Source organism: Colwellia aquaemaris, assembly GCF_057548755.1.
This window is the reverse complement of sequence record NZ_BAAJLV010000008.1, coordinates 1-115,343: the sequence shown is the minus strand read 5'-3', so window position 1 is coordinate 115,343 and position 115,343 is coordinate 1. Positions and strand designations below refer to the sequence as shown.

The 115,343-nt window shown below is 38.4% G+C and carries 117 protein-coding genes and 1 rRNA gene (1 of these 118 running past the window's edge); 44 read left to right on the top strand and 74 right to left on the bottom strand.

Features of this window, described 5'->3' with window-relative positions; all coding sequences use genetic code 11:
- On the top strand, window positions 1-321 hold the 3' portion of the coding sequence (locus tag AC27HL_RS17585; protein WP_487082359.1) for a DUF7793 family protein. Its footprint begins 60 nt before the window's first position; only the last 321 of its 381 coding nucleotides appear in the window; its start codon lies beyond the left edge, outside the window; it ends in the stop codon at window positions 319-321.
- A gap of 118 nt (window positions 322-439) precedes the next feature.
- Entirely contained in the window at window positions 440-1,549 is a 1,110-nt protein-coding gene (locus AC27HL_RS17580; protein ID WP_487082358.1) for an NAD(P)/FAD-dependent oxidoreductase, read from the top strand.
- Between the two features lie 102 nt (window positions 1,550-1,651).
- On the opposite strand, the gene AC27HL_RS17575 is transcribed toward AC27HL_RS17580, so the two are convergent.
- Window positions 1,652-2,416, bottom strand: coding sequence for an FKBP-type peptidyl-prolyl cis-trans isomerase (locus AC27HL_RS17575; protein ID WP_487082357.1), 765 nt, complete (start codon window positions 2,414-2,416; stop codon window positions 1,652-1,654).
- 92 nt (window positions 2,417-2,508) lie between these two features.
- On the opposite strand from AC27HL_RS17575, the gene AC27HL_RS17570 reads away from it, so the two are divergent.
- Complete coding sequence (locus AC27HL_RS17570; RefSeq protein WP_487082356.1) at window positions 2,509-3,531, top strand: WD40 repeat domain-containing protein; 1,023 nt, start codon at window positions 2,509-2,511, stop codon at window positions 3,529-3,531.
- On the top strand, window positions 3,531-3,752 hold the full coding sequence (locus AC27HL_RS17565; protein WP_487082355.1) for a SlyX family protein: 222 nt from the start codon (window positions 3,531-3,533) through the stop codon (window positions 3,750-3,752). The genes AC27HL_RS17570 and AC27HL_RS17565 overlap by 1 nt, the downstream gene beginning before the upstream one ends.
- Before the next feature lie 60 nt (window positions 3,753-3,812).
- On the opposite strand, the gene AC27HL_RS17560 is transcribed toward AC27HL_RS17565, so the two are convergent.
- On the bottom strand, window positions 3,813-4,019 hold the full coding sequence (locus AC27HL_RS17560; protein WP_487082371.1) for a YheV family putative zinc ribbon protein: 207 nt from the start codon (window positions 4,017-4,019) through the stop codon (window positions 3,813-3,815).
- 118 nt (window positions 4,020-4,137) lie between these two features.
- Here AC27HL_RS17560 and AC27HL_RS17555 point away from each other — a divergent pair, with 118 nt between their 5' ends.
- Together AC27HL_RS17555 and AC27HL_RS17550 are read left to right on the top strand one after the other, a co-directional pair.
- Window positions 4,138-6,039: an ATP-binding cassette domain-containing protein gene (locus AC27HL_RS17555; protein WP_487082354.1), complete on the top strand. Its 1,902-nt coding sequence runs from the start codon at window positions 4,138-4,140 to the stop codon at window positions 6,037-6,039.
- 72 nt (window positions 6,040-6,111) lie between these two features.
- The gene (locus AC27HL_RS17550) at window positions 6,112-6,834 is read left to right on the top strand and encodes a tetratricopeptide repeat protein (RefSeq protein WP_487082353.1); all 723 of its coding nucleotides are present in this window, start codon (window positions 6,112-6,114) and stop codon (window positions 6,832-6,834) included.
- Between the two features lie 189 nt (window positions 6,835-7,023).
- On the opposite strand, the gene AC27HL_RS17545 is transcribed toward AC27HL_RS17550, so the two are convergent.
- The gene (locus tag AC27HL_RS17545; protein ID WP_487082352.1) at window positions 7,024-7,887 is read right to left on the bottom strand and encodes a LytR/AlgR family response regulator transcription factor; all 864 of its coding nucleotides are present in this window, start codon (window positions 7,885-7,887) and stop codon (window positions 7,024-7,026) included.
- Window positions 7,888-8,032: 145 nt separating this feature from the next.
- Here AC27HL_RS17545 and AC27HL_RS17540 point away from each other — a divergent pair, with 145 nt between their 5' ends.
- The 4 genes from AC27HL_RS17540 to AC27HL_RS17525 all read left to right on the top strand — a co-directional run bounded on the left by AC27HL_RS17540 (window position 8,033) and on the right by AC27HL_RS17525 (window position 10,938).
- On the top strand, window positions 8,033-9,319 hold the full coding sequence (locus AC27HL_RS17540; protein WP_487082351.1) for an acyltransferase family protein: 1,287 nt from the start codon (window positions 8,033-8,035) through the stop codon (window positions 9,317-9,319).
- A 140-nt stretch (window positions 9,320-9,459) separates the two neighbouring features.
- Entirely contained in the window at window positions 9,460-9,591 is a 132-nt protein-coding gene (locus tag AC27HL_RS17535; RefSeq protein ID WP_487082350.1) for a DUF3149 domain-containing protein, read from the top strand.
- Window positions 9,592-9,673: 82 nt separating this feature from the next.
- Complete coding sequence (locus tag AC27HL_RS17530; RefSeq protein WP_487082349.1) at window positions 9,674-10,705, top strand: hydrolase; 1,032 nt, start codon at window positions 9,674-9,676, stop codon at window positions 10,703-10,705.
- The gene (locus AC27HL_RS17525) at window positions 10,702-10,938 is read left to right on the top strand and encodes a YheU family protein (RefSeq protein ID WP_487082348.1); all 237 of its coding nucleotides are present in this window, start codon (window positions 10,702-10,704) and stop codon (window positions 10,936-10,938) included. The genes AC27HL_RS17530 and AC27HL_RS17525 overlap by 4 nt, the downstream gene beginning before the upstream one ends.
- Window positions 10,939-10,993: 55 nt before the next feature.
- Here the strand turns inward: AC27HL_RS17525 and AC27HL_RS17520 are convergent, their stop codons facing one another.
- The 3 genes from AC27HL_RS17520 to nudE all read right to left on the bottom strand — a co-directional run bounded on the left by AC27HL_RS17520 (window position 10,994) and on the right by nudE (window position 13,083).
- A complete protein-coding gene (locus AC27HL_RS17520; RefSeq protein ID WP_487082347.1) occupies window positions 10,994-11,578 on the bottom strand; it encodes a YceI family protein in 585 nt (194 codons plus the stop codon).
- A 123-nt stretch (window positions 11,579-11,701) separates the two neighbouring features.
- Window positions 11,702-12,529 carry a 3'(2'),5'-bisphosphate nucleotidase CysQ gene (cysQ, locus tag AC27HL_RS17515; RefSeq protein ID WP_487082346.1) on the bottom strand — a complete coding sequence of 276 codons (828 nt, stop codon included), beginning with the start codon at window positions 12,527-12,529 and terminating at the stop codon, window positions 11,702-11,704.
- Window positions 12,529-13,083, bottom strand: a complete 555-nt coding sequence (gene nudE, locus AC27HL_RS17510; protein WP_487082345.1) for an ADP compounds hydrolase NudE — start codon at window positions 13,081-13,083, stop codon at window positions 12,529-12,531. The genes cysQ and nudE overlap by 1 nt, the downstream gene beginning before the upstream one ends.
- 89 nt (window positions 13,084-13,172) lie before the next feature.
- Here nudE and yrfG point away from each other — a divergent pair, with 89 nt between their 5' ends.
- Window positions 13,173-13,847 (top strand): GMP/IMP nucleotidase, encoded by a 675-nt coding sequence (gene yrfG, locus AC27HL_RS17505; protein WP_487082344.1) that lies wholly within the window; start codon window positions 13,173-13,175, stop codon window positions 13,845-13,847.
- Window positions 13,848-13,893: 46 nt separating this feature from the next.
- Here the strand turns inward: yrfG and AC27HL_RS17500 are convergent, their stop codons facing one another.
- The 12 genes from AC27HL_RS17500 to gspC form a co-directional block, all read right to left on the bottom strand.
- Window positions 13,894-14,637 carry a type II secretion system protein N gene (locus AC27HL_RS17500; protein ID WP_487082343.1) on the bottom strand — a complete coding sequence of 248 codons (744 nt, stop codon included), beginning with the start codon at window positions 14,635-14,637 and terminating at the stop codon, window positions 13,894-13,896.
- The gene (gene gspM / locus AC27HL_RS17495) at window positions 14,637-15,104 is read right to left on the bottom strand and encodes a type II secretion system protein GspM (protein WP_487082342.1); all 468 of its coding nucleotides are present in this window, start codon (window positions 15,102-15,104) and stop codon (window positions 14,637-14,639) included. Before gspM ends, AC27HL_RS17500 begins: the two co-directional genes overlap by 1 nt.
- Window positions 15,101-16,333, bottom strand: a complete 1,233-nt coding sequence (gene gspL / locus AC27HL_RS17490) for a type II secretion system protein GspL (RefSeq protein WP_487082341.1) — start codon at window positions 16,331-16,333, stop codon at window positions 15,101-15,103. Before gspL ends, gspM begins: the two co-directional genes overlap by 4 nt.
- 76 nt (window positions 16,334-16,409) lie before the next feature.
- Complete coding sequence (gene gspK / locus AC27HL_RS17485; protein ID WP_487082340.1) at window positions 16,410-17,402, bottom strand: type II secretion system minor pseudopilin GspK; 993 nt, start codon at window positions 17,400-17,402, stop codon at window positions 16,410-16,412.
- A gap of 1 nt (window position 17,403) precedes the next feature.
- Window positions 17,404-18,075 carry a type II secretion system minor pseudopilin GspJ gene (gene gspJ, locus AC27HL_RS17480; protein WP_487082339.1) on the bottom strand — a complete coding sequence of 224 codons (672 nt, stop codon included), beginning with the start codon at window positions 18,073-18,075 and terminating at the stop codon, window positions 17,404-17,406.
- Window positions 18,072-18,470, bottom strand: coding sequence for a type II secretion system minor pseudopilin GspI (gene gspI, locus AC27HL_RS17475; protein ID WP_487082338.1), 399 nt, complete (start codon window positions 18,468-18,470; stop codon window positions 18,072-18,074). Before gspI ends, gspJ begins: the two co-directional genes overlap by 4 nt.
- Complete coding sequence (gene gspH / locus AC27HL_RS17470) at window positions 18,454-19,083, bottom strand: type II secretion system minor pseudopilin GspH (RefSeq protein WP_487082337.1); 630 nt, start codon at window positions 19,081-19,083, stop codon at window positions 18,454-18,456. The genes gspI and gspH overlap by 17 nt, the downstream gene beginning before the upstream one ends.
- A 25-nt stretch (window positions 19,084-19,108) precedes the next feature.
- Window positions 19,109-19,543: a type II secretion system major pseudopilin GspG gene (gene gspG, locus AC27HL_RS17465; protein WP_487082336.1), complete on the bottom strand. Its 435-nt coding sequence runs from the start codon at window positions 19,541-19,543 to the stop codon at window positions 19,109-19,111.
- Window positions 19,544-19,545: 2 nt separating this feature from the next.
- Window positions 19,546-20,766 carry a type II secretion system inner membrane protein GspF gene (gene gspF / locus AC27HL_RS17460; protein WP_487082335.1) on the bottom strand — a complete coding sequence of 407 codons (1,221 nt, stop codon included), beginning with the start codon at window positions 20,764-20,766 and terminating at the stop codon, window positions 19,546-19,548.
- 2 nt (window positions 20,767-20,768) lie between these two features.
- Entirely contained in the window at window positions 20,769-22,340 is a 1,572-nt protein-coding gene (gene gspE / locus AC27HL_RS17455) for a type II secretion system ATPase GspE (protein WP_487082334.1), read from the bottom strand.
- Window positions 22,341-22,342: 2 nt separating this feature from the next.
- Window positions 22,343-24,439, bottom strand: coding sequence for a type II secretion system secretin GspD (gene gspD / locus AC27HL_RS17450; RefSeq protein WP_487082333.1), 2,097 nt, complete (start codon window positions 24,437-24,439; stop codon window positions 22,343-22,345).
- 17 nt (window positions 24,440-24,456) lie between these two features.
- Window positions 24,457-25,398: a type II secretion system protein GspC gene (gene gspC / locus AC27HL_RS17445; protein WP_487082332.1), complete on the bottom strand. Its 942-nt coding sequence runs from the start codon at window positions 25,396-25,398 to the stop codon at window positions 24,457-24,459.
- A 201-nt stretch (window positions 25,399-25,599) separates the two neighbouring features.
- Between gspC and hslR the strand changes: the two genes are divergently transcribed.
- The 3 genes from hslR to AC27HL_RS17430 all read left to right on the top strand — a co-directional run bounded on the left by hslR (window position 25,600) and on the right by AC27HL_RS17430 (window position 31,101).
- The gene (hslR, locus tag AC27HL_RS17440) at window positions 25,600-26,013 is read left to right on the top strand and encodes a ribosome-associated heat shock protein Hsp15 (protein ID WP_487082331.1); all 414 of its coding nucleotides are present in this window, start codon (window positions 25,600-25,602) and stop codon (window positions 26,011-26,013) included.
- 3 nt (window positions 26,014-26,016) lie between these two features.
- Window positions 26,017-26,880 (top strand): Hsp33 family molecular chaperone HslO, encoded by an 864-nt coding sequence (hslO, locus tag AC27HL_RS17435; protein ID WP_487082330.1) that lies wholly within the window; start codon window positions 26,017-26,019, stop codon window positions 26,878-26,880.
- A 387-nt stretch (window positions 26,881-27,267) separates the two neighbouring features.
- Window positions 27,268-31,101, top strand: coding sequence for a S8 family serine peptidase (locus AC27HL_RS17430; RefSeq protein ID WP_487082329.1), 3,834 nt, complete (start codon window positions 27,268-27,270; stop codon window positions 31,099-31,101).
- 459 nt (window positions 31,102-31,560) lie between these two features.
- Here the strand turns inward: AC27HL_RS17430 and AC27HL_RS17425 are convergent, their stop codons facing one another.
- From AC27HL_RS17425 to AC27HL_RS17415, 3 genes are read right to left on the bottom strand one after another with little or no spacing between them, the layout of a single operon-like run.
- Entirely contained in the window at window positions 31,561-32,328 is a 768-nt protein-coding gene (locus tag AC27HL_RS17425; protein WP_487082328.1) for a TIGR04219 family outer membrane beta-barrel protein, read from the bottom strand.
- A 6-nt stretch (window positions 32,329-32,334) separates the two neighbouring features.
- The gene (locus tag AC27HL_RS17420; RefSeq protein ID WP_487082327.1) at window positions 32,335-33,327 is read right to left on the bottom strand and encodes a DUF2333 family protein; all 993 of its coding nucleotides are present in this window, start codon (window positions 33,325-33,327) and stop codon (window positions 32,335-32,337) included.
- 9 nt (window positions 33,328-33,336) lie between these two features.
- Window positions 33,337-33,807 (bottom strand): copper chaperone PCu(A)C, encoded by a 471-nt coding sequence (locus AC27HL_RS17415; protein ID WP_487082326.1) that lies wholly within the window; start codon window positions 33,805-33,807, stop codon window positions 33,337-33,339.
- A 69-nt stretch (window positions 33,808-33,876) separates the two neighbouring features.
- Between AC27HL_RS17415 and AC27HL_RS17410 the strand changes: the two genes are divergently transcribed.
- Window positions 33,877-34,614 (top strand): enoyl-CoA hydratase-related protein, encoded by a 738-nt coding sequence (locus AC27HL_RS17410; RefSeq protein WP_487082325.1) that lies wholly within the window; start codon window positions 33,877-33,879, stop codon window positions 34,612-34,614.
- A 90-nt stretch (window positions 34,615-34,704) separates the two neighbouring features.
- Here the strand turns inward: AC27HL_RS17410 and AC27HL_RS17405 are convergent, their stop codons facing one another.
- The 8 genes from AC27HL_RS17405 to dusA form a co-directional block, all read right to left on the bottom strand.
- A complete protein-coding gene (locus AC27HL_RS17405) occupies window positions 34,705-35,682 on the bottom strand; it encodes a tetratricopeptide repeat protein (protein ID WP_487082324.1) in 978 nt (325 codons plus the stop codon).
- Between the two features lie 41 nt (window positions 35,683-35,723).
- A complete protein-coding gene (locus AC27HL_RS17400) occupies window positions 35,724-36,062 on the bottom strand; it encodes a hypothetical protein (protein WP_487082323.1) in 339 nt (112 codons plus the stop codon).
- 65 nt (window positions 36,063-36,127) lie between these two features.
- A complete protein-coding gene (locus tag AC27HL_RS17395) occupies window positions 36,128-36,349 on the bottom strand; it encodes a PspC domain-containing protein (protein ID WP_487082322.1) in 222 nt (73 codons plus the stop codon).
- A gap of 3 nt (window positions 36,350-36,352) precedes the next feature.
- Window positions 36,353-36,484 carry a hypothetical protein gene (locus AC27HL_RS17390; RefSeq protein WP_487082321.1) on the bottom strand — a complete coding sequence of 44 codons (132 nt, stop codon included), beginning with the start codon at window positions 36,482-36,484 and terminating at the stop codon, window positions 36,353-36,355.
- 20 nt (window positions 36,485-36,504) lie between these two features.
- Window positions 36,505-37,167: a phage shock protein PspA gene (gene pspA / locus AC27HL_RS17385; RefSeq protein ID WP_487082320.1), complete on the bottom strand. Its 663-nt coding sequence runs from the start codon at window positions 37,165-37,167 to the stop codon at window positions 36,505-36,507.
- A gap of 13 nt (window positions 37,168-37,180) precedes the next feature.
- Window positions 37,181-37,474, bottom strand: coding sequence for a hypothetical protein (locus AC27HL_RS17380; RefSeq protein ID WP_487082319.1), 294 nt, complete (start codon window positions 37,472-37,474; stop codon window positions 37,181-37,183).
- Between the two features lie 346 nt (window positions 37,475-37,820).
- A complete protein-coding gene (locus tag AC27HL_RS17375; RefSeq protein WP_487082318.1) occupies window positions 37,821-38,672 on the bottom strand; it encodes a sulfurtransferase in 852 nt (283 codons plus the stop codon).
- Between the two features lie 691 nt (window positions 38,673-39,363).
- Window positions 39,364-40,323 (bottom strand): tRNA dihydrouridine(20/20a) synthase DusA, encoded by a 960-nt coding sequence (gene dusA / locus AC27HL_RS17370; protein WP_487082370.1) that lies wholly within the window; start codon window positions 40,321-40,323, stop codon window positions 39,364-39,366.
- Between the two features lie 176 nt (window positions 40,324-40,499).
- Here dusA and AC27HL_RS17365 point away from each other — a divergent pair, with 176 nt between their 5' ends.
- A complete protein-coding gene (locus tag AC27HL_RS17365; RefSeq protein WP_487082317.1) occupies window positions 40,500-41,567 on the top strand; it encodes a tyrosine-type recombinase/integrase in 1,068 nt (355 codons plus the stop codon).
- 9 nt (window positions 41,568-41,576) lie between these two features.
- Here the strand turns inward: AC27HL_RS17365 and AC27HL_RS17360 are convergent, their stop codons facing one another.
- The 13 genes from AC27HL_RS17360 to AC27HL_RS17300 all read right to left on the bottom strand — a co-directional run bounded on the left by AC27HL_RS17360 (window position 41,577) and on the right by AC27HL_RS17300 (window position 50,688).
- Window positions 41,577-42,518 (bottom strand): hypothetical protein, encoded by a 942-nt coding sequence (locus tag AC27HL_RS17360; protein WP_487082316.1) that lies wholly within the window; start codon window positions 42,516-42,518, stop codon window positions 41,577-41,579.
- Window positions 42,519-42,661: 143 nt separating this feature from the next.
- Window positions 42,662-43,270 (bottom strand): hypothetical protein, encoded by a 609-nt coding sequence (locus AC27HL_RS17355; RefSeq protein WP_487082315.1) that lies wholly within the window; start codon window positions 43,268-43,270, stop codon window positions 42,662-42,664.
- 180 nt (window positions 43,271-43,450) lie between these two features.
- Window positions 43,451-43,639: a hypothetical protein gene (locus tag AC27HL_RS17350; protein ID WP_487082314.1), complete on the bottom strand. Its 189-nt coding sequence runs from the start codon at window positions 43,637-43,639 to the stop codon at window positions 43,451-43,453.
- Between the two features lie 132 nt (window positions 43,640-43,771).
- Window positions 43,772-45,109, bottom strand: coding sequence for a zonular occludens toxin domain-containing protein (locus tag AC27HL_RS17345; RefSeq protein WP_487082313.1), 1,338 nt, complete (start codon window positions 45,107-45,109; stop codon window positions 43,772-43,774).
- Window positions 45,109-45,531, bottom strand: coding sequence for a DUF2523 family protein (locus AC27HL_RS17340; protein ID WP_487082312.1), 423 nt, complete (start codon window positions 45,529-45,531; stop codon window positions 45,109-45,111). Before AC27HL_RS17340 ends, AC27HL_RS17345 begins: the two co-directional genes overlap by 1 nt.
- Window positions 45,531-47,258 (bottom strand): hypothetical protein, encoded by a 1,728-nt coding sequence (locus AC27HL_RS17335; RefSeq protein WP_487082311.1) that lies wholly within the window; start codon window positions 47,256-47,258, stop codon window positions 45,531-45,533. The genes AC27HL_RS17340 and AC27HL_RS17335 overlap by 1 nt, the downstream gene beginning before the upstream one ends.
- Before the next feature lie 62 nt (window positions 47,259-47,320).
- Entirely contained in the window at window positions 47,321-47,536 is a 216-nt protein-coding gene (locus AC27HL_RS17330; RefSeq protein ID WP_487082310.1) for a hypothetical protein, read from the bottom strand.
- Window positions 47,537-47,573: 37 nt separating this feature from the next.
- Window positions 47,574-47,894 (bottom strand): hypothetical protein, encoded by a 321-nt coding sequence (locus tag AC27HL_RS17325; RefSeq protein ID WP_487082309.1) that lies wholly within the window; start codon window positions 47,892-47,894, stop codon window positions 47,574-47,576.
- A gap of 249 nt (window positions 47,895-48,143) precedes the next feature.
- Window positions 48,144-48,341 carry a hypothetical protein gene (locus tag AC27HL_RS17320; protein ID WP_487082308.1) on the bottom strand — a complete coding sequence of 66 codons (198 nt, stop codon included), beginning with the start codon at window positions 48,339-48,341 and terminating at the stop codon, window positions 48,144-48,146.
- A gap of 15 nt (window positions 48,342-48,356) precedes the next feature.
- Window positions 48,357-48,671, bottom strand: a complete 315-nt coding sequence (locus AC27HL_RS17315; RefSeq protein ID WP_487082307.1) for a hypothetical protein — start codon at window positions 48,669-48,671, stop codon at window positions 48,357-48,359.
- 39 nt (window positions 48,672-48,710) lie between these two features.
- Window positions 48,711-50,123 (bottom strand): replication initiation factor domain-containing protein, encoded by a 1,413-nt coding sequence (locus AC27HL_RS17310; protein WP_487082306.1) that lies wholly within the window; start codon window positions 50,121-50,123, stop codon window positions 48,711-48,713.
- On the bottom strand, window positions 50,113-50,313 hold the full coding sequence (locus AC27HL_RS17305) for a hypothetical protein (RefSeq protein ID WP_487082305.1): 201 nt from the start codon (window positions 50,311-50,313) through the stop codon (window positions 50,113-50,115). The genes AC27HL_RS17310 and AC27HL_RS17305 overlap by 11 nt, the downstream gene beginning before the upstream one ends.
- 117 nt (window positions 50,314-50,430) lie before the next feature.
- Entirely contained in the window at window positions 50,431-50,688 is a 258-nt protein-coding gene (locus AC27HL_RS17300; RefSeq protein WP_487082304.1) for a pyocin activator PrtN family protein, read from the bottom strand.
- Between the two features lie 114 nt (window positions 50,689-50,802).
- On the opposite strand from AC27HL_RS17300, the gene AC27HL_RS17295 reads away from it, so the two are divergent.
- From AC27HL_RS17295 to AC27HL_RS17280, 4 genes are read left to right on the top strand one after another with little or no spacing between them, the layout of a single operon-like run.
- Window positions 50,803-51,459, top strand: coding sequence for an XRE family transcriptional regulator (locus AC27HL_RS17295; protein ID WP_487082303.1), 657 nt, complete (start codon window positions 50,803-50,805; stop codon window positions 51,457-51,459).
- 35 nt (window positions 51,460-51,494) lie between these two features.
- On the top strand, window positions 51,495-52,127 hold the full coding sequence (locus AC27HL_RS17290; RefSeq protein ID WP_487082302.1) for a hypothetical protein: 633 nt from the start codon (window positions 51,495-51,497) through the stop codon (window positions 52,125-52,127).
- Between the two features lie 27 nt (window positions 52,128-52,154).
- The gene (locus AC27HL_RS17285; RefSeq protein WP_487082301.1) at window positions 52,155-53,087 is read left to right on the top strand and encodes a nuclease-related domain-containing protein; all 933 of its coding nucleotides are present in this window, start codon (window positions 52,155-52,157) and stop codon (window positions 53,085-53,087) included.
- 38 nt (window positions 53,088-53,125) lie between these two features.
- Window positions 53,126-55,222, top strand: a complete 2,097-nt coding sequence (locus tag AC27HL_RS17280; protein ID WP_487082300.1) for an NACHT domain-containing protein — start codon at window positions 53,126-53,128, stop codon at window positions 55,220-55,222.
- A gap of 460 nt (window positions 55,223-55,682) precedes the next feature.
- Here the strand turns inward: AC27HL_RS17280 and AC27HL_RS17275 are convergent, their stop codons facing one another.
- From AC27HL_RS17275 to AC27HL_RS17245, 7 genes are all read right to left on the bottom strand, one after another.
- Window positions 55,683-56,078 carry a hypothetical protein gene (locus AC27HL_RS17275; RefSeq protein ID WP_487082299.1) on the bottom strand — a complete coding sequence of 132 codons (396 nt, stop codon included), beginning with the start codon at window positions 56,076-56,078 and terminating at the stop codon, window positions 55,683-55,685.
- A 119-nt stretch (window positions 56,079-56,197) separates the two neighbouring features.
- Window positions 56,198-56,623 (bottom strand): hypothetical protein, encoded by a 426-nt coding sequence (locus AC27HL_RS17270; RefSeq protein ID WP_487082298.1) that lies wholly within the window; start codon window positions 56,621-56,623, stop codon window positions 56,198-56,200.
- 390 nt (window positions 56,624-57,013) lie between these two features.
- Complete coding sequence (locus AC27HL_RS17265; RefSeq protein WP_487082297.1) at window positions 57,014-57,214, bottom strand: hypothetical protein; 201 nt, start codon at window positions 57,212-57,214, stop codon at window positions 57,014-57,016.
- Between the two features lie 126 nt (window positions 57,215-57,340).
- On the bottom strand, window positions 57,341-57,775 hold the full coding sequence (locus tag AC27HL_RS17260; RefSeq protein WP_487082296.1) for a hypothetical protein: 435 nt from the start codon (window positions 57,773-57,775) through the stop codon (window positions 57,341-57,343).
- 331 nt (window positions 57,776-58,106) lie between these two features.
- Window positions 58,107-58,730 carry a PEP-CTERM sorting domain-containing protein gene (locus AC27HL_RS17255; protein WP_487082295.1) on the bottom strand — a complete coding sequence of 208 codons (624 nt, stop codon included), beginning with the start codon at window positions 58,728-58,730 and terminating at the stop codon, window positions 58,107-58,109.
- A 403-nt stretch (window positions 58,731-59,133) separates the two neighbouring features.
- Window positions 59,134-60,093: a choice-of-anchor A family protein gene (locus AC27HL_RS17250; RefSeq protein ID WP_487082294.1), complete on the bottom strand. Its 960-nt coding sequence runs from the start codon at window positions 60,091-60,093 to the stop codon at window positions 59,134-59,136.
- Between the two features lie 249 nt (window positions 60,094-60,342).
- Complete coding sequence (locus AC27HL_RS17245; protein WP_487082293.1) at window positions 60,343-60,747, bottom strand: YybH family protein; 405 nt, start codon at window positions 60,745-60,747, stop codon at window positions 60,343-60,345.
- Between the two features lie 109 nt (window positions 60,748-60,856).
- Here AC27HL_RS17245 and AC27HL_RS17240 point away from each other — a divergent pair, with 109 nt between their 5' ends.
- The gene (locus AC27HL_RS17240; RefSeq protein WP_487082292.1) at window positions 60,857-61,795 is read left to right on the top strand and encodes a GlxA family transcriptional regulator; all 939 of its coding nucleotides are present in this window, start codon (window positions 60,857-60,859) and stop codon (window positions 61,793-61,795) included.
- Window positions 61,796-61,851: 56 nt separating this feature from the next.
- Here AC27HL_RS17240 and AC27HL_RS17235 read toward each other — a convergent pair whose 3' ends face one another.
- The 3 genes from AC27HL_RS17235 to AC27HL_RS17225 all read right to left on the bottom strand — a co-directional run bounded on the left by AC27HL_RS17235 (window position 61,852) and on the right by AC27HL_RS17225 (window position 67,648).
- A complete protein-coding gene (locus AC27HL_RS17235; RefSeq protein ID WP_487082291.1) occupies window positions 61,852-62,670 on the bottom strand; it encodes a DUF2971 domain-containing protein in 819 nt (272 codons plus the stop codon).
- Window positions 62,671-62,992: 322 nt separating this feature from the next.
- Complete coding sequence (locus AC27HL_RS17230; protein ID WP_487082290.1) at window positions 62,993-63,355, bottom strand: DUF4870 domain-containing protein; 363 nt, start codon at window positions 63,353-63,355, stop codon at window positions 62,993-62,995.
- Window positions 63,356-63,580: 225 nt separating this feature from the next.
- Window positions 63,581-67,648: an ExeM/NucH family extracellular endonuclease gene (locus AC27HL_RS17225; protein ID WP_487082289.1), complete on the bottom strand. Its 4,068-nt coding sequence runs from the start codon at window positions 67,646-67,648 to the stop codon at window positions 63,581-63,583.
- A 504-nt stretch (window positions 67,649-68,152) separates the two neighbouring features.
- Here AC27HL_RS17225 and AC27HL_RS17220 point away from each other — a divergent pair.
- The 5 genes from AC27HL_RS17220 (at window position 68,153) to AC27HL_RS17200 (ending at window position 72,986) form a co-directional block, all read left to right on the top strand.
- A complete protein-coding gene (locus AC27HL_RS17220; RefSeq protein ID WP_487082288.1) occupies window positions 68,153-68,665 on the top strand; it encodes a MerR family transcriptional regulator in 513 nt (170 codons plus the stop codon).
- Window positions 68,666-69,031: 366 nt separating this feature from the next.
- Window positions 69,032-71,383: a M1 family metallopeptidase gene (locus AC27HL_RS17215; RefSeq protein WP_487082287.1), complete on the top strand. Its 2,352-nt coding sequence runs from the start codon at window positions 69,032-69,034 to the stop codon at window positions 71,381-71,383.
- Window positions 71,384-71,385: 2 nt separating this feature from the next.
- On the top strand, window positions 71,386-71,886 hold the full coding sequence (locus tag AC27HL_RS17210; protein WP_487082286.1) for a DUF6702 family protein: 501 nt from the start codon (window positions 71,386-71,388) through the stop codon (window positions 71,884-71,886).
- Between the two features lie 77 nt (window positions 71,887-71,963).
- Window positions 71,964-72,428, top strand: a complete 465-nt coding sequence (locus AC27HL_RS17205; protein ID WP_487082285.1) for a chemotaxis protein CheX — start codon at window positions 71,964-71,966, stop codon at window positions 72,426-72,428.
- A gap of 138 nt (window positions 72,429-72,566) precedes the next feature.
- Window positions 72,567-72,986, top strand: coding sequence for a secondary thiamine-phosphate synthase enzyme YjbQ (locus AC27HL_RS17200; protein ID WP_487082284.1), 420 nt, complete (start codon window positions 72,567-72,569; stop codon window positions 72,984-72,986).
- Between the two features lie 55 nt (window positions 72,987-73,041).
- Here the strand turns inward: AC27HL_RS17200 and alr are convergent, their stop codons facing one another.
- From alr to rpmE, 6 genes are all read right to left on the bottom strand, one after another.
- On the bottom strand, window positions 73,042-74,118 hold the full coding sequence (gene alr / locus AC27HL_RS17195) for an alanine racemase (protein WP_487082283.1): 1,077 nt from the start codon (window positions 74,116-74,118) through the stop codon (window positions 73,042-73,044).
- A gap of 6 nt (window positions 74,119-74,124) precedes the next feature.
- Window positions 74,125-75,543 carry a replicative DNA helicase gene (gene dnaB, locus AC27HL_RS17190; protein WP_487082282.1) on the bottom strand — a complete coding sequence of 473 codons (1,419 nt, stop codon included), beginning with the start codon at window positions 75,541-75,543 and terminating at the stop codon, window positions 74,125-74,127.
- Window positions 75,544-75,782: 239 nt separating this feature from the next.
- Window positions 75,783-76,724, bottom strand: coding sequence for a DUF4097 family beta strand repeat-containing protein (locus tag AC27HL_RS17185; protein WP_487082281.1), 942 nt, complete (start codon window positions 76,722-76,724; stop codon window positions 75,783-75,785).
- A gap of 53 nt (window positions 76,725-76,777) precedes the next feature.
- Window positions 76,778-77,284: a hypothetical protein gene (locus AC27HL_RS17180; RefSeq protein WP_487082280.1), complete on the bottom strand. Its 507-nt coding sequence runs from the start codon at window positions 77,282-77,284 to the stop codon at window positions 76,778-76,780.
- A gap of 15 nt (window positions 77,285-77,299) precedes the next feature.
- A complete protein-coding gene (locus tag AC27HL_RS17175) occupies window positions 77,300-77,857 on the bottom strand; it encodes an RNA polymerase sigma factor (protein ID WP_487082279.1) in 558 nt (185 codons plus the stop codon).
- A 342-nt stretch (window positions 77,858-78,199) separates the two neighbouring features.
- The gene (gene rpmE, locus AC27HL_RS17170) at window positions 78,200-78,412 is read right to left on the bottom strand and encodes a 50S ribosomal protein L31 (RefSeq protein WP_487082278.1); all 213 of its coding nucleotides are present in this window, start codon (window positions 78,410-78,412) and stop codon (window positions 78,200-78,202) included.
- Window positions 78,413-78,660: 248 nt separating this feature from the next.
- On the opposite strand from rpmE, the gene priA reads away from it, so the two are divergent.
- From priA to AC27HL_RS17145, 5 genes are all read left to right on the top strand, one after another.
- Complete coding sequence (priA, locus tag AC27HL_RS17165; protein WP_487082277.1) at window positions 78,661-80,877, top strand: primosomal protein N'; 2,217 nt, start codon at window positions 78,661-78,663, stop codon at window positions 80,875-80,877.
- 72 nt (window positions 80,878-80,949) lie between these two features.
- Window positions 80,950-81,537: an SPOR domain-containing protein gene (locus AC27HL_RS17160; protein ID WP_487082276.1), complete on the top strand. Its 588-nt coding sequence runs from the start codon at window positions 80,950-80,952 to the stop codon at window positions 81,535-81,537.
- A 264-nt stretch (window positions 81,538-81,801) separates the two neighbouring features.
- Window positions 81,802-82,320: an ATP-dependent protease subunit HslV gene (gene hslV / locus AC27HL_RS17155; RefSeq protein ID WP_487082275.1), complete on the top strand. Its 519-nt coding sequence runs from the start codon at window positions 81,802-81,804 to the stop codon at window positions 82,318-82,320.
- Window positions 82,321-82,344: 24 nt separating this feature from the next.
- Complete coding sequence (gene hslU, locus AC27HL_RS17150; RefSeq protein WP_487082274.1) at window positions 82,345-83,673, top strand: ATP-dependent protease ATPase subunit HslU; 1,329 nt, start codon at window positions 82,345-82,347, stop codon at window positions 83,671-83,673.
- Window positions 83,674-83,703: 30 nt separating this feature from the next.
- Window positions 83,704-84,075, top strand: coding sequence for a gamma-butyrobetaine hydroxylase-like domain-containing protein (locus tag AC27HL_RS17145; RefSeq protein ID WP_487082273.1), 372 nt, complete (start codon window positions 83,704-83,706; stop codon window positions 84,073-84,075).
- Window positions 84,076-84,183: 108 nt separating this feature from the next.
- Here the strand turns inward: AC27HL_RS17145 and AC27HL_RS17140 are convergent, their stop codons facing one another.
- Together AC27HL_RS17140 and AC27HL_RS17135 are read right to left on the bottom strand one after the other, a co-directional pair.
- Window positions 84,184-86,043 (bottom strand): methyl-accepting chemotaxis protein, encoded by a 1,860-nt coding sequence (locus tag AC27HL_RS17140; RefSeq protein WP_487082272.1) that lies wholly within the window; start codon window positions 86,041-86,043, stop codon window positions 84,184-84,186.
- Between the two features lie 78 nt (window positions 86,044-86,121).
- Window positions 86,122-88,122: a putative bifunctional diguanylate cyclase/phosphodiesterase gene (locus AC27HL_RS17135; RefSeq protein WP_487082271.1), complete on the bottom strand. Its 2,001-nt coding sequence runs from the start codon at window positions 88,120-88,122 to the stop codon at window positions 86,122-86,124.
- Window positions 88,123-88,294: 172 nt separating this feature from the next.
- On the opposite strand from AC27HL_RS17135, the gene rraA reads away from it, so the two are divergent.
- Entirely contained in the window at window positions 88,295-88,780 is a 486-nt protein-coding gene (gene rraA, locus AC27HL_RS17130; protein WP_487082270.1) for a ribonuclease E activity regulator RraA, read from the top strand.
- Here rraA and AC27HL_RS17125 read toward each other — a convergent pair whose 3' ends face one another.
- Both AC27HL_RS17125 and hutI read right to left on the bottom strand, forming a co-directional pair.
- Entirely contained in the window at window positions 88,781-90,874 is a 2,094-nt protein-coding gene (locus tag AC27HL_RS17125) for an EAL domain-containing protein (RefSeq protein WP_487082269.1), read from the bottom strand. It lies immediately after the preceding gene.
- A 123-nt stretch (window positions 90,875-90,997) separates the two neighbouring features.
- On the bottom strand, window positions 90,998-92,239 hold the full coding sequence (gene hutI, locus AC27HL_RS17120) for an imidazolonepropionase (protein WP_487082268.1): 1,242 nt from the start codon (window positions 92,237-92,239) through the stop codon (window positions 90,998-91,000).
- A 231-nt stretch (window positions 92,240-92,470) separates the two neighbouring features.
- Here hutI and hutC point away from each other — a divergent pair, with 231 nt between their 5' ends.
- The 7 genes from hutC (at window position 92,471) to AC27HL_RS17085 (ending at window position 100,389) form a co-directional block, all read left to right on the top strand.
- Entirely contained in the window at window positions 92,471-93,181 is a 711-nt protein-coding gene (gene hutC, locus AC27HL_RS17115) for a histidine utilization transcriptional repressor HutC (RefSeq protein WP_487082267.1), read from the top strand.
- 69 nt (window positions 93,182-93,250) lie between these two features.
- Window positions 93,251-94,768, top strand: coding sequence for a histidine ammonia-lyase (gene hutH / locus AC27HL_RS17110; RefSeq protein WP_487082266.1), 1,518 nt, complete (start codon window positions 93,251-93,253; stop codon window positions 94,766-94,768).
- Window positions 94,769-94,782: 14 nt separating this feature from the next.
- Window positions 94,783-96,804, top strand: coding sequence for a urocanate hydratase (gene hutU / locus AC27HL_RS17105; protein WP_487082265.1), 2,022 nt, complete (start codon window positions 94,783-94,785; stop codon window positions 96,802-96,804).
- A gap of 366 nt (window positions 96,805-97,170) precedes the next feature.
- Window positions 97,171-97,890: a helix-turn-helix domain-containing protein gene (locus AC27HL_RS17100; RefSeq protein WP_487082264.1), complete on the top strand. Its 720-nt coding sequence runs from the start codon at window positions 97,171-97,173 to the stop codon at window positions 97,888-97,890.
- Between the two features lie 137 nt (window positions 97,891-98,027).
- A complete protein-coding gene (locus AC27HL_RS17095; protein WP_487082263.1) occupies window positions 98,028-98,480 on the top strand; it encodes an NfeD family protein in 453 nt (150 codons plus the stop codon).
- Window positions 98,481-98,536: 56 nt separating this feature from the next.
- Entirely contained in the window at window positions 98,537-99,454 is a 918-nt protein-coding gene (locus AC27HL_RS17090; protein WP_487082262.1) for an SPFH domain-containing protein, read from the top strand.
- Window positions 99,451-100,389 carry an SPFH domain-containing protein gene (locus AC27HL_RS17085; protein WP_487082369.1) on the top strand — a complete coding sequence of 313 codons (939 nt, stop codon included), beginning with the start codon at window positions 99,451-99,453 and terminating at the stop codon, window positions 100,387-100,389. The genes AC27HL_RS17090 and AC27HL_RS17085 overlap by 4 nt, the downstream gene beginning before the upstream one ends.
- Before the next feature lie 90 nt (window positions 100,390-100,479).
- Here the strand turns inward: AC27HL_RS17085 and AC27HL_RS17080 are convergent, their stop codons facing one another.
- The 4 genes from AC27HL_RS17080 to AC27HL_RS17065 all read right to left on the bottom strand — a co-directional run bounded on the left by AC27HL_RS17080 (window position 100,480) and on the right by AC27HL_RS17065 (window position 103,228).
- Entirely contained in the window at window positions 100,480-100,803 is a 324-nt protein-coding gene (locus AC27HL_RS17080) for a hypothetical protein (RefSeq protein ID WP_487082261.1), read from the bottom strand.
- A gap of 33 nt (window positions 100,804-100,836) precedes the next feature.
- Window positions 100,837-101,682: an NAD(P)-binding domain-containing protein gene (locus AC27HL_RS17075; protein ID WP_487082260.1), complete on the bottom strand. Its 846-nt coding sequence runs from the start codon at window positions 101,680-101,682 to the stop codon at window positions 100,837-100,839.
- A 95-nt stretch (window positions 101,683-101,777) separates the two neighbouring features.
- Window positions 101,778-102,254, bottom strand: a complete 477-nt coding sequence (locus AC27HL_RS17070; protein WP_487082259.1) for a nuclear transport factor 2 family protein — start codon at window positions 102,252-102,254, stop codon at window positions 101,778-101,780.
- A gap of 77 nt (window positions 102,255-102,331) precedes the next feature.
- Window positions 102,332-103,228: a bifunctional GNAT family N-acetyltransferase/hotdog fold thioesterase gene (locus AC27HL_RS17065; RefSeq protein WP_487082258.1), complete on the bottom strand. Its 897-nt coding sequence runs from the start codon at window positions 103,226-103,228 to the stop codon at window positions 102,332-102,334.
- A gap of 56 nt (window positions 103,229-103,284) precedes the next feature.
- On the opposite strand from AC27HL_RS17065, the gene AC27HL_RS17060 reads away from it, so the two are divergent.
- Window positions 103,285-104,052 carry a polyamine aminopropyltransferase gene (locus tag AC27HL_RS17060; RefSeq protein ID WP_487082257.1) on the top strand — a complete coding sequence of 256 codons (768 nt, stop codon included), beginning with the start codon at window positions 103,285-103,287 and terminating at the stop codon, window positions 104,050-104,052.
- A 23-nt stretch (window positions 104,053-104,075) separates the two neighbouring features.
- Here the strand turns inward: AC27HL_RS17060 and dtd are convergent, their stop codons facing one another.
- The 6 genes from dtd to typA all read right to left on the bottom strand — a co-directional run bounded on the left by dtd (window position 104,076) and on the right by typA (window position 109,171).
- Window positions 104,076-104,513, bottom strand: a complete 438-nt coding sequence (gene dtd, locus AC27HL_RS17055) for a D-aminoacyl-tRNA deacylase (RefSeq protein ID WP_487082256.1) — start codon at window positions 104,511-104,513, stop codon at window positions 104,076-104,078.
- On the bottom strand, window positions 104,514-105,488 hold the full coding sequence (gene pip, locus AC27HL_RS17050; protein WP_487082255.1) for a prolyl aminopeptidase: 975 nt from the start codon (window positions 105,486-105,488) through the stop codon (window positions 104,514-104,516).
- Between the two features lie 87 nt (window positions 105,489-105,575).
- Window positions 105,576-106,448 (bottom strand): virulence factor BrkB family protein, encoded by an 873-nt coding sequence (locus AC27HL_RS17045; RefSeq protein WP_487082254.1) that lies wholly within the window; start codon window positions 106,446-106,448, stop codon window positions 105,576-105,578.
- 188 nt (window positions 106,449-106,636) lie between these two features.
- A complete protein-coding gene (locus AC27HL_RS17040; protein WP_487082253.1) occupies window positions 106,637-106,795 on the bottom strand; it encodes a hypothetical protein in 159 nt (52 codons plus the stop codon).
- A gap of 45 nt (window positions 106,796-106,840) precedes the next feature.
- Window positions 106,841-107,023: a hypothetical protein gene (locus tag AC27HL_RS17035; protein ID WP_487082252.1), complete on the bottom strand. Its 183-nt coding sequence runs from the start codon at window positions 107,021-107,023 to the stop codon at window positions 106,841-106,843.
- Between the two features lie 315 nt (window positions 107,024-107,338).
- Window positions 107,339-109,171, bottom strand: coding sequence for a translational GTPase TypA (gene typA, locus AC27HL_RS17030; protein ID WP_487082251.1), 1,833 nt, complete (start codon window positions 109,169-109,171; stop codon window positions 107,339-107,341).
- A gap of 302 nt (window positions 109,172-109,473) precedes the next feature.
- On the opposite strand from typA, the gene glnA reads away from it, so the two are divergent.
- The 4 genes from glnA to glnG all read left to right on the top strand — a co-directional run bounded on the left by glnA (window position 109,474) and on the right by glnG (window position 114,092).
- Window positions 109,474-110,880: a glutamate--ammonia ligase gene (gene glnA, locus AC27HL_RS17025; RefSeq protein WP_487082250.1), complete on the top strand. Its 1,407-nt coding sequence runs from the start codon at window positions 109,474-109,476 to the stop codon at window positions 110,878-110,880.
- 146 nt (window positions 110,881-111,026) lie between these two features.
- Window positions 111,027-111,521, top strand: a complete 495-nt coding sequence (locus tag AC27HL_RS17020) for a DUF4124 domain-containing protein (protein ID WP_487082249.1) — start codon at window positions 111,027-111,029, stop codon at window positions 111,519-111,521.
- A gap of 76 nt (window positions 111,522-111,597) precedes the next feature.
- Window positions 111,598-112,686 (top strand): nitrogen regulation protein NR(II), encoded by a 1,089-nt coding sequence (glnL, locus tag AC27HL_RS17015; protein WP_487082248.1) that lies wholly within the window; start codon window positions 111,598-111,600, stop codon window positions 112,684-112,686.
- Window positions 112,683-114,092: a nitrogen regulation protein NR(I) gene (glnG, locus tag AC27HL_RS17010; protein WP_487082247.1), complete on the top strand. Its 1,410-nt coding sequence runs from the start codon at window positions 112,683-112,685 to the stop codon at window positions 114,090-114,092. The genes glnL and glnG overlap by 4 nt, the downstream gene beginning before the upstream one ends.
- Before the next feature lie 3 nt (window positions 114,093-114,095).
- On the opposite strand, the gene epmA is transcribed toward glnG, so the two are convergent.
- On the bottom strand, window positions 114,096-115,073 hold the full coding sequence (gene epmA / locus AC27HL_RS17005) for an elongation factor P--(R)-beta-lysine ligase (protein ID WP_487082246.1): 978 nt from the start codon (window positions 115,071-115,073) through the stop codon (window positions 114,096-114,098).
- Window positions 115,074-115,166: 93 nt separating this feature from the next.
- A 5S ribosomal RNA gene (gene rrf, locus AC27HL_RS17000) occupies window positions 115,167-115,281 on the bottom strand.
- Window positions 115,282-115,343: the final 62 nt, after the last annotated feature.

Sequence of the window (115,343 nt, the reverse complement as noted above, 5' to 3'; positions counted from 1 at the left end):
TTGATCGGGTCTTTTAATGACGTTGGCGCAAAAAACTTCACTCGAGCAATGAAAGAGGCTATTACCACCTTTAAAGGCGCGAGCTTTTCGATATTAGTTGACGATTTAGAGGTCATAGGTGGTACACCTGAAGCCTACGCTGAACTTGAGAAATACAATCAATGGCTTAATACTCAAAATATGCGTGCGAAAGCTATGGTTATTGACTCCCCTGTCACTTTAGCGATTATTGAAAAATATGCACCATCACGTGACCAGCAAAATATATCTGTATTTAACAACCAAACTGATGCGGTGAAATGGCTAAAAACTCAGCAATAATCTGTCCTCTTCCTTTTTAACATCATTATAAATAAGCATTAAGATAACGAAAACCCTCGCCAAAATTAAGGTCAATTGGTATAAATAACGCTCTCAAGGAAGTATGCAGGGCTCTATTTTGGAAAATGTTGATGTTTTAATTATTGGTGCTGGTGTCGTCGGTTTAGCCATAGCAGCTAAGCTAAGTCAACGTTATCCTAACCTGCTACTCATAGATAAAAATGCCGGATTTGGTGAAGAAACCAGTAGCCGTAATAGCGAAGTTATTCATGCGGGTATTTACTATCCAGAAAATAGTTTAAAAGCAAAGCTTTGTGTAAAAGGCAAAGAACTTTTGTATCGATATTGCCAAAACCGCAATATTCCGCACCAACGGGTAGGTAAATTACTCGTCGCACATAATGAAAAAGAAGAAGCTCAGCTAAGAGCTATGTTAACACAAGCTAAGTTAAATGGTGTCGACGACTTAGCTTGGCAAACACAAACGCAATTATCAGTATCTACCCCTGCATTAGCCGCAACCGCGGCATTATTGTCTCCATCTACGGGGGTTATTGATGTACACAGCTACATGCAAAGCTTACTTGCCGATATTGAAAATCAAGGTGGATTATTTGTCGCAAAAACCAACTTTGTTAGTGCAACAGTAAACAAGCTTGGTATTGCTGCCACACTTAATAGCCAAGGAGAACACATTAAGCTGCAATGTAAAACTATTATTAATTGTGCTGGATTACATGCTACTGAGGTCGCTAGAGCAGTTAGCGAAATGCCAACAAATAAAATACCAAAACTACATTACTGTCGAGGGCATTACTTTAGCTATCAAGGAAAAAGTCCTTTTAAACAGCTCATTTATCCAATTCCTGAAGCAAATGGTTTAGGTATTCATGCTTCGCTAAACACCGCAGGCCAGCTAAAATTTGGTCCTGATACTGAATACATTACCGATATTGACTATCAGGTGTCAGACAAATTAAAAGCAAAATTTGTTGGGGCGATTACCAAGTATTTCCCCGATATTGATAGCACAAGATTGATACCTGACTACGCGGGTATTAGGCCTAAATTACAGGGGCCAAATGAACCCTTTAAAGACTTTCTAATTCAAAGCCAGCAACAGCATAATGTGCAAGGTTTGATTAACCTATTTGGCATTGACTCACCTGGACTTACTTCAAGCTTAGCAATTGCAGAGTATATTGATGAGCTAATTTTAGCGAATTAAACCTAAGCAAATTAAACTTAAGCAGTTTCTCGCTTAAAATAAAAAGACCAACCACAAGGGTTGGTCTTTATGACTTATTTTAATACCTAATAAACTTTATGTTTATTTATCACCAACTTGTGCTGCTGCTTCAGGCTTTTGAATCTCAAGTAATTCAATTTCAAATTCAAGCACTGAGTTACCCGGAATACGTGGTGGGTTGCCATTTGGGCCATACGCTAAGTCAGATGGTATAGTAAACTTATACTTAGAACCAACTGACATTAATTGTACACCTTCAGTCCAGCCAGAAATTACACGGTTAAGCGGAAATACAGCTGGCTCACCACGGTCGTATGAACTATCAAAAGTATCACCATTTAAGAAAGTACCTTTATAGTGTACTTTTACTGTATCTGTCGCCGCTGGTTTTTCACCTTCAGCTTCAGCTTCAGTAAGTACAACATACTGAATACCTGAGTCAGTTACTTTTACACCTTCTTTTTTAGCATTTTCTTCTAAGAATTTTTTACCTTCAGCTAAACTTGCTTCCGAGCTCGCCAACGCTTGTTCTTGCTGTTTCGCTTTCATCGCTTGGTCTAAGTTCATTAGTAATGCTTGAATATCTTCTTTCTCAATTTGAGATTTTCCTGCCAAGCTATCAGTAAAACCTTTTAAAATAAGAGATTTATCTAAAGCCAAGCCCATTTTATTGTGTTCTTCTAAATTGCGCTCCATATACATACCAATTGAAGCACCTAAACCGTAGGCTTGTTTTTGTATTTCAGTATCAAGAACAGCTGGTTTTTCTTCTTGTTTTGCTTGCTCTTGGCAACCCATTACAGACAATAAAGCAATAGCGACTACAGTCGGTTTAAAAAATTTCATTTACATCTCCGTTTTACTACTCAGTCGGAAATTCCCGCTAAGTCATTAAATATGTGTGAATTGTGAAACAATGCGGCTTATACTAACGATAAATGAGACAAGAAAAAAGTATTAATATTTTGCTAAACTGTAACTTAACTATTCGAACGCTCAAGCTACTGTTTTCACTAACATTACTATCTGCTTGCCAACCTAGTGGCCAAGCACCAGAGCAACGATGGCAACACGCTGTTGAAGGCGCATACGCAGCCAACATATCCAATGATGCAAAATATAGTGTGGTGTCATCGATTCATCATGGTGTTAGTTTGTGGGATTTAGAAAAGAATGCCTTAAAGTTTAATTGGTCACAGCAAAAAAATAGTGCTGATAACTTGGTGCTTGTCGCTGATATTGCTGATAACAATAGCCATGCGCTAATAGCCAATCGCAATGCTTTGTCACTTTGGAATATGAACAATGGCAAATCAGAAGGCTTTTGGTCAATCAGCGAGTCAAATATTCGTGATGTTGCAGTGTCTAATAACGGCCGTTATCTGTTAGTTGGGCAAAGTAATGGCAAAGTTATTCATATTAATATTGATAATGGCCGACGACTTGAGTTTTTAGGACACCAAGAAAAAATTAACGCGGTAGATATGATGCCCAATGGTCGAGTAGCTATTTCAGGTTCAAATGACTTTGTTGCCTATATTTGGGATACACAATCTGGACAAGTTATTTATCGCTTTAATCACCCAAGCCGAGTCACTATGGTGGCACTTGACCCAAAAGGTAGGTATGCCTTTACCGCCGACAGTAAAAAGTCAGCTAACATTTGGGATCTCAAAACAGGCAAGTTAATTTCAAATCTCAAATATACCAATCGTCAGGAAGTATTTAGTGCAGTACAGTTTTCACCTGACGGCACCATGCTACTAACCGGCGCACCTTCACGTAAGGTTAGTGTTTGGGCAATTTCAACTGGTGATAGAATGACTAGCTGGCGAGTAACACCAAGAGAAGATATTCGCCCCGCAGGCGCAGTTGTCTATAGCGTGGCTTTTAGAGATAATAACCAAGTAATTACAGAAAGTTCTTCAGGATACGCCGAATTATGGCAGGTAAATAAATAGTGAAATCAATTAATGACTTAGAACAAGCAATAGAGTCGCTTGAAACCCGTAATGCTTTTCAAGACGATATTATTGAACAGCTCAATAACGAATTATCGGTTCATCAAAGTGAAATCGCAGAATTAAAATTACAGCTTAATTTAATTGCCAGGCGACTAAAAGAAAATAACGCTGGCCAACAAGGTAAAGAAGAGGTAGAGCCTCCACCTCCGCACTACTAAATATTTAGCACGCTCATCGAGTAAGCTAAACAACGACTTTGTTTAGCTTACTGTCATACATTATTCTTGTTTGAAAATACCTATAACCTGTTCATTTGGTCGCACTTCTTGAGCGATGTGTTCTTGTGCTTGCGACATTTGCTCGCCACAATTTACACAAGTGACAGTTTCAACGTTATTTTCTTTAGTTAACGCCATAGTATCCATCGCCTGACATTTGGGACACGTAGCCCCTGCTATAAATCGTTTCTTCACGTTATTACTCAGTTTTATGTATTTATTGACCAAGAAAAGCAAGATATATGCTTTGCTACTCTATTTTACCTTGAATAATCCCCCAAGGAAAAGCGACAATAGCCCCCTGCATTAAAAAGAGTAATGATAAATGATCATAGCCACCGACTTAAGTTTAGCCCGAGGTGCAAAATACCTTATAAAATCATCAAGCTTTACCATACATCCAAATCATAAAGTTGGGCTTGTTGGGGCAAATGGCTGTGGTAAGTCTTCTTTATTTGCCAGTTTATTAGGAACATTACCACCTGATATGGGTAATTTATCAATGCCAGCAAGTTGGAAAATTGCCACGGTAAAGCAAGAAACACCAGCTTTAGAGCAGTCTGCTTTAGACTATGTTATTGATGGCGATCACGAATATCGTGAATTAGAAGCAAAATTAGAACAAGCTCGTCAAGACGATAATGGTACGCTTGAAGCAACCATCATTAATCAAATTGACGCAATAAATGGCTACAGCCTGCCAGCAAGAGCAGGTGAGCTTTTACATGGTTTAGGTTTTTTACAAGAACAGTTATCTAATCCGGTAAAATCCTTTTCTGGTGGCTGGCGCATGCGCCTTAACCTTGCTCAAGCGCTAATTAGTCGTGCCGACTTACTATTACTCGATGAACCCACAAACCATTTAGACTTAGATGCCGTTATTTGGCTGCAACGTTGGTTAAAACGCTTTACTGGCACCTTAGTGCTGATTTCTCATGACCGTGACTTTCTTGATGATGTTATTGGCCAAATTTTACATATTGAGCAACAAGGCGCAAAACTATACTCTGGCAACTATACGGCCTTTGAACGCCAGCGTGCAGAACACTTAGCACAGCAAGATGCCCAATATCAAAAACAACAAAAAGAAGTGGCGCATTTAACTTCATTTGTCGACCGCTTCCGTGCCAAAGCAAGTAAGGCAAAGCAAGCACAAAGTCGCTTAAAGAGATTGCAAAAATTACCCGACCTAGCGCCTGCTCATGTTGATAGTCAATTCACTTTTAGTTTCGAAAAACCCGAAACTTTGCCCTACCCATTATTAGCATTGACAGAGAGTACTTGTGGTTACAGTAACGAGGCGATCATTTTAGAAAATGTTGCTATGACATTAGTGCCCGGTAGCCGAATTGGCTTGCTTGGGCGCAACGGTGCAGGTAAATCAACATTAATTAAATCTCTAGCTGGCGATTTGAGCATTTTGCAAGGTGAACGTTATTGCGCTCAAGAGCTGAAAGTTGGCTACTTTTCTCAGCATCAGTTAGAACAATTACACATGCCCAGCAGCGCCATTGAGCACATTATTCGTGCAAAACCGGAAATAACTGATTTACAAGCCAGAACCTTTCTAGGTCGCTTTGGCTTTAGCGGTGATCAAGCTTTAGACCAAGTTGGCACAATGTCGGGTGGTGAAAAAGCTCGATTAGTCTTAGCACTTATCGTGTTAGAAAAGCCACAATTGTTACTGCTAGATGAACCAACCAACCACCTTGATTTGGAAATGCGCCAAGCATTAGTGCTAGCGTTACAAGACTTTGATGGTGCTATTATTTTGATTGCCCATGACAGATACTTACTAGAATCTTGTGTTGATGAGTTTTATTTGGTGGCTAATGGCCGCGTAACTGACTTTGATGGTGATATTGACGATTATCAGCAGTGGCTCAATGACGACAAAAAACAAACGGTAAAAGCCAATAAAGTGGTTAGTGAACCGCAGGTAGATAAAAAGCAATTACGTAAAGAGCAAGCAGAGCTACGTAAAAAGGCTTCACCACTTCGTAAGCAAGCAGACAAATTTGAAAAACAGGTGCAAAAGGCTCAAAACACCTTAACAGAAGTTGAAGCTAAACTTGCTGACAGCGACATTTATCAGGCACAACACAAAGCTGAGTTGACTAAATTATTAAAACAACAGGCACAACTAAAACAAGATATTGAAGAAAATGAAATGCAATGGCTCGACTTAGAAGAGCAAATAGAAGAGATAATGTCACAAGCATTATAAATTTATTGCTACACTTAATACTAAGGCAAGTTATTACTTTATTCACAAACAATAGTGACATAGGACATTATCATGAAAAAACTAACGCTAGCTTTATTGGGTATTGCCCTGCTTGCAAATAGTTCAGCATATAGTGCTGATTTAGATCTTGGCATTTATGAATTGAACCGAGGTGAATTTAAAGCAGCTATTGCTGAATTTGAACCTTTGGTTGCACAAGAATACGCCCCCGCACAACATCAAATGGGGTTAATTTATTTAAATGGCTGGGGCGTCATTAAAGATAATAAAAAAGCTTTAGAGTTGTTTCACTTAGCTGCGGCACAAAACTATAGCGAAGCCCTATTCGATTTATCTCTGTTGTACAGTGAAGGAGAGGCAACAAAGAAAGATTTAAAAACCGCTTATGCCTTAATGGAAAAAGCCGCCAATAAAAATTTACCACGAGCTCAGTTTAATTTAGGTGTCATGTTATATAACGGTGACGGTGTGACCCGAAATTACTTACAAGCCTCACGTTGGTACCAAAAAGCCGCCGACCAGAACTATGCCTTGGCACAATTTAATTTAGCGCTAATGTATTTTGAAGGTAAAGGCGTAGCGAAAAGCACCGAAATGTCATATATCTGGAATATTATCGCCGCAAAAAATGGCTATAAAATGGCAGAAAAAAGCCGAGATATGGACGAACATAAGTTAACCGTAGATCAAATAAAAACGAATCGCGAAAAAGCTGATGCTATTTATCGTAAAATTCTCGATCAACGAGAACTTAAAATGCGAAAATTATCTTAACCGCTTAATTTATATACCTAACAAAGCCAGTGCTTACATGCTCTGGCTTTTTATTTCTCTGCGAGCAAATCTAGAGCGTGTTGAACTTTGCGTTACAAATTTCATTCGAATTAAACGCGATTTAATCAAGGCGCAGTGAACGAGGTATAGTTATTCTATATAAACAGGCTACAACAAAGTTCAACAGCCCTAATACAACTGTGCTTTAAAATTATCTTTGTAACGACGAGACAAGCTCAATACTTTTCCAGTACTAAGCTTAACTTCACTGTCACCCGTACTTAATGGTGTAATTGACTCTACGCAACTTAAATTAATGGCATGCGAACGATGAATACGACAAAAGCCCTTAACCGCAAGTTGTTCACTTAGTTGTGTCAAAGTCGCCCGTGTTGGATATATTCGTCCTTGAATATGTAAATTAACGTAGTTTCCTGCTGACTCTAGCCACTCAACATCGGTAATTTTAATAATAAATTCTTTACCTAGCTTTTTAACCAATAGCCTATCAATATTCTTTTCAGGCTCATGTCGGTCATTCTCTTCCTCACTTTGCGCAACCGGACTCGCTTCACCTTGCAGACGCGTTAAAATGAATCGATAACCTTGTAAAAAAATGATAAAAAATACAAATGCCCAAAGATCTTTTCGATATTCATACAACATTTCAAACCATAAATTGCCAAAGTCGTAGCTACGTTGCACGTTAAAATAGGCTAACTTTCTTAATCCCACCATGATGCTGACATGAAGTAATGAAAACATTGTTGCAACAATGAAATATTGAAAAATAGAAAACTTAATAGACTGCCAATTAAATGGTATTTTCCGCAATGCAAAAATGACTAGCGGTAATAATAATAAGGTACTAATAGCACTGGAATATTCCCAAACAAAAGGTTCCCAGATAGCAAAAGGCAACTCAGCATTTTTCCGCTGCGCTTCCATTATTTCAGATGTCGCCAGTAAGGTATTGTTAATAAAAAAATAGATAATTACGACGGTTATTTCATAACGCAGTTTGTATTTTTGAAAATGTAATAACTTACTCATAATGTTTTTTCTTTAGGCAACATTATTTATCCCTATATATTGCCGTTTATCCCTATCCATTGTTTTTACAGCCTTTATGGCAAGTATTTGTTGAGTGTATCAGTGAAGATATAACCTTCACAAGCAGACAGAGCATTCAAAAACAATGTTAATTTCATATTTTAAGGAAGGAAATAATTCACTCAGTAAATTATTTATTCCGGACACAGCTGATATGCCAGCAAGACGCCATGACTTGGATTGGTTAAGAGTCATAGCCTTTGGCTTATTGATTTTATTCCATTGTGGCATGTTTTACGTAGAAAACTGGGGCTGGCACGTTAAAAGCCAACATTCATCAGCATTTCTTGAAAACATAATGTTAATCGTCGAACCTTGGCGAATGGCACTACTTTGGATTATATCTGGAATTGCCATACGATTTATTATGGTAAAAGTTACCGTTTGGCGTTTTATTAGTATGCGCTCTTTACGCATATTATTACCATTGTTATTTGGCATTTTGGTGATTGTGCCACCACAGCTTTATATCGAGATGACTGCAAATGGTGATTTGAATATGAATTACTGGCAATTTCTCAAGGCATTCTTTAGTAGTGGTCACAATGTCTTTGATAAATACCAATCAGGTATCTGGCCACATATTGATGTAAACCATTTATGGTTCTTACGTTCACTTTGGCAATACTCACTGGCATTGCTTTGTATATTGCCGCTACTAAACTCGCTGAGAGTTCGTAAGGCTATTTTGTGGTTGTTCAAACAACATGGTGTTATCGCGATATTACTTGCAACATTACCTCTATTTATTATTCAAATAAACTGGCCAATGAGCCAAGTAAGGTATCCGCTTGGTTTTACCTTTATGGTTTACGGTTACTTAATTGGCTGGCATGCAAGTTTCTGGCAAAGGTTAGCCATGAGCGTGCGCTGGTTAGCTGCTAGCTTCATTTTTGCTTTTGTCTGTTTTATTTACTTTTACAATAAGATCTGGCTAACTGAGTTAGCTCAACCCGGTAGTAATGAAGCGTGGCGATTAATGCTCGGAATGTTTGTCTACAGCTTACTACGTATTTTAGGCGTATTAATAGTTTTTGCTATTGCCTACAAAACGCTAAATTACAACTCTAAAAGGCTTAGCTACTTAAATGATGCCGTATACCCATTTTATATTTTACATCAAACATTTATTGTCGTATTCGGCTATCAACTATCGCAACTAAACTTAGCTGCAATAATGGAATCAAGCTTACTTATGTTAACGACTATATTCGCCTGCTTACTTAGCTATGAAATTATCAAACGGATTAATTTTTTACGCCCATGCTTTGGTTTAGCCATGCGACCAGACACAAGCAAATTTAACCAGCAACTTGCCTACATTATTGCCTTATTGCTGATAATGCCAATTGGCGTCGAAATACTGATTTAAGTCGCAACAATAGTCAGAGAAAGTGAAAAACATCAACAAAAGTGAATATGACAGTGATCTAAATCAATAAGATGATCATACGAGTTATTTACAATGAGCTCAGTACCTAATTACATTTTTGATATCTCTAGGAGTGAGTTATGAACATCATAGATATGCTAATTAATGATCCTGTCGTATTATTTTCTTTTGTTGGCCTAGCTATTGTATTGGGCATTTGTAGTTTTTACGTTTACTACTTTTTAAAGCACATTAGCGAAGACGAAAAGTAATTTACTATACAGTTAACTCTGTTTTGCAAAAGCAAGGTTAAACACAATAAACATCATAAGTACTAAGTAGATAATTGCTTAGGTGGGCATTGTTGTACTTTTACCGTACAATGCGCCTTTGTTTTTTAGCTTTTATCGTATTATGTTTACCGAAAGTTCATTCTCACCTGCCTGGTGGCTTAAAAACGGTCATGTGCAAACCATGGCCGCAAAATTCCTTAGGCGAAATCACACCTTAACTACTAGCGATGAAACCTTAGAATTACCTGATGGAGATTTCGTCGATTTAGCATGGACAGAAAAAGTAAGCTCAAACTGTAGTCGCCCTATTGTTGCTGTACTGCACGGTTTAGAGGGCTCTATTAATAGTCACTATGCCAAAGGAATGATGTCTGCAATTAATGCCAACGGTTGGGTTGGCGTGTTAATGCATTTTCGTGGCTGTAGTGGCCGACCAAATAGAATGGCAAAATCTTATCATAGTGGCCAAACCTGTGATGTTGACTTCTTTAGCCAATATTTAGCCCAACAATACCCTCAAGCTAAAAAAGCTATTGTTGGTTTTTCATTAGGCGGTAACGTGCTAACCCGTTATTTGGCAGAACAAAAAGAAAATATTTATCAGGCCGCCAGTGTTATTTGCGCACCGTTAGATCTATCTAGTTGCTGCGATAGAATCAATCAAGGTTTTTCTCGTGTCTATCAAAAATACCTAGTCGACATGCTCAAAGATAGTACTTTAGAAAAAATGCGCATTAACCTACTCAATAATATCGACAAGAAAAAGTTACTAAATATTAGTTCGATTCGTGACTTTGACCAAATGGTAACCGCACCAGTCAATGGCTTCGCTGATGCTGATGATTATTATCAAAAGGCCAGTGGCCGTGATGTTATCGGTGATATACAAACACCTTGCTTAATTATGCACGCCAGTGACGATCCTTTCTTATGCCATAAAAATACAACGGCAGTTGACGAGCTGCCTGAGCATATAACCTTTGAGATAAGTAACCGTGGCGGTCATGTCGGATTTATTAGTGGCAGTAACCCATTTAAACCACAATTTTGGCTAGAGTCACGCGTACCTGAATTTTTTTCGAGGCACTTATGATCATTCCATTAGACTCATTATCACAAGAAACGGTAACGGCAATAATAGAGAATTTTGTATTAAGAGAAGGCACAGAATACGGAAGCGAAGACGTTGCACTTGCAGATAAAATTCAACAGGTGTACCAACAGTTAAAGCAAGGTACTGCAGTACTGGTGTACTCCGAACTGCATGAAACCGTAAATATTTTACCTGCTGATCAATTTATTGAAGGAGCAGAAGAGCAATATTAACAACAAAATAAAAAGCACTCTTAAAGTGCTTTTTATTTTTACATCATGTGCATTACTAACGTGTAAATGTGACAGAAAAGCTCACTGGCACAACATGATCAATGCTCGGTAATGACGCCAATTCTTTTAATTTATTGATACCATTAACAACACCAAAAGCATCTGCCTTAATAAAAAATGGCTTTAATGTAGTTACCAATAACTTATCAGTGGTGAGTTTACTAATGGTAATGTCGAAGCTTATATCTTGGCTATAGCCATGAAAGCTTAAAGTGCCATTAATACTTGCGGTTTTACTGTCACCGGCATTTAATGTTTTTAGCAGGTTATTATCAAGCTGGGCACTAAATACCGCCGATGCATACTGCTGGGTTTCAAAAACAAACTTTTTCATGCGTTCATCACGAATCGCAATATTGGTGTCAACACTGGCTAAGTCGACTTTAATTTCAACTTTACCACTTTCATCAACTTTACCTTCAAGCTTATTGAAGCGATGATTTTCCGCAACCGCTCCTTTCTTTATCGAAACAAAATTAAGCAATGAATAATTGTTGTCTAAGTGCCAAGCAGCAAAGCTAGGCACGCTTAATAGCGTAAATAAAAATAATGTAATTAAAGTTAAAATGGATTTGCGCATTTAGCACTCCGTAAATTAAGTTTTGCGATAATTGATGACTAAACAATTAGCGCTTCCAACAATTTCTCTGTTAACTTAATTGTACGGTTAATTATGTGACATTTCTAACATTACATGCTTTTTTCACACTAATGAGCGGCTTGCTCGGTGCGGCTTAATAATTTTTCGCCATGGAATAGCATTACTTCCCAAAGAGAGAAAATCGGGCTGCATCAAGGTTTCACGTTGATTGTATGTCAAAGGTTTAAATTCACTGTCGATAATACTGCCACCGGCCTGCTCTATAATACAATGACTCGCGCCCGTGTCCCACTCTCCCGTTGGTCCAACTCTTAAATAGCAGTCAGCGCCACCTTCGGCAATTAAACAATTTTTTAAAGAACAACTACCCAGTGCGATATGATCATAGGAAAATTCATCATTTAAATATTGTCCCATTAAATTAATATCTTGGCGTCGACTAATTGCCACTTTAATGCGACGTTCACCATCATATTCCGCGACATGAATTCTATGGCTGGCAATATTATTCTCTTTATAGGCACCTAAGTTATTTTGACCATAATAAGTTAGTTGGTGGTCTGGAGCATGGATCACACCAATACTTGGCCAGCCATTTTCAACCAGTGCGATATTAACGGCAAAGTCACCACTACCAATAATAAATTCACCGGTACCATCGATAGGGTCAAGTAGCCAATAGCGTGACCACTTACCCCGTTGCGCTAGGTTGAGAGCACCAACTTCTTCCGAAATAACCGGAATGTTTGGTGTTAAGGTTTTTAGCTGATCCATCAATACGTCGTTAGCAGCAATATCGGCACTCGTTACTGGACTGTTGTCTTCTTTCATTTCAGCAGTAAAGTCACCCTGCTTGTAATAGCGGGTAACTTCTTGGCCAGCTTTTTTAGCGCTTTCAATGGCAATCGCTAATAATTTTTCTGCGCTCATTAAATACCTCGTAAATGCTCTTTCACTAACAACAATGCGGCAATACTTCGTGCTTCATTAAAGTCATTTTCTTGTAATAACTGGTGGTAATCCTCAAGCCGCCAAGGGACAATTTCTAACTCTTCAGGCTCATCTCCTTCAAGTTTTTCTTCATATAGGTTTTCCCCTAGAAAAATCGTCATTTGAGCATCAAAAAAAGCAGGGGCAGTAGCAAGCTTATGAATAAAAGTAAGGCTATTAGCGCCATAACCAATTTCTTCTTTAAGCTCTCGATTAGCAGCAGCTATTGCTTCTTCTCCAGGGTCTATTAAGCCTTTTGGAAATCCCAATTCATAACTATGTGTACCGGCACAGTATTCACGTACTAATAGCATAGTGTCTGCATCAAGCATTGGCACTATCATCACCGCACCACGACCACTGCTCGGTATTCGCTCATATTCACGTTGCGCTCCGTTACTAAAAGTTAAGTCAACTTGCTCTACGGAAAATAGTCGGCTTTTAGCAACCTGCTTACTGGCATTAATTTCTGGCAATTGTTGTTTTTTGCTCATATTAGCCTTTGATCACTATAGAAAATAAAGAAATGAATTTATAGAAATAGGTATAATCCTATAATAAACGTGTTTCTAGGATAAAATCTATGCTTGATTGGACAAAAATTTCAACTGTATTACTGGATATGGATGGAACCATTCTAGATTTACACTTTGACAACCACTTTTGGCTACACCATTTACCGCTGCGCTTTAGTGAAAAGAACAATATTTCTCTTGAACAAGCCAAAGAGCAGCTGAAAAATCATTACCTGCAAGTTGAAGGCACCATAAATTGGTACTGTTTAGACTACTGGGCAAAGCAAACTAACCTTTCAATTACCGATTTAAAGCGAGAGGTACAGCACCTAATACGTTTACGTGACGATGCCCATGGTTTCTTAACGGCATTACGAGAGTCTGGTCGCGATATTGTATTAGTCACTAATGCCCATCCGGACAGTTTATCGTTGAAAATCGAACGAACAGCATTAAACCGGTATTTTGATACCTTATATTCGACCCATGAATTTGGTGTAACTAAGGAGTCTCAATTGCTGTGGCAAAGACTTCAGGCTAAACATGGCTTTGATCTGGAAAAAACCTTATTTGTTGATGACAGCTTAACCATTCTAGACTCCGCTAAAAAATACGGCATAAAGCACCTGCTAGCTGTTGCCAACCCCGATAGCCAGCAAGCAGAGAATATTATTAATGATTATCCCGCCATAACTGATTATAGAGTGCTCATTAACGAAATAAGGCGTACCAGATTAAACTAGTACGCCTTATTTACCATATTCACATTTTAAACTAGGTGGCAGGTCGTTAGATTTTTAGTCGGTAACGACCTTTTTTATCTGCTCGACCTAAAAAGCTCAATGCGCCTTTTAGTTGCTCTGGAAAGTTTTGCCCAGGGGTTAAATAACCACTACCACTAAAATGCCCACCTTGCTTAATTTGCGCTTTGTACATTAAGCCTAAGTTATTTTTAGGATCAACTTCAGCAATCAATTCACCTTTCTCACAACTTAATTTTGCAGCTAACTTGCCTAGTGCGACTTTTTCATCAAGCGCGGTAATTGCAGCATTTTGCCAATTCAAATTACCATCTAGGGCATTACAAATAGGCGTACCAGCGACAAACTCCTCAATATTAACTTGGATTTGTTCATGTGCGACAACATCAATTGGTAAGTCTAAGTTGTCGCTAATAAGGCTGGCCGCGACACTAATTTCAGCATTCTCTATAGTTATATCTGCTAATAAGCCACTCAGTTGAAGATGACCTTCAGGGCCATTTGTCAGCGCATCACCAAAGCTAATATCCAGTTTTGGGTTCAACGTCAACAGCGAGAAAAATGACAATGAACTTTGTACTTTATTGATAACAATATCGTCTACCATGACTTGCGATATTTTTGTTTGCCAAATCGTGCCATCAACACCTGCAACTGAAACATTTTTAGGTAGTGTTATTTGGCCAACAAGCCAATTAGCCGGCATTAACGCAATAACAAATACACTGTATAAGGTGAGAAATATTGCTGTGGCAGCAAAATACTTTTTCATTAATTCTTTCCTAACTGTAGCCGACGAACACGCACAACACCCTGCTGTTCAGCTTTACTTAAATCAATACTCTTAACTTGCAAGCCATCACGAACCGATAACCGCTCTAACCATGACAACAACTGATTAAATGAAATTTCATCAATCCAAACTTGCAAATCATCGCCTTGTGGCTGCATACGTGTAATGGTAATTTTTTCGATGCGAGAGGTTCGATTAACTATGCTTGACAAACTTTCGCCACTGCTACCACCACCATTACGCTTTGCTTGCTGGTAACGTTGAGTATTTTCTTGTACCCAAGTTAATAATGCTTGCTGACGGTCAATTTTCGCTTTGCTCTTGGCAATGCTTTCATTCATTGGCTGCCAAATAACACTATAAAGAATAAAAACGGATATCAACGCTGACATCACGATAACCAGCCGTTGCTCACGAAGATTTAATTGTTGCCACCAAGTTTTCATGAGCGCGCCCCCGATGATTTATCTGTAATACTAAAAGACCCTGAAATTTCATCGCCTTGATTATTTTGCGCCCCTAAATTAACCGATAAGCCAACTTTTTCTAACGCCACTTTGAGTTTTTCAAAATATTGATAATCTTTCGCGGTAACTTGCATGCGTACTTCTTTGCGCTTGCCGTCAAACTTTAATGTTTGCGGCTTAATTTCAGGTACACTCGCTAGCGCTGGCTCTAAGTTAACAAGTAATGATAAAAAGCCAAGCGACTCTCCAGTATTGCCGACTTCAGCTAACTTACGCTTTAATTGCGAGCGAATAGTAGAGACTTTCACGCGCTTAGTGGCTGGAAATGCTTGCTTATAACTTGCGACAATTTGCTCTTCGATTGCTGCTTGTTGAGTTGATAACTGATACAGCTCTGAACCTTTTAAAGCAAAATTCAATACTAAAGCTAACCCGGCAATACCTGCAACCCAAAGCCAATTTGTTGATGCCGCGCTGCGCTTTTCTTTAACTTGAAATTCACCTTGTAGTAAATTGAATTTCATTGCGGCATTGTTCGCCAAAATAGCCAACGGCAATTCTTCTGGTAGTAGCTCTACCGACAATGCATTAGGCATGTTAGGTAAAGACGAATAGGTTTGAATTACAGTCGCTGTTGTCTCATCTTTGCTTAACTGAGCAGCAATAATAGGCCACGCATTTTCCTCAAAAGACATTGTTTGCCAGTTATCTATACGCAATAAGACTTGCTCGTCTAACATAACAGCGGTGATATTGTCTTCGCTTACCGGTAAAGCTAGCGCATCTGGGATCATAACTTTGCAGAATATTTCTGCTTCAGCCAACCATTGCTGCCATTGTTGTAATTGTTCTCTAGCTACTGCCGCAAGGAAACAATTATGTCCGTGGGCGTTTTGCTTTTGTTCGCTAAAGGCGAAAAACAATTGCTCAACATCTTGCGCAAGTTCATCTTCAAGCATATACGGCGCAGCCAAACGAATGGCTCGTTGCGAGCTTCCAGGCACAGTTAGGCTTTTAACGGCGACATCACAAGCAGGTACAAAAACAATGACGTCACGTGCCGCAGATTTTTCTGTTAATTGCGTTAATTGTTTAGCACTTGGCAATTCACCGCTGGCTATAATTTCTTCATGTCCGTTGGTTTTAATTAGCCAATGTACTTTATTTTCTATCTGGCTACCTAAACGGATAAATAAGGTTTCACCCATTATTTTCGTCCTATGATGCGATTCTTCACATTTATATTATTCTTATTTGCAATTTAATAACGCCACTCATCACAAATTACTCTCGTCCTATAGTACGACTGATCACGTTAATACTATTTTTATTTTCAACTTTCATAATCGTGCTCATCGCGAAGTAACTGTTATTGAAACTTGCTGTGGTTTTCAATTTAAAATACTCACTTTTTACAGCAAATTGTGCTTTCTGTTCCGCAGATATTTTAGCCTTTTCAAGCTCTTTAAGTGCAAAGAAGTCGTCAACATTTTCAAAGCCTTCATCTTCTCGGCTCGAAAGCACTTGCGATGCTTCATTCTGACTGATCCCCAACATACCGACAAGTATTTCAGGTTTGTCTTGCGCTATGGTGTTTATATTCACCTGATTCGAATTGGTATTTGGCAATACACAGGTATAGTCTTTTAACTTATTTATGACATCTACCGTAAAGTGCTCAATTATTCTTAGCTCAGCTAAGCTTGCTAAATAGTTATTTGCCGCTAAATAAGGAAACTCCTTGGCGGCATAATCATTATCTTCTGCACCACCGGAGCTCGAAATACTATCATTTGCATCAAGCCAATCTGTTAGTGCATCTGCCATAGACTCAGCTTCAAAGTCGCCAACGCCTTCAATATTCAGGGCCAGTAACAGCTCTTCAAACGCTTTTCTTGCCACTGACTTAGTTGCTGTTTGGCCATTTTCCTCTTCTTCAGTGCGCAAAGCATTTAAATTAAAGCAACTGTGTAAGTCTGTTATCTCACCGGTAATCTCACCAAAGTCTACCGGAAAGGTATTTTCCCCTTGTGCCCAAATTTGCCCTAAACTTGTCACATTTTCATTTTCTTCTAACGATTGCTTTAACACGCTTTTTGCAAACGCTTCCGCGCCCATTGCATACCAATAAGCCTGTTGATTTGAACCAACATTATTAGTGCGCTGCATTTGCAATTGCAAGCGAGCAGTCATTTGTGTGGCTAAGATGGCAATTAGCGCAACAATTAGCATAACGGTAATTAATGCCACGCCTTTTTGCAGATTAAGCTTAATCATCTTAGTCACCCTCAGCCACACTATCACCGGCAACAATAAACTGACGTCTGATTATACCGTAATCAGAGGTGTCAAGCTCTATGGCTATCGCAATGGGTAAGGTATTTTCTTGTAATGTTTTTTGCCATTTTTTGCCATCGTAAAACTCAAAGTCTAGCTTCTCTACCTTTGAAATAAGTGGCCTAATTTTAGGCTCCTCACCCAGCACAGCATCAACAAAATTAAAATGTAATCGTTCTAGAACATTTTCATTTAGCTGATAAGCAACTGATTGCATATCACTGCGTGGTAATAACAACCCAGGATTTGTCCAACCATGACGTACAAAAGCAATCGCCTGTTCACTACTTGAAAAGCTTTCGTTGTTGGTGTGCAAAAAACCTTCTAGCGGCGCTTCACCATTTAGTCGCACACTACGTCGAGCAATTTGCAGCATATCCCGTTCTATAATTAAAAAGCCACGTTGTAATTCATTAATTCTGTCTGTGCGTTCTTGAGTGGCGGTATCGCTATTTAACACGGTTTGGAAAATGCTAAAACTGGCCATACTGATCACCGAAAATATTGCGATAGCAATAAGCACTTCTAACAGTGTAAAACCTTGTATTTTTGATTTTAAAGAAGGCTTTTTATTCGGTGGTAGCTTTAAACTACGCAAATTTACAGTATTCATTTGCTCTTCTTGGACACATAAGTCATCAAACTGGTTAGTGCTGACTCATCTTTCTCGTCTAAACGTACTTCCATGACAATTGCGCGTAAGTCTTTATCTGTGGTCTTTACCACTTTTTGCTGCCAGAACCATTCTTGCCCTGCAAGTTCAACTTTACCTTTTCGGTTATTTTTCGGAGGCCAAGTTTCGTCTAAGGTAACTTCAACAAGCTGATTAGACGCGACCCAGCTTGCAACAATTTTACTTTCTAAATAGCCAAGATTTCGTGCATTAGTATCTGCTGTTCCTAATATCGCGATACCAGCTACCGAAAAAACCGCCATAGCCAACATAACTTCAATTAAAGTGAAGCCCTGTTGTATATGCTTAAAAACGCGTTTAACCTCGATTTTCATTAACTAATGGTCCCTCTATCGTTAATGGTGTCGAGTAAATACCCGTAACTTTAAAAATAACATCTTCGCCTTGTTCAAAGGCAAAGTCTGCCAAGGCAAAAGTTAAACTAAACGGTGTTATATCCCCTCCAGAAAGAATATACACTTGCGGAATTAGTTTCTTTTCCTCTTCATCTTCTTCACTAAAACTATCTTGCTCTTCTTCACTATTTAACAAATTAGAGTCAAAAAGTAGCGCTTCTTCAATGGGTAAATCGTCAAGCTGCAAAGAAATCTCGATACCTTCTGGCAGTGTATAAACATCAAATAATGGTTTATCTGCAATTGGCGACCAACTAACGCCGTCATAGCCCAAAAATTGATATGTATTTTCATCAAGATATAGGCCAAGTTCGATATTGTTTAGCATGCCATATTCTACTGCAACGTCAAAAATGCCCGCAAAGCGGGCACTATTTTGTTGTAGTACTTGTTCAGGCTTACTGCTTGAGAAACTAAACTGTACAACAGAGATCATAACGCCGATCAAAACAATAACTAGCATCACTTCAATTAACGTGAAGCCACGGTAGTAAGAATTGTACGGCGGCAAATTACCGTTTTTAGATTTCATAGCAGGTAAAAATCAAAGTTAACAATTACTGATAGTCTGCTAAGTTCCAGTTACCAATATCATCATCAGTACCTGCTTCACCATCAGGGCCCATAGAGAAAACGTCCATATTGCCGTGTTCGCCTGGGTTTAATAACTGATACTCATTTCCCCAAGGGTCATTAGGTAAACGTTTAACATATCCACCCTCTGGAAAACGACGAGGCGCTGGCTCAATATCAGTTTCGCTAACAAGCGCTTCCAAACCTTGCTCAGTACTTGGATATTTATAATTGTCCATTTTATACATACTAAGTGAGGTTTCTAATGCATTGATGTCAGAAACAGCCTTTTGCATATTAGCACGCTCTTGGCTGCCCATTAAATTCGGTACCACCATACTGGCTAAAATACCTAATATTACGATAACAACCATCACTTCTAATAGCGTAAAACCACGCATGTTGTTTACTGCTTTCATTTCTAACTTCCTATTAATGTGTTTAACTGAAGAATTGGCTGTAAAATAGCCATAACGATGAATAATACAATGCCAGCCATAACGACCATTAAAGCCGGTTCAAATGCCTTTAATGAAATATTGACTATAGCTTCAAACTCTCGGTCTTGGTTATCAGCTGCTCGACCAAGCATATGCTCTAATTGCCCACTTTTTTCGCCACTGGCTATCATATGGAGCATCATAGGTGGAAAAAGTTTCGTTTGCTCTAAAGAAACCCGCAAGCTTGACCCCTCTCTGACCTTGTCAGCTGACTCTTTTACACTTTGTTTAATGTATAAGTTGTCTAATACCTCACCTGATATTTTCATACTCTCTAATAGAGGAACGGCGCTTGCAGTTAAAATGCTCAAGGTACGAGCAAATCTTGCGGTATTAATACTTTTAGCAACTTTACCTATGCCGGGTAATGCCAAAAAATGCTTATGATAGGCAAACTTAAAGCTTGCCTTTTTCAATAGCTGCGCCCAAATTAGCATCAACGCGGCAATGACAAGCACAATAATTAAACCATATTCACGTAAGAAATCGCTACTCGCAATCAATAACTTTGTGGTACCTGGTAAATTTGCGCCCATATGCTCAAACTGACCGACTATTTTTGGCACTACCGCAGTTAACAATATAGCTATTACGCCTGTTGCCACTATGGTCATTATAATTGGGTAAACTAAAGCCTGAATAAGTTGTGATCTTAGTTGTTGACGCTGCTCCGTGTAATCAGCCAACCTGTCTAGTACTTTGTCGAGATGACCTGATTTTTCACCCGCCGCCACCATAGCTCTATATAAACGGTTAAAAATTTGCGGGAACTCTGCCATGCTCTCAGCCAAACCATAACCTTCAGTTACTTTGGTTCTAACGGCCATCACCATACTTTTAAGCGAATTTTTATCGCATTGTTCGGCAACCGCCATTAACGACTCTTCAATTGGTAAACCCGATTCAACTAAAGTCGATAATTGTCGAGTAATAAGGGCCAGCTCTGATGCGGAAATTTTTCTCCCGCCAAAACGAGACTTTTTTCCTTGCTGCTTGTTTTTTTGCAAACTCGGTGTAACTTCTGTTGGCATTAACCCTTGCTCGCGCAATAAACTTCGCACGTGCCTTGGCGTATCCCCTTCAATAACACCTTTTTTATTTTTGCCACGGCTATCTACCGCTTGATAATCAAAAGCCGCCATAGTTAATCTTCTCGCGTTACACGCAATACTTCTTCAATGGTTGTTTCACCACGCATAACTTTATCGAAACCGTCGCGACGAATACTTGGTGTAGTTTTGCGAATAAACTTCTCAATAACCTGCTCACCTTTACCGTTATGAATCAGCTCTCGAACTTTGTCATCAACCACGATTAACTCATGTATGCCAGTTCGGCCACGATAGCCTTTGAAATTACATTCTTCACAACCAACGGCTCTAAATATTGGTGCTTGATCGTCATCAGCAAGTTGCAACAACTTACGCTCTTCAGCTGACGTTGGGCAACATTCACGACAATGAGGACATAATGTTCTGACTAGGCGCTGTGCAAGCACCCCTAATAAACTTGAAGATAATAAGAAAGGCTCAACTCCCATATCTTCCATACGCGTTATAGCACCAGCTGCCGTATTGGTATGCAGCGTTGATAACACTAAATGCCCTGTCAAACTGGCTTGCACGCCAATTTGCGCAGTTTCCAAGTCACGTATTTCACCTACCATCACTACATCAGGATCTTGACGTAATATGGCACGTAAGCCGCGAGCAAAGGTCATATCCACTTTCGTGTTAACCTGTGTCTGCCCAATACCTTCAATGGCATATTCAATAGGATCTTCAACAGTTAAAACATTACGTTCTTTACTGTCAATTTGGCTCAAACCCGCATATAAGGTGGTACTTTTACCTGAGCCGGTTGGGCCGGTAACAAGAATAATACCGTGAGGTTTATCAATAAGCTCAGAAAAGCGAGCTCGGTTGCCATCGGTCATACCTAGGTCTTGTAAATCAAGCCGAGTTGAGTTTTTATCTAATAAGCGCAGTACCACACGTTCACCATGTCCAGTTGGCATAGTAGAAACACGAACATCTACCGCGCGTCCGGCAATTCTTAAGGAAATTCGACCATCTTGTGGAATACGCTTTTCGGCAATATCGAGTTTAGCCATTACTTTGATACGCGATACCAACAAAGAGGCAAGCTTACGATTTGGCTTTAATACTTCACGCAAAACACCGTCAACCCGAAAACGAATTTGCAGTGCTTGTTCAAAGGTTTCAATATGAATATCAGAAGCATTTTCCTTAATAGCTTCGCTGAGCATAGCGTTAATCAATTTAATGATTGGCGCATCATCTTCATTTTCAAGTAAGTCTTCCGTTTCGGTCATTTCATCAGCAAGTGAATATAAGTCAACCTCATTACCAATATCTTCCATCATTTGTTGAGCTTCTGATGAGTCTCGCTGATAGGCAATGGTTAATAGCTGTTCAAATTCTTCCGCTGTTTTTACTTCGATTTCAAATGGTGATTTTAAAACTCGCCTTACTTCCAATAGTATATCAGCGCTTAGCTCATTTATGCATGCTAAACGTAAACCACGCTCGTCGTTCTCGATTAGAACACTATGACGTTTAGCAAAACCAAATGGTAAACGAAAACGGCTCGCCTCAGATTCAAGATTTTCAGTGTTTTGTTCTTGTAACTGCTGTTGATTGTCGACTTCACTTGCGTTGATAAACGCCTGCGCTTGAGAATCTATATCACTCATGGCTATTTATCTTTCTCGGTAGATTGTTTATCACGTTCTACTTTTTTCATATGTTCTTCAAATGACGGCGGTAAAGAAAGTGCATCATTCCATTCAGGCAAGATTGGTAATTTTTCATCGTCCATCAATTCTAAACCAATTTCACGGCTCGCCATTTCTTGTGCACGAATATAATTGTATTTTTCTTTACTTAAATCATTCATTAACTGGCCATCACGAACAATAGTTGGGCGTAAAAATACCATTAAGTTACGCTTGCGTTTGCTATTACTAGTGGACTTAAATAGATGTCCAAGAATTGGTATATCACCAAGAAGTGGTACTTTCTGAACACTCTCTTGTACATCGTCGTCAATTAATCCGCCAAGAATAACGGTCGCGCCGTCATCGGCCATAACCGTGGTTTTAATTTCCCGTTTATTAATAGAAATATCAACACCGGTTGCACCACTTACAGATGATACTTCTTGTTCAATCGTCAGCTGCACGCCGCTACCTTCGTTAATTTGCGGCGTTACTTTTAATTTAATACCAATTTCCTGACGTTCAACAGTTTGGAACGGGTTACTATTGCTACTTCCTGTTGTAGAACCGGTAATAATTGGTACTTCTTGACCAACGATAAAGTACGCCTCTTCATTATCTAGCGTGGTAATACTCGGCGTTGATAGTAAATTAGAATTGGTATCAGAGCTTACCGCTTGCACAATTGCGCCCCAATCATTTTTTACTATACCGAATAGGGTACCGCTAACTGAGCCTAAAACTTCAGCAGCTAAACTATAATCACCTTCCACATCATTTTTTCTATAAGCCGCGGTAATTAATTCCCCAGTATCTGCTGCACGAACTTCTGGCACAAACTCACCTTTAGTGGTTTTAGCCGCTTCTGCTGCTGCAGCCACCGAACTTATTGGCGCAACGCCGTTAGTGAATTGGGTCATCGCACCCGATTCATGATACCACTGCACGCCTAAATTAACGCCATCGCCTTCGAATACTTCAACAATAATTGCTTCAATCAATACTTGTGCACGACGAATATCTAACTGACGAATAACCGCTTCGAGTGAGCGTAACATGTCAGGTTGTGCAGTAATAACTAAGGTATTTGTATCTTCGTGTGCATCAATACTAACATTTCGGCTTTTGCTGCTTCGAGAAGTTTGTTTAGTACCTGATTTATCAGACTCAATTGACTCACTTACGCCTTCAAGCACTTTTACCATATCTTCTGACTTAGCATACTTAAGATGATAAACACGTGTGTTACCGTTAGATTCAAGTTCACTATCTAGTCGAGAAACTAACCTTGCAACACGTTCACGTGCCTGTTTTTCACCACTGACAATAACGCTATTGGTTCTTTCATCAGCTACAATTTTAGGAATTAAGAAGGTTGGCGTACCAGCGGCTTTACCTTGGCTAGACTTATTCATCGCTTCAATGATTCTCACCATTTCAGCGGCAGAAGCATATTTAAGCTTAATAATCTGCACGTCTTGGTCACCGGCTTTATCAACACGTTCAATAATTTGAACCAACCGATTCACCACCGCTGCCGTTCCCGTTAACATAATAACGTTGGCAGGATCGTAATTCACAACATTACCACCACCAGCTTGGTCTGAAAGCTGACGTAGTAATGGTGTTAACTCGCGAACAGTAACATTTTTAACTTCTACAACGCGGGTAACCATTTCATCACCAGCGCCTGGATTGTCATTGCCAACTACCGGGATTGAAGAGGTTTTTGCATCTTTGTTACGAATAATTTTAACCACATTGTTATCCATTTCTACTGCGGCAAAACCATAAACTTCAAGTACGTTTAAAAAGAATTGGTAATATTGTTCTTCAGTTAATAAGTCATAACTGCGCACATTCACTTTGCCACGAACATTTGGGTCAACAATCATGGTTTTCTTCAAGTTTTTACCAACAATATTGATAAACTCTGCGATTTCTGTGCCTTTAAAGTTTGGCGAATATTCAGCCGCTTCAATATCAGCTGAAAGTAAAACACCATTTAGCATAACGGCTGTAACAACCCCGGTCAGACTTCGCTTATACCAAGGTGCGCTTAATAATTTGCGCATGTATTATTCCTTTTATTCTAATTATCTATACTGAAAAGTATTTCTGTCATGTCACCGTTACGATCAAGTAACAATGAAACTTCGCGTTGTTCTCGTAATGATTTAATCGCCTGAGCGGCTTCTCTTGGCTCGGTTAAATCAAACCCATTCATTTGTACCGCTACATCACCTGTTTTAAGACCAGCACTTTGAAAAAAAGTTGGATCTTTCCCAGGCATTAATCGATAACCCGTTATTTTTCCATTGTCACGTTTAGGCGAAACTTTTAAATAATCTGTAATTTTGCCTGGGTCTTCATCTATATCTTTTCTCAGTGACTGAGTGCTTTTTGTCAAAGCTTTATTATTTCGTTGATCAACAACGTTTTTAGTATTTGTTTTTTTTAGTGTTTGCTGCTTGGCTTTAGCTGCCGGTTTAATCGCTTGCACATTTTTATTAAAATCAACACCTTCCATCATCAAGGTTTCTAAGCGGCCAGACACTTTTATAAGTACGCGATCATTGAATACATTTTCTAATACGGCACGCGTACCTTTAATATTTTCACCTATGCTGTAAGTTTCTTGTTTTCCCGCACTTTCGATAATTGCCGCAGCGGTGGCTTTATCACTACTTGCTACGGCACCAGTTAACGTTAACTTTAATCGCGTTTCTGGCGCGTTTTCAATAACAACTTCTTCAACTTTTTCGACGACTTTCTCCGAGAAATTACCAAATAAATTTAGCGCTGCAATACCATTAACATTAATTTGACTAGGGGCTGACTGCCGGGAAGAGTGTGCTTTACTAGCCGGTAATACTGTTGCGTTCTCAGGTTGTGGCAATGCTAGCCAAGTGAGCTGAGCAAAAAGAAAAGCTATATAGGCTAACAACAATAAAATAACCGCTTGAGATATTTTTTGTTGGGGAAGTTTAGCTAGCTGATCAAAAGCATTTGATAAGTTATTCGATAATGACATTTTATAATAATTTTATTGTCTGGAAATTTTAATTCACTTTGATGATACTTGACCGGACGCTCGGCAACAAGACGTCATATTATATTTTAGCTATTATTAGTTAATAAAATGTAAACAAATAAAATCTAATTAGCGGAAGTCGCACAGTTATGCTAACTTTCGCCATTTTTTATAACACCTACGCTGAGTAAATGCAAAACAATGGTAAAATCCAGTGATAGTAACGCAAAAGATAATCACGCAACGCGATTAGATAAATGGTTATGGGCTGCACGTTTTTATAAAACTCGTGCAATTGCAAAACAAATGATAGACGGTGGCAAAGTGTTTTATAATGGTCAGCGTAGTAAATCTGGCAAAGCCGTCGCCATAGGTGATCGCATTACGGTAAGGCAAGGTTTTGAAGAAAAGCAAGTCATCATAATAGCACTAGCAGACAAAAGACGCGATGCAACATTTGCTCAAACGCTTTATCAAGAAACCGAAGAAAGCAAAGAAACGCGTGAAAAAAATAGTTTAGCGCGAAAGCAAGGTATATTACTTAGCCCTGCAAGCGATACCAAGCCAGATAAAAAACAACGTCGACAAATTCGACATTTGAAAGAAAGGATTTAAACAGTGACAAAACAAACTGACGTATTAAATCGTTATTTATTTGATAACTTACATGCTCGTGGTGAATTAGTTAATTTAAAAAGTACGTTCCAAGAAATTGTAGCCCCTCACAACTACCCAGCCGGTGTTCAGCAATTATTAGGGGAGTTAGTAGCAGCAACATGCTTGCTTACAGCCACCTTAAAATTTGAAGGTGAAATTGCCGTGCAACTACAAGGTGACGGTCCTGTGGGTTATATGGCTGTTAACGGTAATCATTTACAAGAAATGCGTGGTATTGCTCGTGTAATTCAAGAAACAAATGCCAACTCATTAAAAGAACTTATTGGTAAAGGCAATATGGTGATTACCATTCGTCCAAGTGCAGGAGAGCCATACCAAGGAGTTGTTGCACTAGAAGAAGATACCTTAGCCGAATGTTTAGCTCATTATTTTGAAGTATCAGAACAAATACCGACAAAAATTTGGCTGTTTACAAATGAAGATAAATCACAAATTGCGGGCAGTTTAATCCAACTATTACCTGATAGTGAAGATAAAGAAAAGCAGCACGATGACTTTCAGCATTTATGCCAGCTCACTAACACGATTAAAAGTGAAGAGATTTTCTCTCTAGACAGCGAAGCTTTGTTGTACCGTTTGTACCATCAAGAAGAAGTTAGAATCTTTGAACCTCAAGCTGTAAGCTATAAATGTAGCTGCTCAGAAGAAAAATGTTTAAGCGCTATTGCTCAAATAGAACCAAGTGAATTAGAGAACATTTTGGCGGAACAAGGAAACGTTTCTATGACTTGTGACTACTGCATAACCACCTACAAGTTTGAGCGCCCTCAACTAATGCAATTTATCGATAGTAAAACGCATTAATACAAATAAGCACACCATATACAAATATAGCTTACAGAGCTCTTTGTAAGCTATAACAACTAAACAACATTATCTATAAACGGCATTAATTAAGCACTCAACTTTTACACGGATATCTGTTTTCTTTCATTTCTAGTTGTTATTTGTAAAGACAATTTGCCACTTTTACATAAATTTCAATAAATCAACAATCAAAAATACACATCTTGTTTACATTCTCTTTACATATGCTATGTTTAAGCGTCGCATTTTTGCGAATTTTCGATTTAAACTTAAAAAATAGTTTTCGTCATAAAAATAATTGATAGCTGAATTCAGGGAATAGAGATTAACGTTTCAGCTACAGAATAATAAAGGCACTTATTGAAAGTGCAAAGGAGATAACCAGTGAGAAATAAAGTCGCATTAGCTGTTTCTACAGCCTTAATGTCAGTATCATTAAGCTCAATGGCGAGCGCTAATGATGTTCGCCAATCATTAGCTTTAACTGCACCAAGTAAAGCAAAGTCGTCAATTAACAATACTGTTACAAAAAAATTCTTTTTTGAAGAAGATTTGGCAGCCGGACAATACACCTATATTGTGCGTTTAAAAGATATGCCACTGGCTACTTATGACGGTAGTATTGCTGGTTTATCGGCAACAAATCCTAAAATTGCTAAAAAAGAGCTATTTGCAAAATTAGCAAATAGCAAAATGTCTTCTCAACAAGTTCGCAATGAGTTAAGACTAGATACAAAATCTAAAGCTGCTGTTCAGTACACTAATTATTTAGAAAGCAAGCAAAAAGAGTTTCTTACTCATGCTGCTTCTAAGTTAGGTAAACAAACTAAAGTCCTTCTTCAATACAAGAATGCATTCAATGGTATGGCATTGCGTTTAACACAAGCTGAAGCGGCTAAATTATCAACTTTAAGTGATGTGGCATTTGTTGAACGTGAACGAATGGAGTACATGGAAACAGATACCGGCCCAACACATATCGGCGCACCACAAGTATGGCAAGGTGAAGGCCCTACTGCCACCAATATGGGTGAAGGTGTAATTATCGGTGTAATTGACAGTGGTGTAAATACAGACCACGCGTCGTTTGCTGACGTAGGTGGAGACGGCTATGATCATACTAACCCGTGGGGTGCTGGTAAATATGTCGGGGATTGTGCTGGAGATTTTGCTGAGTTATGTAATGACAAATTAATTGGCGTTCGCTCATACTCAGTAATAACAGACCTTTATGATGACGTTGCTGTATTTGGAGATAACCCACCAGCTAAAAATGGTGAAGATTACGGCGGCCATGGCTCACATACAGCGAGCACTGCAGGTGGTAATATTTTAAATAATGTTCATCTTCATGCTCCAGATACTGGAAAAGCAGAAAGCGATGGCATTGTAAATGAAAGTATTACATTTGAGCAAATGTCCGGCGTTGCTCCACATGCTAATATTGTATCTTATCAGATTTGTCGACCAGGCGACCGTGGTGACACTTACTCAGGCTGTCCGGGTGCTGCAATTATTGCGGCATTAGATGATGCAATAACAGATGGCGTAGATGTTCTAAACTATTCAATTAGTGGTGGTGGAAACCCATGGACTAGCTCAACTGAGCTAGGCTTTTTAGCCGCACAACAAGCTGGTATATTCTCTGCTGTTTCAGCGGGTAACGATGGCCCAGATGCTAATACAACGTCTAAAAATGCACCTTGGTATACCATTGTTGGTGCATCAACTCATAGCCGTGTAGTCGCATCATTTTTAACATTTAATGATAAGACTTACTCTTTCCGTGATAGTTCAGCGACAGCACTTTCAGATACTTTAGTTGGCTCGCCAATTTCATCTATGGATGTAGATGCAGCTAACTTTGAAGGATGTTCAGCTTTTGCCGCTGATGCATTTAAAGATGCAATAGCGTTAATTAGCCGTGGTGGCTGTAGTTTTGTTGACAAAGTAACGCATGCAACAGATGCGGGTGCAACAGCTGTAATTGTATACAACAATCGAGATTTTTCAGATTTATTTGGTATGGCAGGCTTAGAAAACACTACCATTCCTGCAATAGGTATTTCTCAAACTTCAGCTCAGTTGTTACTAGCAGAATTGACCGCCAATCCAGCAATGGATATATCAATCGATCCAACTACTGTAATAGGTGAGGGTCAAGCCGATAATATGGCATCATTCTCTTCACGTGGTCCAAATAATACCGTTGCTGATATTATGACACCATCGGTAACCGCTCCAGGTGTGTCAATCTATGCGGCATACTCTGATCAACAATTCGGTCATGATGTTACAGGAACAGCTCCATCGGATTACAGCTTTTTAAGCGGCACATCAATGTCAGCTCCTCACACTGCTGGTGCTGGTGCCGTATTAAAGTCAGCACATCCAACTTGGACACCTGATAATATTCGTTCTGCATTAATGTTAACTGCTTCGCAAGATGTACGTAAAGAAGATGGTGAAACAAGCGCTGATGTATTTGATATGGGTTCTGGTAGTATTCGTGTAAACTTAGCGACTAATACTGGTTTAATAATGGATGAAACTTTTGCTAACTATATTAAAGCAAATCCTGCAGTTGCTGGTGTTCCTTCTTCATTAAACATTCCATCAATGGCCAACACTAAGTGTATCGATACTTGTTCATGGACTCGTACCTTTACTGCAACTAAAGATGCAAGCTGGGCTGTTACAACAAACACACCTGCAGTAGATGCTGATACTCCTAACAAAATGTCGTTAACTGTTTCACCTGAAAGCTTTGATATTAAAGCGGGGGAAACGCAGACTATTACTGTTACAGCTAATGTAAGTGAAGCAGAAGTAAACACGTGGAATTTCGGTGATGTTACATTAACTTCTGACGGCACTCCTAATGCTAGATTGCCAGTAATGGTGCAAGTATCAGGTAATAACTTACCAGCTAATGCAGCTATTGTTGCAAACCGTGCAGATGGTTCTATTACTTATACTGGGTTAAAATCTAAAGACTTTACCGGTGACATCACTGCAACGACATACGAAGCAAAAGTTATCGAAGAGCGCACTTTGGCAGTTACAGACGGTGATTTAGCATTCTTCACTGTTACATTTGATGAAGTAGTACCTTTGGCAGTATTTTCTACTAGCTCAGATGAAGCACCTGATGCTGACTTACGTATTTTAAACTCATCATTTGCAAGAGTTGGTTCAAGTGGATCTCCAACATCAAACGAGTTAGTAGCAATCAGAGACCTTCCTGCAGATACTTACTATGTTGTAGTTGATGCATATACCGCTTCAGCGCCAGGCGCAACTGATGCTGTTGACGTAAAAGTTTCAACTACTGAGCTTGTAGAAGGTTCAATTAGTGAAGTTGTTACAACATCAATAGTTCAAAACGACAATGACTTTGACTTAACGTTAAACTGGACTGGCGCTGCAAACACTGCCGGTTTAATTGAACTAAAAGATGCTGATAGCAATTTTGTTTTACCTTGGTCAATCACTTTAGGTCAAGCTGATGTTGTAGAAAGTGTATCTGATGACTTAAGCAATGGCGTACAAGACATGATGCCAGGTAAAGCACACCCTGTAGCATTTAATATTGCTCCTAACTTTACTAACAGCGATAAGGTTTACACTTTAGTTGCTGAAGTTACTGAAGGACAAGAGATTGCTAATGTTAACAATGACGGTGAAGTCTCTGGTAATACCATTACTTGGAATATTACTCGAACTGTAGGAGAGTCAACTGAAGCGCTTTCTGTTGGTTTTGATTTAATTCCACGTGCCGCAAGTACCAATAACGAAGTTAAACTTTCAAATACTCTAGGCAGTAATACAGTTGAATCAACATATACATTTGGTGTGGTTGAAGTGGCACCGGTTGCTGCAATTACAGGCCTTTCAAGTGCAACTGAAGGTTCATCGATGACTGTTGATGGTTCAACATCTTCTGATGCAAATGCTGATGAGTTAACGTACTCTTGGAAACAACTATCAGGAACTCCTGTTAGTTTCGACGCAAGTGCGGCATCATTTAGCTTTGAGGCACCAAAAGTATCGAAAGACGAAACTATTTCTTTCCAATTAACTGTTAATGACGGAAACGGTAATACTGATACAACTGTCGCTTCTGCTTCAATCGTTAATAAGAAATCTAGCGGTTCATTTGGTTGGTTAATGTTACTACTTACTCCTATGTTATTTACACGTCGTAAAAAAGCGTAATATTATAGAAGAAGTTAGTTAACAAATAACAAACAGCTTAAAGCCATCAACGTAATGTTGATGGCTTTTTATTGGCAATAACAAAAGTCCTGCTCTACCAATCTCCGCACACAGTTAGTAAAACTCGTAACTTAGGCTTATGCCTCCAAGCCTGTAAGACAGCCTTAAGCGACACAATAAAACTCAGGTTTAATACTTAATAAAGTAGGCGAGTTAACCCAATACATTAAAGAAATAAGTAAATATAAAGATAAATAAATGTGTGGATGGTGGAATTAGTTTATATAAGTCGTTCATCAATAAATGGCAAGCATAGAGCTAGTTTGTAAGTGGAAACACGCTAACGTCAGCATTCAAAATAACTACGGGGATTAAGTAGCAAGCTTTTATTGTAGTTCAGAACAAAAAAAGCAGGGCCGATTTCTCAGCCCTGCTTTTTAATTGAATATTCGCTAAAAATTAAAAGTGGATGGTAGTACCAACAAATACACCATCAAACTCAATATTTGTATATAAGTCATTTAAATCTTCTAGCTCTAACTTAACTGAGCGGTAGCCTGCGTTCAAGTTAACATCTACAGCTAAGTTGTCGATAAGCTCGTAGCTTACCCCAACTTCATAGTCGTATAGCGTATGATCGTCAAATGATAAGAAATTACCTTGAGCATATAAATTTAAGCCTGTTAAAGGTAAGCCAACATTTGTCGCAACGTATAACATAGGAACAATATCTGTCACTGCAATAGTATCAGACTGAGTTACGGTACCTAAGTTAGTAGTAACTTGTGTAGATACAGTTACATCACCATCAAAGTCACGACCAGTGATACCAAAATCAAATGATAATAAGTCATTATCAAACAACTCATAATACAAAGTATAATCAACATAACTTACGTTAAAATCAGCATTTACATTTGCGTCTTTAAGGAAAGTTTCATCGTCAAACTCAAAGTCACTATCAAGGGTTGTCGTACCGTTAGTTTCTAAAGACGTAGACGCAATGCGTGCATTTGGTATGAGAGGCAATGGATGCTCAAAAGCAATGAAAAAGCTATTTTGTTTTTCATCAACTAAGTTAAAGTCAACTAACGAGCTACCGTCACCAAAAGTACCTGAAGCCTGGTTATCCCATACTTGCCCACCTAAATAAATACCTAAGGCATCGGCTTGTACATTTGTTGATAAAACAGTAGCTAAAGCTGCTGCTAATGCAATTTTTTTCATATTTTATTACCCTTGACTCAATAAGTCGTTTAAATCAATCAGTGCTGCGTTGGCACGTGATATATAATTTGCCATTACTAAAGAATGATTGGCAAGCATGCCAAAACCATCACCATTAAGAACCATAGGGCTCCAAACAGCTTCCTGACTTGCTTCTAGCTCTCTTATAATTTGCTGTACACTTACTTTAGCATTTTTCTTTTCTAATACGTCATTAAAATCAATTTCAATAGCTTTTAAAAAATGCAATAAAGCCCAGCAAGCGCCCCGCGCTTCGTAAAATTCATTATCAATTGCCCACCAACTGGTTTTTAATTGCATACTGCTCGCGGTAGACGTTGACTGCTGCGCAACACTATCACCAGCAAGATCAACATTAATTTGCTCACGACCAACACTAGCACTTAAACGCTGAGAATAACTACCTAAGCGTTTAGTAGCCTCTTGAATCCAACCGCGTAAATTGTCTGAGCGAGCATAAAATTGTGCCGACTGATTATTCACTTGTGTTAATGCTGTACGGTAAGCATAAAGCTCTTTAATCGCTTTTTGGTATTCACCTTCCGCACTAGGAATAGCCCAACTGGTATGGTCAATATTAAACTGAGGTTGTGCAACTTTTAAGTTAACATTTTCTACTGATTGTGACTGTGAACGACTAAACTCCTGACGCATAACTAACGCCATATCACGAATCATTTCTAACGCGCCAAGTTCCCACGCAGGAATATTATCAAGAAAAACCGAAGGAGGAATGGCATCATTTGCTAAGTAACCACCAGGCTTGTTCAGCAAAGTTTCGGTCACTCTGATCAACGCCGTAGTAGTTGTATAACCAACAACGGGCGCAACATTTTCTGCTGTGGCCGCTTTTGTTACTTCTTCACGAATATCAAGTTGAGCAGGTTCAAAACTCCAATACACACCAAGAAAATATAAAATAATAACTAAACCGGAGAATGCAGATATCACTGCCTTTGTTGAAATATTAACACTCATAATAAACTCCTAATGGTGATGGTGCTGCTTTTGTTTAAGACCTTTTACCTGATAATTCACATCAAGACTCGACTCATCATCAAAATGCAACGTGATGATAATAGTTTCACCGGCCTTTAGTGGTTGTTTTAAATCAAATATCATCAAATGATAGCCTGATGGCTGAAATACCGTGCTATCGTTAGCTAATATTTCCACAGAATCTCGTTGACGCATGCGCATCATGCCATCTTTCATTATATGCTCATGAATTTCGATACGCTTACTTACCGAACTAGAGGCGGAAATCAAACGTCGGTTTTTGTTGGTTGAGTTATTCAGCGTCATATAAGCCGAAGAAATACTCGTACCAGGAATGGTTTCCCTAACATAGCCATCTTGCGCCGCGACCTGCAATCCTTGGTTGGCAAAACTCACATTAAAAAGTAGGTTAATTGTTAAAAACGCAAGTAAAAAAATAGGTTTACGTATATTAATCATAAGCCGCTATACATCCTTTTTTATCCATATTATGATTCAGCTTCACTATTGTAACTAAGCTCGAGCAAAATGGATAACTTAATTCTTTCAAATGAACACAATGGTGTTCTCATAATTACCATCAACCGTTTCGACAAGAAAAACGCCTTAAACAATGATATGTATATAGAGCTTTGTCGCTTGTTCACATTAGCAAACAGCAATGACGATATTCGCTGTGTGTTAATTCAAGGTGATGAAAAATGCTTTTGCGCTGGTAACGACCTACACGACTTTATTAAATGTAGTGAAAGTGGCGACTTAGCAGCATTTGATCTTGTTAAAGCGCTCGCTGCTTTAGAAAAACCTCTCGTTGCTGCTGTTGCAGGCCCAGCCGTTGGCATTGGTACCACACTATTATTACATTGCGACATGGTTTATGCCGCAAATAATTCAAAATTTAAACTACCATTCACGCAATTGGGTTTAAGCCCAGAAGCTGGCTCAAGCTTATTACTACCGTTGCGTTTAGGCCATAATCGCGCTTTTGAACTACTGGTTTTAGGTAAACTATTTACCGCTGAACAAGCACTCGAATACGGCTTAATTAACGATATTTGCCCTGCCGAAGCACTTTTAGCTACTGCGCTTAATACCGCAGAAGCCATTGCTAAACTACCATTAGACTCATTACTTACTAGCCGAAAATTAATGAAAGCACATACTCAAGCGTTACTGCCACAAGTGATGGAAAACGAAGCAGAGCAATTCAAACGTTTAGTGAATACCGACGAATGTAAAACCATTCTCAATAGCTTTTTTAAATAACATTTTAAGTAGCAAGGCTTTAACTTTGCTTAATGTTAAAGATATAAATAAGCTGAATTAAGTTCAGCTTATTCATTACATCACAGTTTTTTAACCAATAAGTTTCTTCAACTTTTTCTTCAGTTTTTTCACTTTATCTTCGAGCTCTTCATCTTCACTTACATCAATTGCTGCAATAAAGTCTCCCGCTTTAGCTAGCTGCTTTTCATTAATATGCAACTGCGCTAAACGATAATTCACCCAAGGCTTATATTGTTTGTCTGCAATCGGTAAAGCTTGCGTTAAAGCATCTATGCCCAATGCCGTTTCATCACCTGACTTCACCGAAACTTTACCTTGCTGATACAAAGCTCGGCTTTTTTTCTCATCATCTTTTGCGTATTTAACCGCAAAAATTAAATCAGCTCTGGCATCTTGCCAAGCTTCATCGGCTATACTCGCCATGGCACGAGTAAAATATAAAGTGCCACTTTTTGGGTATTTTTCAAAAGCTTCGGCCATGGTTTGCTTGGCAAGTTCTGGCTTTTCTGTTTGCCAATAAACATTGGCTATTTGGCTATAGCCTTGTTCAGCATCGTACTGTTGAAGCTGCTTGGCAAAAGTAAGCGCTTGCTCTGTATCACCACCAGCAATACTAGGCGCATTTAAATGGAATCCGATCAAGGTATTAAGCGCATCTTGGTGGTCTGGTTTCAGTTCTATCGTTTTTTCCATGGCTTTAATAAAGTCTTTTGCGTAACCCAGTTTGGAAAAAATACTCGCTTTTTGTGCCATTATTACTGCACTAACACCCAAATAATAATTTACATCAACATTGCTGCTATGTTGATCCTGCAATTCTTCAAAGTAATCAAATGCATCTTCGGTATCTTCTTTAACCAGCATTAGTCGCCCGGTTAATACTTTTCCATCAATACTGTTTTTTTCAGCTGCTGACAATTCATCAAACGCGTATTGCGCAGCAACTTTATCCTCAGCCTCTAATGCCTGTTGCACTTCGTTAATATCGGCAACACTTACCATACTTACGCTGCTAGCAATTACTAACGCCACCAATTTTCTTTTCATTTTACGTCCTGTATTTTTCTTATTCATCATATTAAGCAATGTTAATATTGAGCTGCTCTTTTATCTCGTGTCACTAACCAAATTACCATTGCGATTAAAATAATTGGCCAAAATACACCAATCAACAACATAGCACCGCCACCTAACAGCAATATAGCGACAAATATTAGCGAGCCAAATACACTCATGGCAATAGCCAATGCAACCAATACCAATAACACTACAACTAATGCTGAGATACTAATTGCCTTTAATGGTTCAATCAATTGTTCGCCAATGTATATATCTACATCAAGTAGCTCAATCAAACTCGTGCCCAAAACATAAGTTAAAAACATGGTGGCAAAAATTGCTAAAAATAATGATTTAAAGAATGACATTGGCTCTCCCTCGTTATAAAGCGCCTGCTAGCACTAAAATTAAATACTACTCCTGCAACAGAAAGTTAATATCTACTTGTTTTCGACGGCATTAATAATGTTGCAACTAAGTAAGCAACACCTGTAGCTACAGGGAACATTAGCAAGGCAACAATGGCACCAGCTCTAACCGCAATACGAGGTACGTTATAGTGCTTGGCAATACCACCACAAACGCCTGACAACTTCTTATGAACCGTATCTTTCGTTAAGGTTTTATTTACTGAATATTCGCGATTAAAACTCATTTTTTACTCCTCATGTCCAATTTTGGTATCTTTGAACATCAACTTAAAAATAACTAGTAGCCCAGCACCGATAAAGAAACTAACCACTGGTGTAATAAACATCACACCAGCAATTAACCACGATGAAAATGCCACGTTAATACCTTGCCAATTTCTTAACCGTTAACAACTTTTTTCTTAAGTTGCTCAAGCTCTTGCTCGATGTTTTCATTAGTTTCTAATTCACGAAACTGGCTATCTAAATCTTTTGCGGTAGTCATATCGTAAGCTTCAACTTCTGCTTCAACACGGTCGATTTTTTGCTGGTAGCGCTCAAACTTGCTAATAGCTTCATCGATATTGTAAACCGCTGCTTTTTCACGAACTTTCAAGCGAACTTGTGCTGACTGTTGACGCATGGCATAGGCTTCTTGCTTACGTTTTGCTTCGCTTAATTTATCTTGCAAGCGTTGCCCGTCTTGTTGAACCGCTGTTAAAAATTCATCAAACTGGCTTAGCTCTTCATTAAATTCAGCTAATTTTTGTGCACAGCTTTGTTTTTCTACTAACGCTGACTTAGCTAAATCTTCGCGACCTTTAGTTATCGCTAGCTCCGCTTTTTGCTGCCAATTAGCAACACGACTTTCCATATCACGAATATTGCGCATTACCGTTTTCTTTTCCGCAATGTGCTTCGCGGCTGTTGAACGTACTTCAACTAGAGTTTCTTCCATTTCCTGAATAATCAACTTGATCATTTTTTCAGGGTTTTCTGCTTTATCTAGCATCGAATTAATGTTCGCATTAACAATATCTGTGAATCGTGAAAACATGCCCATGGTTTTTCTCCTATTACTCTTCTGAAGTTTGTTGTTTTTGTTGACGTAATTTACTTTGCTTTGTAACTGTTGCCACGTCTTGACTGCTTACTAAGGTGTAGCGCATTGAAAATCGTTGCAGCTCAGCTTTAATTGAATTTGAGACTTCTGCAGATAAATCACGTGCAACCTTTTGTCCTTGTGCCTGTACTGTTGCTGCTAAGCTTCTTTCCAGTGAAGCCTCTTGTGCCGAAGCACCTACTGTAAATAGCAACGTACAAGATAATAAAACGGTGCTTAAAGCGTGTTTACTTTGTAATAGTTTCATTATTAATATCCTTATGTCTGTCACATGAAAAACTAACGATTAGCTCTTCTTGTTGATTTCTGATATTACTATTACAAGTGCTGTGCCAACTGCTTAAAAACCTTTAACATATTGTTATTTAGGCATTTTAATTTCTCAACATAAAAACCACCCAATCGCGACATAATATGTCACACGAAAATATGGTCAATATTATCATCAAGGTTAGTGAAATTGACCAACCAAAATAGGAAGGTGAATTTAGAAAGGGAAAGCGAAGTAGCAAATAAGATATAAATGAAAATGGCGGGCTACCGCCATCAATTTAAGAAATGTAACCTAAATTGGTATTAGGCTTTAGTTACAGTTAGCCTTTTTCAACTTGGGTATGCTCGAGTGAGCCCCATTCACTCCAAGAGCCATCGTAAACACGTACATTATTCAAATCACATATATTGGCGGCTAGCGCTAATACACAAGCCGTAACGCCCGAACCACAGCTCATAATCATAGCTTTATTGTCAGCATTTAAGCTTTTAAATATGGTAGCCACTTCATCACGGCTTTTAAATACACCTTGCTCTAATAAATCATTAAAAGGCAAGTTTTTAGAATGTGGAATATGACCACTGCGCACACCAGCACGAGGTTCAGCAACCTCGCCTTTAAAACGCGCATTGGCTCTTGCATCAAGAATTAGCTCAGTTTGTTGTTGCGTTTGCTTCTCTACAGTTTGCCAATCACAAAAATAGTTTTCCTTAGCTGTCGCTATAAAGTCACCTTCTATTACTAACTTATCTTTACTTTCAGCGCTTACTAATGGCTTATTCAACTTAACCCAATAAGGTAATCCGCCATCTAACACTGCAACATTTTTATGTCCCATGGCTTTGAACATATACCAAGCTCTAGCGGCTGAAAATAAACCCAGGTCGTCATAAATAACAATTTGGCTTTGTTGATTAATACCTAATGCTTGTGCGGCACGTTCAAAATGTGCAGCTGATGGCATGGTATGAGGTATGTTACTTTCAAGATCAGAAAAGTCTTTGTTTAAGTCGAATCGACGGGTATTAGGAATAGTATGCTTTGGCCAACTATATTCAGCGGCTTTCATATTCCCTACCGGAGGCATACTCGCATCTAATAATACTAAATCGGCTCTATCTAAAATTGCATGTAAATCAATACAAGAAATTAACTGTTGGAAATGGGTCATTTTAATAACACTATGCTGATTAACATAATGCAAAATTAACTGACTTCAGTCAGAATGTACAGCACAGGAAAACGTGGCATAAATGATTTAATTTTGAACAGTGCTAAGTATGATAATAATTAGCAAAACAACAGGGAAATTTAAGAAAATCGCTTTATATAAAAAACAAATGTGTAGCAGCAAAAATAAGCATTAAATAAAAATGCCGTAAGGTTTTTATTTACACTCACCTTACGACAATAATGAATTTTTACCTTGCTCTAAACGAGCAACAACAAAAGACGTTGCTAACATACATACACCCGGCAACATAAATAAAGTAAATAACACAGTTAAACTTGGCATTGCATCAATCCTTTTAAGCAGTTTTATCGTAACATTTTTAAATTGTTACTAATTAAGTTGCATAAACACTTACAAAGGTTGTGCCAAGGATCGAAAAAAATACTAACCAATTGTTTTTAATGTGAATTTAATTTTTACAATTTTGCTGAATTTGTTAAATATTCCTTATTTAATGGTCAATGTGGTTAAATTAACTAATTAATAGCTAATTTATATCAATTTCAGAAATTTCACGGCATTTGTCGTATAAAATGTCCCGAAATCGAGAAGCCATATACCGATATCGGGATTTTCTAAAAAAGGAGAGTCGTTACAACAACGCATTCCATAAGATAAATTCTAGAGGTTATTCGCTAACATTTAACTCAGGGTTTAGCCTTACTACATTAGCAAAAGCTTGGTGCAAAATATCACCAGTGACTTCCTTACCGCTACAATTTTCACTTAAAAAACGGCGAAATTGTTTAGCGCCAGCCAAACCATTGCATAATCCCAACATATGCCTAATAACGTGCCATGCACGACCACCATTAGCCACGTTACGGTCAATATACTCAGCCATTTCATTAACAATAACTTGTCGTGATTTTACCGCCGTATTGGCCTGCCAAATGGCGTTATCAGCTTCTGCCAACATGTAAGGGTTTTGATAAACTTCTCGGCCTATCATTACACCGTCAATATGCTGCAAATGCTCATTGGCCTCAGTGTAACTTTTAATGCCGCCATTAATTGAAATTTCTAACGCAGGAAAGTCACGCTTAACTTGATAAACTCTTTGATAATCCAGCGGTGGAATATCTCTATTTTGCTTAGGACTTAATCCACTTAACCAAGCTTTGCGCGCATGAATAATAAAGTGCTGACACCCAGCGGCACTTACGGTTGTTAAAAACTTATGTAAAAACTCATAGCTGTCTAAGTCATCAATACCAATACGAGACTTCACCGTAATAGGTACATTCGTGGCATTTTGCATACTTGCCACACAATCAGCAACCAACTGTGGTTCAGCCATTAAACATGCGCCAAACATACCGTTTTGCACACGGTCTGACGGACAACCAACATTAATGTTAATTTCATCATAGCCATGCTGCTCGGCTATTTTTGCGCATTCCGTCATCGCTTTTACATCACTACCGCCAAGTTGCAATACCACTGGATGCTCTTGCTCGTTATATTCTAAGTAGTTGCCTTTACCAAACAAAATGGCACCTGTGGTGACCATTTCGGTATACAGCACAGTCTGCTTCGACATAACGCGATAAAAATAACGACAATGGCGATCAGTCCAATCCAGCATGGGTGCTATGGAAAGCTTGTGACTAATTGAATTTGTTGAGTTTATTGGTTTTACTGGGTTTAACACTTATTCACCTTACAAAAACTACTGTATGAATTACCATGAATTGCTTTGAATTACCTTCAATTTCGATCTATGGTACACCATATGTACACCATTAAAGAGTAGGATTTTCGATGGCATCATTCACAATTACAAAACGCGCTAGAGCCAATGGTGACTTCAGTTACCGCTGTGGAATCGTTGTTAAAAAAAACAACGCGATTATACACCGAGAATCCAAAACATTCCGTAAAAAAGAATTAGCCCGAATTTACGGTAAAAAGCGAGTACAAGAAATTGAAAGCGAAGAGTTAGGAATTAAAAAAGCTGTATCTCTTGCTGACCTAATAGATTTATACGTTAACGATGAAAGCTTATGGGAAAACACAGGCAGAACTAAACGTTACGTAATATTAATGCTCCGCGACTGTGATATAGCCAAAATTCAGAGTAACAAACTAAAAAGTAGTGACTTAATTAAACATTGCAAAGAGAGACGTGAAGCGGGAACAAAACCAGTAACTATCTATCACGACATTTCATATTTACGTGGAGTGATGAAAAAAGCCTATCCTGTATTTAATATCGAAGCTAACTACCAAATCTTTGATGAAGCTTTGCCAACCTTAATTGACATGAAGTTAATAGGTAAAAGTGAAAGAAGAACTAGGCGCCCTACTCAAGTTGAATTAGATAAATTGAAGATAGGCTTAGAAAAAAGACAAAGCCAAAAGGCCAATGGCCAAATAAGAATACCTTATCTCGATATATTAGAATTTAGCATTTTAACCTGTATGCGCATTGGTGAAGTATGCAAAATAAAATGGGAAGACTTAAATCGAGAAAATAAAACAGTACTTATTCGTGACAGGAAAGATCCAAGAAAAAAAGAAGGTAATCACATGATTGCTCCGCTATTAGGTGAATCATTTAATATTGCCATTAGGCAACCTAATAACAGTGAATTTATTTTTCCGTATAACCCTAAAAGTGTAACTGCAGGATTTCAACGTGTTAGAAACGAATTAGGCATTGAAGACTTACGATATCACGACTTAAGACGTGAAGGAGCAAGCAGGTTATTTGAACAAGGCTACTCCATTGAAGAAGTAGCTCAAGTCACAGGGCATAGAAACTTGAATGTTCTTTGGCAGGTTTATACGCAGTTGTTTCCACATAAATTACATAAAAAGTTTAAATGAAAATAAGCATTAGATAGATGTAGCGCAAGCTTCTACAAGATTAGAATCTTTAATATACCTTTCGACTCTAAAGTCAGTTAGCTTGTTAATCAAATCAATGACTTCTTTCACCGTTGGAATTAAAAAATCATACGCTTTGCCTGCCTTGTTAGCGGCAGCAACAATTATTCCAGAATCTGAAACCTTTGCAACTCCCCCTTTTTCTTCCAATACTATATTTTCAGATATTTTTTGTCTCAATTGATTAGTAATCTCATTAATATCAGGTAGCTGACCATTAAATCTTTTCAATATTGTAATATCAACCTTTTGTATCGAACGGATAATTGTGGAGTCCGCACGATCTAAAGCGTCATATGATCGCTGTGATAAATCTATCGCTCGGTCTAAATAAACTTTAAAAGCATCATAACTACCTAATTCAGGGGCTTCTGCAGTAATAAGAGTAATCATTTTGGCTCTATTACTTTCAAAAGTACTCCTATGACTAATTAGTTTATTATAAATATCACCAATACTGGTTAAATGCTTATGACCTTCGGCTAAACGTTCTGAACTATCGTAAACACACTGAGCAGAAGTAATTGCACTTGTATAAATCTGCAATTGAAAAGGAATACTTTGATACGTCTTACGAGATGATTGATACCCAAGACCAATTGCCGTAGTTTTTAATACATCTGAATGCAGATTTGATACTTCAGCACCTATCCCGAGCGTAACTAGGTTTAAAATCCAAGAATCATAATCATTATTATCTTTATATGTCTTCATTACCCGCGATTTATAACTCTGACTAACTTTTGAGGCATAATTACGCGCATTACATACTGGGTTATTAGTGCATCCTTTGGCATTTTCGGTGTCAACATAATTAGATATTTCTAATGGAGTGAAAGATACACACCCTGAGATAATTAAACCTACAAAAGCTAACATTAACTTTTTCATACTTAAATCCCTTTAAATGAAATTAAGGCCTTTCAAACCATTTCCAACAAACTTTAACAAATAATAGTCCAAAATTAAGCATTTACAAATCTTTAGAGCTTACGAACTCGACAATGCAACTGAGATACTTTACCCCCGTATTACTAGAACGGGGGTTCTTTTATGGTATTAATAAATACTTCAGAATTAGTTAAGTTTTTTGCTTCATCAATTCGAGTTAATAACCAAAGCATCAACAAAGAAGTAGGGATACAAAACAAACTAAGCACAAGAAATAGAGCCAATGACATCAAACCAAAATCTTCAATAATTATTTCATAATTTATTAAAGGGAGAGCCCCGATAGTGCCTACAACAACGTATACCGAAAACAAAATAACATGCTCTTTAAACCTACTAGCCCTACTAGAAAACTTTTCATTCCATTGAAACTTATTATTTTGCATATCAATTGAAAGGTATCGTTTGCATTGAGCAAATTTTTTAATGTATGAATAAGCTCCGGGTGTATATAAAAACCATTCAATGTGTTCTGGTCTTATTTCACGTCGAGTTACAGGACTTAAGGCAACTAATAATGTACTTAAATTATCTAAGGCATTTTTACCACACAACAACCGAAGCTTTTCATAATGTTCCAAATTTAACGTATGATATTTCAAAGACATCATTTGCAACCTTGAGATGAGAAGAGGAACAGTAATTCCAGCAACTATTAATGATGATATAAACGATATAATTTGAACAGACATGATAATTCCTTTTAAAACTAGATAAGCAATGCCTAACTATGAAATGCTTTTAAAAGCCTAGAAACATAACAAAACAATTACAGACCTTCTACAGCGTGTAATACCCTGTAATATTTTTGACATCCAACCCCAAATTTTCATAGAACGTGAACAAGTTCACAACCTCAGTCAAATTTGGCGTTACCGTTTTTCTTCTGGTGCTTCACTAACAATCTTGTACATATGCACCCGATTGATGAAATTAAATTCTGTAGATTCATTCCAGAGTTTAAGCAGATAGTTAAACTCTTTGACTTCATATGGCGTGGCTGTTTCGGTGAGGACTTTCTCTGACAGTCGATTAAAGCGATTGAATTGCTCTTTATTCATGATAAACATTCCTTGTTTACTGACACTGCAATATTAACTATCGCTCATGATGTGAAAATATCAAGGTTAGTGACGCGCTCACACGTCCTCGTTGCTCAGGCTTCGCCCTCGTCCTTGAGAGCGACTTTTTGATTAGTTAGCTGAGAGTAATGACGGGCTTTGTGGTGTGGAATTATTCGTGGGTCTGTTGTTAATGGTTCTTGGGGTGCAATAAACAATGCGTTTTTTCTTACCTCGCGATAATTCAACGGCGCATTCATTGATGTAATGCACTTTGATACCGAAGAACTGAAGGTCAGTGCTGTTAATGGCTATTTCGTTTTGCTGTTCGGTTAAGGTGAAGAAGTACTCTTTGTACTTTTTGTCTTTGTTAAGCACCACATCAAGATAACCCGTGAAATATATCTTGGTGGCATTATACGGTAGCCCTAAAGAAACAGCGTTTTCATTATTATTCGTATCAGGGTCAGTATCACCAAAAAAACGAGGAGTTTCAGCAGTGGCCTTGCCAGAAACTTGAGGGTTTTCTTGATGGCTTTTTTGAGACTCTTGAACAACCACCTTGTCGTCAGTTTGAAAAAAGCCCCACCATGTCGCATAACTGATACAAAGAACCAGTATGGCGATTGTAAAAATAAAAGTAGGATCTTTGAGCGCGGCAACGCCTCCTCCATTGCTACTGACGTTTCCAGTTGAGGTACTTCGATAAAGCTTGTGAACGTCGAGTGGGATTTTCCGCCATTTGGTGGGGTCGTCTTTCTTTTTGGGGTGTCCGGTTGATTTGGGGCTGTGTTCATGGATACGTACCCTGCGTTTGTAGTAAGGAATGAATTCGAGCATTTCATAGTATTTATGGCCGTAAGCAAATTCGCAGACAGAGCGAACGAGTTTATGTATTTCGGTAATTTCAGGTGTGCAGTACACAATGTCCCAATTGTATTTGCGGTGACGCATGTTGGCTTCACGCATGGTGCGTGGATAAATCATGTTGCCATTGGTATCGAGTACCACTTCCCCTGAATCATCAATTAAATCATCGTCGACTTCAGGTGAGAACGTGGTTAGTTCTTTGATGTAGTAGTCATAGAATTTTTCGGGCAATTTCTCTTTAATGACTTCAATACCGAGTTGGTCTTTAGGTACATCAAATTCAATCGGTTTGAATACGGTCGTATCGGCTGGGAAGATGTCTTGGACTTCGTCCATGACGATAAAGGCTTTAACGGGCATCCACCAAAACCAACGACGCCATAGGTATTGGCCTTTACTACTTTGAGACGATAAACGCCAAATGTCCGCCCCTTGTGGGAAGGTTTCGTTGAGTTCTATTTCAATGGTTTCTTTGGTACACATGCCTTCAATGTTGGTGACGACTAAGCGACCTTGGCGAAGTGCTTCAAGGACACGAAACCAAACCACACTGGCAGATTTGAACGAACCAGGAGGGCCATGAAAAATATGTGCAGCCATTAGCTAAATAACCTCATGACAAATTTAGTAACATAGGCATTAAGAATTAAGTTAATGCCATCGAATAAACGCATATCGACAAAGGCTTGTCGTACATCTTGTGGCAGTAGTGACATATTGGCGGTGATTTGGCTCATGATGTTTAAGTCAGCAATAATGACTTTGGCGATGCCCCAAGAAAATTTCATGAACTCAATTTGATTGTAAATCTTGACCTTAACAGCAAACACTATAAGCCAAGCCCAAAAACGCTCTATCATCGTTGGAATATCATCAAAAACGTACGTCCAGTAATCGCCTATTTCATCGGCGAGCATTTGCGAAGTACCCGCAACGTCTTTGTACTCTTGAGCGAAAACCAAACAAGGCGTTAACAGGAGCGTAAGTAAAAGCGCTGAGCGGGACAGTGTTAAACGAAACATTAGTCTTTTCCTCCTAAGATAATGAAAGCCGCAAGGATTGAGCAACCTAATAGAATAGGCGCAGCCAATAAGGCAAAGAATGAGCTGAAACGACTTAAGGAAATATCAAAAGTGCCTTGGGTGAGACTTAAATTACGGGCGGTATAGCCAGAAGCCGAAGGCACGGTAATGCTCATAAGTGTTGATGCTTCGCCTTTGATGGTATTAATTTGTGTACTGAGCTCAGTTTGTAATGCTTCAACTTCCGTCTTGAGTTTGGCAATGGCTGCCTCATCAAACATAGAATTGAACTTAGATTTGTCTTTATCTTGTGTCGTGGTGGTGTATTTTTTCTTTTCTTCAATTTCATCCAGCTTGGCCACCACAGCACCTGAGCCACCGCCACCTGCAACAACCGTTCTCACACTTTTTACTGCATCAATAAGTTTGTCATTACCACTTTTGATGGTAGAGATTAATGCTTCGTTACCTTTGCGGTTGGTTAGCTCTAGAGTTCTCAGGTTGTCATTAGTATCTTGAGTCAATGCTGCAATGTCTTGTAAACCTTTTTCAGTATTCGTTAGGTCAGCATTGGGATCGGGTGTCCATTCCCCACCGGAATCAAGGCAAGACGCGCAACCACCTGAAATAGCCACAGAGCATGTACCGGCAATGCTAGTAGGTGGGCATGATGTTTGAGTATAATCTCCAGACTTATCCCACGTACCACCGAGTTCTTCACAAATACCTTTGTAAGCAGAGCCAGCAACAACAGAGCATGTGCCATTATCATCAAAATAATCAGAATCCCCCTCACCAACATCGGGATGTCTTGCTGCGTCACAATAAAAACCCGCCTGAGTTTCTAAGCAACCATCATCACAAATTTCTGAGCCTTGAACGTTAGTACAGTGCTGACTCTTGTTGGCCTCACAATAGTTAATGCCACCGCTAGAGAAACAACCGTCACTACCATCCCCTGTACCTACACCATCATAAGGCGGGTCGTCCGATACCGCGCAACCCTCGATGTTTTGACCTGCCCCTATATAATAGGAATAGTCACTACCTGATTGGCGTACTACATCACAAGACACACCGCTGGGTGCGGTATAACATAATGAATCCCCCGTATTGTTACCCGAATCTAAAACTAGTCGACGACAAAAATCATCAACACTTTTATTTTCAGATTGTTCTAATAGGTATTGCTCATATTGAGCTGGGTCATAACACATAAAAGAATCTTCACCGGTATCATAGCTTGCAATGTAAAGCGGAAAACCAAGTGGAGGACAACTTTCAGCTTCTTTAGAGCCTAGTTGTTGGACAAAATATGATTGAGTGTATTCAACAGTCGTACACTTGTTAAATTTCCATTTTTTAACTTCAACAGTGAAGCGTAATGCCGCCCCTTCAATAACATAAGACACTGTATTGCTATTACAAATATCATCTTTGGGGATTTCATCAGCAATTTGTTGACCAATAGCTACACATGAAGGTATTTGAGCGGACGGCTCAGGAGAATCAGAAGAATGAGGCCCACTACGATATTCACCTCCCGAACTTGACACACAGTTAAACTCATAAAAAATCTTTTTATCAGGTGATTTAAGATCTATCGTTCCATCTTTAAATGGATCTGCTTCTTCTTGTGCGATTGTAAAAAATGAAGCAAAAAAAGCGACTAGTAAAGCCGCTTTTGATGTGATGCTGCGACCACAGTTAGCTTGCGCGTATGCCACTGGAGAACCCCTCAACAAAGCAGTAAGTAAATATGGTCGCGAACATCAAGGACGTGAGCATCTTAACGAGATAAGAACTTGATAACGTAAGTCACACCCGTAATCACGGCCACGATACCTAAGATGGCAACAACAGCCGCCGTGGTATTGGTTTCACCGTCTGCACCAGCTGCTGTGATTGTTGCAGAGTGGTCAGCAGCAAAAGAGCTCATTGATACACCCGCTGCTGTTAAGCCAGCACCAACTTTCATTTTCCAACCTTGTAAACGTTCTTTCATAATATTTTCCCCTTCAGGGTTGTTTCAATTTAAGTGTTTAGGTCTTACCAAAAATACGTGCCACGCGACCTATAGAGTGACCCGTAATAAATCCGACTAAGCAAATGGCGTTAAAGAACGCAAAGTCCTCAGCCGAAAATTCAAATAAGTCGATTAGTGTGGCGATAATGGAGTCAATATTTATCGCGTCATAATCAGACTTGCTCAGTAGTATTAGCTCACTGGGGCAGTTTTCTACTGAAGTACTATCAATGCGTAAGTTGCCGTTGTTCATTTCGCGTACGCAGTAAGCAGCATGTGCGTTAGCGCTTAGGAATGTACTGGTTATTAACAGCATCAGTAGTACGAGTTTTTTCACTGGCTACTCAACCTCACTAATCAATTTCACTACTCAACCTCATTAAGCACACGCACATCATCGTTGTGACAGATAGGACAACAGACCATGTTAATTTTGGTCATGACATCGAGTTCCATTTCGCTACCTTGCCAGCCGCACGAGCAGTGAAACATCACATCTTTAATATCGCGCTCGGCGAGTAATAAGGTGTGTGATGTGAAGTAGGAAGCGTCCTTGCTATAAGCTCGATGGTTAGTCATCATAAAATCATTTAAACCTGTGTTGACGTGGCAATTCAGAGATAAAAAGCTCAATGAGTGAGTACACTTCCCCGACACTCAAGTCAGCTATTTTTCGTGATTTAGATTGCTCTAATTCAGCGATTAGCGACATAAAAAGCATCAATTCTTCAATGGTAAGAAGCTCGATACATTTCATTGCTTGATGTAAGTCGGAGAAGGTCATCAGTTACTTGCCTACTTACTTAACTGGCTCAAAACCTGACACAATATTTCGTGCTGGGTTTTCAGGGTCGGCATCAAGAATTAAGTTAATCGGCTGCAAGAACGGGCAGTTTTGTTTGAAGTTATTGAACAGGCCAACATCAAAAGCCATGTTAACTTCTTGGGTGTCAAAGCCTGCTTGCTGAATGTTGTGTTGCTCGTTTTGAAAGTCTTGCGCTGGTTTTGCGTAAGTCACATTGGCGAATTGATATGGCTTAGGCGCACCTGATTTGTTAGATGTGCCTGAGCCAAGTTTTACGGATAGAACAACAATGTTTTTTAGTACTGACATAATAATTTCCTATTTTCGTTTAGGTGGTTTGAATTTGGTTTACGTTGCTTGTAACTGGTCTAAATACTCCTGTTCAGATATCGGAATTGATAACCTGTCAGGTAGCCATGCCCTGCTGTAAGGCTCGGTAATGCCTTGTAAGAATTTTCCAATTATGTCGCTGTCTGACATATCGCAAAGTACACGCATCATGTTGATGGCCTTACGAGTCGAAATAACTTGGTTTTCAATAATACGGTCAACGGTCATTTTTGCTTTTTTAATGGTGGTTTTAATAACGCTTTGCTCTGCATTTAAAAACGCTAATGCCGGATATGCCCCTGCAAGGTATTCACTGGGTTTAATCATGGTTTCAAGAGGAATAACCCGTTGGCTAGAATGCAGCTCTAATTCCCAACGTACCCATTTATCATTTGGGTCACCCATTTGAATGCCTTTCTCGTAAACCCGTAATAACTTGCCTGACTCACGCGAGCCAACATACAGCGAGCGACCTTTATCAGGTATAAAGCGAAAGTCTTTGCAGAGTTCTTTTTTAACTTTTTTGGTTAAGTGGCCTGATTCGATATACATGTAAACAGCTGGTCTGCCGCCAGAGCAGAAGCCGCCCTTTTTGGCATATTTACGGGCAACATTTACTGAGCGCGAGCCACTAAAATCATCATGCGCTAAATCAATACGGGTAATTTTGATTTCAGGAATGTGCTTAACTTCATCGTAAAGACGCGAGAGGTCTAAGGCATCACAACCTAGTCCCATGAAAGAAACATAACAGCCAAGGTTTTTACCACCCCAACAAATAATGCCAGCGTGTTCACCATCAGCATAAAGGTTGGCTGAATAGGTGTAATTAAAACGCCCTGCAGCATTGTTTTGTACTGTCCACATGTAGGTTTCAGATGTGAATACATGATTAAGGCGACACACAAAACGTTCAGCTTCACCACAGCACAAGGTATCAAGCATGTTAATGCCGATGTTATCGAGCAAGTTATCTAAACGGTCGCCGTATGTGGTTGCGGTATCAACTTCTAGTTCGCCCTTAAGCATGTGGTTTAATTCATGACGAGCAGCCACTTCACTTTCGGCCAGCGTTAAGCTGGAAAGGTCTAAGTTTTTGTAACTGCGCTCGTTATATTCACGGGTAATTTTTTTACAAGCATCATCGTAAATATCGAGTATGTTTTGATAAGCCGAAGTATCAAAAGCGTTAGCGCTAATGAGTTGTTCGTTCTTGGTACGTTCAAGTAAGTTTAAACGGCGAGTAAGCGAGTTTTCTTTGGCCTCGGTGATAATGCCTGTTTTGACACAAGCGCCAATTTTGGCGAGATGTTTAACACGCAGTAGCCCTTCAGGTGACCACGTTAAAGAAAGCGCATCCACTTTACACGGAATGTTGGTAACGGGTTTGTTGTTTGTTGCACGTGTGCGTGACTTGAAATTACTGGTCATCAAACGCCCCCGAATCATGAAGCTCTTGCCAGTTGTCGTCGGTTACTTCAATTAAGTTGAAGTCTTGGCCGTAGATGGGTTGTAAGAATGCGATTAAGGATATTAAGTTCGAAAAGTGATGCACGTCGCCTTGGTGCTGAATAGCCACATCGCCCCATGCTTCTTTTTGAAAGTAGATATCTTTAGTCACTGGAATACATTCCTTTAAACATCTGTTTTTAAATTTATTTGCTAAATGGTTTTGTCGAAATTTACCTAGCAAACTGTTAATTTTGTTTTCTATACGCGATACTGAAATGTATTAGCGTTATAGGTTATGTACTTGTTTCCATTCGCTTTGGGCTGCGTCGTAACGCTTGTCGATATACTCTGCGAGGTCTTCAAGTTTTATTAATGTTGGGCTGCGCTCCGAATCTCGTAATTTGAATGTCGGAATGGGAAAATCGCACCCTTTTGCTTTTTGCTCTGCTGTTTTTGGTTTTATGCCGAAGAATTCTTCGCATACCTGTTTCAGTTCAACCACTGGTGTTTGGTACCTAGCGAGCAATGCAAAGTTTGTATTCATATAACACCTATGTAATTATTTGCGGTTAAAGCAATTCAAAGCGATTACAGTCGCCATACAGTTCCATAAATAGAACGTAGGGCAATCATAAATCCATATATGGAACCATGTCAAATGAATTATGGTAGAAAAATAAAAATTCTACGTGAGTCTCTAAATAAAACTCAGCCTGACTTTTCTGAAATAACAGGTATATCATTGAGTACATTAAAGAAAATTGAAGGTGGATTTTCGAATGTAGGTATTTCAGTAATTGATAAAATAATTGCTACACCAATACTAAAAGATCATATTTTATGGTTAATGACTGGAACTGAAAATCTTAATATGGAACCAGAAGAAAAAATTTCTGGTCATATAAACTTACCTTTCTACGAGGTTAAAGCCTCAGCTGGTGATGGAACATTAGTCCAATCAGAAGATCAAACGCACTTAATTAGTTTTGAACCAGAATGGTTAAATAAAGAAATTGGTGTAAACCCAAATGATGTATTTTTGATGTTGGTAGACGGTGACAGTATGTACCCAACATTGAAGAACGGCGCCATGATTATGGTTAACCGTAATTTGAATGGCATTAGTGACGGTATTTACGTAATGCGTCATGACAATAATTTGTTAGTTAAACGCTTACAGTCATTACCCGGTGGCATTATCAAAGTTAAATCTGATAACAACATGTATGAACCGTGGGAAATTAACAAAAAGCATTTAAACGGAACAGATATAGAGCTAATTGGCCGTGTAGTGTGGTCAGGTCAAAGAATGTAGTTAAAAAGTAAATACAATGAAATCAAGGAAGATATATGGACAACAGCATGATATCTGCATTTGTTAGTGCATTAACAGGTGGATTGATAGCTCTTTTAGGAGTTTTTTGGGCGCATCACCTAAACGCTAAGGCTACAATAAAAAATAATAGAGAAGAAGAAAGAGAATTCTTAATTGCAATCCAAGATGATATTAGCTGCTTATCAACTATATATAACCAATCTGTAGGGAAAAGCTTAGAGGCACTGGATAAGAACAAAGGTGCTTTTTTAAACTATATAGCAGCCCAAGATTACTTTGCTTTCTATCATGGCAATATCACTCAACTAAAAAAAGTTAAAAGCTTTTATATTAGAATACAAATTAATCATACATACACACTTATTAAAAGTTTATTAGACTCGTGGGCAATTAATTCAAAACTTAATTCAGATTATGAAGAATCTATAAAATACAAGTCACAAGAAGCACAAAATAGGCATAAGCAGTTAGTTAACGAATACGCTAAACCATTAAGAGAAACTCACGATCAAGTATTATTACGAATTAACCAATTAAACAAACTTATTGATCATGAATTAAATACAAAATACCTAAAAGAAGGCAGTAACTTAAAAATTTATCAAGCAATATTTATAATTACCTTATGTTTGCTAATTGCAGCATAAAACACTTTGTAAAATGGAAGTAATAAAATGATTCTTAAGGATAAAGAGATTCAAAACACCAAATCAGCCAATACTATTGCGGGTCAAAAACAAGAGCTAGATGTCGCATTCTATTTAAGACGAGAATTCAAAGATCATCCTGAAGTTTTCATTATTAATGACTTTAAATTTTCGCATAATGATGAAACGGCTCAAATTGACCATCTAATAATTTACCCTTTCGGCTTTATTCTAATTGAATCCAAAAGCATTTCTGGAAAAATGAAGGTTAACCAACAAGGTGAGTGGACTCGCAGCTACAAGAACAAATGGTCGGGAATGCCTTCACCTATTAAGCAAGTTGAGCTACAAGAACAATTACTTAATATGTTCTTACATCACCATAGAGCTAAAATCTTAGGAAAAATTCTAGGATTTAAACAACAGTCATTTCAAATGCGCTGTTGGAATAATCTATGTGCGGTATCAAGTAATGCAATAATTGAACGCGAATCAATGCCCTCAAAAATCTCTGAAACTATCGTAAAAAGTGAGTTCTTAGTAGATAAAATCAATGAAATAATGAATCTAAAAAATTTAGTTATGCGGGCATTAAACGTTCTTGATACTAGACCTGCATTTAGCGAAGAAGAGCTAAGCTCAATTACTTCATTTTTAATTAATTACAGTAATCAAAAACCAATTAAAGCTGCCCTAAAAAAAGCAAAAAAAGTAAAAGAGTCCGCCCTACAATGCAAAAAGTGTGGTGAAACATCAGACTATACAACGCAGAATGGGCGCTTCGGATATTTTATAAATTGCAACAAATGTAATACAAATACACCAATGAAAATGCCATGTATTAAATGCAAAAGTAAAAAGACAAAAGTATCTAAGAAAAAAGAAATATTCACTTTAAATTGTCCTGACTGTAAAACAAATAAAGTATTAAACCAGATAATTACAAATCCGAACAACTAAAAGTTCATTAAAAATATAGCTGTAAGTAGGGACAAAATATGGAAGTACAATCGTTAATTACTGCAAAAAGCTTAATAAAAACAGCAAAACACCTAACTAACATTCTTAAAGATAAAAACAAAGAAAGAATTGATAAAGTTAATGAATTAAATGATATTTTTGGCGACTCCAAAGATTTGGCAAATTACTACATTGAACCTTGTTTTCAAAACATTAACCCTGCTGATGAGTCTGAATTTAGTCCTTACTTAGCTAGACAGCCCATTTTTTCTTTTATAAATAAATACCTAACTGGATACAGTGGTTATTATAAAGGGGATAATTTTGTCATATTTTTAGCTGACGCAGGTATGGGAAAAACATCATTATTAAAAATCATTAAGCTAAATCATATTTTTTCGTTTAAGGACCCAGGATATGAATGTATTTTATTGAAATTAGATAAAGATACAATTAATAGCATCAAGAAAATACCAAACCCAAGTAAAACTGTTCTATTACTAGATTCCTTAGATGAAGACCCAACATGTTGGTTAAATGGAGGAAGTGCAGAAAGTAGACTAGGTCAACTAATAAACAAAACAAACAATTTCAAAAAAGTAATTATTACATGTCGTACGCAATTTTTTCCTGATGAACAAAGTAGCATCCAAAAAATTAAAGATAAGGTTGTGATTCAAGGATACAAATGTCAACTATCTTATTTATCATTATTTGATGATGAACAAACCAAAAACTTCATGATAAAAAGATACTTTAATTATTATCAAAAAAAAATCATTTGGCTTTCAAAATATCGACTTTTTGATGTAGTTACAGATATGAGCACCATTAGGAAATACAAAGAGTATGTAAGCATTGTAAAACGCTCAGGAACTCTCGCATTTCGACCTTTCCTACTGAATCATGTGGAAGAAATTCGAAGTTCAGGAATATCTGGTAATTTATATGAAATTTTTAACCTACTTTTAGATTCATGGCTAAACCGAGAATCAACAAAACTGCTCTCCAAATATGAAATACCTTTAAACTCTGAAGAATTAAAAAAAGGTTGTATATTGCTTGCCTACAAGATGTTTACAGAAAATAAACGATCTTTAAATATAAATGAAATTTCCTCAAGTCTAGGTTTAGCAAAAACAATTAAATTTATTGACGTAAACTCTTTAATAAAAGGAATTAATTTAGTTGATATAAGTAGCAATAGTTTTTTAAATAAAAATTCAGACAATGAATATAGATTTTCTCATTTATCAATAATGGAGTTTTTAGTCGTATATGGAATAGAAGCTGGAATTATAAAATTAAAACTAGATACCTTTTACCCTTTCACAGATTTGATGTTCGAAATGATGGCACTTTGTAATATGGGTAAACAAAAACATGATTATTTACCTATTTTAAAAAACGGCATGAAAATAAAACAAGGTTATACATTAATTGAAAAAAAAATCACAACACCAAACTTTAAAAAAGACGAATACCTAAGTGATAGTATAATTGCAAGCTGTCAATTCGAAGATAGTGAACAACAAATTAATTGTATAAATCATTTAGTGATTAAAAGTACAAATTTTAATGACGTTACGCTCCATCTAAATACTCACATAGAAAATAAAATAGCTATCATAGAATTTGCACAATGCACTTTCACAAATACGAAAATTGTCTTATCTGATAATATTAATATAATAATGACTAAATCAATTATATTTAAATCTGACATATTTGGAGAAACAAAAAACGTTAATTTTAATAATGTAACATTTCCATTTTTAAAAGATGGAGAATGCACATTCCCAAATTACACTCATTTTGAATTTTATTTGGGTAAACCCGGTTTATTTCATGAATATCTAAAAAAATATCACAAAAACCTCAATGGTTATATTAAGAAAATTAGTGATCTTCTTGAATACGAAAAAAAATGGATATCAATATCGATAAATTCATCCTCATTTAATGAGTTTAACGTGTCTGCTGGCAATTCATCATTAAATTTAATCAATATTCCAAAAAATGTATATTCGTTAGATAACTATATAAAAAACATATTACAACTTAAAAATGAGACAAAAAGTAGAGAGATCTATTCTTTTTTTCAAAGCATGAAACCTAATTCTGACAGTAATTAAGTATATAAAAAAGTAAAGGTACACCATTAGTACACCTTGTTATATCAGAGGCTATGTATTTAGCTAAAATCAGTCCAATCCAGCATGGGTGCTATGGAAAGCTTGTGACTAATTGAATTTGTTGAGTTTATTGGACTTACTGAGCTAGACACTTATTTACCTTGTTCAATGTACTTTAAAATTTATTCACGTGAAATAGCTTATGATGACAGCAACATCATAAAACTACGCGATTATACACTGAGAAACCAAAACATGTGCGAAAAAGAATGACGTAAAAATTTATAACAAAGCGTAGCAACAAAAACATGACAAATTTTCGTATTTGAATTTGAATAAAAATGCTGGCATATACATACCATTGAAGTATGGCGCCATGATAATGGTCAACTGTAATTTGAATGGTATTAGCGACGCAGGAGCAAAAGCCAACTATTATTTGTCCTGCTTTAATAACTTGTTATGTTTTTATTTTAATACGTCTTTCAAAAAGGCAACTTTTAGCATTTTTAACAACTAACTCGTTATCACTTTTAAGCAATTTTTTTAAATTAAACAAATCATTATCAGAGCCTAGAATAGATAATACTTGAATACCTTTGCAAACAATTATTGGATCTGAATTTGAAAGTGACTCTAAAGCAATAACCCTAGCATAGTTAATAAAATCAGGAGTAACTTCTGCTTTTTGCTCTATGAATTTACGTAAGTAAACAACGTCACTTTCACCGACAAAATTAGTGTGCCACTCAAATAATTCTCCATGTGGACCATTACAGATAAACCAATGCCATGTTGCTGTATCTGCTGGTTCAGTTTCACGTTTTAGTGATGGATGCTTTCCGTAATGACTCACCTAACTTTCCTAAAAACATAACGCCCAATTAAGGGGCTGATAATAGTTTTCTTAAATTGTGTAGCGTAGCGAAACCGAGCAAACTGTTAGCAGTCCCGTCTTAATTGACTTGTTATACATCAACCTGCCAATAGAAACAGGCCGATTTCTTTATCCGTTTTAAATATATTTTGATACCACCAAACAAGAGCATCTTTCAAACCTTCAACTGATAGTGCTTCTTCTCTGCTGATACTATAGATATCGTTTTCATAAGCAAGTTTGAAAGGTGAGCGATCGGCATCTTGAATACTAAAGCAAACATTAGAGTCTTTTATATAGATATGTGCTGTTAGATAACAATGTGAATTAGTGATTTCTTTACACCCGTCCAAAAATATAGCTAACCAAATATGTCTATCTTCATCATGGTTGATTAATGCAACAGAAAACTCTACTTGGTCTTTATCTTCATTTTCAAAAACACCTTCAACAAATTTATTTTCATGATCTTCGCTACAATCGCATTTCACGAAGAATTCTTCGCGTTCTTGGATGACAGACACTAAACCTTCCTTGATGTATAACAGCTTATTATGTAGACGTCTCAGTAATTCCCGCCACATAAAATTGATTTAATTGACATTAATATCACACAATTTCAATACTTTAGAAACTAGAAAAAACTAAATGAGGCACAAAATACGGAATTAGTTAGAGTTCACAGTAATACGAAAAATTTAAAAGGCGCATTTGTACTTAATATCAAGATATTAAATAGATAAACCCCTGCCTTCTGCTTTTTACTAAAGCTTCTCACTAATATGAATATAAGAATTAAACAAATACACCTTACTAACTCAGAGCCATATATCTAGTTAAAATCAGTCCAATCAAGCAACAGATTGGAAACTTACATTGAAAAGGCCATTACCGTAATGGCTTTTCATATGATTTTAATTTTGAACAACAACTTTATGCATTAGCCATTTTGACGTAAAACCAGCACTGCTAAAAAGGCACACAACGCCAGCTAGCCATGGAAGTCCTCCTTCCCACCCTGTCCACTTGATTTGAGCAAAACCAAAAACAAATATATATGCGACTAGTGCCCAAACTAATACAACACTGATCAGGTTTCCAATTTGAGATGACATCAAAACTCCATTTGTTAGTTAATAATATGATGAATCACATAACGCGACTCCAACCAGCAAAATACTTGGCTAAAATGTAAAGCAAGGCCGAACTAGAGCCAAACCTTGCACAGCTTGTTATTAATACTAACCACGTAATTGCGACGTTATAGAGTCTTGAATTGATTTTTCAAACTCATCATCACTAACTAAATCAAGACATAGCTCTTTAGTACAATAAGAAACAAATTTTATTGGCTTATTGTCGGCATTTTTAGCCGATATTTCATAAAGAGTATAAGACTTAAAGTGACTTTTATTGACTACAACATCAGTTGAATCTTTCTTAAATTCGGCGACTAAATCAGCATCATTTAAGCGAAAGTTATAAAAATACATGGTATTTCTCGAATCTTTACAAGCATACAAAAGTGAAAATTCTTTAGACTGAATATCAGCCCTCGCTACGCAGCTATTTGATAAAACTAATTTATCGGGAAGAATATGTACCACAACGCCATCTTGAGCGTGTGCTGAAACATGAAACGAAATGAGTAGTAACACTAGGCTTAAAACTTTCATTGAACCATCCTTTGTATTTATTAGCGACTTCCATGAGGGAGCATGAGTACATGCCTACCTCATAAAATTTATTTACTATGATTTAATATCACACAATTTCAACTAATTAGAAACTATAAAACCTAATTTCAATTAAGTTATGGTGTTAGTGAGAATTCACAGTGATATAAAAATAAGAATTGAATGAATACTACATTAGCATTGAAGCAGCGAAAATATAACTTACAACCATAACAGCTATTTATTTTGTAAAAGCGGCCTAATAAAGTAGACGAAATGGCCACAAAAAAAGGCACCATAATTATGATGCCTTTTTTAAGAAGAATGATGCTTATTTTTTAGATTTACGAACCAAAAGACCCATAATTCCTAATGCAAATATAGCTAACGTAGATGGCTCAGGTACAGAGGCACTAGTTAAATTAGCTGTAAAAAGTGTATCACCACCAGAAAAGTTCCAAGCACCATTTCCAGATGTTCTTTCCCAAAAGAAGTCTCCACCTGCATAACTAGCGCTACCAATACTAGTAAATCCACTTCTTGGAGCAGTTGTATTGCCAATCCCTGAAGTGTCAAAAAGTGCCATGTATTGATTTCCGCTAACTAGGTTAACATTAGTATCAAAAGTATATAATTGGCTTATTGAATTATTTACCGATAATACAGAACTTTGAAAAAGGGAAGCACCTGATATATTTGAGCCATCCCATGAGAATAACTTAAATTGAACATTTAAAGGCCCATTATCAACTCTAGACAAAACAAGACCGAAATCATCAAGGTAAGTATCCGAACCGGTTACCGTAAATGTTTGCCCAAAAGTTTGGCCACAGCTTCCTGCAGTGCCGAGACACCTAAAATCAGTTCCTGATGTACCAATAGTTGATATTATTCCTGCATTAACATAACCACTTACCAGTAAAACCATGCTAAACAATACTGCTTTAAGCTTCATACAACACTCCAATATTTTATTATAAAACGTAAACCCCAATCACGCAGTTACAGCAATTAGCAAGCCAATTTTTATTTCCTTTTATTTACAACAAGTTAAGAAAAGAAAAGAAATTTACAATTAAGAACTGTAAAGCAAATAAACAGTTCGCAGAAATGTAGCCCCGTAAAACGCTGCACGAGCCAAAGAGTAATAAATACATATCATTAACTAACAAGTTCAAATTGAGGCTTTACGCTTTAATATGAGAATTAAATAAATGCTGCATAATAATTGAAACAAATAAAATACAACTTACAGCCATAACAGCTATTTATTTTGTAAAAGCGGCCTAATAAAGTAGATGAAATGACCACAAAAAAAGGCACCATAATTATGATGCCTTTTTTAAGAAGAATGATGCTTATTTTTTAGATTTACGAACCAAAAGCCCCATAATTCCTAATGCAAATATAGCTAACGTAGCTGGCTCAGGTACGGTAACTCCTACATTCGGCTTTTTACTAACAAAAAGGTTATCGTTTATTTGCGTATTGCCATGCCATGATTCAGCAATTACCTGCCCCCAAATCACACCATGAGGCGCTTCAATACTCGCTTTAGGTGCTAAAATAGAACCGTACATTGCGGCATTTATCGTTAATGTTTCCGCTTCGAAAAAATTAAATAGTATATTTTCAGAAAAATCGAATAATGAATTGTCAGAACCAGCAAAATTTCCCCAGCTGGTTGCAATATCAGTCCCCGCAACATTAAATAATACGGTATCGCCTTTATCCACTTCTGATAATAAATAGTCACTAAATAGCATATCTGAAGCGTCTAAATTAAACACATGCAAGTCGTTCGCTACACCATTGCTGCCAGCACCAACTAAATGTTGGGTTGACCATAAATCAGTCGCGGTGCTGTTTTCCGGCAATAATGCCAATTCAACAGCTAAATCAATTAATGCATCAAATTCGTCATCAAAATTAATCGGCGCAATACCACCTGACTGAACAGTACCGTTGGTAACTGTACCACTTGCAGTGGGTGTGTAATTACCGCCTACAAATACATCGCCCGCCACTTGGCCACTAGTGAAATTTAGATCACCACCAACCACTAACGCCGGCGAACTACTCGTATCGGCATATAATTGGCTACCATGTTTAATGTTGACACTGTAATTGCTAATGGAAACATCGCCGCCCGCGGCCATACGTCCTTCAACGTCGCTACTAGTTGCCGAGAAGTCTTTATGAATAAAAGCGTTATAGTTTTTTGCCGCTCCAAGATCAATAAAGCTGGCATTTACTGAACAAGTTACGCTAGACAATAATAAACCACAACTAACAACAAATAAGCGATTGAAATTCATATAAATACTACTCAAACAAAATTATTTAATGCTGGCGACAAAGCAAAGGTCAGACCAACCCGTCAACACATTGATATTTATATATTTAATACAAACACAATCAACATTAAATAATACATTGTAAATTTATCTGACAACCTAAAACTCGCATTACAATATAACTTGTGCAAATAACGACCATTTTATTAACTATCAATAAATAAGCAAAAATAAGTAAATCATTTATACCGTTACTGTTTGGTACTTGCCTTATTGCGCTTCAAAATCATCTTCGCGCAACTTCGCTGTGCCATCATTTTGTAGAACCCATAGCTCATTGGTGATAACGCCTGCGGCTTTATTCATTTTCCAGTCTGACTTTAATACCGCGCTGTTTTCATCAAGTACTTCAATGCTTGGCTCAACATAGTCAACACCTGAAAAACCATCAGCAATAAGTTGCTGCCAAAAACCTTGAATAGCTTCTCGACCAACAAATTGGCCAAATGGCATGGCATTCATTACCGCATCAACTTCGTATTGCGCCGCACAACCTACATAGTCACCACGGTTAAAGGCCGCTTTCCATCTAGCACTTGCCTCGTTAACCGCTTGTAATACGCGTGCTTGTGCTGGTTGTGAAACTTGTTTTTGCCCTATTTTTTGCTCTGTCATGTTTAGCTCCTAGCTTTTTCGATTAGCTTAATACTTGGTTAGTGGGTGATATTATGCAAAACTTGCACAACTCATACCTATGGCGTAACTGACATAAAACGGTTTAATTATGACAAAACAAATCCATATTGCGCTAATCGATTACCCGCAAGCACTGCAAAGTGCCGTGCATGGTTTAACTGAACTATTTACCATGGCGAACAAAATTGCCAATCAGCAGCAGTTAAATAGCACTTTTGTCATTCACCTTATTCAGCCTGAGAAACTTAATAGCCAGTTTGATGCTATCGCCAGCCAACATTTTGACCTAGTTATTTTGCCGCCAAATTCAAATGAAGAGTATTTTCAACAACCACCTGAAGAACTGCTGTCACTGTTAAAAACCAGCCATCATTCAGGGGCAATTTTGTGCTCGGCATGCGCCAGCGCTTTTACCTTGGCGCATACGGGTTTACTTGATAACCGTACGGCAACAACTCATTGGCAGTTAGCGGAACAGTTTGCTGAAACCTTTCCAAAAGTAAAATTAAACATAGAAAGTTTACTGATAAACGACGGCGATATTATTTGTGCTGGTGGGCTAATGTCGTGGCTAGACTTAGGGCTAGAGCTAGTTGCACAATTTATGAAGCCGCATATTATGCGCAAACTAGGTAAGCTACTGATTGTTGATACTGGTAAGCGAGAACAACGTTACTATGGCAGTTTTACGCCGTCATTTAGTCATGGCAACCAAGCGATACTTAACGTGCAACATTATCTACAAGCCAACTTTTCACAGCCAATCACCATTAAAAAATTAGCAGAAATTGCCATATTAAGTGAACGCACTTTTTTACGACACTTTACTAGCGCAACTTCACTTAAGCCGATGCAATACATTCAACGCCTGCGCGTACAAAAAGCCTGTGAATTATTAGAAACCAGCAAACAAAGTTTTGAACAAATATCTGCCAACGTCGGTTACGACGACGTCAACAGTTTCCGTAAAGTGTTTATTAAAGTAATTGGCCTTAGCCCAAGTGCCTTTAAAGCGAGGTTTGTTTAATTTCTCGATAATTTACGTAACTGGTTTTCCATTCTATTACAGCAAGTTAAACCTAGCTAACTTAATTGTGTGAACTCTAAGTTGAAAGAGTTAGCCGCCAAGCTCGCCTGCCAAATTTTAGGAGTAAAACTACTTTTTAAAACCAAATCTAAAATAGTCTGCCTATCTGCATTACTAATCTCTGAACCTAAGTATATATTTTTAATAGTGCTAGAAGATAATAAGAGTGAATTATCTCTATCAGACACTTTCTTTATACCCGGTAAAAAAATAGTTCTATATTCATTTTCATATTTCCAGGCCTTAGCCTTAACTAATGCAGGCCTAAATGCACTATCATCCGATGGTGTAGGGTAGATAGCCTGAGGATAATCATCACTGTATTCAACTTTATATGCAGAACTTATCGGCATTATCGTGGCATCGAATTCTACACATATCCCCTGATGAGCTTTGGCATAATGAGACCAAAAAAGTAAGTTTTCTTTATTTGTAGTAAAGCTGCATATCCTCAATTGATTAAACGTACTTTCTACTCCCGTAGCTATTGCTTTTTCAATAAACCCCTTTCTCTTAATAGAGCTACTTATCAGAGCTTCCGCATCCTTCCTATTCAATCCATTATTTCTAGCAACTTTTATAAGATGATTCCTTATTGTTTTAGCGTTATTTTGTAAGTTCTTCATTGTGAAATGAGGCTTACCTTCAAACGGATCATTAAAATCACTACACAAAGAATGATATAACTTCTTCTTGATAAAGAGATGCTCTAAAAATTCAGTATTATCTGAATTTACTGGCATAAAACGATAGAGAGCACTGATATTGCTTTGATCAGGGTAAGGATGAGTTTCTTTAAATTTATTGATGTTCAAATATATTCCCCTGTGCGCAAGTCCCAAAATAACTGACAATTCAATTGTTGATTAAATTATTGTCACCAAACTCACACATCACAGACTCATTGGCTACCGTTACGGGTAGCACCATTACGTTAATTAGCAGTAGAAGTAAGTTTAATATTTTCAACGAGAGTTCCTTTCATGTTTTTGCAAACTATAAGTATTTAAGTGATGTAACAATATATTGCTCTATCAATAAAAAATATAGCTGGCCAATGTAACACATGAAGCGCAGAAGCCACATGCAAAAAGTGTTAGTGGCATACTAAACTCATTTTTCGACTTATAGGCTTTATTATTTAATAAACCGAATACTAAATGGGTAAACCCACAATTGGTTATCGTTAGCCTTAATAGCGGCAATGATTGCAAAAATAAAATTAAGTAACGCCAATACGATTAGGCCAATTATCCCAATAAAGATAAAAGCTAAAATCCCACACACAATAGAGTATATAAACAGGCTAATTAACCAGTTAAGTGTTGTTTTTCCGTGCTGGTCTATGCTGTCATGTTTGTCTTTATTCGTTGCCCACATAACAATAGGTAAAATAAAGCCTAACCCGGGAATGATGATGCTAGACAATTGACTTAAATGAATCATCATACAGTACGTATTTAGGGGCATTCCCCAATATTCTTCTCTATTTTCAGACATATAACCATCCTTGTAACAATAAAATCATAATTGTTTATTATGCAGACTTCTGAGTAATACTCAACACAGACCTTAAGACCTTTTAACTTTACTACTACCTTAAGCACAAGGGTTTAACGACATGTTTGCTTTTTGATATAACAAAACAGCTAAACATAAAAAAGCCAACGACATTACTCGTTGGCTTTTTTTCGTCTTAATTGCTTAATAGTTTTACATTAGCAATTAGTGTTTTTTATGTAAACGCTCTGGATATACCGCTTCTAGTTTTAAGGTTACGTCGTTGTAAAAACGTTCGCCTCGAACACGAATTCGCCATTTACCTGGTTCAGGGTTAATGAATTCACATACTTCTTCGTTACCTTCTAGACGTGGCGCACAGTCAAACTTTCTTCTATTTGGCTTTTTACCATGTCGTACATAAAGGTCAGCTTCACCAATACCACCAGTGATTGTTGCTTTAAAACTAACAGCACCTTTTGGTACACGGAAACGGAATGTTTTCCAACGCGCTCTTGGGCCTAAACCTTCTTTAATTTTAGTTTTGGTTAATAATGGTGTTTCACCGTTAAATTCCATTACCACAGGGTCATGATCAGATGCACGGTAGGCGTCACTATTGTACATAGTGTGTATTTGCTCTTCGCTTTTGTACTCAGTGTTGTAATCAAGAATTAACGGCTCGTCAGCATTAATATGCCATTCGGTTAAATCAACCGCTTTACTTGTTAACGACGCTGATGCTAACGCATGGTCTAAGGTACCAATTTCGCCACGGTAAGCATAAGAATACGCCGAGTCACCAACAAATTTTTGTGCAAGATTAGTGAAACCTGCATTTTCAATTGTCGCTACTGGATCTTCTTTGCTGTAAGCGTTTAAATCGCCAATTATTAATACATCTTCGTCTTCAACACCGGTTGGCGATTGTGCTAACCATTCTGTAACCGCTTCAGCCGCTTGAACACGACGCAAGTTATAACAACCTTGGCCGTCTAACTTGTCTTCATTTTCAACGCCGCCACTGCTTGAACAACCTTTTGAACGGAAATGGTTAATAGCAACGGTTAAACGCTCACCTGTTTCTGTTGCTCTAAATGTTTGTGCCATAGGTGGACGGTTATGATACTCAAATGGGAAGCCTGTTAAATATGCCGTAGTACCAAATTCTGTAACAGCTAAATCATTGTAGATCATGGCAACTTTAATGCTGTCACCACCTAGCAATTCAATACCCGTTTCAGCATCAGCAGCGATGTGCGGATTAACAAAGCTATAATGAACTCCAGCTGGCGCCACGGCATTTAAACCGTTTACTAAGTCTTGAATGGCACTGTGTTCACCAAAGCCGTCATTTTCTACTTCCAGCAAACCAATTATGTCGGCTTCCATAGCAGAAATGGCACTGATGACTTTATTACGTTGACGTTCAAACTCTTCTGCTGTGTCAGCACCACGAGACGTTGGGAAACCACCGCCTAAGCCGTCACCGTTAAAGTAGTTTAATACGTTAAAGCTAGCAATACGCAGGTTACCTTTGGTTAATTCTGGCGCTGCTGTTCTAGCGTTAGTATCTGTAAAGCTTGGTGCCTGTGTAGGAATAACACGGTATTTACCGAAGCTATAATCAACAACACCTTCAAGGTTATCTACTGAGTCGCCAGCACGTAAGGTATTATCAGCTGATAAATTACCCGTTGGGTAAATTACCGTTGCCGGGTTAGAGCCATTAATTCCATCATCAAGCGTAATACTGTTTAAAGCATTGCTTGCTACTGCCGCTGTATACTCAGCTGAGCCTGGCAAATAAATATTAGTTGGTACGAAGTTACGACCTTTTGATAACGCGACTTCACCATAACGACCTAAGCTGTAATTGTCGGTCACGGTTAACGTTTCTTCAACAATAACATACATACCTTCAAGGCTTTCACGCGCTTCACTTGAATTAAATGGTAAAGTAAATGATGTTGCAGCAACACTGTCAGTGCCACAATCTAAAAATGCTTCATTTAAGTTTATTTGAGTTTTACCGTAGCTTTCTGAAACACTACCAATGGCTCGTACTACACTGCCAACTTGCGGATATTCTCCACTTGCTACGGCGACAAAAATACCTTCTGACGTTAAACTGTCGGCATCTTGGTCCATATGCTCTTCCTGCATGAAAAAGCCATTTAATGCTGGTAAAGACGCTGTTACCACACCTTCGATAATATGCACTTCACCAACGACTGGTGATGAAAAGCCGCTACCTTGAACAGCGCTGATTAACGTTGCAGGGTCAGCACATTCACCAATTAAACTAACCGGATCACCACCACCTGAGCTTTCATGTGCACCAATATAGTCAAAAGTATTGTTTGCAAAACCTTCCCATTCTAATGAAGGATCGAATTCATCATCAATAATGGTATCACCCATAGTAACCGATGATTTGCGCACTAAAGTATTATCTTTGGTGCTGGTTAAATCACTGCCCCACTGCGAACCCGGATCAACGCCTACTTGGCCAATTGAGTCAACGACTTCACCATTTTTATATAGTACGTACGCATCATCACCATTGTGGCTGATTGACCCTGTTGTTTGGTCTGCTACGTCTAAAATTGCGCTATCAGCACTTGAGTTAGCAATAACATAAACACTGTTACCAGCAATAACACCGTCAAGGGTTATCATATTGCCGGTGGTTTTACCGTTAGTGAATAAACCTAATTGATAATTTTCAGCAGCAAGGTCAACCTCAGCAGGTGATGGGTTGAAAAGCTCGAGTGCTTTGTTAAAGCTGCTACCTTCAATGTATTCTGAGATAAAAATCTCCGGGTTAATTACGGTATGTAAACCTAAATCGGAAAAATCATCTTTACCAGCACCTGTCCACTCTTGTGCTGGGTCGAAGGTGTCATTAATCACAGTGTCGCCACTAACAACTGACTCATTGCGACGCAAAGTATTGTCTTTCGTGGTGCTGGTATCGCTGCCCCATGCTGAACCTGGGTCTTCACCAACGTTACCAAATGAATCAACCACTTCATCATTTTTATAAAGTACGTAAGCATCATCACCATTGTGGCTTAATGAGCCACTTAATTGGTCTGCTAGATCAAGTACTTCCACTGCAGCACGATTATTAGCAATAACAAAAGTACCATTAGCGGCAATTGTGCCCGTTAGGCTGATCATTGATGGCGTTGTACCACCATTACTAAAGCGACCTAACTGATAGTTTTCTGTGCTAAGGTCAATTTCGGTATTTGATGGGTTAAATATTTCGATGGCTTTGTTATAACTACTGCCTTCAACATATTCAGAAATAAACAATGCACCTGATGATGTACCGCCGCCGTTATCGCCGCCACCGTTATCGCCGCCGCCATTATCACCGCCACCGTTATCACCACCGCCATTGTCACCACCACCGTTGTCGCCACCACCAGTACAGGCTGCTGCGCTATATAAAAGCTCTACCCATTCTGGGTGATCAACAAACGGATTTCGGTTACCTTGGAATTCATAAATTCTGCGATTTCTTTCTTGCTCAGTTGCATCAACTGGGTCGGCATTATGCCACTCAAGTAAACGACATAAACGGCCAAGTGCTGCTTCGCTGGTTGATGTTAAACGGTCAACAACCGCTAAGTCAGGCGTTGCATCAAAGCCTTCGTAACGAGTATCCATGTAGAATACCATACGTGCTGCGTCACCTTTTACTGAATCACGCGGCTCAAAAGAATCGCTATCAACACGGTTTGCTGGCGCTTCACTTAATGGCGAATCACTGTTATCGAAATCTAAATTGCCACGAGAAGAGTTAATTGAAATGTCCGTTGGTCGTAAATGATGGATATCAGTATAAGCTTCTAAGCTAGAGCTAGAAAAACCATGGCTTTTGGGCCATACATGCTCACGATTCCAATTATCGGGATTAGTGCTTTGCGAGCCACTGCCATTAGACATTTTCGCTATCGATTTGCCACTATAGAGCAAAATAACATTGTCAGTATTGTTAGGATCTTCATCGGTTTTCGTTAATGCTGTCCACACTTCAGAATAAGTTAAATTTTTATGGCCAGCACTTATCGCAGCAGTGATATTTTCTTTAATAGTCGCTGTAGCAGCATTATTACTGATTGCGGCAATAGCATCAGCATAATATTGGGCATCGTCAAAGGTGCTAGCATCAGCAATAGTATCTAAAGGGGGGCAATTAAAGCAGGCGTCAATTATCGTATCAGCGTAAGTATGACCGGCAAATAACGATAATGAGAGCGCAACGGTTCTCAATTTCATTTTAATTTCCTCAGCAGTTTATTTTTTATAAGGGTTTTTGAGCAATGTGGCATCGTTACGTGACAAAAAGATTACATAACGGGCACAATTTAAATTTTTTTATAATTTTATTTTACATTTTTGCAACAACTAAGATCTCACATGCTGACCTTATGGTCAAATAACAATCAGAAATAAAAGTCAACGGCAGCCTTAAATATCGAGGCATCAAACAAATAAAAGCAATAGATTACAATACATAACCATATGAATAGTTTTTATAAGGACAATGAAAATTATTTTTATAAAATAAAATTACCACCATGATATTGAATATGTGCCGTCTGTACTTCGCCTTTTTTACCGCTATTTTTAATTGCATTTTGAACTAATATTGGCTGAGGAGGTTTTTGGTTACAGCCTTGGCTTTTAAGCTAAGCTGTTTATTTTGCTTTTCATTATTGACCCGTCTATAAGTGTAGAGCTGATAATCGCCCCACTGATTTGATAAGGAGCAGGTAAATAATGCGCACAGTGTCTGAACTAGCAAAGCACTTTCACCTATCACGAACAACGATTTTGTACTACGAACGTATTGGCCTATTAAGCCCAAGTTTTCGCGCTGAAAATGGTTATCGTTGGTATGGTGACAAAGAGGTTTCTCGCCTCGCAAGCATTGTCGCTTATCGTGCTTTTGGTATGCCCATTGCGGATATAAAACCGTTACTTAATCAAACCAGTGCATCGTCTCAAGCTCAATTATTAAAAACTCAATTTTATAAACTTGAGCAAGAGATAAACAAACTGCGCAAGCAACAACAAGCGATTGTTGTAACACTTAAAGAACCGGGATTATTGGAGGAAAAAATGGTAACTAAGCAACGTTGGGTAGCAATAATGCGTGCATCAGGATTCAATGACCAAGAGATGAAAAAATGGCACCAGAACTTTGAAGCCATGGAGCCAAAAGAGCACCAAAAATTTTTAGAATCTTTGGGCATAGATGAGGAAGAAATCTCTAAAATTAGAGCTTTATAGTGAATTACTAGCGCCTAACTTATCTGAAAACTGCTGACATCTAAGGCTAATATCAAGTGATATTAGCCTTTTTTAACCTAAAAATGTCTATTAATTAGCGCCTATCAAGAAAAAACCCAGTAACAATACTTAAGAAGAAAAATCGAAATAATAGACTTGTGACAAACTTAATTAGCCAATACAGAACATTTAGTAATTTAATTCGGAATTCATAACAAAAAACTAATTACTACTTAACCTATTTTTTACGCACTTTATCGCATTTTACTTACTCGGTTACATTTCCTCTAAAGTAAAAATGTTATAAAAGCAAATTACTATACAAATGTTCAGATATTCACGCGATTATTATTTATCAGGGAAAATATGAAATATTCAATAAAGTCTGCCTTACTTTGCCTATGTGTTGCAGCCAGTGGCTCAGCCTTGGCAAAAAACAGTATTAGCGACGATAAATTCCGTCAGTTAGAAGAAAATTTACCTACGCCGAATACCTATCGCACTGCATCTGGTGCGCCAGGTCATCAGTATTGGCAACAAGATGTCGATTACAAAATAGACATAACGCTAAATGACGAAACACAAACGTTGTCAGGAAGCGAGACTATTGACTATACCAACAACTCTCCCGATACCTTACGTTACTTATGGTTTCAGCTTGATCAAAATAAATTGGCAGAAAATGCCAGTTCAAAAACTACTCGTACTGCACCAAATAAAAAGATCACTTATCGCGGTTTACGCAATGTTATTGAGTCAGAGCAATTCAATGGCGGTTATGACATAACTAAGGTTACCGGCGCAAATGGCAAAGCCTTAAAATATATTATTAACGGCACTATGATGCGCATTGATTTACCTAAGTCATTAAAGTCGGGCGACAGTGTCGAGTTAAACATTGATTGGAATTATCAATTACACGAGCAAAAAGTACTAGGTGGCCGTTCAGGTTACGAATACTTTAAAGAAGATGATAACTACCTTTACGAAATTGCCAGTTGGTTTCCGCGCGCCGCAGCCTACTATGATGTTATGGGGTGGCAGAACAAACAATTTATCGGCAGCGGTGAGTTTACCTTAGAGTTTGGTGATTACGACGTTAACATTACGGTTCCTGCCGACCATGTTGTTGCTGCAACTGGTGTTTTACAAAATCCCAAAGCGGTTTTAACCAAAACTCAGCGTCAACGTTTGGAAGAAGCTAAAAGTGCTGATAAACCTGTATTAATTATTACGCCAGAAGAAGCGTTATCAAACGAAAAGTCACGCTCTAAGAAAACTAAAACATGGCAATTTGAAGCGAAAAATGTCCGTGATTTTGCCTTTGCCTCAAGCCGTAAATTTATTTGGGATGCCCAAGGTTACAAAGGTGGTAAAACAGATACTATGGCAATGTCTTTCTACCCAAATGAAGGTAACCCGTTGTGGGAAAAATACTCTACCGAGTCAATTATTCATACCATGGAGCAATACAACAAATATACTTTCGATTACCCATACCCTGTGTCTATCTCGGTAAATGGTCCGGTTGGTGGCATGGAATATCCAATGATCACCTTTAATGGTCCACGCCCAACTTTAGATAAAAAAACCGGTGAAAAAACTTATTCTCGTCGTACTAAGTATGGCTTAATTGGCGTTATTATTCATGAAGTTGGACACAACTATTTCCCAATGATAGTAAACTCTGACGAACGTCAGTGGACTTGGATGGATGAAGGCTTAAATACCTTCCTCCAGTTTGTAGCTGAACAAGCGTGGGAAGAAAACTACCCGTCACGTCGTGGTCACGCGGCCAATATTACCACATACATGAAAAGCAATAACCAAGTGCCAATTATGACTAACTCAGAGTCTATTCTACAGTTTGGTAACAACGCTTACGGCAAGCCAGCAACGGCATTAAACATTTTACGCGAAACCATTATGGGCCGCGAACTATTTGACTTTGCCTTTAGAGAATATGCACAGCGCTGGAAATTTAAGCGCCCGACCCCAGCTGACTTTTTCCGCACGATGGAAGACGCATCAGGTGTTGATTTAGACTGGTTCTGGCGTGGTTGGTTCTATACAACAGATCACGTTGATATTGCTTTAGGTAATATTCACTTATACCGTCCGAATAGCCAAAATCCAGACACAGAAGAGGCATGGGAAAGAGCATTAGAAAACGAAAAACCAGACTTTATTAGTGATATTCGTAATAAAGGCCATTGGCTACGTACACAGGACAAGCCCGAGTTACTCGATTTTTATAACGAGCATGACCAATTTACCGCCACCAACAAAGCACGTAATAAGTACAATGCTAATAATAAAAAGCTAGAGCAATGGCAAAAAGACCTACTTGTTGACGAACGCAACTTCTACATCGTTGATTTTGAAAACAAAGGCGGTTTAGTAATGCCAATAATTTTAGACTTAACATTTGCCGACAACACAGTTGAACGCGTAACCTTGCCTGCAGAAATTTGGCGTCGTAATAGCAAAAAAGTTTCTAAGTTATTTATTCGCGATAAAGAAATTACTGCTATTGCCATTGACCCAAATTGGGAAACTGCTGATGTAGATGTAAATAACAACTACTGGCCTGCGCGCCCAATTAAATCACGTTTTGATTTATACAAGCGCAAGAAGAAAGACATGATGCGTGATTACAATGTTGAATTAAAAACGCAAGATAGTGAAAAAGACGAAAAAACAAAGGTTAAACAATAGCCATGTTATTAACTTTAGCTAAACGTTTTGTAGTTTTGCTATTGTGTGGGTTGGCCGCCAATGCGCTGGCCCACCGTTATTTTTTTAGCATTACTGACCTAACATTAAATGAAAATAGCCATGTAATTGAAGTTATTCATCAAATAACCGCGCATGATATTGATAATGCGATTGCCCAAGCAAAACAAATTCATTTTTCAACGGCACATCCTGACTATGATAAGCTTATTCGTCAATATGTTGAGGCTCACTTTCAATTGCATTACCAGCAACAGCAAGTACCACTAACTTGGGTGGGACTGGAAATTAGCAAAGGTAATATCTACATTTACCAAGAAGCAAAGTTTGCTAATTCGTTACTTGGCTTAGAAATATCTAACAGTTTGTTAATTAGTAGCTACCCTAAGCAAATAAATACTGTTAATTATCGCGATAAGTCGATAAAAGGTAGCCTAACTTTCAAAAGATCAGTTACTATTAATAAAATAGCCAATAATAATTAATGCTAGTAGATTTACATTTTGCTCATATACGTGCAAAATCAAATAACTAGTTAAAACCAAAAGGTTTCGGAAACTTCATGAATGTAGAGTTTATTAACCCGTTTTTGTCTTCAATGCTCAATGTTATGTCAACAATGGCGCAAATGGAGCTTACCCCTGAAAAACCGCGCTTAAAGAAAAATGAAGTAGCGCAGGGTGATGTTTCGGGCTTAATTGGTATGGTCAGTGAACAAACCAAAGGCTCATTATCTATAACATTTGAAGGTAGTCTTGCCTTAGCAACCATGAAAGGCATGGTTGGTGAAGGTCCAGATGAAATTAACGAAGAAATTACCGACTTAGTAGGTGAAATCACCAATATGGTTACCGGCGGCGCAAAGCGTATGCTGAGTGAAAAAGGTTTTGAGTTTGATATGGCAACGCCTATGGTTGTCTCAGGTAAAGACCACACCATTAATCATAAAGCTGACGGGCCTATCGTAATTATTCCGCTAGCGTCTGAGCACGGTAAAGCATTTATTGAATTTAGTTTCGATAAATAAGCAACAATTAATGACTCATAAGCCTCGTTCATTCGGGGCTTTTTTATGTTCTGCCCTTTCTCAAACGTCTTATTCTGCAAGATGAAACATAACCAGTACTAATGCTATAGTATGAGCTTTCCACTTAAAGAGTAGAATATGTGGCAGCAATTTGAGTTATCGTTAAAACCTTATCGCCGGGGCTTTCATTTAATTACCGCAGACATTGAACAAGCTATTGCCAAGCTTGCTCCGGTAAACTGTGGCTTATTACATATATTTATAAAGCACTCTTCCGCATCGTTGACCATAAATGAAAATGCCGATCCCACGGTACGTGATGATATGGAAAGCCACTTTAATAAATTTGTTCCCGAGAATGCCTCATACTATCGCCACACCTACGAAGGCCCTGACGATATGCCTGCACATATAAAAGCGAGCACGCTAGGTAATAATTTAACCATTCCACTCACCAATGGCGCAATGAATTTAGGAATTTGGCAAGGAATTTACTTGGGCGAACATAGAGAACACGCCGGCAAACGAACCTTAGTGTTAACGCTGAACGGTGAGTAGCAAAAGTTTTATGGCAAACTAACTTTCTGTATAGATAAAAATTAACGCGCCACTATTAGGCAAGCTGCATATGCACTCGACGAGTTATATTACATAAAAGCTCATAGGGTATGGTTGTGGCAAATTCTGCGACTTCTTCAACGGGTAAACCTTTACCCCAAAGCGTGGCGATATCACCGACTTGCTCATTGCCATTGGTGCCTAAATCCACCGTGATCATATCCATAGATACGCGGCCAATTAATGGCACACGTCGGCCATTAATTAAAACAGGAGTACCATTGGGTGCATGACGAGGATAGCCATCACCATAACCAATAGCGATCACAGCTATGGTTGTTGCCCTGTCACTAACCCAAGCACCACCATAACCAACGGCCTCACCGGCAGCAATTTCACGAATAGCAATTAGACTTGATTGCAGAGTCATTACCGGTGCTAAGTTTTCGATACTAGTATCAGACGATAAAGGAGAGACCCCATATAACATTAACCCAGGGCGCAACCAGTGATAATGACTTTCAGGCCATTGAAGTACAGCAGCAGAGTTAGCCAAACTTTTTTCTATATTAAAACCTGTAGTCAGCGCTTCAAACAAGGCTATTTGATTAGCTGTTACTGAGTTTTCTAATTCGTCAGCACAACCTAAATGACTCATCAACACGATAGGTTGTTGTACATTTTTTGATTGCGTAAGCGCTTGATAAAAGTATTCAAATTGGTCGGGATTAATACCTAACCTATGCATACCTGTATCAATTTTTAGCCAAACTTTTAACGGTTTCTCTAAGTCGGCTTTTAAAATTGCTTCAAGCTGCTGACTGTTATGGACGATTGTTTGCAGGTTATTGACCGCTAAAATATCAATATCTGATTGCGAAAAAAAACCTTCAAGTAAAACAATAGGCTTTACAATACCTGCAGCCCTTAGTGCTAAGGCTTCTTCAATGCGAGCAACACCAAAAGCATCAGCATTAGGCAACGCCTTAGCAATACGTTCTAAGCCATGGCCATAACCATTGGCTTTTAACACTGCTAATATTTTGCTGTTTGGAGAGCAAGACTGCACTAAGCGATAATTATTTTCTAACGCTGCTAAATCAATAATCGCGGTTGCCGTTCGAAGTGTCATCCTTGCTTAATCTTCCTCAAGCACGTGTGGACCCGCATAATTATCAAAACGAGAGAATTGACCTTGAAAAGTTAACGGTACACGGCCAATTGGCCCGTTACGTTGTTTACCTATAATTATTTCAGCCATACCTTTAAATTCTGAATCATCATGATAAACCTCATCACGATATATAAACATGATTAAGTCGGCATCTTGCTCAATTGAACCTGATTCACGCAAGTCCGAGTTAACAGGACGCTTATCTGCACGCTGCTCCAAACTACGGTTAAGCTGTGACAACGCCACAACAGGCACTTCTAATTCTTTCGCCAAAGCTTTCAGTGAACGCGAAATCTCCGCAATTTCTAAGGTACGGTTATCCGCAAATTGCGGTGCGCGCATTAATTGCAAGTAATCAATCATGATCAAGCTGATACCACCATGATCTCTGGCAATTCGACGAGCACGGGAACGTACTTCGGTCGGCGTAAGACCTGCGGCATCATCAATAAACATTTTGCCTTTTTCCATCAACAAGCCCATAGTTGATGACAATCGCGCCCAATCTTCATCTTCAAGTTGACCTGTACGAATTTTCGTTTGGTCAATGCGCCCTAGTGAAGCCAGCATCCTCATCATAATTTGTTCTGAAGGCATCTCTAAACTAAAAATAAGCGCTGGTTTGTCTTCTGTCATGGCAGCATGTTCGGCCAAGTTCATTGCAAATGTGGTTTTACCCATAGATGGACGTGCCGCAACAATGATCAAATCTGATTTTTGTAAACCCGCGGTCATTTTATCTAAATCGCTATAACCACTAGAAACACCAGTAACACCGCCAGTTGGTGACGAACAAAGTTTTTCAATACGATCAACCGTTTTCTCTAACACTGAGCTAATATTTTCTGGACCTTCCGATTTATTTGCTCTTTGTTCCGCTATTGCAAAAACCTTAGTTTCAGCAAAATCGAGTAAGTCTGCACTAGTGCGCCCTTGCGTATCATAACCTGCCTCAGCAATTTCATTGGCAACACTGATCATTTCACGAGTTACTGCACGTTCACGTACGATATCAGCATAAGCGGTGATGTTGGCAGCACTTGGCGTGTTTTTCATCATTTCAGCAAGATAAACAAAACCACCAGCATCTTCTAATTTTTGATCATTTTCTAAGGCTTCAGATAAGGTGATCAAATCAACCGGCTCACCAAGTTCAATAAGAGAGCCAATGGTTTCAAAGGTAATACGGTGTGAGCGACTGTAAAAGTCTTGTGCAACAACACGTTCACCAACTCTATCCCAGGTTTCATTGTCTAACAGTAAGCCGCCAAGTACTGATTGTTCAGCCTCTAAAGAATGCGGTGGAACTTTTAGTTCATCTATCTGTTTGTCTTTAGGAAATTGGTTGTTTTTACTAAACTTGGCTGGCTTTCGATCGGCCATATTGCACCTTAAACTTGTGGCGAAAATTATAAAAATTATTCGAAAATAAAGAGTGCTAATGTAGCAGAAATTAACCTTAAGAAAAATGCTCAAGCAAAAAGAAATATTCTAGAGAGCGATTACATGCAACTTATAGGGTTGCCATGGGCAAGTAATAATTATCAAGAAATGGCGCAGAGCTTGAACAAAAAATGCCAATCAATAACATGATTGGCATTTTTGTTGAAACCGCCTGCTATTTACTTAACTTCTATATGTCCACTCACAGTACTTGCTCGTACTGAACTGCTGCCATTACCAGTTTCAAACGATAATTTAGAACTTGGGCCATATTTTGCACGTTTTGCTTTCGCCGATGTTAAGCGATTAACAATATCACCACCTGCATTAGTTTTTAAATTAAAGCTCGCCTGCACTTCATTTTTAAAATCTACTTCCAAGCTGCCACTTACACTCGACATTTTCAGCAAACCTTTATCATTTAACGAAAGGTTACCATTAAAACTACCACTTACAGTTGAAACAATGAGCTCGTCTATTTCCGCTAACTGTAAATCAATATCGCCGGAAACAGATTTCGCCGAAATTTCATTAGCAGTCGATGTTGAGTCTAAACTGCCGCTAACAGTTTTAAAATTAGCACGCCCCTTTGAGTTGCGATCTTCAATGTCACCACTGACCGATGACAGGCGTAATTTACCTGATAAATTTCTACTGTTAATATCGCCACTTACAGTTACTAGCTCTACTTGTTCCATTAAATTTTTCGCTTTAACGTCACCACTAACCGTTTGAATTTCAGCGCCATTGGTAAAGTTATCAATGTCGATATTTGATGAAACCCCTTTAAAGCTAACGCGCACATGCTTAGGCAGTTCAATCGTTAAATTTGAGCCATCTGCACCCCAGCTATTATGGTTGTTATGTGGTATTTCAACTTTAATAATGATGCGCGAACCTGACTTTTCAAACGTTAAGCCTTCAGCTTTATCATCTAATTCACCAGAAACTGATACTGTGTCACTGTTATTACCAGTAACTTTCACTTCACCACGTAAATTCTCAATTGTGACACTTTTGGCATTGCCCAACGACATTGACTCATCAACCTGTTCGCCTGCTACCGCAGGTATTGCCGCACTAAGTACTAGAAGTGACAAATAATTACGTAAGTTTCCCATATAAACCTCTTAATTCTTATTCAGTTTCATATCTAATAACAACTAAATACCGACTATATTGTTTGCCATTGCGGGCTATATAATTGTTTTAGTAAATCTAATTCTTGCTTTTGTGTCCAACGTAATAGATTTAATAAATCACTATTATTTGGATCATCAGCAAGTGCTTTGCTAATTGTTTTTTGAGCTGAGCTCAATTTATTTAATTCCGCCTGCATGGCTTCAGAAAGCTGCTTTACATCAGGAGTACCAAAACTCACTAGCATGGTTTGTTTTTGTCGCTCAAAATCTTGTTGCATTTCAGCAACCAAATTTACTGGGTTTTGCGTACTTTCCTGTTGTGGGCCTAAAGTAACCCAAGTAAGCAAAACCGCAGCAACAACAGATGCAGCCCAAGCTGTTGGCATAAAAACTTTATTACTATCACTGGTTACTGTTTGGCTCTTTTGGTTTATGGCTTTCTCAATACCAGACCACAAGTCACGCTCTGGCGTCATTTCTTGTGGTAACTTCGCGATAGCATCACGTAAATTCTGCTCTGTACCTCTGTTTTCGGTCATTGACTGTTTCATATTCTACTCACTTAACGACTCGCGTAACAAACCTTTTGCCCTATGGTATTGTGATTTGCTCGACCCTACCGCCATACCTAACATTTTCGCAATTTCTTCATGGCGGTAACCTTCAATGGCAAATAACACAAAAACCTGTCGCGCTCTTTCCGGTAATGTTTGAATTTTCTGATCTAAGTTCGACAATTCAGGCATTTCCACCGTTACATCTTCAACAACTTGTTCTTCAATACTAAAGATACGTTGAAGCCAAGTTTTATTCTTGCGAATGTGTCCTAAGACAATATTGGTGGCAACACTATGCAACCAGGTCGAAAACTTACTTTCACCACGAAAATTATTAATTTTCTGCCATAACTGCACAAACACTTCCTGACAAACATCTTCGGCACTGTCTTTATCTGCCAACATACGCCAGCACAAGGCATATATGCGACGATGGTAGCTTTCATATAAATGATAAAATGCCTGTTGGTTACCCTGCTGAGCTTGCGCTATCCATTGTGACTCAACATCTGGGCTAAAACGTTCATGGGCATCAATAATTTTTAACTTATCCAAAAAGTAAATTCTCGATGTTTTGCTTAATTATTAAGTTAGATGCAGTATGCCGTAAAAGGGTTTAAAGAAAAGTAAAAATAAATTATTTTTTTTGAAATGAAGTTATTGGAAGCTAAAAGTTATTATGCTGGTTAACTAGGAACAGAGGTTTTAATATAATGAAGCATCGTCATTCTTTGTCATCCATACCCCTTAATATTGCCTACATAAAAGTAGGTCATTAGAGTAATGCGGGAGCAATTGCCGAGATGCACTAAAGCCTTAAAAAACAGCAAGCTTGAGAGAGGGTTGAATATAAAAAAAGCGCCAAAAGGCGCTTTTCTCGTTGGTAAACTAGCAGAATTACTTCTTGCTAAGTGCACCAAAACGTTTATTGAATTTATCAACACGACCACCAGTCTCAGCAGCTTTTTGCTTACCAGTGTAGAATGGGTGACATTCAGAACATACGTCTAAGTGTAAGTCTTTACCTACAGTTGAACGAGTTTTGATAACGTGACCACAAGAACAAGTTGCATTGAACTCAACGTAATTAGGATGAATACCGTCTTTCATGGGAACCTCTGTTAAGGCCGTATCGCCACTTGATCAGTCATTATTGCTGCCAAGCACCATACGAGTTAAAAATAATGGAGGCGAATATTATAGGAACCCGAGCACCATAGCAATAAATATCGCTAAAAAAATGAACAATTAACAATATTATTCGCTAAAAAGTTATTTCTGCTAACTTTCTCACTTGGCTTCGGTCAATTTACCAGTAGAATACTGGTTAACATTTGGTTTTAACATGACAATAATTTGTGGCAATAACTTCACCTGACAAATACGTACAAGTCGCGATTCCTGTCCCTATGCGTCAATTGTTTAGCTATACATTACCCGACAAGTTAAACATACCTGCAATGCAATTAGGTGAACGCGTTATAGTGCCATTTGGCGCTCGCCAGGTAGTTGCCATTGTTTTGTCAATTGACGAAGAAAGTGAATATAACCCCGAAAAATTAAAACCAATCTTAAGCCGCGTTAATGATAACTTTCACTTTTCTAGCGAAATTTTAACCTTTTTGCGCCGATGTGCTGATTATTACCATCACCCTGTAGGTGATGTTTTTCAACAAGCATTACCTGTGTTATTGCGACAAATTAAACAACCCGATGTGGATTTGCCGAAAATTTGGCTGGCAAAAATATCATTAACCGAAGAAGAGCAAGCGGCAACGGCAAAAAAGTCACCTAAGCAAGGCGAATTACTGGCTTTATTGCGTCAACATCAAGGGTTAACTTGGTCAGAATTATTAACGCTAGGTTTTAAAAAAGCCCACTTAAATGCCTTAGAAAAAAAGCAGTTCATTTATGCCAAAACACGTGCAATTGAAACATTCTCATGGCATGAAAGCAATTTACAGCAAGAAAACCGTTTAGAACTGTCGGCAGAGCAAGCGGTGATTGTGGCAACCATTAAAGAAATGCAACAGCAATTCTCTTGTCATTTAATTGATGGCATCACAGGTAGTGGCAAAACTGAAGTTTATTTACAGGCCATGGAACAAATATTATCAGCCAATAAACAAGTATTAGTGCTGGTACCAGAAATAGGCTTAACACCACAAACTCTTTCCCGCTTCGAGCAACGCTTTAATGTGCCTATTTGCTTACATCACTCAGGGCTAAATGATAAAGAGCGCCTACAAACATGGCTTGAAGCACAACGTGGCTCTGCCGCTATTGTTATTGGTACCCGCTCGGCTATTTTTACCCCACTGCATGATCTAGGCATGATTATTGTTGATGAAGAGCATGATGCATCGTTTAAACAACAAGATAGTTTCCGTTACCATGGCCGAGATATTGCGATTTTAAGAGCTCGGCAACTCAACATTCCTATTTTACTGGGCAGTGCTACACCAAGCTTAGAATCATTACAAAATGCTCTTGCCGGACGTTATCATTATCATCAACTTAAAAAGCGCGCCGGTAAAGCGTCAACAGCAAAAATCAGTTTAATTGATGTAGCCCAGCAGCAAATGGAACATGGGCTGTCGGGCACGTTAAAGCAAGCAATTAAAAATACGCTAGCGCGTGGTGAACAAGCGCTTATATTTCTTAATCGCCGAGGTTATGCACCTGCTATTAACTGCCAAGAATGTCATTGGATTGCTGACTGTCAACGCTGCGATAAACCTTATACCTTGCATCAAGGGCAGCGCTTATTGATTTGCCACCATTGCGGTAGCCAAAAGCGCATTCCGCCGCAGTGTCCAAGTTGTGGCAGCATTCGCATAAAACCGCTTGGCCAAGGCACAGAGCAATTAGAAGAAAAGATAACTGCACTATTCCCAGAGTATAGCGCCGTGCGCATTGACCGAGACAGCACCCGCAAAAAGGGGGAATTAGCGAAATTATTACAACAGGTAACTAATAAAGAGCACCAGCTATTAATTGGCACACAAATGTTAGCAAAAGGACACCATTTTCCTGATGTAACTTTAGTGGCAATACTCGACGTCGATGGTGCTTTATTTAGCTATGATTTTCGTGCCGCCGAACATATGGCGCAGCTGTTAGTGCAAGTGTCAGGTAGAGCGGGCCGAGCTAGCAAGCCTGGCAAAGTCATGGTGCAAAGTAATTTCCCTGACCACCCATTACTGCAAGACTTAATTAATAACGGCTATCAACATTTTGCGAAACACGCACTGGTTGAGCGTCAACAGGCGTTATTGCCGCCTTTTAGTTTTCAAGCCTTGTTTCGTGCTGAAGCGAATTATCCATCCTACCCAGAAAAGTTCTTAAGAGCACTTTCAGAAGTAAGTTATGATGGTTGCCAATTTGCCGGCCCAGTACCTGCAGCTATGGAAAAGAAAGCCGGTAAGTTTCGCTACCATTTAATATTAGAGGCAAAATCAAGAAAACAGTTACACCAAGCGGTGTTTCAGTTGATTCATCACCATGCAAATAACGAATGGCAATCTAAAGTGCGTTGGACAGTTGATATCGATCCTATGGATTTAAGTTGGTAAATTAAAACACTAATAAGCATTTACAAACTATCGCTGACAAAGTAGTGATATTTTTCTACCAGTTGGTTAGAATTGTCGAAAGTTTTCCAGTTTAAGTTTTCCATGGCACATCAAGATTACGTTTCCCGCTCTCGAGCAAAAAATAAAAAGCAAAGCCCTTATAAAAAGAATGTTGAGCCAGCACCTGCAATATCGATAAAAGTAAAAATTATTTCACTATTTTTGCTGATTGCTCTACCTGCTTTTGGCTATTTGCTATGGACGATTAAAGACAAGCAACCCGAAGCGGTCGTTAGCCCAAAAGCAGCTAAAACAACGCAAGCAAAAGCAACAGAATTACCTAAACCTCCAGAAGAAAAATGGACTTATGTTGATGACTTAAAAAGTAAAGAAGTTGAAGTGGGTGAGTATGAAGTAACACAAAAAGGGCCTTATAAAATGCAATGTGGCTCCTTTAAAACCCGTAAGCAAGCGGAAGCTTTAAAAGCCAAAATTGCCTTTACTGGCCTAGAAGCTATGGTCAGTAAATCTGTTGGTACAACTGCTACTTGGTACAAAGTGTATTTAGGCCCTTATCCAAAAAAACGTGGCGCAGAAAAAGACAAACATAAGCTTAAAAACAACTCAGTACACGGCTGTAAAATTTGGAACTGGAACTAGCGGCTGTTGATCTTTCAGGGTTAAAATTTATTCAATTTAAAACGGTTTTAATCACGACGAGAGATTTGCAGCATAGTCGCTCTATGTAATAAGCGAACACTGCTTCCGCATCCTGCTCACGCTAAGTACTTACATCCATGTAGGCAATTCTATAAAAATTCCATAAATTCATCATAGCTCCCTTGAAAAAGTGTGAGCTATCCCTTATCTCTTCTACATTAGATAAGCCAGCTACCTTAGTTGGCAAAATGTAAGAGGTTAATTGTGACTACTATTGTTTCTGTCAGACGTAATGGCAAAGTTGTTATTGGTGGTGATGGCCAAGTTTCTCTTGGCAACACGGTAATGAAAGGTAATGCACGTAAAGTTCGTCGTTTGTACAATGATAAAGTACTCGCGGGTTTTGCTGGCGGTACAGCTGATGCATTCACCCTTTTTGAACGCTTTGAAAGCAAGCTAGAAATGCACCAAGGGCACTTAACAAAAGCCGCTGTTGAGCTGGCTAAAGACTGGCGTAGTGATCGTGCATTACGCAAACTTGAAGCTTTACTAGCCGTAGCTGATGAAACTGCATCTTTAATTATTACCGGCAATGGCGATGTTGTGCAACCTGAGCATGACCTAATTGCTATTGGTAGTGGTGGCAATTTTGCGCAATCAGCCGCAACTGCCCTTTTAGAAAATACCGAATTATCAGCTAAAGAAATTGTTGAAAAATCATTAAAAATTGCTGGCGACATTTGTGTATTCACCAATCACCAACATGTGATTGACGAACTTTAACGCCAGATTTGCTAAGGAATAACTATGTCGAATATGACGCCACGTGAAATAGTTCACGAATTAGACAGCCATATTGTTGGTCAAAGTGATGCTAAAAGAGCGGTTGCAATTGCCCTAAGAAACCGCTGGCGCAGAATGCAACTTAACGAAGAGTTGCGTATAGAAGTAACACCGAAAAATATCCTGATGATAGGTCCAACAGGTGTTGGTAAAACTGAAATTGCTCGTCGCTTAGCAAAGCTAGCAAATGCGCCATTTATTAAAGTAGAAGCAACAAAATTTACTGAGGTTGGTTATGTAGGTAAAGAAGTCGAAACCATTATTCGTGACCTTGCTGATATGGCAATAAAGCTCACCAAAGAGCAAGAAATGTCACGCGTAAAACACTTAGCAGAAGAAGCAGCAGAAGAGCGTATTTTAGACGTATTATTACCGCCAGCTCGTGATAGCTTCGGTAATGATGAACAAGTTGACAATAGCTCGACTCGTCAAATATTTCGCAAAAAATTGCGCGAAGGCAAACTCGACGATAAAGAAATTGAATTAGACTTGGCGGCACCACAAGTCGGAATTGAAATCATGTCACCTCCAGGTATGGAAGACATGACATCACAACTTCAAAACATGTTCCAAAGCATGTCGAGCGAAAAAACCAATAAACGTAAGCTAAGCATTAAAGATGCCTTTAAAGCATTGCAAGAAGAAGAAGCGGCGAAAATTGTCAATCAAGATGATATTAAGCAAAAAGCCATCGAATCAGTTGAGCAAAATGGTATTGTTTTTATTGATGAAATTGACAAAATTTGTAAGCGTGGCGATACATCTGGCCCAGACGTATCACGCGAAGGTGTACAACGCGACTTATTGCCATTAGTTGAAGGTTCAACCGTAAGTACTAAACACGGTATGGTTAAAACTGACCATATTTTGTTTATCGCTTCTGGCGCTTTCCAAATGGCCAAACCTTCTGACTTAATTCCGGAATTACAAGGTCGCTTACCTATTCGTGTTGAGCTAAAAGCACTAACAACGGAAGACTTTGTTCGTATTTTAACTGAGCCAAATGCTTCATTAACCGAGCAATATATAGCACTTCTTGCCACCGAAGGTGTCGATGTTTCATTTAGCGAAGATGGCATTCAAGCCATAGCTAATGCCGCATGGCAAGTAAACGAAAGCACAGAAAACATTGGTGCGCGACGCTTGCATACTATGATGGAACGTTTGGTGGAAGAGTTATCGTTTACCGCCAATGATCGCGCAGGCGAAAGTATTGTGATAAATGCTGAATTTGTTAACAATATTTTAAATGATTTAGTTAAAGACGAAGACTTAAGTCGCTTTATTCTATAATTAACATCATTGCTGGAGTTGGAGTTAAATATGAGTAAAATCAGCCGCTTTACTATTGAACGACAGACTGCAAAATTATCAATGCTATTTGATAATCAAGACAGTGCAGCATTGAGCTTTGAGTATTTACGGGTATTTGCACCAACAGATGATAAAGGTCAGCCAAGTGGCTTAACACCTAAGGTTTATCACAAAAAACAAGTACAGCTGTTAAGCATTGAATCTGTCGGTAAGCATGGTTATCGCTTCATTTTCGATGACGGTCATAGCAATACTTACAGTACTGATTATTTATCAGTGTTAGTTGCTGAACACGAACAACGCTGGCAACACTATTTAAACAGTGCAAGTTCAGCCATAAACAGCCGTGAAGCAACGATAGAAATTAAAGAAGTTAAATAAGCTAAATTCAGCTTTATACTAGATTTAAAATTACAGTAAATATTAAGGCCGAAGCTTATATACTTCGGCCTTTTTTATAGAATTAATTATAGACTAAGCTGCAAGCAATTAAACAGTAAATTGACTAACCTCTTCATGCAACACCCGAGCTTGCTCTGAAAGCTCTTCGCTCATTTGTGCATTATGCTGCGCAGTTACGCCTGATTGCTCTGCGACGTCTCGAATAGCCACAACATGTTGATTCACTTCCGATGCCACGGTACTTTGCTGATGTATTGCAGTGGCAATGGAGGTACTCATTTCCATAATCGTAGTAACATCATCGGTTATCTGTTCGAGCATCTTACCAGCACTACTGGCCTGCTCAGCACTCTCTTTACCTTGCTCTCGACACGAAGCCATATGAGTAACAATATCGCTAGTACGGCTTTGCAGCGAACTAATAATAGTTTCAATTTCTTGTGTCGACTCTTGAGTTCTACTGGCGAGTGTTCTCACCTCATCAGCAACAACCGCAAAACCACGGCCTTGTTCGCCAGCCCTAGCCGCTTCAATCGCCGCATTTAGTGCTAGTAGGTTGGTTTGCTCAGCAATGCCGCGAATAACATCTAGAACTGAGCCTATGGTATCACTGTCTTTTTCTAGGGCATGAACCACAACTTCCGAGTCAGACAACTTACCTGATAACTCATCAATTTTATTAATGGTTTGTGCTACACCGCTTTTGCCAGCGCTAGCATTTTTATTGGTACTTTCAGCTTTACTCGCAGCTTCATGGGTATTAGACGCTATCTCCTCAACAGTGGCGACCATTTCCGTAACTGCGGTTGCAACTAAATCTGTTTGCTGAATTTGATTATCTACACCTTCATTAGAAACATGAATATTTTCTGACAAAGACTTAGTCGCACTATTTAATGTGCCAACAGACTGATTAACTTGTATAATTAAGTGCCTAAAACTGCCGAGCATTTGATTAAAAATCCCCGCCATTTCGCCTATTTCATCTTTATTGTCCATAGATACACGGATTGATAAATCTTGAGTATCCGCAACTTTATTCATGACATTATTCAAGTTATTGATTCGAGATAAAATATTCCGACTAACAACTAATGCAATAATTGTCGCTAGCGCTAATACAATAGCAAAAACAAAATAAGCCATCATATTGACCATAGTGGCATGTTCAGCAACATTCTCTTTACTAACATTGACCACTGTCGCTATCATTTTATCAACTTTGTGCACAGCTGCACGCATTTCACCTTGAATACCACTACTTGTATCAAAGCCTAAGGTTTTTTGGGCTTGTACTAAGTTAGCAAAGCCTTGTCGGTAGATATTAATATTATCAATAACTAGTTGCTTGGCGCTTGCCGATAACTCGCTTTCTTCTAGATGTAGCAAAAATGCGTCGGCATTACTTTGCCAGCGCGTGAAGTATTTCTCATCCAAGCGCAACATAAAATCTTTTTCATTCCGCCTTAATTGCAGCATATCACTGAGCAGCTTATAGTCAGCTCCTTCAAGCTGCTCTTCTACACCATGGACAGCAGTTCGCAGTTCACCGTACAAACCATCCTTAGGGTGTAAACCTATACGTTCTTGAGCTGCGGTTAGTTGATGAAAGAAGTCATTATATTCGTTGAGTACTTGTGTTAATTGCGCTAACTCAACAACATCGATACCAATAACTTGAAATTCTGCGGAAAGTGCTGAAATTTCAGCTTGAAGGTTTGTGAAGTTTTTCTCAAATTTTTTCAGGTATTTTAAGTCTTTACGGGCAATAAAATCTTTTTCATCACGTCTTAATTGCAACACCAAACTTTCCGTATTACCAATCATTCGAGCAATATTGACATCGGATTCTAATGAGTTGACTGAATAATTGATCAAACCAAGCATGAACAGCATGGCAATGCCAACAATAGCGCTATTGGCAAGAAGTTTGTGCTTTATTAACATACCTATTTATACTCAAAATTTTCATAAGATGTTTTGAGTATAGACGGCAATAAAAAATAGCAAAAATATTAGCTAAAATTATTTACGCTTTAGGTACTTAGTAAACTCTTCAGCAGAAATAGGCTTGCTAATAAAGTAACCTTGTACAGCATCACAACCTATATTACGCAATAACTGCAATTGTTGTTGAGTCTCCACTCCTTCAGCTAAAACCCGCTTACCGAGACCATGTGATAATTCAACCATGGTTTTAACAATCGTTAAATCTGAATCATTGGAAGCTACTTCCTGAATAAAGCTGCGATCAATTTTTATTTTATCTATCGGAAGTTTACGTAAATAGGCTAGCGATGAGTATCCAGTTCCGAAATCGTCAATCGATACCTTAATCCCCATATTCTGCAAAATAACGATAGTTTTCATCACTAAATCGATATCAGTTATCACCACATTTTCTGTAACTTCTAATTCTAGATAAATTGGCGGGATTTCATACTTCATCAGTAAACTTTGAATATTGCTAATAAAGTTTTTTGCTTGAAATTCATCTGCGGTGATGTTGATGGCTAGCGGCACTCTGCGTTTATATGTTTGATACCAATTGGCAATGGTTTGACAGGTTTTTTCCAAAACATAATTGTCGAGTTCACTGTATAAGTTTAGCGCTTCTACATCATCAAAAAATTGTCCGGGAGCCAATAAGCCTTTGGTCGGGTGTTGCCAACGTACGAGCACTTCAGCACCATCTAAACGATTGTTTTTCAAGTTTAATTGTGGCTGAAAATGTAATACAAACTCATCATTGACCAGTGCTTGTTTAATTTCTTTTTCCATCGCCAGTAAATGTCGACCTTGTGACTGCATACCCGCTTCATACTTTACACTTTGAATATTATTACTTTCCGCTTGGAAAAGTGCCAAATTGGCTTTTTGTAGCAATTCATCCGCCACATCAGCGTCTTCTGGAAACTCACAATAGCCAACACTGCATTGTAAGTGCACTTCTTGTTGCGATACGATATAAGGCCGCTCTACTAGGGCATGTAAGTGCTCTGCCGCGGTAACTTGCTGCTTTTCATTCTCGTAGTCAATAACGTACATAAATGAGTCGCCACTTAAACGCCCCACCACTTTGGGTTTAAGTAAACTTTGGTTTAGCCTTTTGGCAATTTCACCTAAGATTAAATCACCAACTTTTAAGCCATGGGTATCATTGACAAATTTAAAGCGCTTTATATCTAATAGAAATACGCATAAGCATTGCTTCGTTGTTTTTGACAGTTGCATCTCTTTAGTCAACTTCTCTAACACTTGCTCTCGGTTTAATACCCCAGTTAAAGAGTCATGCTTGCCTAAGTATTTGGCGCGATTAATCGCCGTAGAAGCCACATGGCGTTCAGCGCCCTGCATCCATATCAATACAATAAAGCCCAACACCGTGTTAATGCCTAAATCAATAAAGACAATATATTGAGTAAGATAACGAAACCAATCTTCCGTCAAGAAGATAATAGAGGCAAATGAATAGGCAACATAGCGAATGCCAACCACTAGTGAAAATACCAAAAACAACTTACCGGAAAAGTGGTTAATATTAGCGGTAAATAGGTAAAACGCAGATGCTATCAGGGCACTACCAAATATAAAGGCTGCTAAGCTTTCCCGCAAATAGAAGCGATTAAAAACACTTTGTTCATCAAAGCCATATATTAGTGCCGCTAAACTGCCAATAACCACAGCCGACAAAATACCAATAATTAAAGCCTGTTGGGAAACACGGTGCTGCTTAGTAGCGGCATAAATACCGAATATTAGAAAGACAATATGAACATATAGGCTAATTTGCCTCCCTAAAGCAATGAAAATACTAACAAAGTTGCTAATATCTTGTGTGCTAAGAATATTTTGACAGGCAAGCGCCAATTGATTTGCTGCAAGCGCGAATAAGCTAACCGTCCAAAACTTAACGTATTGGCGACCTAACCCGCGGTAATAAGCAAGTAAAATCAGCGCTAGAATGCTAAATGTAAGAGTTTCAGTAAAATATATTAAGCTATGGGTAAGTGCCCTTTCCGCCATGAATAGAACTCTAGGGAGACAATATTATACTATTATTAAATAGTGTTTCTTGCTGAATTACAAGCCGCAGTTAAGATAAGAAATATTTAGTAACTATAGCAGCTTAGCAGTTGTGCCCTTACGCTCAATCGTTATACTAGAAGCTAAGAAATTGTACAATTAAGGACTCGTCATGGAATACAACACTTCAGAATTATGTGACATTTACACAGATCTAATTGATGTACTTGAGCCCATCTTTAGTAACTATGGTGGCCGTAATTCATTTGGTGGCAAAGTTGTTACCCTAAAGTGCTTTGAGAATAGCGGCCTAATTGAAGAAATAGCCCGAACTGACGGCACAGGTAAAGTCATGGTTATTGACGGCGGTGGTTCAACACGCCGCGCACTTATTAATATAAAAATCGCCGAGCTGGCGGCCAAAAACAACTGGGAAGGCATAGTTTGCTTTGGAAGCGTACGCGATGTCGATGCCTTAGAAGATATTGATATTGGTATTCAGGGTCTACTCTCCATTCCTGTCGGTGCAAGTACCAGTAATTTAGGTGAAAGCGATTTAGCAATTAACTTTGCAGGTGTCACATTTTTGCCTGATGATCACATCTATGCTGATAATACTGGGGTTATTCTTTCACCTGACCCGCTAGATATTGAGTGATCATAACCTTGATTGTGGGTATTGTTGATACCAAGAGTTAAGCCATGCAGGCAATTCTTGTGCAGTAATACCCATACTGTAAAATTTACCTTGCGCATACTCGCCGCCCATAGCTAGAAACATTTTTTCAATTTCAGCATTATTAATATTGGTACCTATTAAAGGCAATTCCATTTTACGTGTAAGATTAATTAACGCATTAATAATAGCTTTATCTGATGAGCCTGCTTCTACTTGTGCTAACGACTGACAGTTAATTTTAATTTCACTGACTGCCATTCGTCTTAAATAGCGTAAAGCTTCATAGCTGCCAGAAAACTCGTCAATGGCAACTTTCACACCGAGAGACTTCAACTGATCTATACTTGCTTTCGCTTCACGAGTTTCACTGAGCAATATATCCTCTTCAATTTCCAACAATAAATACTGGCAATCAATTTTGTGCGCCTCTGCTTGTTGCTCAATATAGTCAACTAAATCAGGTTCTAAAATACAACATTTCGATATTTTTATGGCAATTGGCACTAGTGTAGCTGCTGCATGTAACGCTTTAAGGTAAACAAATGCTTGTACTACCATTTGCTGACATAACAAGTAAGCATCACCACTTTGTTGTGCTATATGCATGATATCGTTAAAAGTTAGCGTTTCATCATGTTTATGCTGCCAACTTACAACTAATTCAAAGGCTATTAATTTTTTAGACGCCATTTGTATTTGTGGCTGAATTTGCCACAATATCTTATCAGCTAAAATATCTTGCTTAAGATGCTCCATTTTTTGTAATTGCTGCTCATTAAAAATCGCCAGCTCTTGGGCAAAAAAGCATACCAGTTTTTGCTGTTTATCAGCTTGCAGCAATGCATCTTCTGCACAAGCGATAACTTCACTCACATTGCTACTATCTTTGCCAACAAAGGCGACGCCAAACACTAATTTAAAAAACAATGAAAAGCTTTTAAAGCTCATTGGACCTGGCACGGCATCTGCTAACTTTTTACATAATTCTTCTATGATAATTTCATCATCATGCTTATGTTTTGCCACATCAATTATTACCAAAAAGTGTAAACCTTGTAATCGAGCTACGCGCACTGGTTGTTCATGGCTGGCAAAATTAAATAAGCTTTCATCAGCTTCAACTGATTTTTGCAAACAATACGCCAGTTGTAATAACAAAATATCAGAGTTATGGTGGCCTAACACCGAATTGACTTGCTGAAAATTAACGGGCTTGAAAGTGATCACAGCATATTTTGCTGCCGTATGTTTTTTTAGACCATGCTCAAACTTATTCAGAGCAAATTGATAACTAGGTAGATTTGTTGCAGGATCTAAATTAATATTTTCTGCGACTGGCAATAGCTGCTTTTCATCAACCTCATTGACTTGGACAAAGGATATTAATTGCCAACAACCACTCGCAAACGACACAGTACAACTAGCTACGACAAAAGCAGCCAACAGTTCCATTGACAATTGCTGGGTAAGATAAATATAAACAACCACACAATAGACAATATAGTTACTCGTTAGTAACCAAAATCTCCTGCTCATATTATTTGAATTTAGGCCAGACAAGGCGATACTCACCACATGCAGTGCGACTTGAACCACGCTAAATATTATCCAAGCTTGTGACAATGCTAATAACCCAAACCACAAAGTAATGAGAAATGTGAACAGCAAAAGCAAATTCATGGCAAACAACCATGCTGACCTACTAGCAACTTTACTGTTATTTTTTATGGTATGAAGCTGCGCAGCCCAAGTACAATTCAATTGTAAGATAATTGCCGCCAATGTTATTACTACAAAATCATTTCGCGCGATTAAATAAGACATACCAAAGAGTAATACCAACAATACACCCATTAAGAGTATTGGCGTTCGAATTGAAATAGCATTAACGCGATTAGCAAACAACACCATTAGCAGTGTTGGTAAACATAAACCTAAAACATAGGCTAGATTAAATTCAATAAAGGAAAAGCCACCATTATCGGCATAAGCCGAAAATGATAATAAGCTACTAAATAACAAAAAACTGGAAATGAAAAAAATTGCCGAGAGCTTAGCACTGCTAGTTGACATAAGAAACCCAATACAGATCACGTATTCTAAGGTTAATCAATCAAGCGATATTTGTACAGCAGCCTTATCTGCCAATAAAAAAATAAAGGCAAGTGGCGCTATTAGCACCACTCATTCAACTTTCTAATTGGAAATAACAATGTCACCAGAGGTCATTAACTTCTGTAGCGGGTTGACACCAAATTGATAACACAATTCGGCCGGCTGTTGAATATTCCAACAAGCAATATCTGCGTCATAACCAACGGCAAGTTGGCCTTTTTGCTCACCAACTCCCAAAGCCTTAGCGCCGTTGCAGGTTACGCCAGCGAGAGCTTCAACCGGCGTTAAACGAAATAGTGTACAGGCCATATTTAGCATTAATTGTATAGAGTTAATTGGTGACGAGCCTGGGTTAGCGTCAGTTGCAATAGCCATACTAACATCATGTTTACGTAACAATTCTATCGGAGGCAATTGAGTTTCTCGTAAAAAGTAGAATGCGCCAGGTAATAATACTGCGGTCATATTTGCCGCTTTCATAGCAATTACACCTGCTTCATCAAGAAACTCGATATGATCTGATGATAAGGCTTGATACTTAGCTGCTAATTCAGTGCCACCTAAATTTGATAATTGCTCCGCATGTACTTTCACAGGTATGCCATATTTCGTCGCTGCAGCAAATACTTGTTCCGTTTGTTCAGCGCTAAAACCTATGCCTTCACAGAATACATCAACTGCATCAGCTAATTTTAAGCTTGCCACTTTTGGCAGCATGTCGGAGCAAACTAAATCAATATAATCATCGGCACGGTCTTTATATTCAACTGGTAAGGCATGTGCGCCTAAAAACGTTTTTTTAATGGTAACAGGCAATGCTTTTGCTAATTGCTGCGCCACTTTTAACATTTTTATTTCATTATTGGTGTCTAAGCCATAACCAGATTTTATCTCAATTGTACTTACGCCTTGTTGATGCAAGGTAGTTAAGCGTTTAAGTGCACTATCAAACAATTCACTTTCACTTGCTGCACGTGTTGCTTTAACGGTTGAAACTATGCCGCCACCAGCATTGGCAATCTCTTCATAACTTTTACCTTCAAGACGCATTTCAAACTCATTCGCTCGGTTGCCGCCATAAACTAGATGAGTATGACAATCAACAAGCCCTGGTGTTAACCATGCCCCTTTGCCGTCAATAACATCTGTTGTTTTTACATCGTACTCAGGTAACTTAGCCATAGGTCCTAGCCAAGCAATTTTTCCGGCGGTAACCGCTAAAGCGCCGTTTTCAATTTGGCCATAACTGCTTGAGCCGTCGCTCATGGTTGCCAGATTTACATTTACCCAAAGTGTTTGCCAATGACGGTTAAGTGAAGACATATAAATTCCAAAAAGTTCAATTCAAGCTACTATTAATCTACCTTTTATTAATAAAGGAGAATAATCAAGTATAGTGAGCGTTTGTTAATTATGGGCACTCTAGCTGATCATAAATTAACAAGCAAGCTTGTATATACAACTATTGACCTACCAGAAAAAAAATGAGATTGTATATACAAGTTAAGATGCTTTTGAATTTCGTAACTTGCCACTATTTATCGAGCGATACGCATGACACAATTAAAACCCGCAAAGTATACCATTATCAAGCAGTATATTTGTGAAAAAATAGAATCGGGCCAATGGCTTGAACATAGCAAAGTACCATCAGAAAATGAGTTAACCGAACAATTTTCGGTTAGCCGTATGACTGCACGCCGTGCCCTTCAAGAATTAACAGAACAAGGGTTATTAGTACGTTCGCAGGGCTCAGGTACTTTTGTTGCTACCTTCAAATCGCAATCATCATTGTTGGAAATTCGTAATATTGCAGATGAAATTCAAGATCGTGGCCATCAACATCATGCCACCCAGCTTGCCTTACAAGCGGTTGAAGTAAATGATGAAATGGCAATTTTATTGGCACTTAAGCCTAGTGATAAAGCCTTTTTTTCAAGTGTTCTGCATTTTGAAAATAATGCTGCCATTCAATTAGAGCAGCGTTTTGTTAATCCTAAACTAGTACCGCATTACCTAACACAGGATTACACACAAATTACCCCTCATGAGTATTTATCTTCTGAAGCACCACTGACAGAAGCAACCCATGAAGTTGAAGCAATATTGGCTACACAAGATATTTGTAGCGCGCTGGCTATTCCAGCAACCACACCGTGTTTGCAAGTAAAACGCCGAACATGGTCAACACAAGGTGTTGTTAGTGTGGCTATTTTAACAAGCCCTGGTAATAAATACCGCTTAGGTAGCCATTTAGTTTTTTAATTTTTGAACGGCTGCTAGTCATAGATAACGACCGAGTAGCCAGTTAGTTTTTAATTTAGGAGCGTTAATATGACGTTTAAATATGGTATCGACCGTCTAAATCTTGATATTGTTAATGGTATTGCCAACGGCAGCATCAAAGCTGAACTTTGCCAAGAAGCTTTAGATAAAATTAATACAAGTCGCCAACGTGTTGAGAAAATGGCCGCTTCTGATGAAGCCGTATATGGCATTAATACGGGTTTTGGACCATTATGCGATACACAAATTTCTCCCGAAGACACTAATTTACTACAAAAAAATCTACTTATTACCCATGCGGTAGGTGTTGGTGAGCCAATTGCCAAAGCTATTTCAAAACTGATGTTGATCACCAAAGTGCATGCATTAAGTCAAGGTTTTTCGGGTATTCGCTTAGAAACCGTAGAAAGAATGCTAACCTTTATCGAACTTGATCTTATCCCTGTGGTACCAGAACAAGGTTCAGTAGGCGCATCAGGTGATTTAGCACCACTTTCACACTTATTTTTACCATTACTTGGTGAAGGTGAATTCTGGCAAAGTGAAGAGGGGCAAGCTGATAAAATTATCCCTGCGGCGCAAGCTCTTAAAGAAAATAACTTGGAGCCAATGGAATTACATGCCAAAGAAGGTTTAGCGCTAATAAACGGTACCCAGTTTATTCTGTCACACGCTATCACTGGCTTAACTAAAATGCGTTACTTATTAGACCTAGCAGATCTAACCGGTGCTATGAGTATTGAAGGTATGCAAGGTAGTGAGTCGCCATTTAGAGAAGAACTACATCAAACCCGTGCCTTTAAAGGTAACTTAGTAGTGGCTGCACGCATGAGAGAATTCTTTAAAAATTCAGAAAACATGGCTGCTCATGAAGAATGTGACCGTGTACAAGACCCTTATTCATTGCGATGCATTCCACAAGTACATGGTGCATCACGCAATGCTTATTATCACTTAGAAGAGCTAGCTGAAATCGAAATGAATTCAGTTACTGATAACCCAATAGTTATTAGTAGCGAAGAAGCGATTTCAGGCGGTAGCTTTCATGGCCAACCTTTGGCTATGGTACTTGACTACGCCTCTATTGCAGCTGCCGAATTAGGTAATATTTCAGACCGTCGTTGTTACTTATTGTTGGAAGGCTTACACGGTTTACCAAGGTTATTAACCACCGCTGGTGGCTTAAACTCAGGCATGATGATCCCACAATATGCCACAGCAGCATTAGTCACCGAAAACAAATCACTTTGTTTCCCACCGTCAGCCGACAGTGTGCCAACATCTATGGGCCAAGAAGATCATGTGTCTATGGGTAGTATTTCAAGTCGACAGTTTAACCAAATCTTAGGCAATTTAGAGAAAATTCTAGCCATTGAATTGATGTATGCCGCACAAGCCATTGACTTTAGACGTCCGAATAAATGCTCGGATATTATTGAGCAGAACTTCCAAGTGATCAGAGCACAAGTTGCCAAGCTTGAAGAGGACAGATTATTGAAACCAGATATTGATGCCATGATTGCATTAGTTAAATCACAAGCATTTAACGTTAGCGTTGAACACTAATAAGGAATATCACGATGAATTCTCAAGAAACAGCCCTGAGCTTTAAAGAAATAATCAAGCAAGGTATTCCTAGTGAGTTGCCAGTAGCTAAACCTTATCCAGCTAATGCTAACCGCGCTCCTAAACGTAAAGACATTCTGTCTAGCGAAGAAAAGCAATTGGCGGTTAGAAACGCGCTTCGTTACTTCCCAAAAGAATGGCACCAAGAATTAGCCACGGAATTTGCCCAAGAGTTAAAAGACTTTGGCCGCATCTACATGTACCGCTTTAAACCAAGCTATAGCATGAAAGCACGTTCAGTGACTGACTACCCGGCAAAATGTCAACAAGCCGCAGCGATCATGTTGATGGTCGACAACAATTTAGACCCGGCTGTTGCGCAGCATCCTGAAGAGCTAATTACTTACGGTGGCAATGGTGCAGTATTCCAAAACTGGGCTCAATACCTATTAGCCATGAAATATTTAAGTGAAATGGAAAGTGATCAAACCTTACACTTATACTCTGGTCACCCGATGGGCTTATTCCCGTCATCAGAAGACGCGCCACGTGTCGTAGTAACTAACGGTATGATGATCCCAAACTACTCTCAGCCTGATGACTGGGAAAAGTTTAACGCCTTAGGTGTTACCCAATATGGCCAAATGACGGCAGGTTCATTTATGTACATTGGCCCACAGGGCATAGTACATGGCACAACCATTACCGTGATGAATGCATTTCGTAAAGTACTTAATAAAGGTGAAAACCCACAAGGTAAAGTATTCTTAACCGCAGGTTTAGGCGGCATGAGTGGCGCACAGCCGAAAGCGGGTAACATTGCTAATTGTATTACCGTATGTGCAGAAGTTAATGCCCACGCCGCGACAAAACGTCATCAACAAGGTTGGGTAGATGAGCTAATTGACAACATGGACGAACTCATTTCACGTGTAAAAACAGCACAAGCTAATGATGAAGTGGTATCCATTGCTTATATCGGTAATATTGTCGATGTTTGGGAAAGCTTTTATGAGCAAGAAATTTTTGTTCATTTAGGCTCAGACCAAACCTCACTACATAATCCATGGTCAGGCGGTTACTACCCTGTAGACATTAGCTACGAAGAATCAAATCGATTAATCCGTGAAGAGCCAGAAGTATTCAAAGAAAAAGTACAATCTACTCTAAAGCGTCATGCTGATGCTGTTAACAAGCATACTGCACGTGGCACTTATTTCTTCGATTACGGTAATGCATTTTTACTAGAAGCTTCACGCGCCGGCGGCGATGTTATGGCGGAAAATGGCATTGACTTTAAATACCCGTCATACGTGCAAGATATTTTAGGCCCTATGTGTTTTGATTATGGTTTTGGACCATTTCGCTGGGTGTGTGCTTCAGGTAAATCAGAAGATTTAGATAAAACGGACGCTATTGCCGCCAGTGTATTGAAAAAAATCATGCAGGAATCGCCTGAAGAAATTCAGCAGCAAATGCAAGACAACATCACTTGGATTGAAGACGCTAAGCAAAACAAACTAGTGGTTGGCTCGCAAGCCCGAATTCTTTATGCTGATGCGCAAGGCCGCATGGAAATTGCTAAAGCCTTTAATGATGCTATTGAAGCAGGCGAAATTGGCCCAGTAGTGCTTGGCCGTGATCATCACGATGTATCAGGTACAGATTCACCATTTCGTGAAACCTCAAATATTTATGATGGTAGTCGTTTTACTGCTGATATGGCCATTCACAATGTTATTGGTGATAGTTTCCGCGGCGCAACTTGGGTTTCAATCCATAATGGCGGCGGCGTCGGTTGGGGTGAAGTGACTAACGGTGGCTTTGGTATGTTACTTGACGGCTCAGCAGCAGCAGAGCGTCGACTAAAATCTATGTTATTGTTCGATGTTAACAATGGTATTGCACGTCGTAGTTGGGCTCGTAACGAAGAGGCAAACTTTGCCATTAAACGTGAAATGGCACGTACACCTAAACTTAAAGTCACCTTAGCGAACCTAGTTGAAGATGATATTTTAGCTAACTTATCACTGTAAAATTTGATTATTCCACTAAGTTATTAAAAAGCCAGCTTCTGCTGGCTTTTTTATGCACAGGATGTACGGTATGTCGCGATCACATGGTCGTTCTTTGCCATCCATGGCAGCACAACATTAATATATCCTTACATATCGATGTGAATGAGCGTAAATGTACCGAATTTCTCTAAGACTATTTGTCTTTCACGGTAAAATAGCGCCCATGCATTTTGATGCAATGAAACATGGTAAGCTCGCTACAGGTCAATAAAATATGGTCTGTCGTAACTATGACGCTATAATGACGTAACATAACTCTCGCTATTTTTTCAGCTCAATTGCATATTGGCCACCGAAACGAGAATGACATTTTAGGAGTATTCATTGCACACGAATCAATTAAATAAGCTCAGTTCAAACTTATCTCCAGAACGAGTTAAATTTTTCCGTAAAGATAATGGTTGGTCACAAGAGTTATTAGCCAAAGCTTCTGGCCTAAGCTTACGAACCATTCAACGCGCAGAAAAAGATGGCAATAGTTCAGCGGAAACTCAATTGGCACTAGCTGCAGCATTTAATATTTCTCCAAAAGAATTGTTCCCTGTTTCATCAACCTTAGATGTAAATTGGAAGAGGAAAAATATTATGCAAAGTTTTTTAGCGTTACTTGTAGTAACAGGTGTCGTTGCATTGCTAGCAATACTTGCCGGAGGCATATCGCAATTTATAGACATTCAAAGTTTATTGTTTGTGCTGTTATTCATGTATGCTGCAACAGTAATTGCTTTTGGCTCCACTGGATTGTTGAAATCCTTCAAAGGACTTAGCTACTTGTTTGCCAGTGACATATCACCAACACCAGCGACAGAGTTTTTATCAGTCATATTTAAAAGACAAATATACTTTATTTATGGTGCAGCACTTATTGGTCTACTCATAGGTAGTATTGCAATTCATACCAATGTTGATGAGGCTATCATATTCCACCGAGCTTATGCCGTTAACCTAGTCGTATTATTATATGCGGCAATTATTGCTGAAGGAATATTAAGGCCGCTTGCAGCTAAGTTAGAGCATAGAGAACTTAGCGCTAAATTTGATTAATGTTAATTAACCTATAGTTATAGATTCTCAAAAATATAATCAAACCAAACAAGTTTGACATAATATGTCAAACTTGTTACCGTCTCTAATACGCTGTTAATAAATAGTTAACAGTAGCTGTTTCATCGGAGGTGGTAATGGAATACATTTTATTTTTTGAAACTTGGATTATTCTCGCTATTATTTTTGGCTGCCTAGAAATCATCGTTCCTGGCGGTATTTTGATTAACTTAGCCATTGCTTCATTATTGGTAGCTATTGGCGTGCATCAGCACATCCTCGATACTTGGGTATTAACCCTCACCACTTGGTTTATTTTGGCAACAATTCTTTTATTTGCCGCATACTTTATTACCGACCGCTTTTTTTCCGGCGATACCAGCGTAGAAAACATACATGAAGAGCTTGATATTTATGGTAAAAATGTGAATGTTATCGAGCAAATAGGTCCGGGTACACAAGCCGGGCGAGTAGAGTTTCAAGGCACAACTTGGTCAGCATTAAGTGATGGCTCTGTGATCCCTGCTGGCAGCAAAGCCTCAATTGTTTGTAAAGAAAATATCTCTTTAGTGGTTGAAGCCACAAAATAAACATTTATTTATCAACTTTCAGATTAATGAAATCTTAACTAAATAGGAGCATACCTATGCTAGCAACAATTACCTTTGTTTTTCTCGCTTTGCTGTTTATTGTGGTAAAGCTAGTCTTAATCGTGCAAATGAAAGAGGTATGTGTAATCGAGCGCTTGGGTAAATTTCGCGCCGTCATGCAACCTGGGCTACATTTTTTAATTCCATTTTTTGATCGGGTTGCTTACCGTCACGAAACTCGAGAACAAGTGTTAGATATTCCTGCACAAAGCTGTATTTCTCGTGACAATATTCAAATTAGTGTTGATGGCTTAGTGTATATTCAAGTCATGGACGGCGCTAAAGCCAGTTACGGCATAGAAGATTATCGTCGCGCCAGCATCAACTTAGCACAAACCACTATGCGCTCAGAAATTGGTAAATTAAACCTTAGCCAAACATTTTCTGAACGCGATACCTTAAATGAAACTATAGTGCGAGAAATTGATAAAGCATCAGATCCTTGGGGAATTAAGGTATTACGCTACGAAGTACGCAATATCACGCCATCAGAAAATGTTATTCATACGCTAGAAAAACAGATGGAAGCTGAACGGCAAAAACGCGCTGAAATTACGTTAGCGCAAGCGGAAAAAGAATCCACAATTAATTTGTCAGAAGGTGAGCGCCAAGAAGCCATCAATCTTTCTGAAGGCGATAAACAAAAACAAATTAACGAAGCACATGGCCGTGCGCAAGAAATAGAAATTCTTACCCAAGCATCTGCCGAAGGCATTAACTTAATAGCGAAAGCGGCGGCATTACCGAGCGGTGACCAAGCGATAAAAATGCGTTTACTCGAACAGTTTATCGCTCAAACCAGCGGCATTTTGAAAACGGCTGATGTGTCTATCGTGCCAAATGACGTGGCTAAACTTGAAGGCTTTTTTCAAGGTATGGACAAAGTCACCAAAAATATTCAAGGAGCGAAATAATGATACCTGCAAATACTAACCCTATTGATTTAGCTGTACTCGCCATTTGGGCATTTCTGTTTCTTTACTTGGCGTTTAAGTTTTTCCAAGCGATATGTTTAGTGCCAACAAAGTCCGCTTATGTGGTTGAGCGTTTAGGAAAATATCGTTGCACGTTAGCAGCAGGTTTTCATGTTTTGCTACCCTTTATTGATCGCGTGGCTTTTATTCAAGATCTCAAAGAAGAAACCATTGATGTACCACCACAAGAGTGTTTCTCGAAAGACGAAGTAAATGTCGAAGTCGATGGCGTTATTTATATTCAAGTGGTTGACGCGGTTAAAGCCAGTTACGGCATAACAGATTATCGCTTTGCCGCTATGCAATTGGCACAAACCACAACCCGCTCAGTTATCGGAACATTAGAATTGGATAGAACCTTTGAAGAGCGTGACATTATCAGTGCGAAAGTTGTAGAAGTGTTGGATAAAGCCGGTGAAAGTTGGGGGATAAGAGTACATAGATATGAAATAAAAAACATTACGCCACCTATCACTGTGCGCAATGCCATGGAAATGCAAGTTAACGCCGAGCGAGAACGTCGAGCAATATTAGCGAAAAGTTTAGGTGACAAGGCCAGTCGTATTAATCGCTCAGAAGGGCAAATGACGGAGTTAATTAACCTCTCTGAAGGTGAAAAACAACGACGTATAAACTCGGCTCAAGGTAAAGCTGCTGAAATATTAGCTATTGCACAAGCGACGGGTGATTCAATTAGCAAGCTCGCCAGTGCCATCGAGCAACCCGGCGGTCAACAAGCCTTAGATATGCAATTAAGTGAGCAATATTTACAGCAAATGAAAGGCTTAAATCAACAATCAACCAAAGTGATTTTGCCGGCTAACTTACTTGATTTTCAACAGTGGCTAGCAACCGCAGGAATTCATAAAAAGTAGCTTAACTAAGAAAAGAAGCAATGAGTCTTAAGTAATAAAAAACCGGCAATATTGTCGGTTTTTTATTTTCAACACACTAACATAGCGAAACTAAATTAATAAAAAGCCTATTGATAACACTAGAACTAGCGAACAAGCCAGCCAAACTTTATCAGCAATTTTCACTTTTTTTAGCGCATTAGCTTGCCTTAATTTTGTAATTGCTAAATAAAAAAGTGTCGTGACTAATGCAATGAAAAAATGCACTTGAATAGTTAACGGCTCACTGTTTTCTTGCCATAAAAAAACCGGGCCGGTATAAGAAACAAAAAATAAATTAAGCAAAGAAACGTGTGCCCACAGCGCAATAAATAATAATGCTACTTTGTACTGGTAAACCTTTTTTAACGTTTTGGTAAAAATATTTCTTGCCATAAAAACTCTAACCTTGAAAAATAAAGCTACTACTTATGACTCGCTTGCCCAAAGTAGCAAGTCATCATATTGATATTGATAATTTAACGCTTGGCGAAGTTTGTCTCCAACAATTTTCTTACCTTCATGACAACACTCTTCATGTTCAAATTTAGGCTCAGGCAGACCTTTGGCCTTGGCAGCCGTTTGATAATAGGGTTTACGGGTGCTGTTTGTGGCACTAACAACATTAAAGATACCGCCAGCACTTTCATTGCTAGCATTAACTAATTGCATAATAATATTTACCACATCAGCTTGATGTACTAAATTTACTTGTGCACTGGCATTCTTAAACAATCGCTCCGATTGAAGAAACTTACCTGGATGTCGGTTAGGGCCAACCAAACCCGCTAAACGTAAAATATATACCTGTTTAGAAAAAGCTCGTGCTGCTTGCTCCGCAGCTTCTAATAATTCAACTTTTTCAGCACTAAAATCTAGGCTAGTATCCTCAACAACTTCTCCCACTAAGCCATTATAAATAGCTGTAGAATTCAGTAATATTATTTGTCGGGTTTGCCCTAATTCAGCCAACTCAACTAATTGTCGAATTTTTAACGGATAGTCAATTCGGCCTTTTTTCAACTGAGGCGGAATAGCAATAACTAAAACATCATTTTCAAATAATGCCTTACTTACCTGTGACTCAGCAAATTCATTTTCACTGTCATTTACTGTGAGAGGTAAAGTCAATTTCGTCGCGGGAATATTTAACCGCTTAAGTTTATCTAATGTTGACTGAGACTGATAACTAGCAAGTACTTTGATATTTTCAGCTTGTAAGGTTTGCGCTAATGCTTGCCCTAACCAACCACAACCAATAATGCTGACACTCATAAATGCACTTACTCCTAAATCACAATAAAACTCTAACTAGCGAACTTGCTACTCGTATATGAAAAAATTATCTCGCTCAAAAGCGATATAAATTGCTAACCAATATTTTTGCTTTTGTTGGTGCGATAGCCTTGAATAGAGTCAACAACATCATTTGCAATCGCATTTGGCACTGGAATAGACAAATTATACTGTAAGATTTTCCAGCCTTGCTTAGTGTTGATTAATAAGCCACTGCCACGGCAACGGCCGTAATTTTTATTTTCTAATAACTCATCAAAAAATACGATATTGTCAGCTTTAGTCGCTGTAATATGGCGCTCAATTGGACGATATAACCAACCTTTACCTTGACTAAAGTAAGGTTTAACAAATGCTGAAAATTCAGCTTTATTCCAACGTTCGCCACTATCGGTTCCCAAATAAATGGCATCTTCAGCCAATAAATCCATATAACGCGTATAGTCAGCTTGCGCTGCCGCTTGATGAAAATCATCTAATATTTTATCAAGATCTGGGTTTGCCCAAGCAACACCACTAAAAAATAATAAACTGATAAGAAATTTATACATATTGACTTACTCCTTGTCGGGAATTTTATTGACGTCATGATAGCGCAATTTTTTGCGCTTAACAGGGCTTACATACATTATTTTCTTTTTAAAACCGCGACGTAATTACCGGTAAATTCTGCCACTACTTTATCACCACAGCAAACTTCAACTTTAATGGCAAAGCGGGCATTCTTTCCTAACCGTAATGTGTCGCCATTGCCTTCTACCAAATCAACACAGGTTTTGGCATAAGCAACACCTGCTAATGGTGCTAAATAACGAATATTTCCCTCTGCTAAAACAATATCTGCCTGTTGTTGGTACTGCTGTAAGGCGAAATATACCCACCCCCAGCCGGTTAATGTCGCCAAAGTATAAATGCTGCCTGCAAACATAGTATTGTGTAAGTTTTTATTAAAACTTGGCTCACAATTCGTTATTAACTCTTGCCGATCAAAGTAACTGATATTGATATTCATCGCCTGACTTAGCGGAATCGTTTGATGCCAAATACTTTCCAGCGCAGATGCTTCTCCACGTATATGCTTACTGAGAGCCATAAGCTGCTTACTCATTTTAACGTGTGTAATTTGCTCATATAAAGTATGGGAAAAACCGTTATTTTGATAGCCTAAACATTCATAGAAGCCAATAGCATTTTCACGCGCATTTAAGATCAGCTCAGCAGTTCCTGTCATTTTAGCTAGTTGCTCAAATTCAGTTAGCAATAGTTTACCTAAACCCTGCCCTTGTGCTGATTCAGCAATGGCCATATAACGAATTTGAGCCGAATATTGCCCTGTTTTATGCATTCGACCAACACCAACAATATTATTCATATCGTCAACAATAATGCGATGATATGATTGCGCTTCCAACTCGTCTTTTTCACTTCCTAGCGGTTGTTGCCATGGCTTGCGAAGTATTTGCCAACGAAGTTGGTAGTAACTATCGAATTCGGCTTGATTTTGTGGCGGCCTACATTTGTACATTGTCTATTATTACTCTTATTACTTTTATTACTTTTATCACAGGATGTTAACAACACGTGAAACTTGCTCAACATGTTAATCAAGGTAAGTTAGTTTACCTTAGCAATGAACAAGACCAAATATCCATTTATCAAAATGCCTACTATCGTTGGCTGATGTTTGATGATGTTATTCAAAGTATCATGCACTTACGCCAGCCTGAAAAGTTAACGCTGCCACATCAATATGCGGCATTAATGCCATTATTACTCTTCAAGCCTGAGAATGTCGCAGAATTAGGCTTAGGCGGTGGTAATTTAAGCCGCTTTATCAAAAACATTGCGCCACATACTAGCGTAACAAGTATCGAACTCTCTAGTGAAGTAATTCATTGCTACAATAATTTTTTCAAAACCGCTAACAGTTCAATAGAACTGATAAATACCGATGCCATGAGTTGGCTGACAGATACTAAACAATTAAGAAATAATGCTATAGATTGGATGCTGTGTGATGTTTATCAACACCATACCGCCAGCTTTCAGCGCCGTGTTGAATTGTTAACCGCGTTGACAGACAATTTAACAAACAATGCCTGCTTAACCATCAATTTACCTGACTTAGATGATCATGAAATCAACCTTTGCTTAACCATACTTAAGCAATTACAAACGAGTCATAACATTATATATTTTCACATTCCACGTTATCTGAATATCGTTATCCACCTCATACCAAGTCATTGGCAAATTGCTAATTTGAAAAAACGGAATAAGCATTCCTACTTACCATTTTGGCAATACACTCGATGGCGAAAACTATTTTCTCAGCACGTTAATGCCTAACAATTAAAGTAGTTAACAGATATTTAGATTTGCAGATTAATTGTTACTGGACCATCGTTAAGAAGTCTTACTTTCATATCTGCCCCAAAAATACCCGTTGGCACTTTAAAACCTAAATCTCGCAGTTGGGCACAGAAATATTGGTATAAATCTATGCTCATTTCTGGGCTAGCGGCACTGGTAAAACTAGGCCTTAAACCTTTTGTGGTATCCGCCGCTAAGGTGAATTGAGAGACAACTAAAATATCTCCGCCGGCTTGCTTTACATTTAAGTTCATTTTACCGTTATCGTCTTCAAAAATACGATAACCTGCAACACGCTGAGCTAAACGCTTAGCTTTGGTTTCAGTGTCTTTAGGCTCAATGGCCAATAACACTAGTAAGCCTTGTTCGATATCACCAACCACTTCATTTTCAACACTAACACTAGCTTCAGATACTCTTTGCAATAATGCGATCATTTATTCGTTATTTCCCTGCTCAGTTATAAATTGAGCCATAGTATCTGCTGCTTTGCAAAATCCATCAATAGTTTGAGATTCAAAACCACCGTGCCCAGCCTGCGGTAATATTTGCAATTGAGCATTTGACCAATTCTGGACAAGTTTATAGGCATTATCTAACTGGCAAACCATGTCATAACGACCATGTAATACTATCGCAGGGATCTCTGAAACATCGGCTAAGTTTTCCAGTATAAATTCATCTTCAATAAAGCAATTGTTGGTAAAGTAGTGGCTTGATATTTTCGCCATACACAGAGCTTGATGAGCATCTTCAATATGACTCATTTCAACCTGATGATGTTCAATGCTAGACAATCGTAGTTCCCATAAGCACCAAGCTTTACTGGCAGCAATAACTGCCACTTCATTATTGCCCGTTAACACATCGTAATACTGCTGTACTAAACCCTTTTGCTGATTTGCGAAAACATGCTGAGAAAACTCTTGATAATATTCAGGGAAAAAACGGGCAGCACCATTATTATTATATAGCCACTGATATTCACGTTTAGTACCTAAGAATATTCCACGAAGAATAAAGCCTAAAATAGCTTGCGGGTATTTAATGCCATAAAGAATAGCTAAAGTTGTTCCCCATGAGCCGCCAGCAACTAACCAATTATTAATATTTAAGTGTTGACGAATAAATTCTATATCTGCAATCAAGTCCGCACTGGTATTATTTTTTAAGCTTGGAGAAGGTATAGAGCGACCGCAACCTCTTTGATCCATTAATATAATACGGTATTTTTCGGGGTCAAAATAGCGACGATGATTTGGGCAACTTCCGCCCCCAGGTCCACCATGTAAATAGATAACAGCTATACCATTTGGGTTACCTGACTGTTCAATATAAACCTTATGACCGCCAGTAACGTCTAACCATTCCTTTTGATATGGCGCTATATTTGGATAAAGCAGTCTAGACATATCTCCCCCTTTAAAGAGAACATACTCAGTTTAGTTTCTAACCCCTTAAATTGCGATATTAAGTTTTAGCACACAACTATGCATTTGTTAGAGAACGTCCTTTTGAGCAGATAAACGCTGAGACTCAAAATCTTCCAATGAAACAGTAAATAAAGCGCCAACCAAGACGACAAGCCAACTTAAATATACCCACAAAAATAGAATAGGAATACTCGACAATGCACCATATATGGCTTGATAAGATGGTAATTGCGTCACATAAATTGCAAATGACTTTTTGGCGATTTCAAATAATATAGCCGCAAGAGTCGCGCCAGCCAAAGCAAATTTTGCTGGTATTATCTTATTTGGTACCACCATATAAAGAATAAAAAATGCCGCAATAGAAGCGAACAAAGGTAACGCACGTACAAAAATATTGGTTAAACCGAGTAAATCATAATCGCCAATAGAAACTAGTGAGATAATATAAGAAGTCATTACCAAACTACTTCCCACAAGCACAGGCCCAAGTGTTAATACCATCCAGTACATAGAAAAAGACGTCATTACACGTCGTTTTTCATTAACTCGCCATAGTTTATTTAAACATTTATCAATGGCAGAAATCAGTAACATAGCAAAAACAAAAAGCGCGGTTATAGCAACCGCTGACATTTTAGAGGCATTACTGACAAAGCCAGTAATATGCTCTCGCACCACATCCCCTGAGGCCGGAACAAAGTTCTGGTAAACAAAATTTTCTATTATTTCACGAATATCTGAAAAAATTGGAAAAGCAGTCATCACAGATAACATAACAACCATCAGTGGCACTAATGACATTAATGTTACATATGATAAGTAGCCTGCCGTGACATGAATATGTTCCTTTTTCAAGTTGTTGAAAAATAACATGGTAAAACTAAATGTGCGTTTCACATATTGATGTTGCTTAATTTCTTCAAGTTTTGAGAACATAGACACCATTATTCATTATTAACGAATTCAGCTATTTAAAGCTGTTTTAGTTATATAGTAAGGGAATGTTGAAAAAAACGGTAGTACATTGAGATGTTTACTGAGCAGAAAATTTGGAATTTTAAAAACATCCCAGTATAGAAGCGCTGAATGGCTTAATACTCGATAGAGTGGTAGCAAGGAAATAGTTAGGTATACAATCTTTCAAAGTCATCTTCTGGATTTTCAGACAATTGATTAATTTCAGATAGTAGCTCTGATAATTGCTTGATTTGTTTTGGCCCGGCTAATCCATCTTCAAATAATTGGCTTAGCTTCTGCAATGTATTTAATTGCTCAGGAGACATGGAAACATCCTTTTAATTATTATTATATTTTTATGTTTTACTTTTTTAACCCGCTGTTCTTCTTGAACCTATAGGAAACTGAACTGTATTACTTGCTTTAAAATCACGGCCATCATTAATAAATTCATTATATAATTCATTAAGTTCACGTTTTTCCAATAGCTTAGCATTATTCGCAACAGCTTTTTCAAACAAACAACTTAATCGTAATAATTTACTAGGTTCCATAGCTACTGCCTTCCTAAGCGATTAATTACACGGTGGTATTTTAGTGTATTAAATATAGCAGTCGCATCGAATTGTAAAAGGCACTTAAAAGAAAAATATCTAGAGGTTTAGCCTGCGGGCAGAAGAGATAAGATTGTAAGTCTTTAACAAGCTGTTTTTGTTGACAATAAATTCAATCAAAAAATTAGCTTTGACTATGGCCTATAGTATTTTGAGATATGTCTTACATTAACAGTGTCTAGTCTGCAGACAAAATAGCATAAAAAAACCACCTAAGTTTCCTTCGGTGGTTTTTATAAGCAGTGAAGCTAAAAACTATTTAGCTGTACGGCTTTCACGCTTACGATCAGATTCCTTCAAGAACTTCTTACGAATACGAATGCTATCAGGCGTCACTTCAACTAATTCATCATTATCAATAAATTCTAACGCTTGCTCCAAAGACATTAAAATAGGTGGCGTTAATGTTTGCGCTTCATCACTACCTGATGAACGAACGTTAGTTAACTGCTTACCTTTAAGCGCATTTACGGTTAAATCGTTATCACGTGAGTGAATACCGATAATTTGACCTTCATAGATATCAAGACCATGGCCAATCAACATACGACCACGAGATTGTAAATTGAAAAGTGCGTTAGTTAGTGCTTTACCTGTAGCGTTGGCGATCATTACACCATTTAGACGCTGACCAATATCGCCACCTTTATGAGGACCATATTGTAGGAAAGTATGATAAATCAAACCAGAGCCTGAAGTTAATGTCATAAATTCTGTTTGGAAACCAATTAAGCCACGACTTGGCATAATGAAGTCCATACGAATACGGCCTTTACCATCGGGCGCCATATCAGTAAGTTCCGCTTTACGAACACCCATTTTTTCCATAATTGGACCTTGGTGCTGTTCTTCAACATCAATTGTCACTGTTTCATATGGTTCTTCAATTTGGCCGTCAACTTCTCGCATAATAACTTCAGGGCGAGAAACCGCTAACTCGTACCCTTCACGACGCATGTTTTCAATTAGGATACCTAAGTGAAGTTCACCACGACCTGATACTTTAAACTTATCAGGATCATCAAGTTGTTGAACACGCAATGCTACGTTATGAACAAGCTCTTTATCTAAGCGATCTTTAATATTACGTGAAGTAACAAACTTGCCTTCCTGACCCGCAAACGGTGAAGTATTTACCTGGAAGGTCATGGTCACTGTTGGTTCATCGACCGATAATGGTGGCAAAGCAATAACTTCAGACGGACAACAAATCGTATCTGAAATTTTCAGCTCACCTAAACCAGTAATAGCAATAATATCGCCAGCTTCGGCCATATCTGTTTCATTACGCTCAAGTCCCAAGTAACCAAATACCTTACCTACTTTACCGTTATGAACTTTACCGTTAGCACACTCAATTGTTACTTGTTGATTTGGCTTAACGCTACCGCGCGTAATACGACCAACACCAATTACACCTAAATAAGAGCTGTAATCTAGTTGTGAGATTTGCATTTGAAATGGCGCGTCTGCATCGGCATCTGGGGCAGGCACTTGGTCAACAATAGTTTGGAACAATGGTGTCATATCCGTACCTTCAACACCTTCTTCCATAGAAGCCCAACCATTAATTGCTGAAGCATATACTACTTGGAAATCTAACTGGTCGTCAGTTGCACCTAGGTTGTCAAATAAGTCAAATACTTGATCCATAACCCATTCAGGACGAGCACCTGGTTTATCAATTTTGTTAATAACAACAATTGGTTTCAAACCTTGAGCAAATGCTTTTTTAGTTACGAAACGTGTTTGAGGCATAGGGCCTTCCTGTGCATCAACAATCAGTAGTACTGAGTCTACCATTGACATTACACGTTCAACTTCACCACCAAAGTCAGCATGGCCTGGGGTATCTACAATATTTACACGATATTCGCCCCAGTTAATTGCAGTGTTCTTTGCTAAAATTGTGATACCGCGTTCTTTTTCGATATCATTGGAATCCATAACACGTTCTTCTAGACCATTTCTTGCGTCAAGCGTACCTGACTGATCTAATAATTTATCAACCAAAGTTGTTTTACCATGGTCAACGTGGGCGATGATGGCAACATTACGTAATTTATCTAACACGGGCGTTTTGCTCATAGGGCTATAATTGGGCGCGTATTGTACAGGAGAAGTCTGTTTAAATACACCATATTAAAAAATATAAATTTATTACTATATAGATAGCACTTTTCAACTAACATACAGAAGAGAACCAATTTAGAGCATACGCACCAATATAAACCAAACAACGCACCAAAACAGTGCAATCGATATAACAATAAAAAACAAAACCCTTAAATATCAATAACTTTATCTTTGGCACAATACTCGCTTATGCTCTAGCAATACAAAATTAATTTTTTGAAATTTAAAGAACTAACGATACCGGAGACTATTCAATGTCAAACGCAGTTTTAGATTTAATTAAAGAACATGACGTCAAGTTTGTTGATTTACGCTTTACCGATTCAAAAGGTAAAGAGCAACACGTTTCAATTCCTCATCATCAAGTAAATGAAGACTTCTTCGAAGACGGAAAAATGTTTGACGGTTCGTCAATTGAAGGTTGGAAAGGTATTAATGAATCTGACATGGTGATGATGCCAGATGCTGCGTCAGCCGTACTTGACCCATTTACCGAAGCCGTAACATTAAACATTCGTTGTGACATTGTTGAACCAGCAACTATGCAAGGTTACAGCCGTGACCCACGTTCTGTAGCAAAACGCGCTGAAGATTACATGCGTAGCACAGGCATCGCTGATACTGTACTAATTGGTCCAGAGCCTGAGTTTTTCGTTTTTGATGACGTTAAATTTCACACAGATATGAGTGGTTCATTCTACAAAATTGATGATAAAGAAGCGAAGTGGAATTCTGGTACAAGCTACGAAGACGGTAACCACGGCCATCGTCCAGGCGTTAAAGGCGGTTACTTCCCAGTTGCTCCTGTTGATTCTTCACAAGACTTACGTTCTGCTATGTGTTTAGTAATGGAAGAAATGGGTTTAGTTGTTGAAGCACATCACCATGAAGTGGCAACGGCTGGTCAAAACGAAATTGCTTGTCGTTTTAATACTATGGTATTAAAAGCAGATGAAGTACAAATTTACAAATATGTTGTGCATAACGTAGCTCATGCATACGGTAAAACAGCGACGTTCATGCCTAAGCCTATTGTAGGTGACAACGGCACGGGTATGCATGTTCACCAATCTTTAGCGAAAGATGGTGTAAACTTATTCTCTGGTGATAAGTACGGCGGGTTATCTGAAACTGCACTTTACTACATTGGTGGTATCATTAAGCACGCTAAAGCGCTAAATGCCTTCACTAACGCATCTACTAACTCATACAAACGTCTTGTTCCGGGTTTTGAAGCACCGGTTATGCTTGCTTATTCAGCACGTAACCGTTCAGCTTCTATTCGTATACCAATTGTGCCATCACCAAAGGCAATGCGTATCGAAGTTCGTTTTCCTGATCCAACAGCAAACCCTTACTTAGCATTTTCTGCTATGTTAATGGCTGGCCTTGACGGTATTAAAAACAAAATCCATCCTGGCGATGCTATGGATAAAGACTTATACGACCTTCCAGCAGAAGAAGCATTGGCAATTCCACAAGTTGCTGCTTCATTAGAAGAAGCACTTGATGCTTTGGAAAATGACATGGACTTCTTAACAGAAGGTGGTGTTATGGATAAAGATATGATCAATGCCTACATTGGTTTAAAACGCGATGAAGTGGAATTATTAAACTCAACTACACACCCTGTTGAGTTCGATATGTATTACAGCGTGTAACTAATTCAACAAGTTAGTTAATAAAAAGCTCACCTCGGTGAGCTTTTTTTGTGGCGAAAAGTATAATATTTGGATAGATTAAGAGATAGACCTATGGAACAGGAACTTTGCTTTTGATTTATATCGCACGCATATGCATATTTTTTATGTTATTTACCTACGCTGCGCCGTTGTTTGCAGGCTCGGCCAAAATATATGTGTGGCGTAATGAGCAAGGAGTATTAGTTTTTTCAGATAGCCCAAAACCAGGTGCTGAAGAAGTCGAAGTAAAAGAACCCAATACTGTTAAGTCTTCAGTTGATACTTCAATATTAGATATCACCCCAAAAGTGATCCAAGAAGAATATCAAGTAAGTATCACCCAACCCGAGAATAACGCTACTGTACGCGACAATACCGGCTCAGTATATGTTTCAGGTCGCATCCAACCTATTTTTAAACGTGGTCTAAAAATTCAATTATATTTAGATGATAAGCCGTATGAAAAACCTCAAAGCCACTCTATGTTTGTTTTAAGAAATATCGACAGAGGTGAGCATCAAATAAAAATGGCCTTACTTGGCGATAAAGGCAAGGTTATTGCTACATCTTCTCCTGTAACGTTTTATATGCATAGGGTCTCAGTTAATAAGACTAACTAGCAAGATTTAAGTGCACATTGCACCATAATTATTTACACTCGTTACTTAACGCACCATTATGGTGCAAGGGATGATGATGTCGAATAATGCCATAAATTTAAAAAAGCTAAAATTGCACTATCAGCAAGCATTACCTAACCAAATGGTAACTGCCGTTGTCGTATTAGACCAGCAGCTTGCAGTTTGTTATGTCAATCCGGCCGCTGAAGCATTATTGGTAAAAAGCTTAAGTAAATTATATCAACAGCCTATTGAGCAAGTTTTTTACAATACACCAATTAATAATAAACGCTTACAGCAGTTGCTTATAACCGGGCAAGAATTTAGTGACAGTGATGTTACGTTAGAGTTTTTTGACCATAGGCAGATTACGGTTGAAATAACTGCCTCGTCGGTAACATTTGAAAACCTGCCGCATATATTGCTCGAGTTCAAACAAATTGATCAACAAAAGCAAATCAGTGCTGAGGCATTTCAACAGCAACAATGGGAGTCAGCCCGTGACTTAATACGTGGCTTAGCACATGAGATCAAAAATCCTCTAGGCGGTCTGCGTGGAGCCGCGCAATTGTTAGATTTAGAGCTAAATAGCGAGCAAAAAGAATACACTGCCATGATTATTGAACAGGCCGATAGACTAACCAATTTGGTTGATCGCTTACTAGGGCCTAACCAGTTACCGGTTATGAAACTGCAAAATATCCATGTAGTAATTGAAAAAGTATTCCAATTAATTCAGTTCGACAATCCAAAGAATATCGTTCTAAAACGTGATTATGATCCATCAATACCTGACTTAGTATTTGACCAAGACAAATTGCAGCAAACCGTTATCAACATAGTTAACAATGCGATACAAGTTTTAGACTCAGGTAAGCAAATCACTTTAAAAACTCGAGCAGCAAGTAACAAAACGATTAATGGCAAGCGTATAAAGTTATGCGCGCAAATTAGTATTATTGATAATGGCCCAGGTATTCCGGAAAACATCCAAAGTACCCTATTCTATCCCATGGTCTCTGGTAGAGCATCAGGTACCGGCTTAGGGTTATCTATTTGCCAAACCATCATTCATCAACATCACGGTAAATTATCCTGCAAAAGTAGGCCAGGCTATACCGAATTTACCATTTTATTACCATTTAGCAGCGAGATAAATCAATGATAACAGAACAAGTTTGGATAGTTGACGACGATAGTTCAATTCGCTGGGTGCTTGAAAAAGCACTGTCAAATGCAAATATTAGCGTTGGTACATTCCACAATCCAGAAGACTTACTTGTTGCACTTGATCACAGTCAGCCAGAAATTATTATCTCAGATATTCGTATGCCGAATATTGATGGTATGAGTTTGCTTAGCCAAATCAACGAAAAATATAGCGATATACCTGTCATCATCATGACTGCTCACTCTGACTTAGATAGTGCAGTAAACGCCTATCAAGGTGGTGCATTCGAATACTTACCTAAACCTTTTGATATAGAAGATGCTATCTCGCTTACTCATAGAGCTTTAACACATGCTCAGGAACTAAAATCAAAAAAACAACTTAATATTCCTTCTGTCGACAATGTTGGCATTATTGGCGCAGCACCTTCAATGCAAGAGGTTTTTAGAGCAATAGGCCGACTATCTCGTTCTAGTATCAGCGTATTAATTAACGGTGAGTCTGGTACAGGTAAAGAATTAGTTGCTCATGCATTACATATGCATAGTCCTCGTTCGAAAGCACCTTTTATTCCACTGAATATGGCCGCTATACCAAAAGATTTAATTGAATCGGAGTTATTTGGTCATGAAAAAGGTGCATTTACCGGCGCCAACGCTGTTAGACAAGGGCGGTTTGAACAAGCACATCAAGGCACACTTTTTCTAGATGAAATTGGCGACATGCCACTAGATATACAAACACGTCTGTTACGAGTGCTCGCTGACGGGCAGTTCTATCGTGTTGGCGGACACTCACCAATAAAAGTCGATGTACGAATCATTGCGGCTACCCATCAAAATTTGGAAGAAAGAGTAAATTCGGGCGAATTTCGAGAGGATCTATTCCATCGACTAAATGTCATCAGAATACACATTCCTAGTCTTCGCGAACGCAAAGAAGATATCGCACAACTAGCACTACATTTTTTAAAACAAGCGGCAAACGAGCTATCTGTAGAAAGTAAGTCCTTACACAAAACAACTTTAAAATATCTAGAGCAGTGTGACTGGCCTGGTAACGTTAGACAGCTCGAAAATATTTGCCGCTTTTTAACAGTTATGGCAAGTGGTAAAGAGATCATATTGGATGATTTACCTAGCGAATTAACAGAAAAAGCCGTAACCAGCGATAACTCACAGCAAACTTGGCAGGAAAGCCTTAAATTATGGGTGACGAATGAACTCAGTCAAGGACACAGCAATATTATTGAACGTGCCCTACCCGAATTCGAAAAAGTACTGCTAAATAGTGCGCTAAAACATACGCAAGGGCATAAACAAGAAGCAGCTAAGCGTCTTGGGTGGGGAAGAAACACCCTAACAAGAAAACTGAAAGAGCTCGATATGCCAGACTTATGACTTTTATGCACTTGCTATTGGAAAACTAAGAACCTGATCAATTGAGTCAATATTCATTGCTAACATAAGTAACCTATCGACTCCCAATGCAACGCCTGAGCACTCGGGTAAGCCATGATTTAGAGCGGCGATAAAATTGTAATCAATTGGTCGCTGCTCTTTACCCATTTTCATTCTGTTTTCATTATCTAATTGAAATCTTTGTAACTGTTGTTCGGAGTTTGTAAGCTCATTAAAGCCGTTCGCCAACTCTATTCCTTTAAAATAACATTCAAAACGCTGGGCAACCCTGTTATCGGTTGTAGATATCTTTGCTAATGACGCTTGACTAGCAGGGAAATTGTAAACAAAACATGGAATTTCTTTACCTATCCGTGGTTCGATTATTTCCGACATGACGAACTGCAATAAAGTGTCAATGTCATTTTCAGATACCAACCAATCACTCAACACCTCGTGGTCTGTAATTAGTGCCAGTAATTGCGTTCTCGTTACGGTTAAGGGATCAATATTAACTTCACGTAAAAACAAATCCTGATAACTAACACTTTCTACTTCCTTACAACCTAAAACAACCTCTAACAACTTAGCAACCTCGTCCATCAGTTGGAAATGGTCAAAACCAAGCCGATACCATTCAAGCATAGTAAACTCTGGATTATGATGGCGCCCGTGCTGTTCGTGGCGAAATGCTTTACATATTTGATAGCAACAGCCGTAGCCACTGGCTAAAAGTCGCTTCATCGCAAATTCAGGCGAAGTTTGTGCATAAAGTGCAACTGACTCTTCAATGCTGCTATCAGCGGAGTAATTGAAATGAGTAACAAAAGGGTCTAAATGTACATCTGTAACTGTCCCATTTGACAACAATGGTGTTTCAACTTCAATAACATCACGTGTGGTAAAGAATTCTCTTATAGTTGCCAGTAGTTTGGCACGTTGTTTAGCGTGCTGCCAACTTATACTCGGTTGCCATGACATGTATTTTATCGCTCAATAATAATTTGATTTGAATAATTAGCACTACTGTAAACGAAAAAAGCCCTTGTCAAAAGACAAGGGCTTGGAAAAGAAGCCTGATAATGTCCTACTCTCACATGGGAACTCCCACACTACCATCGGCGCTACTGCATTTCACTTCTGAGTTCGGCATGGGATCAGGTGGGTCTACAGCGCTATTGTCATCAGACAAAAAACGTTATGAATTAATTAACTTATAAATTAGCTAAGTCATAAAGTTTTGACAAAAAA

Excerpts from the sequence above, each read along its gene's own strand:
- AC27HL_RS17425 (WP_487082328.1), bottom strand. The coding sequence starts at position 32,328 with ATGAAAAAAATTGCATTAGCAGCAGCTTTAGCTACTGTTTTATCAACA.
- AC27HL_RS17500 (WP_487082343.1), bottom strand. The coding sequence starts at position 14,637 with ATGAAAAAGTATTTTGCTGCCACAGCAATATTTCTCACCTTATACAGT.
- hutU (WP_487082265.1), top strand. The coding sequence starts at position 94,783 with ATGAATTCTCAAGAAACAGCCCTGAGCTTTAAAGAAATAATCAAGCAA.
- AC27HL_RS17310 (WP_487082306.1), bottom strand. The coding sequence starts at position 50,123 with ATGACCAGTAATTTCAAGTCACGCACACGTGCAACAAACAACAAACCC.
- AC27HL_RS17035 (WP_487082252.1), bottom strand. The coding sequence starts at position 107,023 with ATGGAACCTAGTAAATTATTACGATTAAGTTGTTTGTTTGAAAAAGCT.
- gspL (WP_487082341.1), bottom strand. The coding sequence starts at position 16,333 with ATGGGTGAAACCTTATTTATCCGTTTAGGTAGCCAGATAGAAAATAAA.
- rraA (WP_487082270.1), top strand. The coding sequence starts at position 88,295 with ATGGAATACAACACTTCAGAATTATGTGACATTTACACAGATCTAATT.
- glnA (WP_487082250.1), top strand. The coding sequence starts at position 109,474 with ATGTCAAACGCAGTTTTAGATTTAATTAAAGAACATGACGTCAAGTTT.
- AC27HL_RS17400 (WP_487082323.1), bottom strand. The coding sequence starts at position 36,062 with ATGTCATTCTTTAAATCATTATTTTTAGCAATTTTTGCCACCATGTTT.
- AC27HL_RS17290 (WP_487082302.1), top strand. The coding sequence starts at position 51,495 with ATGGACAACAGCATGATATCTGCATTTGTTAGTGCATTAACAGGTGGA.
- AC27HL_RS17090 (WP_487082262.1), top strand. The coding sequence starts at position 98,537 with ATGCTAGCAACAATTACCTTTGTTTTTCTCGCTTTGCTGTTTATTGTG.
- hslU (WP_487082274.1), top strand. The coding sequence starts at position 82,345 with ATGTCGAATATGACGCCACGTGAAATAGTTCACGAATTAGACAGCCAT.
- AC27HL_RS17020 (WP_487082249.1), top strand. The coding sequence starts at position 111,027 with ATGTTATTTACCTACGCTGCGCCGTTGTTTGCAGGCTCGGCCAAAATA.
- AC27HL_RS17070 (WP_487082259.1), bottom strand. The coding sequence starts at position 102,254 with ATGTATAAATTTCTTATCAGTTTATTATTTTTTAGTGGTGTTGCTTGG.
- AC27HL_RS17555 (WP_487082354.1), top strand. The coding sequence starts at position 4,138 with ATGATCATAGCCACCGACTTAAGTTTAGCCCGAGGTGCAAAATACCTT.
- gspI (WP_487082338.1), bottom strand. The coding sequence starts at position 18,470 with ATGAAAATCGAGGTTAAACGCGTTTTTAAGCATATACAACAGGGCTTC.
- AC27HL_RS17080 (WP_487082261.1), bottom strand. The coding sequence starts at position 100,803 with ATGGCAAGAAATATTTTTACCAAAACGTTAAAAAAGGTTTACCAGTAC.
- AC27HL_RS17205 (WP_487082285.1), top strand. The coding sequence starts at position 71,964 with ATGAATGTAGAGTTTATTAACCCGTTTTTGTCTTCAATGCTCAATGTT.
- dtd (WP_487082256.1), bottom strand. The coding sequence starts at position 104,513 with ATGATCGCATTATTGCAAAGAGTATCTGAAGCTAGTGTTAGTGTTGAA.
- AC27HL_RS17395 (WP_487082322.1), bottom strand. The coding sequence starts at position 36,349 with ATGAGTTTTAATCGCGAATATTCAGTAAATAAAACCTTAACGAAAGAT.
- gspC (WP_487082332.1), bottom strand. The coding sequence starts at position 25,398 with ATGTCATTATCGAATAACTTATCAAATGCTTTTGATCAGCTAGCTAAA.
- gspH (WP_487082337.1), bottom strand. The coding sequence starts at position 19,083 with ATGAAATCTAAAAACGGTAATTTGCCGCCGTACAATTCTTACTACCGT.
- glnG (WP_487082247.1), top strand. The coding sequence starts at position 112,683 with ATGATAACAGAACAAGTTTGGATAGTTGACGACGATAGTTCAATTCGC.
- hutC (WP_487082267.1), top strand. The coding sequence starts at position 92,471 with ATGACACAATTAAAACCCGCAAAGTATACCATTATCAAGCAGTATATT.
- AC27HL_RS17340 (WP_487082312.1), bottom strand. The coding sequence starts at position 45,531 with ATGTTTCGTTTAACACTGTCCCGCTCAGCGCTTTTACTTACGCTCCTG.
- AC27HL_RS17410 (WP_487082325.1), top strand. The coding sequence starts at position 33,877 with ATGGATAACTTAATTCTTTCAAATGAACACAATGGTGTTCTCATAATT.
- AC27HL_RS17535 (WP_487082350.1), top strand. The coding sequence starts at position 9,460 with ATGAACATCATAGATATGCTAATTAATGATCCTGTCGTATTATTTTCT.
- AC27HL_RS17265 (WP_487082297.1), bottom strand. The coding sequence starts at position 57,214 with ATGTCATCTCAAATTGGAAACCTGATCAGTGTTGTATTAGTTTGGGCA.
- pip (WP_487082255.1), bottom strand. The coding sequence starts at position 105,488 with ATGTCTAGACTGCTTTATCCAAATATAGCGCCATATCAAAAGGAATGG.
- AC27HL_RS17365 (WP_487082317.1), top strand. The coding sequence starts at position 40,500 with ATGGCATCATTCACAATTACAAAACGCGCTAGAGCCAATGGTGACTTC.
- gspD (WP_487082333.1), bottom strand. The coding sequence starts at position 24,439 with ATGCGCAAATTATTAAGCGCACCTTGGTATAAGCGAAGTCTGACCGGG.
- AC27HL_RS17330 (WP_487082310.1), bottom strand. The coding sequence starts at position 47,536 with ATGAAAGAACGTTTACAAGGTTGGAAAATGAAAGTTGGTGCTGGCTTA.
- nudE (WP_487082345.1), bottom strand. The coding sequence starts at position 13,083 with ATGAGCAAAAAACAACAATTGCCAGAAATTAATGCCAGTAAGCAGGTT.
- AC27HL_RS17255 (WP_487082295.1), bottom strand. The coding sequence starts at position 58,730 with ATGAAGCTTAAAGCAGTATTGTTTAGCATGGTTTTACTGGTAAGTGGT.
- AC27HL_RS17315 (WP_487082307.1), bottom strand. The coding sequence starts at position 48,671 with ATGTCAGTACTAAAAAACATTGTTGTTCTATCCGTAAAACTTGGCTCA.
- AC27HL_RS17420 (WP_487082327.1), bottom strand. The coding sequence starts at position 33,327 with ATGAGTGTTAATATTTCAACAAAGGCAGTGATATCTGCATTCTCCGGT.
- AC27HL_RS17220 (WP_487082288.1), top strand. The coding sequence starts at position 68,153 with ATGCGCACAGTGTCTGAACTAGCAAAGCACTTTCACCTATCACGAACA.
- typA (WP_487082251.1), bottom strand. The coding sequence starts at position 109,171 with ATGAGCAAAACGCCCGTGTTAGATAAATTACGTAATGTTGCCATCATC.
- hutI (WP_487082268.1), bottom strand. The coding sequence starts at position 92,239 with ATGTCTTCACTTAACCGTCATTGGCAAACACTTTGGGTAAATGTAAAT.
- AC27HL_RS17345 (WP_487082313.1), bottom strand. The coding sequence starts at position 45,109 with ATGGCTGCACATATTTTTCATGGCCCTCCTGGTTCGTTCAAATCTGCC.
- AC27HL_RS17550 (WP_487082353.1), top strand. The coding sequence starts at position 6,112 with ATGAAAAAACTAACGCTAGCTTTATTGGGTATTGCCCTGCTTGCAAAT.
- AC27HL_RS17145 (WP_487082273.1), top strand. The coding sequence starts at position 83,704 with ATGAGTAAAATCAGCCGCTTTACTATTGAACGACAGACTGCAAAATTA.
- AC27HL_RS17375 (WP_487082318.1), bottom strand. The coding sequence starts at position 38,672 with ATGACCCATTTCCAACAGTTAATTTCTTGTATTGATTTACATGCAATT.
- AC27HL_RS17355 (WP_487082315.1), bottom strand. The coding sequence starts at position 43,270 with ATGTCTGTTCAAATTATATCGTTTATATCATCATTAATAGTTGCTGGA.
- AC27HL_RS17570 (WP_487082356.1), top strand. The coding sequence starts at position 2,509 with ATGAGACAAGAAAAAAGTATTAATATTTTGCTAAACTGTAACTTAACT.
- AC27HL_RS17415 (WP_487082326.1), bottom strand. The coding sequence starts at position 33,807 with ATGATTAATATACGTAAACCTATTTTTTTACTTGCGTTTTTAACAATT.
- AC27HL_RS17045 (WP_487082254.1), bottom strand. The coding sequence starts at position 106,448 with ATGTTCTCAAAACTTGAAGAAATTAAGCAACATCAATATGTGAAACGC.
- dusA (WP_487082370.1), bottom strand. The coding sequence starts at position 40,323 with ATGCTGGATTGGACTGATCGCCATTGTCGTTATTTTTATCGCGTTATG.
- gspF (WP_487082335.1), bottom strand. The coding sequence starts at position 20,766 with ATGGCGGCTTTTGATTATCAAGCGGTAGATAGCCGTGGCAAAAATAAA.
- AC27HL_RS17140 (WP_487082272.1), bottom strand. The coding sequence starts at position 86,043 with ATGTTAATAAAGCACAAACTTCTTGCCAATAGCGCTATTGTTGGCATT.
- AC27HL_RS17200 (WP_487082284.1), top strand. The coding sequence starts at position 72,567 with ATGTGGCAGCAATTTGAGTTATCGTTAAAACCTTATCGCCGGGGCTTT.
- AC27HL_RS17230 (WP_487082290.1), bottom strand. The coding sequence starts at position 63,355 with ATGTCTGAAAATAGAGAAGAATATTGGGGAATGCCCCTAAATACGTAC.
- pspA (WP_487082320.1), bottom strand. The coding sequence starts at position 37,167 with ATGGGCATGTTTTCACGATTCACAGATATTGTTAATGCGAACATTAAT.
- AC27HL_RS17520 (WP_487082347.1), bottom strand. The coding sequence starts at position 11,578 with ATGCGCAAATCCATTTTAACTTTAATTACATTATTTTTATTTACGCTA.
- AC27HL_RS17405 (WP_487082324.1), bottom strand. The coding sequence starts at position 35,682 with ATGAAAAGAAAATTGGTGGCGTTAGTAATTGCTAGCAGCGTAAGTATG.
- cysQ (WP_487082346.1), bottom strand. The coding sequence starts at position 12,529 with ATGAGCGCAGAAAAATTATTAGCGATTGCCATTGAAAGCGCTAAAAAA.
- glnL (WP_487082248.1), top strand. The coding sequence starts at position 111,598 with ATGTCGAATAATGCCATAAATTTAAAAAAGCTAAAATTGCACTATCAG.
- AC27HL_RS17525 (WP_487082348.1), top strand. The coding sequence starts at position 10,702 with ATGATCATTCCATTAGACTCATTATCACAAGAAACGGTAACGGCAATA.
- AC27HL_RS17040 (WP_487082253.1), bottom strand. The coding sequence starts at position 106,795 with ATGTCTCCTGAGCAATTAAATACATTGCAGAAGCTAAGCCAATTATTT.
- AC27HL_RS17095 (WP_487082263.1), top strand. The coding sequence starts at position 98,028 with ATGGAATACATTTTATTTTTTGAAACTTGGATTATTCTCGCTATTATT.
- gspJ (WP_487082339.1), bottom strand. The coding sequence starts at position 18,075 with ATGAATACTGTAAATTTGCGTAGTTTAAAGCTACCACCGAATAAAAAG.
- AC27HL_RS17250 (WP_487082294.1), bottom strand. The coding sequence starts at position 60,093 with ATGAATTTCAATCGCTTATTTGTTGTTAGTTGTGGTTTATTATTGTCT.
- AC27HL_RS17320 (WP_487082308.1), bottom strand. The coding sequence starts at position 48,341 with ATGACCTTCTCCGACTTACATCAAGCAATGAAATGTATCGAGCTTCTT.
- AC27HL_RS17185 (WP_487082281.1), bottom strand. The coding sequence starts at position 76,724 with ATGGGAAACTTACGTAATTATTTGTCACTTCTAGTACTTAGTGCGGCA.
- AC27HL_RS17295 (WP_487082303.1), top strand. The coding sequence starts at position 50,803 with ATGAATTATGGTAGAAAAATAAAAATTCTACGTGAGTCTCTAAATAAA.
- gspG (WP_487082336.1), bottom strand. The coding sequence starts at position 19,543 with ATGAAAGCAGTAAACAACATGCGTGGTTTTACGCTATTAGAAGTGATG.
- AC27HL_RS17260 (WP_487082296.1), bottom strand. The coding sequence starts at position 57,775 with ATGAAAGTTTTAAGCCTAGTGTTACTACTCATTTCGTTTCATGTTTCA.
- AC27HL_RS17225 (WP_487082289.1), bottom strand. The coding sequence starts at position 67,648 with ATGAAATTGAGAACCGTTGCGCTCTCATTATCGTTATTTGCCGGTCAT.
- AC27HL_RS17210 (WP_487082286.1), top strand. The coding sequence starts at position 71,386 with ATGTTATTAACTTTAGCTAAACGTTTTGTAGTTTTGCTATTGTGTGGG.
- AC27HL_RS17215 (WP_487082287.1), top strand. The coding sequence starts at position 69,032 with ATGAAATATTCAATAAAGTCTGCCTTACTTTGCCTATGTGTTGCAGCC.
- hslR (WP_487082331.1), top strand. The coding sequence starts at position 25,600 with ATGGTAAAATCCAGTGATAGTAACGCAAAAGATAATCACGCAACGCGA.
- AC27HL_RS17280 (WP_487082300.1), top strand. The coding sequence starts at position 53,126 with ATGGAAGTACAATCGTTAATTACTGCAAAAAGCTTAATAAAAACAGCA.
- epmA (WP_487082246.1), bottom strand. The coding sequence starts at position 115,073 with ATGTCATGGCAACCGAGTATAAGTTGGCAGCACGCTAAACAACGTGCC.
- gspE (WP_487082334.1), bottom strand. The coding sequence starts at position 22,340 with ATGAGTGATATAGATTCTCAAGCGCAGGCGTTTATCAACGCAAGTGAA.
- AC27HL_RS17360 (WP_487082316.1), bottom strand. The coding sequence starts at position 42,518 with ATGAAAAAGTTAATGTTAGCTTTTGTAGGTTTAATTATCTCAGGGTGT.
- AC27HL_RS17240 (WP_487082292.1), top strand. The coding sequence starts at position 60,857 with ATGACAAAACAAATCCATATTGCGCTAATCGATTACCCGCAAGCACTG.
- AC27HL_RS17540 (WP_487082351.1), top strand. The coding sequence starts at position 8,033 with ATGTTAATTTCATATTTTAAGGAAGGAAATAATTCACTCAGTAAATTA.
- gspM (WP_487082342.1), bottom strand. The coding sequence starts at position 15,104 with ATGAAAACTTGGTGGCAACAATTAAATCTTCGTGAGCAACGGCTGGTT.
- yrfG (WP_487082344.1), top strand. The coding sequence starts at position 13,173 with ATGCTTGATTGGACAAAAATTTCAACTGTATTACTGGATATGGATGGA.
- AC27HL_RS17065 (WP_487082258.1), bottom strand. The coding sequence starts at position 103,228 with ATGTACAAATGTAGGCCGCCACAAAATCAAGCCGAATTCGATAGTTAC.
- dnaB (WP_487082282.1), bottom strand. The coding sequence starts at position 75,543 with ATGGCCGATCGAAAGCCAGCCAAGTTTAGTAAAAACAACCAATTTCCT.
- AC27HL_RS17575 (WP_487082357.1), bottom strand. The coding sequence starts at position 2,416 with ATGAAATTTTTTAAACCGACTGTAGTCGCTATTGCTTTATTGTCTGTA.
- AC27HL_RS17380 (WP_487082319.1), bottom strand. The coding sequence starts at position 37,474 with ATGAAACTATTACAAAGTAAACACGCTTTAAGCACCGTTTTATTATCT.
- AC27HL_RS17075 (WP_487082260.1), bottom strand. The coding sequence starts at position 101,682 with ATGAGTGTCAGCATTATTGGTTGTGGTTGGTTAGGGCAAGCATTAGCG.
- alr (WP_487082283.1), bottom strand. The coding sequence starts at position 74,118 with ATGACACTTCGAACGGCAACCGCGATTATTGATTTAGCAGCGTTAGAA.
- AC27HL_RS17285 (WP_487082301.1), top strand. The coding sequence starts at position 52,155 with ATGATTCTTAAGGATAAAGAGATTCAAAACACCAAATCAGCCAATACT.
- AC27HL_RS17245 (WP_487082293.1), bottom strand. The coding sequence starts at position 60,747 with ATGACAGAGCAAAAAATAGGGCAAAAACAAGTTTCACAACCAGCACAA.
- AC27HL_RS17135 (WP_487082271.1), bottom strand. The coding sequence starts at position 88,122 with ATGGCGGAAAGGGCACTTACCCATAGCTTAATATATTTTACTGAAACT.
- rpmE (WP_487082278.1), bottom strand. The coding sequence starts at position 78,412 with ATGAAAGACGGTATTCATCCTAATTACGTTGAGTTCAATGCAACTTGT.
- gspK (WP_487082340.1), bottom strand. The coding sequence starts at position 17,402 with ATGATTAAGCTTAATCTGCAAAAAGGCGTGGCATTAATTACCGTTATG.
- AC27HL_RS17125 (WP_487082269.1), bottom strand. The coding sequence starts at position 90,874 with ATGTCAACTAGCAGTGCTAAGCTCTCGGCAATTTTTTTCATTTCCAGT.
- AC27HL_RS17350 (WP_487082314.1), bottom strand. The coding sequence starts at position 43,639 with ATGAATAAAGAGCAATTCAATCGCTTTAATCGACTGTCAGAGAAAGTC.
- AC27HL_RS17180 (WP_487082280.1), bottom strand. The coding sequence starts at position 77,284 with ATGACCGAAAACAGAGGTACAGAGCAGAATTTACGTGATGCTATCGCG.
- AC27HL_RS17545 (WP_487082352.1), bottom strand. The coding sequence starts at position 7,887 with ATGAGTAAGTTATTACATTTTCAAAAATACAAACTGCGTTATGAAATA.
- AC27HL_RS17300 (WP_487082304.1), bottom strand. The coding sequence starts at position 50,688 with ATGAATACAAACTTTGCATTGCTCGCTAGGTACCAAACACCAGTGGTT.
- hutH (WP_487082266.1), top strand. The coding sequence starts at position 93,251 with ATGACGTTTAAATATGGTATCGACCGTCTAAATCTTGATATTGTTAAT.